The following is a 115,343-nucleotide window of genomic DNA, read 5'->3' as shown; positions in this document are numbered from 1 at the left end:
CCATCGATATAGCGAACGGCGGCACCCGGCACCTGGCGCTTGATCTCCTCCAGTGGTGAAGAGGGATAATACATGACCGGGCCAGGCCAGGACGTCGGTCCGATGCCGGGTACGGCATTGCCCTCCGCCGGATATACCAGAGACGATCCGCCGCCGGCGAGAACACCCTTGTCGGCATGCCCCCCGATGATCGCGATCCGCCTGGCGCGGCCGGTCAGGGGAAGAAGGTTGCGGTCGTTCTTCAACAATACGGTTCCCGCCTCGGCGGCTGCGCGGGTAATGGCCGCGTGACCCGGCAGATCAATGGACTGCTGCTGCAACGGATGCTCGAACAGGCCCTGCGCGAACATGGCCCGAAGGATGCGGTGCGTCATCAGATCCAGCCGTGCCGGAGCGACGGTGCCCTGGTCGAGCGCTGCCTGCAGCGCTCGACCGAAATACGGCGCCTTGTCGAACGGGAAGCCCGAGTCCTGGTCGAGCCCGGCATTGGCGGCCTCGATCGTGCTGTGGGTTGCCCCCCAGTCGCTCATCACATAGCCCTTGAAGCCCCAGTCGCCGCGCAGGACGTCGGTCAACAACCAGCTGTTCTCGCAGGCATGGGTGCCGTCGACGCGATTGTACGAACACATGATCGAACCGGGCGTCGCACGCTCGATCGCCAGCTGGAAGGCAAGCAGATCGGAAACGCGGGCCGCACTATGCTCGATGATCGAATTACCGGTGTTGCGGTCGGTTTCCTGGTCGTTGAACGCATAATGCTTGATCGTCGACACGACATGGTTGGACTGGATCCCGATGACCTCCTCGCCGACGATCGTACCGGCGAGCAGCGGATCCTCGCCGCCATATTCGAAATTGCGACCGTTGCGCGGTTCGCGGAGCAGATTGACGCCACCGGCAAGCATCACGTTGAACCCCGACCGGCGCGCTTCGTCGCCGATCATCGCGCCCCCGGCCCGGGCGACGGTCAGATCCCAGCTGGCCGCAATCGCCAGGCCCGATGGCAAGGCGGTCCGACCGCGCTTGTTCTTCGCACCGCCCTGCGTGGCGACCCCGACGCCGGCGTCGGTCTGGAACTGCGCCGGAATGCCAAGTCGCGGGATCGCGGGCACATAGCCGGCCGACCCCTCGAGCGCAGCCGTGGGCGCGATGTAGCGCGAGACCGGAAAGTCGGTTCCGAAATATCCGAAGACGAGCGTTTGCTTTTCATCGCGTGTCATCGCCGCCACGAGCGCGGTTGCCCGTGCGTCCGGGCTCAGGCTGGCCGTGTTCCATGCCCCGCGCAAGGGCGCCTTGTTCCAGGCGGGTAGCGTCGGCATGCCTGCCTCGGGGGCCACGGTGGCGGGCGGAGGGGGGGCAGCGACCTGCCCGGCGGCGGCGGAAGCGATCAGCAACAGCGGCACGGCCGCAACCCGAAACGTCATGTATGGCTCTCCTGAAGGCGCGATCCGGTTAGACACGAATCGTCGCGAAAACGGCTCTCATGCTAACGCTATAGAGCCGTGGTCTGGTCCGACAAATCAAAGAGCCGCGCCCGTGCCCGGCAAAACGGTTCAGAACGTGACCTGCAGGTTCGTTTCAATGAACTTTACGGTGCTTTGGTCCCGCGCGATCGCCTGCGGGGCGTCGCGGAGGAACCGCCCCTTGAACAGCACGGCAAAGTTACTCTCCAGTCGCAGATGTTGCGGCACCAGCCAGTAGCGCAGTCGCCCCTCGACCTGCTGCCCACCGAAGCGTCCCGATGCGCCGGTCTTGTCGATGACGGTGTAGAAACGGTCGTACCGCGAGGCGAGCCATATGCCACGGTAATCGGCCAATGCCTCGAACCGCGTCCCCGGCTTTGCCTCGAACCGGATCCCCGGCGCGCTGATGTTTTCGCGCGCGAGCGCCGCGTAAGTACCCGAGGGCCCTAAATCATCGCGTCGGCTTCCGTACAGCGTATCGAACCGATGCGAGGTGGTGCCTTGTCCATTGCCGCTTGCGAAGTCGTAGAACAGGCCGACCCTCGGCTTGAGCGGACCGGCAAAGCTATAACCCGCCGCGGCATGGAAGAAGCCCGCCGACACATCGGCCGCGGTGGCCGTGGCGGTCGTTCCGTCACTGGCGTGACCGGTCTGGTATATGCCCTCTACATCATAATCATAGGTGCCGGACTTCGCATCGCGTGCGAACCGCGCGTCAAAGGTGTGAAGGCGCCGGTCCGCCGTCGTCCGGCCCGGAGAATCGTGTTCTGCGAGGCGATAATAGGCCAGTTCCAACTGCCCGATACCCAGCACCGACTTCTGACGCAGATACGCCCCGAAAAATACCGTATGGAACGTCTCGCGATCGAACCGCACCAGGTTCCGCCGAATATCTGACGGCTGATCGGGCAAGCGCTCCTGCGGCAGCACGTAGAATGCGGTCACCTCGAGTGCAGACGTGGGTGCAAGATCGACGCGCAACCCCGTGAACCCATTGACCGTGTTGCGATATTCATCGGTCGCCACCAACCGTCCGGATCCAAGGTTCATCAGGAACCGACCGCCTTCCACCGACACCTTGCCGACCGGGCCGATGCCATGGTCGAGCCGAAGCTTTACATAGGCCTGCGGCACTTCGACCGCGTTCACATCGCCATTGTTGATCTGTGTTCCGCCCCCGAGGCCATAGGCCCGGCTATCGACCACCTCCGCCCCGATCGCGAGGGGACCCGGGCCGTATTCCACCGCCACCCCGGTCCGGAGCAAGAACGCGTCTTCGGACGTCGCAAAGCCCGGTCTGGGCCGGCCATCCACGGTCTCGTACCGGGCACGGATCGCTGCGGTGATGATGAGCCCGCTATCATCTTTCTTGGGGGCGGTTTCTTCCTTTCCCGGCTTCTCGGTCGAGGACGCCGGCGACGCCGGCAAGGACTGAGCGCCAGCCAGCGCCGGCACGCCGGCAACCGCTGCAAGATAACTGCCGAAGCGCGTGCCGCGCTTCAGCCCGGATCGGATCGCTGACACAATCAAGAGCCCCCTATGATCGTGCGACTGGCCCCGTCGTCGGGTTACCCACCGCCAAGTGCTCGAAGCGCTTGATGACTGCCGAAGTTCCCCTAAGACTTTGCGGACCATGACCCGCTTCACCGTAAACAACCAACCCGTCCAATATGCGATGGATCCGGCAACACCGCTGTTGTGGGCGTTGCGCGACGCATCGAATTTGACGGGAACGAAATATGGCTGCGGCGTCGGGCAATGCGGCGCGTGCACCGTCAACGTCGACGGGGTCGCCGTGCGATCCTGCCAGCGCACGATCGGGGCGATCGAGGGAAGTTACGTCACCACGATCGAGGGTCTGTCCCGCGACCGCAGCCATCCCGTGCAAATCGCCTTTATCGCCAAGAACCTGGTACAGTGCGGTTTCTGTGTTCCCGGAATGATCATGGCAGCGTCGGTTCTGCTGACGCGAAACCGCAACCCCACCGAGGACGACATTCGCCGCGAGATCACCAATCTCTGCCGTTGCGGTCTATATCCCCGGCTGGTCGAAGCTGTCCTGCTCGCCGCGAGCATCCAGCGGGGGGACGAGACGGTCGACGCGCCACCCGCCCCGGGCATCCTCCCCGCAGAGGCGGCGCGAACCGTGCCGGCGCTGGTCGTACGACGCTGAGCAAAGCTTTCGCAATGCTGACATGACAATTCAGCCATGATCCATCGTGTGGCCGGTAGAAGAGATCAAACGGTGCGGTCTTCTGCCCTGCCGCGGTAAAGGACATATTCGATGCGCAAGACATTGCTTGCCGCCATCATCGCGGCATCTGCCTTGATCCCGGCTGCGGTAATCGCGCAGGACGGCGGAGAACGTCGCGGTCGCGGGGAAGGTCGCGCACAGCAACAGGCTCCCCGGCCGCAGGGGCAGCCGCAGGGTCAGGCCCAGCCCCCGCGTGGCGATCGCGGCCAGGATGGTGGTCGCGGCTGGCAACAGCGCGGGCCGGCCCAGGTCCCGGCACAACCGCAGACGCAGTTGCAGCTCCAAAATCAACCGCAAGCGCGGTTCGAACGCCCCGACCGTGGCGGCCGGCCGGAGGGTGCCGGCGGTCGCGACGGCTTCCCGCGGCCGGGCGGATGGGATCGCGGCGGACCCGCCGGGCGCGCTGCGGCGGGGCAAACGCAGGATCCCAATCTGCAGGGCGGCCGCAACGCCTTCGGCGGACAACGGCCGGGGCCCGCAGGCGACCAGCGCGGCGCGATCGACGCCGGCCGACGTGACAACGACGCGCGCGATGCGCAGCGCCGCGGCGATGGTTGGCGCGGGGAGGATCGCCGCGGTGGCGACTGGCGTGGCGACGACCGCCGGAATTCGGGCGGCCGGGGCGATGACTGGCGTGGCCGAAACGGCCGGAACGGCGACCTTCGCGACGATAATCGGGGCTGGAACGGCAACAATGGCGGCGCGTGGAGCCGCGATTGGCGGCGGGACAATCGGTATAATTACAACGACTATCGCCGCCAGAATTACAGCGCCTATCGCCTACCCCGATATTATGCGCCCAGTGGTTGGGGCTATGGCTATCGCCGGTTCGGCATCGGTTTCCGGTTGAGTTCGATCCTGTTCGCGCAGGATTACTGGATCGACGATGCGGATGACTACCGCCTGCCCCCCGCGTACGGGCCCTATCGCTGGGTTCGTTATTATAACGACGCGCTGTTGGTCGATGTCCGCACGGGCTTCGTCGTCGACACGGTCTACGACATCTTCTGGTAATCGCTCCGGGGTTCGCGCAGGACGTCGCGCGAACCTCTTGTCTTTTCGCGCGCCCGCGGCAAAGTCCTCGCCCATGGGTTTTTTCTCCAAGAAAGGTGGCGCGACGTCGCCAGTGCGCCGGGCGTTTGGCGAAACGGTGTCCCGGCGGCTCGAGGCCAATCCCGCGATCACGCGGTCGAAGGTGGACGAGGCGCAGATCTATCGCCACCCCGATTTCCTCGACGCGGCGACGTGCCGCAAGTTTGTCCAGATCATCGATGCCAATCGGCGCCGATCGACCGTGCTCGCCGAGGATGCCGTTCAGGAGTTTCGCACCAGCGAGAGTTGCGACATGGATCGCTGGTCGCCCGACGTTCGCCCCACGGACGAGGCGATCGCTGCCCTGCTGGGGATCGATCCCGTGCACGGCGAGACGATGCAGGGGCAGCGCTACGCGGTTGGCCAGCATTTCCGCGCGCACAACGACTATTTCAACGAAGCCCAGCCGTATTGGCCGAAGATGATCGAAAGCGGTGGCCAGCGGACTTGGACCGCCATGATCTACCTCAACGACGTCGAGGAAGGCGGCGCGACCTGGTTTCCGTCGATTGGCGTTCGGGTTGCGCCCAAGGCCGGCTGGCTGCTCGCGTGGAACAACATGCGTCCGGACGGGAGCCCGAACCCGCAGACCCTGCATGAAGGCATGCCGGTGACCGCCGGCACGAAATACATCATCACCAAATGGTTTCGTGAAGGGAACTGGATCAAGGCGTAACGGGCGCCGGCATCGCGCGGCATTTGCGCCGCCCCGCCAATCCGGTACAGCCGCGCAGGTGAACACCGTCCTCAATATCGACCGCTCGATCCTGGGCCAGCCCTGGCGCTGGCGCTTGCTCGAAACCGACGCCCGCGACCCCGGCTTCGCCCCTGACGACCTGGTAACGCAGTTGCTGCTCGCGCGGGGGTGTCCGCGTGACGCGATCGACCTGCACAAGGCACCGAGCATCCGCGGCTTCATGCCTGACCCGTCGATTTTCCACGACATGAACAAGGCGGCCGAACGGCTTGCCGATGCCATCGCCGCACAGGAGCACGTCGCCGTGTTCGGCGACTATGACGTCGATGGCGCGACGTCCGCCGCGCTGGTCATTTTGTTGCTGCGCGATCTGGGGATCGAGGCGCGACCGTATATCCCGGACCGACTGACCGAAGGCTATGGCCCGACCGGCGCGGCGCTGCTCCGCCTGAAGGACGAAGGCGCACGTCTCATCGTGACCGTCGACTGCGGCGCGCAGGCGTTCGAAGCGCTTGCCACGGCGCATGACGCCGGGGTGGATGTGGTCGTGGTCGATCATCACAAATGTGCGGCTGCGCTTCCGCTGGCGCACGCGCTGGTGAACCCGAACCGTCTCGACGAGACCGATGGCGCGGCGCACGGTCACCTGGCCGCGGTCGGGGTGGCGTTCCTGCTAGGCGCGGCGCTGATCCGTACCCTGCGGGATCGGGGCTTCTTCGCCACGCGCGCGGAGCCGCGATTGCTCGACCTGCTCGACCTGGTGGCGCTGGGCACGGTCGCCGACGTAGCGCAGCTCCGCGGCCTGAACCGCGCGTTCGTGGCCCAGGGCCTGAAAGTGATGGCGCAGCGCCGCAATATCGGCCTCAACGCGCTGATCACCGCCTCCCGCCTGACCCGCGCGCCGACCTGCAGCGACCTGGGCTTTGCGCTCGGGCCACGGATCAACGCAGGCGGGCGCGTGGGCAAGTCCGACCTCGGCGTGCGGCTGCTGATCACGCGGGACCCGGCCGAGGCCGACGCGATCGCACAGGAACTGGATCGGCTGAACGAGGAACGCCGCGCGATCGAGGCGATCGTACAGGAGGCGGCCGAAATGATCGCCCAGTCCAAGAGCAACCGGGCCGTTCTGGTGGTTGCCGGCCATGGGTGGCATCCTGGCGTGATCGGGATCGTGGCCGGGCGTCTGAAGGAGAAATACGGCCGCCCCGCGCTCGTTATCGCGGTCGACGATGCCGGGGTCGGCAAGGGGTCGGGGCGATCGATCCCGGGCGTCGACCTCGGTGCCGCCGTGCTCGCTGCAAAGGAGTCCGAGCTGCTGGTGGCGGGCGGCGGCCATGCGATGGCCGCGGGCCTGACCATCGCCGAGAATCGCATCGCGGCGCTCGACGATTTTCTGAGCGACCGGCTCGATGCCGCGGTCACGCGCGCCATGGGCGACCGAGCGCTACTGCTGGACGCAGTGCTGACGACGGCCGGCGTCAACCCCGCGCTGGTTCAGGCTATGGAGGCCGGCGGCCCCTATGGCATGGGGTGGCCGCAACCGCGAATCGTCGCGGGACCGGTGCGCGTGGTCAAAGCCGATATCGTCGGCAACGGGCACGTCCGTGCAATCGTCAGCGGCGATGGCGGCGGAACGCTCAAGACCGTCGCCTTCCGCGCGGCCGAGACCGTGCTCGGGCAAGCGTTGCTGGGCGCCCCGCCCCACCGCCGGCTGTGGCTCGCCGGCCGGGCCAAACTGGATGACTGGGGATCACGTCCTACGGCCGAATTGCATCTGGATGACGCCGCTTGGGCAAATTGATGCGCAAAGTGCTTGACCACCGCCGAGACTTTGCCTAACCGGCCCTTCGCTCCCGAGCAATCGGGGACGGCCCCTTCGTCTAGCGGTTAGGACGCGGCCCTTTCACGGCTGAAGCACGGGTTCGATTCCCGTAGGGGTCACCATCAGCGCTCATGTGCTGTCTTGGTGACGCAGGTGTCGGTTGCGCCTGGATTTTCATGCAGTTCCCCCCTTGTTGCCCGATCGCTGGTTCTGATCGGCGTCATACCGTAGCTTGGCTGGCTTGTGCGATCGAAGTGCGCGCCACTTCGTCAACTCATCGAGGTCGAGTTTGGCGTGGTGATCGGTCGCATTTCTCCGGGCGTTGCGGGATCAACCGGTGAAGCCGCTGCTGGGCCCTTACTGCCGGCGCTGGAAGCGGTTCTGCGGTCTGATGCGGGTATCGGCGCATGGGCACCGACGGGCAGGCAGAGCAATGGAATGACGTGGATCCGACAGGGCGCACGGCACCTGATGCCTCGCGCCGATCTGCGCTTTCATTACCCGGACCGGGGGCCTCGAACAGACGGTCAGCAAGGCATCCGCTGCGCCTGCATATTGTTTCACCCGCTCTCATTACGTCGGGATTGGCACGAAAAGTCATATAGTTAACCGACGTTCACTCAGTCAGACTGGGTGAATCAGGGGAAACCATCATATGCGTAAGATTTCCATGGCGGCGTGCGCCTGCATGGTCGTGTGTTGCACGCCCGCCAATGCTGCAACGATCGTGCAGATGGCAAGCGGCGGGCAGGCTTATGTCAATCAGTTCGATCCGACATTCGGTACGTTGAACAGCGTGTCTTTCAGCGCACGATATTTCAAGACTGTCTACTTCGATTATCCATATCAACTCGGAGCGCCGATCGTCACTGCTTCCGGCTCCATATCGACAAATTCCTTCACGGCCTACGACTTAACCGGGTCGTATCAGTCGTTCACAGAGAACCCACAATTGATTGGGGTACATTTTGGTGGTGAAGCATCGGGAACGACTTCATCGAATTTGGATGAGTATATCGGAAACCGATTGGTCACGCTTGTTGGCCTCGTCAATGCAAAGTTCGCAATCAACGGCGCCGCTGTCTCTGCCGTCTCGACATCGTTCCCATCCCTATCAAGTGACACCTATACGGTGACGTACGATTATACCCCGGGCGCCGTGCCCGAGCCCGCCACTTGGGCGCTTATGCTTGCCGGCTTCGGTGCAATTGGGTTTGCGATGTGCCAGCGCGGGGCGCGCATCCGTGTTGGCGGGGGCTTGATCCGCGCCGCTTGAGCCCTTCGGGGCTGGCCGCCTGGTCAGCCCCGGCAAAAGCTGACGGCTCAAGATTGACCGACGTCCATCGAGCCCAGCCCTGCTGTTCTGCCACCGGCCGACCGCGCGTCTGTCCCGACGGTTCCCGTACAAAGTCCACCGGTCGAGCTTCGCAGCAATATGGCAGAACCCGCGCAACGCGAGGCAGACCGGGACAGGACCAACGAAGCTGGGCGTGCGCCGGCAAGGTTGCCCTTCGCACCCGTAAAGTCAGAACGGAAGCGATCTGGATAGAGCCGTCGCAACGATATCGCTCCCGTGCGCCGACAGATGCCCGTTATCGACGTACCTTTCGCCGGCCTTGTCGATCAGATCGCAGCGATAGGTCGGACAGATCGCCGGCATGGGATTGAAGAACAGCGCCGATGGGACGCCCTGCTGCAAGCGGCGATTGAGCATCCCGTCGAACGTGACCGGCGCGTCTCGCTTGCCAATCCGGTAGCGATAGTCATCGAGCGCGTTGAACCCGAACGACGGGCTGGCGCCGACGAGGATCACGCGCACGCCGCGACCACGCAATTGCTCGACCGTCTGCTCGATCCGTCCGACGTCGAGAACCGCCTCGCCGTCATAGGACGACCATCGCCCGCTCATGATCACCAGGGTTCGCGCATCCGTCAGCTTCAAGATGCCGTCGTTGAAGGATCGGCACGTTTTATCCTGGACCGGCTTCTCGCCTAGCAGTGGCGGGCAATAGTCCTTGGCGTAGTGAACGAGTTGCCAGCCCCTCGCCTGAGCAATGCGGCGTAGGCCGGGCGCAAGATGGCCAGCGAACGAATCGCCCCAGAGCACGACACGATGCGGCGCCGCGGGGTTGGTAGTGCAAAATTTCGCGTCCCAGTTGGCGAACGATTGCCCGTTCACCAGCGTACACCGGCCACTGGCGAACAGCGTTTCTAAATGGCGGTTTCGCACCTCGAATTTGGGAAAACGGCCAGGAAAGCCGTTGGCCCGCATCGTGATGACCCCGATAGCGCAGACTGCAATCGACGACACTATGGCCAACGTCAGCACAACGCGTGCCGAGGCAGTGGCGCGTCGCGTCGGTCTTTCGATGAGAAAATATGAACCGATCGCCAGAACAAGAGTGGCGGCCAGACACATGAGGCGTACCGGCACGCTCAATCCCGCGGTGGAGTATACTCTGGCAAAGGCGAGGATCGGCCAGTGCCAGAGGTACAGCGAATAAGAGATCAGCCCGATCGCGACGGGAAGGCGATGCCGTAAAACGGACCCGACCATGCTGCTACCCGCACCGAACACGATCAACCCCGCAGCGCCAAGGCATGGCAAGATCGCCGCGGCGCCCGGAAATAACGTTTGCGGCGTGTAGAAAACGACCGGCCCGACGATGAGAAGAAAGGCACAGAGCGTGATCGCTTCCCGTACCCAGCGCGGCGGCGTCCCCCCTTTCGATGCAACGAACAGCGCCATCGTTCCGGCAAGCAGCTCCCACGCGCGGGTCGGCAAGAGGTAAAAGCTTGCCGCAGGCGAGATGGGGGTGGCCCAGACCGATAGGGCCAGCGATAGCGCAAAGGCCGCGATCAGGATTGGCGTACGGAAGCGACGGCCAGCTGCGCCGGCCACTAGCAGTAAAATCGGGAACGCAATGTAGAATTGCTCTTCTACCGAAAGTGACCAGGTATGAAGCAGTGGAAGCGTCTCGGGACCCGGGCCAAAATAGCGGACCGTTTTCCAGAACAGGATATTTGAGCCAAAAGCTGCGACCGAGGCGAGGCTCTTGCCGAACTCGCGCATCTCGTCGGGGAGCAGCAATACCCAGGCAGCGACATAGCTCGCGATGCGCACCGCAAATAAGGCCGGAAGTATCCGCTTCGATCTTCTGATGTAGAAGCGGGAAAGCGAGAAATCGCCCCTGTCCTTTTCCGACAGGATGATCCCGGTGATCAGAAATCCTGAAATAACGAAAAATACGTCTACCCCGACATATCCGCCCGAAAAACCGCGCACCCCCGCATGGAACGCCAATACGGGAATGATCGCCAACGCCCTAAGACCGTCGACGTGCAGCAAGTGTTTCTGCTCTTTGGGATTGGTACGCATGGCGGGGCGCATAACTTGGCAGCCGGCGGCGGGCAATGTTCGGCGCCAAGCGCCCGATGGACGACCGCTGGAACTCGGTCGCTGTTGCGTGCGCCCCGTCGATCGTACACCATCCGCCGGGAAGCGTTCGCCCCGGCCGTTCCGTCCGTGGCGACGACGGGTGGGACAGTCCGGTCCGGCTTGCAGGGCAAAGCTTTGTGACGCGAACCGCAGGCTGAGGAGAAGGTACCGATGAAACCTTGCCGTACCCTCCCTTCGCGACGCGATGTTCTCGCGTCGGCGGCAACGGCTGCGATCGTCGCCGGGACCGTGCCGATCAGCCTCGTGCCGGCCGCCGCGGTCGGCGCGACACCGCCCGTACCCGGACCGTCGCGCGCCCTGCAGCCTTTCGACATGGCGCGGGTCGACCTTGGCGCGGGGCCCTTCCTGCACGCACAGAGGATGACGGAGGCCTATCTCCTGCGGCTCGATCCCGACCGCCTGTTGCACAATTTTCGCGTCAACGCCGGACTGCCGCCGAAGGCACCGGTTTATGGCGGCTGGGAATCCGACCCGGTCTGGGCGGACATCAATTGTCATGGCCATACGCTCGGCCATTATCTGTCGGCCTGCTCGCTGGCGTGGCGATCGACGCGCGACCTCCGGTTCAAAGAGCGCGTGGATTACATCGCCCATGACCTGGCCGAATGCCAGGAAGCGTCGGGCACCGGCCTGGCCTGTGCCTTCCCGGGAGGTCCTGCTTTGGTGGCCGCGCATCTGCGCGGAGAGGCCATCACGGGCGTCCCCTGGTACACGCTCCACAAGGTGTTTGCAGGCCTGCGTGACGGTACCCTGTTGACCGACAGCAGTACAGCGCGCGCGGTCCTCCTGCGCTTCGCCGATTGGGCGGTGATCGCAACGCGACCGTTATCCGACGCGCAGTTCGAGACGATGCTCGATACCGAGCACGGCGGCATGAACGAAGTCCTTGCCGACCTGTACCTCATGACGGGAAACGCGGACTATCGCACGCTGGCGCAGCGCTTCTCGCACAAAGCGGTCCTGACGCCGCTCGCGGCTGGCCGCGATCAGCTCGATGGCCTGCACGCCAACACCCAAATCCCCAAGATCGTCGGCTTCGAGCGCGTGTACGAGGCGACCGGCGATGCCAGCTACCGCGATGCCGCGCTGTTCTTCTGGAAGGCGGTTGCGCTGACCCGGTCCTTTGCGACCGGCGGCCATGGCGACAACGAGCATTTCTTCCCGATGGCCGAATTCGGCAAGCATGTTTTCTCCGCCAAGGGCGCGGAGACGTGCGGGCAGCACAATATGCTCAAGCTGACGCGCGCGCTCTTCCTGCAGGACCCACGCGTGGACTATGCCGATTATTACGAACGGACGCTATATAACGGGATCCTCGCCTCGCAAGATCCCGACAGCGGCATGGCCACCTACTTTCAGGGCGCGCGGCCAGGCTATATGAAGCTGTACCACACGCCGGAGCATTCCTTTTGGTGCTGCACCGGCACGGGCATGGAAAACCACGTCAAATACCGGGACTCGATCTACTTTCACGACGACCGCACCCTCTATGTGAACCTGTTCATCCCATCGCGCGTGAATTGGTCCGAGCAGGGCGCCATACTGACCCAGACGACCGCGTTTCCGGAAACGCCCACGACCATGCTGGACTGGACGTTGAAGCGGCCGGCCGCGCTGACGCTGAAAGTACGCCATCCGCGCTGGAGCCCGACTGCGACCGTCCTCGTCAACGGAACCGAGGTCGTTCGCTCCGGCAACCCCGGACGCTACATCGAACTTGCCAGGACGTGGCACGACGGCGACCGGGTAGAATTGCGCCTCGTCATGCATGTCGGGATCGATCGGGCACCGGCCGCGCCGGATATCGTCGCCTTCACCTATGGGCCGCTGGTCCTGGCGGGCGCGCTGGGCCACGACGGCCTTCAGCCCGGTTCGGACAGCATCGTCAACGAACGCAAGTACGGCACGTACAACGACACGGCATTCGCCGCGCCAACGCTCACGGGCAATCCGGATACCCTGCCGGAAACGATCGTCGCTAGCGGTAAGCCACTGGAGTTCACGATCCCCTCGGCGGAGCAGCAATCGGTGCGACTGGTGCCTTATTATCGGATCGCTCATGAACGCTACGCCACCTATTGGAAAGTGGGGTAAGGCCGGGGTCGGGCTGGCAGGCTACCGGGCGCACATAGCGTAGGCAAAAAAAGGGCGGGAGCGGCCAAACCGCTCCCGCCCGAGGTGCCCGAGGAGGGATCAGAAGCTGCCGCGAAGCCCCACCAGAACCTGCCGGCCCGGCTTGTACTGGGTGAAGGTATCGTTGCTGAACTGGAAGTACGACCGCAACGTCGCATCGGTGAAGTTCGACACGTTGACCGTCAGCTGCGGCAGGTGCTCGACCCCGAAGATCTTGTCGAGATCGAACGCCGACGAGAAGTCGTACGAGGTGTAGTCGTTACCGTACAGCGCAGCGGCCGGGATACCATTCTGCGCGGCACCGCTGTTCTGCGAGCCCCGGCGCGACGTCGTCGAAACGCGCAGCATCACGCCATGTTTCTCGTAATAAGCGGTGATGTTGTAGGTGAAGGGTGCCACCCCGTAGGCGATGGCGGCGCCCTTGCTGGTCTGATCGACGACGGTCGCGTTGGCGTTGAAGCCGAAGCCGGTGACGCCGATATGCCGGGTCAGGAAGTCGAGCGGCTGGACCCACTGGAATTCCAGGCCATTGATCGTCAGCTTGTCGGGCACATTGGTCTGCGAGGTAAGCTGGACCTGCGCGGCGGTCGGGCCGCCGCGCGAGTTCAGTGCGATCTGTTGCGTCGGGTTCAGCGTATCGTAGGTGATGCCATATTGCGCCAGGAAGGTGAAAGGCACCGTCGTGATGTTCGTGGTGGTGAAACCGGTGATCGACTTGCGGAAGGCATTGAAGCTGATGACGCCTTCACGGCCGGTATAATATTCGAACCCGAGGTCGAGGTTGGTCGATAGGTATGGCTTCAGCGCGGGGTTGCCGATCGTTGCCTGATCGGCCGAGGGTGCACCGAAGTTGACGCCGGGCAACTGCGCCGAGGGATCTGGCCGGGTCATCGTACGCGATCCCGCGACGCGGACGACGGCATGCTCGCCAAGGTCATAGGCGAAGGTCGCGGCCGGCAGCCAGTTGGTATATTCGTTGCGGGTCGTGACGTTGGTCGAAATGTTCGGATAGCGGCTGCCATCGGGCAGCGACCCGCCACCGGCGGGGGCGTTCCGCGGATCGGGCAGCGATACCGTTCCCGAAATGGTCTGGATCGTGTCGACGAAACGCAGACCCGCGTTGAAGCGCAACGTGTTGCCGCCCAATTCCTGCGCGCCGTTGACCGTCGCAAAGCCCGACTTTACCACTTCGCGGATGTAACCGCCGCTTGCCCCGGTGTTCGCGGCGCCGACGACCGGCGCGTTGTCGTGGAACGATTGATAGTTGGTCGCATTGGCAAATTTCGGGAAGTCGACCGTGACGAAACCGGCCGGTCCTGGCATCAGATAGCTGGGAAACGCGCTATTGGGTACGAGCGAGCCGCCGTAGGTCACCGCGCCCGTCATACCGGCGGTCGAACCCGTCCCGTAGCCAGGATACGTCGGATAGCCGGCAGGTGCGGCTCCCGGCGCGTTGAGACCGACGCATGGGGGCTGGGTATTGGGCGAGGCGACAAACACGCTGGGGTTGTTGCCGCAAACCGCATTCTGCCACGCTTGGCTGTTGTCGAAACCCTGGATCAGCCGGGACACATCGTCATAGGCGCCGCCGACGCGCAGGTTGAGCGCCCTGCCCCCCCACGTCAGATCGGCGCGCGCGCCCTTGGTCTTGTTGACGCGCCGCTCGTCCTGAATGTTGACGCGCGAGCCGGCGTTCCAGCCGAAGTTCGCCGGATTGTTGAGGTCGATGTTCGGGGTGATCACCGGGCCGTTGCCGGTATTGGTGTACGCCACCGTCGTTCCAACGCTGAGCGGGGTCGTGCCACCCACCGTTGGGCTTTCGCGGTGGAAGGTCGAGCGGGAATAATTGCCCTGTGCCTCGAACTTCAGATTGTCGCTGATTTCCCATTCACCGCCCGGATTGACGCTGAACAGCTTGGTAGTCTCGATATAGGGCCGGAATTCGTCGAAGAACTGGGCGTTGGCGAAGGTCCCGCCGGTCACCGAGCAGCCCGTGCTGCAATCGCTCTTGTCGAACGTCAGGTTGAGCGGAATGACCGCGCTGTTGCGCACGATCCACGCCATGTCCTCGCGGATCAGGTCGTTGTGCTTGTAGCCGTAAAGGCCATCGACGTAGAAATGCAACGTGTCGGACGGGCGCCATTCTGCGCTGACGATCGCATTGACACGGTCGCGCGAGCCGCGCTCGTCGGACTTGCGGCCAAGACGCGGCAGCAGCGCATTGTCGATCTGCTGGATCGTCGCGCCGGGATTGTGCGCGAGAAGAAACGCCTGATCGACGACGGTCCCGGCTACGAGGCCTGCACCCGCGCCGACTGGCACGACGCCCGGAATGGTCCAATTGCCCCCGCCGGTGGCGTTGCAGCCGGTCGTTGCGCCACACTGCGTCGCAGACAGCGCCGGATTGGTATAGCCGATCGTCTCGAACCCGCGCGTATCGGTAAACGAGCGTTGCCCCGAAACGCCAGCCAAAATGCCGATCGTGTCATTGTGCCAGCTGCCGATCAGCGAACCGCGCACACCGATGCGGTTGGCTTCCCCCTGTTGCGACCCTTGCACGTTGTAGCTGAGATAATTCTTGGCGCGATCGAATGGCCGGGCCGAGCGCAGGTCGACGTTGCCCGCCGCGCCGCCTTCGAGCAGGTCGGCGGTATAGCTCTTGTTCACCGTCAGCTTGGTGAACAGGTCGGTCGGGAAGAAACTTAGGTCGACCGAGCGATCGGTGCCCTGCGCGTCGGTCGCGCCCGACGAGGCGACGGCGATCGGCGCACCGTTGAGCGTGACGTTGGTGAAGTTGGACCCGAGGCCGCGGATTGCGACGTTGGTCCCTTCACCGGTGATGTCCCGCGTGATGGTAACGCCCGAAATGCGGTTGAACGATTCGGCAATGTTGGTGTCGGGGAACTTGCCGATGTCCTCGGCGAATATTGAATCCGTGAAGCCGGTCGACGCGCGCTTGGCGTTGGTCGAGAGCGCCAGGCTGTTGCGATAGCCTGTCACGACAATGTCGCCGGCGGGCGTCCCGTCCGAGGTTGCGAGCGGCGCGGTCTCCGGTGCGGTAGCGGCATCGCCGGTTGCCGCGCTGGCGGACGGAGCGGATGGCTGACCGATGCCCGGGGCGGGTGACGGGGTCGCCGCCAGCGGCGGTAGCGGAGTCGTTTGCGCGGATGCGGCGTGAGCACAAATCCCGGAGAGAATTGTCGCGCCGAGAAGCGCACCTCGCGTCAAGCGCACGGCACCGTCGAGCAGTATCATTTCAGATATCCCCTTCCCAAATGAACACGCGCCTTGCTTCCCGAGCGCTATGTTTGCGCTACCAAAATGCGCCAGACTTCCAAATCTGTCAAACAGAGATTTGCAATTGTGTCAGGCCGGTCCGTCAAACGGTTGCATCACGCGGTATCTATACGGCATATCGGGACCGGACGTGTCGCGGGTCCGGCGCGGGGGTTCGCCACGGATCGGCTCCAGAAAGAGATCGGGGGACATTGAAAGCCGTACGCCTCTACGCACAGATCGCGCGGCAGATTGCCGCGCAGATCCTGGCCAGTCATTATCCGCTCGGCACGCGCCTGCCGTCCGAGCGCGAGCTTTCGGAGGCGTTCGACGTGTCGCGTCCGACGATCCGGGAGGCGTTGATCGCGCTGGAAGTCGATGGGTTGGTCGAAATCAGAATGGGGTCCGGCGTGTATGTCTCCGCGCAGACACCACGGGGCGGCAAGTTCTCCGCGATCGGCGTGGGCCCGTTCGAGCTGCTCGAGGCGCGTCGCGCGATCGAAGGGGAAGCGTGCGCGATCGCGGCGGCACGGCTGGACGACGACGATGTCGCCGAACTTCGGGCGCTGTTCGACAGTCTGGTGGCCGCCGGTGACGATGTCGCCAAGGCGGAATCGTGCGATCACCGGTTTCACGTCGCCATCGCCAAGGCGACGCGCAACAGCGCCATTTCCGGCGCAGTCGAGGCGCTCTGGCAGGCGCGACTGTGTTCGCCGCAGGAAAAGGCCATGTCCGAGAAGGCACATCGTGCCGGGGTCGGGCCGCGCATCGACGAACATCTCGCGATCTTGGAAGCGATCGCGGCCCGAGACCCGGATCGCGCACGGGTGGCGATGCGATCGCACCTGGACAAGGTTCTGAGCGCGTTGGTCGAGGCGACCGAGGTTCAGGAAAGTGCCGAATTCGACGCGCGGGTTACCGCCCGCCGCCAGAAGTTCGGCTTGCTGTAACCCCCTGCCCTCCGCGCCGCCCCTCCGCGGCCGATGCCCCGCCATCTCGTCCCTGGGTCAGTGTCCTGGCGCGAACGGCGTCTCGATCGCGCGATAATATGCCAGCGGATGCGCGGGCGCCGGCGATCCCGCGGGCAGCGGGCGGTGGTTGAGCGACTGGAACCACGCGATGTTCGCATCGCGCCACCATATCGCCTCGCGCCGCTGAGTCGCCAGGAACGCGCGTGACTTGGCGAAGCGCTCGGTATCGACATACGGCGCCAGCGCGTCCCACGACCGCTGCATCGCGCCGACGCTGGCAACCCCGCGATCATAATGCATGACCAGTTCGTCCCACAGCGAGCGGCCTGACGCCATCCGTCGGTCCCACCCCAGATGATGGAACCACAGGATATCGCGCTCGGGCGTGGTGTTCGGATCGTCGAGCTGCCTTGAAAGCCGCGGCGCGTATTGCGCGACCGCATCGCTGCCGCTGGCCGTGCGATCAAAGCCGATGCCGTTGGCGTCGGCCCGCGCGTAATAGACCGGGTTCCATTCCGGCCGCGCCAAGTCGCTGACCCATGGGCCTGGCCCATAGTGATGTCCGGTCGCCATCTGGTGGGCGAGGCCCAGCGGCGTCATGTAATCCACCACCGCTTCGCGCGAAGTCATCATCATCGCGACGGTCGGCGTGACGAAGCGCGGATCGGGGGTAAAGGTCATCCGCGCCCATTCATCGGCGATCGCTCTGGCGTCGCCGTCCGGATCCCAGGCGAAGCGACCGAAAGCGAACCAGTTCGCCTGGTTGAAGGTCGACCCGGACCAATCCCGATCGACACCGATATTGGCGACCCCGGCCATGCCGGTGAGCCGATAGCGATCGACCTTGCCCTCAAGCACCCGCGCCACGGTCGACCCAGGACCGTGCGCCAGAGTATCGCTTTCCAGCGTTTCCTGGAACAGCGGCCCGAGATAAGCGAGGTGCGTCGCTTGCCCCAGATATTCCTTGGTAATCTGGAACTCCATCATCAGCGGCGTCTTGGGCATCGCCCCGAACAGCGGGTGGAAGGGTTCGCGTGGCTGGAAGTCGATCGCGCCGTTCTTGACTTGGACGATCACGTTGTCGGCAAAGCGTCCGTCGAGCGGCTTGAAGTCGTCATAGGCCTGGCGGGCCCGGTCCGTCACGTTCTTCTCGCTATAGACGAACGCGCGGTACATCACGATGCCGCCGTGGGGGCGGACAGCATCCGCGAGCACGTTTGCCCCGTCAGCGTGGCTGCGATGATAATCCTGCGGCCCGGGCTGGCCTTCCGAATTCGCCTTGACCAGAAATCCGCCGAAATCGGGGATCGCGCGATAGATTTCGTCGGCCTTGGCCGCCCACCATGCCTTGACGGCAGGATCGAGCGGATCGGCCGTCTTGAGCCCGCCCAGTTCGATCGGCGCCGAGAAACGCGCGGAGAGATACACTTTGATACCGTACGGCCGGAACACGTCGGCGAGCGCCGCCGCCTTGGCGATGTAGCGCGCGGTAAGGCTTTCCTTCACCGCGTTGACGTTGTTGAGCACCACGCCGTTGATGCCGATCGAGGCGTTGGCACGGGCATAGTCGGTGTAGCGCGGCCCCGTATAATCGGGCAGCGTCCACCAGTCCCAGATCGATTGCCCCGCATAGCCTCGCTCTACGTTACGATCCAGATTGTCCCAATGATCGAGGATGCGCAATTGCAGCTTGGGCGCAGTGCGCAGGTCGATCCCGGACAGCGACGCGCCCTGTTCGGCCAGCTCGAGCAGGCGAAAGCTGCCATAAAGCAGGCCGACGTCGGTATTGGCGAGGATCGCTACGACGCGCTTTCCTTGCAAGGTTGTCGTATGGAGCCAGTAGCCTTCGCTGCCGAGGTCGCCGAGCGCCGCAGCGTCGAGGCCCAGCGCGCGCGCCTGGACGGGGTTTGCCAGGATGATCGCGCCGCTCGCAGTGACGGCGGCCCGGTCAACGCGATGGCCCGTCATGCCGCCAAAGCCACGCTGCAGCTCGGCGACGGCCGCGGCAATCGTCGGCGAACGCCCTGGCGCAACGATCACCATGGCATGCGCGACGGTGTTCGCCTTCGCCGGACCTGCCAACGGTCGGTAGCGCAGCCACAGATCGTACCCGTCCTCGGCATGAGCCGGAGTCGCGACCGGGCTCGAACACAGCAGAAGCAACGACAGGATTCGACGGGCGGCTTTCATCGGGACTCTCTCCTACCGCGGCGCTCGTTACGGCGCCGTCTCCACCTATCTGACACAAGTCGTTGACAAGCAGGTCCGGCACCTAGCATGGTAGCGCTATCGTTGAAAAGGGCGCCGCAGAGCGACCGATGGCTCTAACTGAGCCGTGCAGGAAGGATACCATGCTCGGAACCCCCATCGCCAGCGGGCACCCATGCCGCGACCAGACCGCTGCCGCACGCTCGATCCGCGCGCGCGTCTGAGCGCGACCGCGCGCACCCTTCCACCCTCCGCCTTTACGGAAAGACCCCATGCCGAAGATTATCGATGCCAAGGTGATCGTCACCTGCCCCGGTCGCAATTTCGTCACGCTGAAGATCGAAACCGAGGACGGCGTCTATGGCCTGGGCGATGCGACGCTCAACGGCCGGGAACTGTCCGTCGCCAGCTATCTGCGCGACCATGTCGTCCCGCTCCTGATCGGACGGGACGCGCATCGGATCGAGGATATCTGGCAGTATCTCTACAAGGGCGCCTATTGGCGGCGGGGCCCCGTGACGATGAGCGCAATCGCCGCGGTCGACACTGCCTTGTGGGACATCAAGGGCAAGATCGCCAATCTCCCACTCTATCAATTGCTGGGCGGCGCGAGCCGCGATGGCGTCATGGTCTACGGCCATGCCAACGGTGTCTCGATCGAAGATACCGTAGCGGTCGCGCGCGATTACCAGCAACAAGGGTATAAGGCGATCCGCCTGCAATGTGGCGTGCCGGGACTGCCCTCCACCTACGGCGTGTCGAAGGACAAGATGTTCTACGAACCCGCCGATGCCGATTTGCCGACCGAGAACTTGTGGTCGACCGAGAAATATCTGCGCATCGTGCCGGAGCTGTTCAAGGCGGCGCGCGAGACGCTGGGCTGGGACGTGCACCTGCTGCACGACATTCATCACCGGCTGACGCCGATCGAAGCGGGGCGGCTCGGCAAGGATCTCGAGCCCTATCGTCCGTTCTGGCTAGAGGATGCGACGCCCGCCGAGAACCAGGACGCGTTCCGCCTGATCCGGCAGCACACCACCACCCCGCTCGCGGTCGGCGAGATCTTCAACTCGATCTGGGATGCCAAGCACCTGATCGAGAACCAGCTGATCGACTATATCCGCGCGACCGTCGTCCATGCCGGCGGCATCACGCACTTGCGTCGGATTGCGGCGCTGGCCGACCTCTACCAGATCCGCACCGGTTGCCACGGCGCGACCGACCTGTCGCCGGTGTGCATGGCGGCCGCGCTGCACTTCGATCTGTCGGTGCCCAATTTCGGGGTGCAGGAATATATGCGCCACACCCCGGAAACCGATGCGGTCTTCCCACACGCCTACAGCTTCGAGCGTGGGATGATGCACCCGGGCGACAAGCCTGGCCTTGGCGTCGAGATCGACGAAGTGCTTGCCGCCGAGTACCCCTATGCGCGCGCTTATCTGCCCGTAAACCGGCTCGAAGATGGCACGATGTACAATTGGTGAGCGCGATCCGGCGGACGCAGGGCACGTCCGCCGCAAGATTTGCCGGGCGAACCGGACCGGCAGTTGTTTCCGTCCAGCCCGATGGCTTCGCTGTCCGTCTTCTCGAGGAGTGGCGTTATGTTTACCCGACGCGGCGTAGTTGGCGGGGCTCTGGCGGGGGGGCTGATGCGCTCACCGCTGGCAGCCGCGCTCCGGACGGACCGGCACGCACCCGGCTTTGACATCACGCTGCCGGCCGGCGGCGTGGCGCCGATCTTCGTCGACCCCTCGGACCTGCCCGGGGTTCGCCGGGCGGCCGCCGATCTGGCAGCCGACATCGGGAGGGTGACCGGCACCGACGCGCGCCTCCTGACCGATCCCCAGTCGCTCGCCGATCGCGTGATCCTGATCGGGTCGCTCGGCAACAGCCCGGCGATCGACCGCCTCGTCACCGCCGGAAAGCTTTCCGTCCACGACATCGCAGGCAAATGGGAAACGTTCGTGGTCCAGACGATCGCCGATCCGATGCCCGGTGTTGGCGAGGCGCTGGTCATCGTCGGCAGCGACAAGCGGGGCACGATCTATGGCGTGTACGAAGTGTCTCGGATGATCGGGGTGTCGCCGTGGTATTGGTGGGCCGACGTACCCGTTGCCCGTCAGAGCCGATTGCGCATCACGAGCGGCCGCTATGTCCAGGAACCGCCCGCGGTCAAATATCGGGGAATCTTCCTGAACGACGAGGCACCTTGCCTCTCGGGTTGGACGACCGAAAAGTTCGGCGGCATGAATAGCAAATTCTATGGTCGGCTGTTCGAACTGCTGCTCCGCCTTCGTGCCAATTACCTGTGGCCGGCGATGTGGAACAATGCCTTCGCGGTGGACGACCCGGCCAATGCCCGGTTGGCGGAGGACTATGGGATCGTGATGGGCACGTCGCATCACGAACCGATGATGCGTGCGCACAAGGAATGGACCGACAACCGGCAACACTATGGCAACGGCGAATGGAATTACGCCACGAACCGACCGGCGGTTCAGAAGTTCTTCGCCGAGGGAATCGAGCGCAACGCGCACAACGAGGTCATTGTCACGATCGGCATGCGCGGGGACGGCGACGTCGCGCTGGAGAGCACCGGCAGCCTGCAGTCGGATGTGAAGCTGCTCGAAGAGATCATTACCGACCAGCGCCGGATCATCACCGAAGGCATGGGCAGGCCGGCGGAGCGGGTTCCGCAGGTTTGGGTCCTGTTCACCGAAGTCTACAAATATTATGACGCCGGCCTGAAGCTGCCGGACGACGTTACCCTGATGTTCGCCGACGACAATGTCGGCAACCTGCGCCGGCTCCCGTTGCCGTCGGAACGTGGCCGGCCGGGCGGGTTCGGCATCTATTTCCATATGGACATGCACGGCGGGCCGTTTTCGTACCAGTGGATCAACGCGAACCCGCTGCCCAAGATCTGGGAGCAGATGAACCTTGCCAATCAATATGGCGCAAACGAGATCTGGATCGCCAACGTCGGCGATCTGAAGCCGCTTGAGCTTCCGATCGAGTTCTTTCTCGCAATGGCGTGGCGGCCGTCCGACGTCGGGAAGGACAAGATCGCTGGCTGGACCCGCGACTGGGCCGAGCGGCAGTTCGGTTCGGAGCATGCAGCGGAGATCGCTTTTCTGGCTGCGCGCTATGCCAAGTACAATGCCTGGCGGAAGCCCGAACAGCTCAAACCCGAAACCTATAGCCTTGAAAACTACCGGGAGGCCGAGCGCGTCTGCGACGCCTGGAGCGCGCTCGAACGCCGCGCCGATGCGGTCAATGCCGCGCTACGACCGGACCAGCAGGACGCCTTTTACCAGCTCGTGCTCTATCCGGTGCGCGCCTGTTCGAACCTGACCCAGATGTACGTCGCGGCGGCGCGCAATGCCCGGTTCGCCATCCAAGCCCGCGCCAGTACCCGTGCGGAAGCGGACGAAGTACGGCGGCGCTTCCGCCGCGACCATGAATTGCGCGACCAGTACAATCACACGATGGCTGGCGGCAAATGGAACCACATGATGGACCAGACGCACATCGGCTACTTCGACTGGTACCCACCCCAGGCGGACGTCATGCCCGCGGTCGCGGATCTCGATCTGGAAACAGCCACAGGATTCGGTGTGGCCGTGGACGGGGACGCGAGGTCATGGCCCAATTACTACCTCCCGCCGGCGCTGCCGGTATTGGACAGCATTTCCGCGCGGCCGACCTATCTCGAGGTTTTTCCGCGCGGCGCGCAGCCGGTCGCGGTCACAGTCACTGCCAACCGCCCATGGGTCGTGATCCGCGAAGGAAACGCCTTCAGCGCCTCGTCGCGCGACCGCCGCTACTGGATCGACATCGACTGGTCGCGTGCGCCCATTGGTCGCGCAGACGCAACGGTCACGGTGCAGGGCGATGAAAAGATCGACGTCAAGCTGACCGCGATCCGCGCGACGCCGCTGCAGACGAAAGCGGCGCGGGGCGCTTTCGGTGGGCTGGACGGAGCCTTTTCCATTCCCGCGACCGCGTACGCGCGAGCATCGACGGTCAGGGGCACGCGGTGGGAACAGATCCCGGATTACGGCCGGGTTGCGGGGGCCATGTCACCGTTCCCGGTCGACGCGGCGTCGTTTACCGATCCGACGGCGTCACCCTGTCTCGAATACGACATCTTCCTGCCCGGGGCGGGAAAGTATGACGTGGCGCTCGTCACGGGACCAACGCTGGAGGTCATTCCCGGCAGAAAATTGTCCGTCGCAGTCGGGCTCGGCGATGGCGTGCCCGTGGTGAAGGCCGTCTTCACGCCCGAAGACAGCGAAGCACAGGACTTCCTGGGTTCGGCCCACGCCGCCAATTCCGCCAACAACGCGCGGACCATGCACTTCCCGGTCAACGCCGACCGGGCAGGCCGGCATGTGCTGAAGGTGGCGATGATCGATCCGACGCTCGTGCTTCAGACGATCATCGTCTCATCAGGCGTTCACAGACCCTCGTTTTTCGGGCCGCCGGCGTGAGGAGCGGTGTCCAGGCCGTGCTTGTGCAATAGCGGCGCGACCTGCGGATCGTGGCCGGTCATCGTGCGGAACATGACGTTGTAATCCTGCGTGTGTCCGCGCGACAGGATCAGGTCGCGGAACCGCTGGCCATTGGCTCGCGTCATCCCGCCATGCTGGACGAACCAGTCATAGACGTTCTGCTGGATCATGTCGGTCCATAGATAGGCGTAATAGCCAGCCGCATACCCCGACCCCCAGATGTGTGCGAAATAGCTGGTACGATAGCGCGGCGGCACATGCGCCACGTCCAGCCCGGTCGCGCCGAGCGCCTTCGCCTCGAACGCATCGACATCGGTCGGCACCGCGCTGGACGGGACCGAATGCCATGCCATGTCGAGCTGCGCCGCCGCCAGCGTCTCGCCGAAGCTGTAGCCCTGGTTGAACGTTTCGGCCCGCTTGATCTTGTCGACCAGGGCTTGCGGCATCGGCGCCCCGGTCTGGTAATGATGCGCGTAATGCGCGAGCACGCGCGGCTCAAGCGCCCAATGCTCGTTGAACTGCGACGGGAACTCGACAAAGTCGCGCGCCACCGCGGTGCCCGACAGTGTCGGATAGGTCTGGTTCGCGAACAGCCCGTGCAAGCCGTGGCCGAATTCGTGGAACATCGTCCGCACGTCTTCGAACGTCACCAGCCCGGGCTGTCCGTCCGCCGGCTTGGTGAAGTTGGCGGTGTTGGAGATGACCGGCTTGGTCCCGAAGATCTTCGCTTGGCGGACGAAGCTGTTCATCCAAGCACCGCCCGACTTGTTGTCGCGCTTCCAGTAATCGAAATAGGCAAGCCCGAGCGGCTTCCCGCCCTCCTCGAACACCTCGTACACGCGAATGTCTGGGTGGTAGGTCGGGATGTCGGTGCGGCGCTTGAAGCTCAGGCCATAGAGCTGGTTGGCGGCATAGAAGACGCCGTTCTCGAGCACGTTCCAGATCTCAAGATATGGCTTGGTCTGGTTGAGATCGAGATCGAACTTCGCCTTGCGGACCTTTTCCGCATACAGGTCCCAATCCCATGGCTGGAGCTTGAAACCGCCATGCTCGGCGTCGATGGTCTGCTGGAGCTCGCCGACCTGCGCGGCCTGCGCCGCGGCGGTGGGCGCATCGAGCGCGTCCAGGAAGCCGCGCGCCGTGTCCGCGGTCTTGGCCATCTGTTCCGCGAGCGAATAGTCCGCCCAGGTCTTGTAGCCGAGCAGATTGGCCTTGCGCGTGCGCAGCGCGATCAATTGCAGGATCGCGGCGCGGGTATCGTTGGCATCGCCCTTTTCGGTCCGCGTCCAGCTCTGATCGAACAGCGCCTTCCGCGTGCCTCGGTCGGTCAGGGACTCGAGCGCGGGCTGGCCCGTCGTGTTCTGGAGCGGCAAAAGATATTTGCCTGGCATCTTGCGATCGGTGGCGTCGCGCGCCGCGGACTGGACTTCCCCTGGCGCCATTCCCGCGAGCCTGGCCGGATCGTCGAGCACGAGCGCGCCCGCCTTGGTCGCGGCGAGCAACCGCTGGCGGAAGGTGATCCCGGCGGTCGAGATCTGCTTGTTGAGATCGCGTAGCGTCGTCTGGTCCGCTGGCGAAAGCTGCGCGCCGGCGCGGACGAAACTCTTGTAATATTCGTCGAGCAACATGGTCTGCTCGGCATCGAGTTTCAGCGACGCCTTCCGGTCGCTCAGCGTTTTCACGCGCGCAAAGAGTTTGGGATCGAGATAGATCGTATCGTTATACGCAGCGAGCTTGGGTGCCAGCGCCGCTTGCGTCGCCTGCAGCGCGGGGTTCGTATTGGCCTGCGTCACTTGCCCGAAGGCGGACTGTGCCCGAGCCAGCATCTGCCCTTGGCGCTCCATCGCGACAATCGTGTTGTCGAAGGTTGGCGCAGCGGGATTGTCGGCGATGGCGCGCACTTCAGCGAGGCTTTCCGCGATCCCCTGCTCGATCGCCGGCTGATAGTCGGCATCGTGGATCTGATCGAACGGCGGCGCCTGATAGGGAAGCGTACTCCGCTGCGCGAACGGATTGGCGGCATGGGCAGGAGCGATGCCGATCACGGTGGTAACGGTGGCGAGCAGGAGACTACGGAGCATCTACGATCCTTTCGGGAGCCGCATCAGCTAACGATAGCGGCCGCCGCTTGTCGACCCTGCCCGGTCAAGTTATTGCAAAACAGCAAAACAAGTGCCGCATCCGTCAGGTGTCACCTGCTGCGTCGCCGATGCCCGTCCCGCGACGCGCAGCCAGCCGCGGTCTGCCCGCCGGTCAGCCTGCGACGACCGGATGTTAGTCTTTGGCGAAACCATCAATGACCCACCGGTCTAGCTTGCGGTGCGCTTGGGCCAACGCCGGCGGCGGGAGCGCCAATCACTGCGTGCGCAAGAAGGCCTGATAGCGCGCCGTGCGGAACATTTAGAGGACGCGGATGCCAGCGCATCCGAAAGCGGGTTCCCGTCGCACAATCCTGAAGACTATCGCTCGATCATGCTTCCACAGTGGTTGCCGCATTGTGTTTCGAACGCGGCACGCTAGGGCATGCAAACCATGAAAGTCGGCCCAAATCAGCGCGATCCCGTCTTCGATGCGGAATGGTTGGCGCATCGGTACGATCCTGAACAAGACGCGGTCCACTTCCGCCACGTTCCGTTGTCCGCGCGGGCGCGCGCGACGTTTTTGACCGACGAATATCTTGGCGTGGAACCTGCCCCGGTACCGATCGGCCGCGAACGGATCTCCCAGTCCGCCCTGCCGAACGCGCCCCTGCATTTCGTTTTTCATTCGGCGTTTTGCCTGTCCACCCTGCTAGCGAACGCGCTGGATCTTCCGGGGCGCTCGATGTCGCTCAAGGAACCCGTGATCCTGAACGATATCGTCGGATGGCGGCATCGCGGCGCCGACGGCACCCGGCTTACGGCGGTCCTCTTGGATGCGTTGCAACTTTGCGCGCGTCCTGGGCCCGGTCGTCGGGCGGTCGTCGTCAAGCCTTCGAACATTGCCAACGGTCTCGCCGATGGGATGTTGCGCCTCCTGCCGCAGGCACGGGCGCTGCTGCTCCATGCCCCGCTAGAGGACTATCTGATCTCGATCGCCAAAAAGCAGATCGATGGCCGACTTTGGGTCCGCGACCTGATGGTCAAGCAATTGCGCGAGGGGCTGACGCTTCCGGTATTCAGTGATGAGGATCTGTTGCGCCTGACGGATCTGCAAGTGGCCGCGGTCGGCTGGCTATCGCAACACGCCTTGTTTCACCGCTTGTGCCGCGCGTTTCCGGAGCGCGTACGGACGCTGGACAGCGCGACGATTACGGCGTCTCCTGCATCGGTCGTGCAGGCGATGTTCGCTTTTTACGGAATCGCCTTATCCGACGAGGAACGTGCGCAGGTGCTGGCCGGCCCTGCCTTTACCCAGCATTCCAAGGATGGCACCGCCTTTGGCTTCTCGGCACGCAGCCTCGATTATGCAGCGGCGGAATCGGTTCACCGGGATGAGTTGACCAAGGTCGCGGCATGGGCTCGCGTGGTGGCCGAGACGGCTGGCGTGCCGATGGCGCTTCCGAACCGCCTTTGCTGAACGCCGGCCATCTTGCCTGCCGGTCTGGCTGACTTTTCCCGGCGCAGCCGGCGACAACCCGAGGCAACGGGACAGGAAACAGAACTCCAGGAACGACGCCCCCGCCCGCATGCGCAGGCGGGGGCGCGAAATGAGCCGGTGTAACACCGGCCCAAAGCGTATCTCAGTAGCGAACCTTTACGCCGACTGCGAAACGACGGCCGAGCGCGTCGTAGGTCGAGGGATAGGTGTTGCCGCTATTGAACGAGGTCGCACCGATCCCGGTACCGACGATGGGCGGGCCAACGTCGAACAGGTTCTGCACCGACACGGTCATTTCGAAGTTCCGCTTGATGTTGACCCGGCCGGTCAGATCGAAATAGTCAAACGGACGGATGTGTCCGAAGTTGACCGTTTTCCCACCAAGTCCCGTCGCGGCTGCCAAGGTTCCGGTGAACCCTGCCGCTTCCGATCCTTCGGCGATGCTGCGCGGCTCCTGGTTCACCGCATCGATATGGCGCCACAGGAGCGACAGATCGAAGGCGTCGAAGCCGAGCGTGGTACGCTGCGACCATTGGAACTTCGGCAGGATCGAACCACAGTTCAGGCTGTAATAGCCGACGCATTCGCGCGCGCGCCCAGCCACTGAGGTATCGTTCTGGTTCGACTGGAACTGCGACCGGAACGTATAGTTGCCGTTGAAGCCCAGCGACAGGCGCGCAAAGCCCAGATCCCGATGGTAGTTGACACTCAAGTCGATACCGTCGGTGAGCAGCTTGCCCTGGTTGGTCAGAACACCCGAGAGCCCCAGGGTCGTCGCCGGATCACCGTCGAGACCGCCGGTCACCGGGTTACGCCGGATCGCGGTGCAGGAGGCCGAGCCTGCAGCCCCGGCCGCGGGATTGTAGATGTCGCCGCCGAAGCAGGCCGCGAGCAGATCACCCGGCGTCGGCGTCGTAATCGCGTTCTTGATCTTGATGTGGTAATAATCGACCGTTGCATTGAAGCCGGAGAAGAAGCTCGGCTGGATGACGACACCGGCGGTGATGCTGTCCGAGGTTTCGGGCTTCACGTTCGGATTGCCACCCGTCGTGATGTTCGCCTGTGCCGCCGTCGGGTTCTGGATGTTGGCGATGTTGCCGGCAGTCGCGCCCTGCGCAAGGCAGACGTTATACAGGTTGCTGCCAACGGCCGGTGCCGCACGGGTGCGGGTACCGTTCGTCGAGAGCGACGCGCACGGATCAAGCGCCAGGCTGGTCAATCCGGTCGAGACCGGGGTGAACAATTCCCCCAAGTTCGGCGCACGAACCGCCCGTGCGTAGGTCCCCCGGAACTTCAGATCGCGCACCGGCGACCAGGCCAGTTCCCCCTTGTAGGTGGTCGTGTTGAACTTCGGCGCGCCCGGTGCATTCACCGTATAGGCCGAATAGCGCGCGCCACCGCGGGCGGTCAGGTCCTTGAAGAACGCGCGGTCCTGCACCAGCGGAACGACGATTTCGCCGAACCCTTCGTAGACGTGGAAGCTGCCGACAGTGGTCGGAACGGCACCGCCTGCGCCGCCCAGTTCTCCCGGCGTCTGCGCGAGCGAGTCGGCAACGGTCGAGCCGGTGTACTTGCGATATTCGCCGCCAACCGCGAAGCTGATGCCGTCATTCGCGATCGGCGAATGCACGTGAACGTCTCCCGAGACCACCGCCTTCGCCTGCAGCAGCGACGTCTTCGTCACCGTCGACGAAGCACCCGTCAAATACGGGATCTGTCCCGCGGTGATCGACCCGACGTCACCGAACAGATTGACCGGGACGCATCCGCTTCCAGCCGTGATGCTCGCGCCGCCCGGGGCACCGCCAAGGCAGGTCGTCGTGTTGGTCGCATAGGCAGCCGAGCGAACCCGCGACGTCAGGACATAGCCCTGGAGCGACTGCGAGTTGGACGACTCGCCATAGCCACCCGACACGTCGTAATGGAGGCTGCTGCTGAGATCGCCGCGAACACCGGCGCGATAATCGAAGATTTCCGTGATGTAGTCGCTGACGCGCGAACCGACCTCGGGCATGCGACGCGATACGTTGGTCGTGAACGTCCGGAAATTGGGGTCGGTCGGGCTCGTCGCTGCGGCGGCTGCGGTACATTGCGCCGCAGTCAGCCCGTTCGACGCGCAGAACTGGTTGCGTGCAGCAGCCGGCAGGTACGGGTTGCTATACGGGATGACCAGCGACGATCCGAAGTCACCGGAAGGTGCAATGATCGTCTGCACCGTGTTCTTCGAATACAGCGCACGGGTATAGACCTGGAACGCGTCCGAGATGTCGTAATGCGCCTGCGCAAAGACGTTGTACCGTTTGAAGGGCGTCTGGTAGATATTGTACGGGTTGAAGTTGAACAGCTTGTAGGTCGGCACGAGCGCACCGTTGCCATCGATCTGCTGCGTCGGCGAACCCGGACGCGTAAAGCGCGCTGGCGCCGTGGTGCCCGAGCCGGATGCAGCGCCGGAGAAGGAGTCGATGTTCGAAACGGAATAGGGGCGATCGCCCTGGTACACGGGATCAGCGGTCTGGTAGCCCACCGAGATCGTGGCATTCCCGCGGTCGTCGGCAAAGTTGCCACCGACCGTCAGGTCGGCGCGCTTGTAGGGGCCGTCGCCGCGCTGCGTGATCTGCGATCCGAGCGACAGTTCGACACCGGCGAAATTCTTCTTGGTGACGAAGTTGACGACACCGGCCACGGCATCTGCGCCATAGGTCGTCGATGCACCACCGGTCAGGACGTCGACGCGCTCGATCATGGCCTGCGGGATGTTGTTGAGATCGACCCGACCGACGAGACCCGATGGGGCGATCCGATCGCCGTCCAGCAGGACGATATTGCGGTTCGATCCGAGCCCACGAAGATCAACGAACGATGCGCCACCGTTGCCGTTGTTGACGGCCGAACCGATGCTCGGAACAACGCCCGGAATTTCGCGGAGCGTCTCTTCTGCGGTGTTGGTTTGACGCAGACCGATTTCTTCCGCCGTCGTCGTCAGAACCGGCGTGGTTTGCGACAGGTTCGGATTGCGGATCAGCGATCCCGTGACGACGATGTCGGTATTCTTGTCCGCTGTTTCTGCAGTGTCTGCCGCTTGATCGGTTGCGGCGGGTGGTGGAACGGTCTGCGCTGTCGCCGGGGCCGCCAGGGCCGCGCTGGTAAGAACTGTGGATACCAGCAGTATGTTACGAAATTTCCAATTCGACACGGACGGAGTCCCCCTTACGCTACACTTTACATACTCTCCCGTGATGCTTTGATCGGCGGAACACTGCCGACCGCACCACGGCGAGTGACATTTTTGTGATGCCCGCTCAATCCGTTGTAAAGGAACATTGCTGAGACTGGTGCGTTGCGGCGCAGATTGTGACAATTTTGATACAGGTTGTGTTCAGGTTCAGCATTTCACTTTTCGGGCTGTCGCGGTATGGCGCGGACATGACGATGCTGCCCCTTGCCATCCTGCTTGCTTTCCCACAGCCACCCGAGGGCGATCAGCCGCCTTCCCGATTTACAGTCAGCTTGAAGCAGTGCGCCTCGCTGCCTGAAGGCCAGGCGCGGCTCACCTGCTACGACCGTGAAGTTGTCGCTTTGTTGACTGCTGTAACAACCCAAGACGTGGTGTTGGTCGATCGTGCCGACGTCCGCTCCGCGCACCGTAAGAGCTTCGGCTTCGACCGTTCGCCTGCGCGAAGTACAGGGAAGTCTGCCAACGACTTACAGGACAAGTCGGATTTCATTCGCCTCGATACAAAGATAACATCCGGCAAATCAGCAGGTTATGGTCGGTGGCGATTTACCGTTAGCGAAGGTAGCATCTGGGAGACGCTGGAGACGAACAGCGGGTTCGACGAGCCCAGGCCCGGCGCATCCGTTACGATCGAACGCAATACGTTGGGCGGTTATTTTGCGCAGATCGGTCGCGGTCGCGCCGTTAGAACCCGCCGAATCGGATAACCGGACGGATGCGCACCGTTCGGTTGCAAGCGTGATGGTCCCTGCTTCGTCCCCGCAATCCTGATACGGCATTCCGCCGTGTCGCGGATGGTAGCGCACGAGTGGAACAGCACGTCCCCACGGCGGCATAACCGCCGCGGGGACGGCCTCATCATTTCTTCTCGGTGGGCTCGGCCGCGGGAGTATCCTCCGCAGAGGGATCGTTGCGCGAGGTGCGCGACGTCATCCCGGTTGCGGACGCATCATCCAACATCTGCGCGTCAGGTGCCGGCGGTGGCGGGGCTGGCGTATCGTCCGCAACGCTGGCGTTGGCTGCTTCGGTCGGCTCAGGCTGCGGTGTCGAGGGTTCCGGTGTCGGGGTTGCGCTGTCCTCCGCGGACGGCGTTTCCATTTCGGCGCTATTGTCGGCGGGCATGGGATCATCCGGCGCACCCGAACAAGCGGCCAGATTAAGGGTCAACAGCGCAGCTGCGACGGCGAAAACGTATTTGCGTGTCATCCGATCGTCTCCTCAGCGTGCGGCCAGCGTCTGTGTCTGGCGCGCGGACCGTGCCTCGATCTTGCTCGCGAGCGTTCCGTCCCATTTGTATGGATCGTCCCGGAAACTGACCTGGCCGGCCTGGTTTGCAAACGCCGTCCAGTACAGCAGGTACACCGCGACGGGCGCGGCAAGCCGCGCGCGGACCGTCTTTCCGGCGGCGACAGTGTCGTCGATCGTCTGCGCCGACCATTCAGGGGTCGTGCTCATCAGTTGCTTGGCCAGCGCGGCGGGCTTTTCCAGCCGCACGCACCCGTGACTCGCCAGCCGGTCGAACCGCGAAAAACCGGCCTGCGCCGGCGTATCGTGGAGATATACGGCGAAAGGATTGGCGAAATCGAACTTGAACCGCCCGAGCGCGCTATGCTCCGACGCTTGCTGGAGCCGCTTGCTGCCGTCGCCATTGTCGATCACGCGAAAGCCGTTGCGCGCGAGGTAGCCCGGATGCGCCCTTTCCTTGGGGAAGAGTTCCTTGGTCGCAATCGTCGACGGCACGTTCCATGGCGGGTTGAGCACGATGCTGTGGATCTGCGACACCAGCATCGGAGTCTCGTCCCCCGGCCGCCCGGTCACTGCCTTCATCGACATGATCGGCGAGTCGCCATCGAACAACGTGAGGACGGCAGCGGCGATATTGACCTGAACGCGGTTCTGCTCGAGCACCGGCGGGAGCCAGCGCCAACGCTCCATGTTCGCCTTGATCTGGCCGATCCGCGCGGCAACCGGCACATTCAGCGCGGCAACCGTCTGCGCACCCAATGTCCCGGTGGGATTCAACCCATAGCGGCGTTGCGCCCGGCGCAACGCCTCGACCAGATCGGCATCGAACCGGTCACCCGTTCCCTTGACGAGCGGATCTTCCAGCGCAAGCCGCTTGCGCAAAGCCGTGACGCGCGGGCCGCTCGATCCGAACACGATATCGGATCCGGCCGCCAGCTGCGACCAGCCACCATTGTCAGCGATCGCACGGTAACGTGCCAATCCTGCGACCAGCGTGTCATATCCGGCGTAGGGCGGCGGCAGCGATGCAATCCACGCGCTCAGCTTGTCCCGGACGATCGCATCGCGCAGCCCCGGCAGAGGATCGTACGCCACCGGGCGCATCGCCCAATCCTTCTGGAAATCCCCTTCGGCAAGGCGCCCGGAATGCACGGCCCGTGCGTGATCGAGCGCTGCGCGGATCAGACCGTCGTTATCGTGCGGAACCGCGGCAGACTGGTCGCTGAGGCCTTGCGCGACGGTGTCCTTGCGGATCAATTCGCCGAGCTGCTTTACCTGCGCTGGGCTGAGGCTTGGCAGTACCGTCTCCGGCGCGATCAACGGTTGCGTGGTCGGCACGGGCGTCGGCAGCAGCGAGACCGGCGGCGGCGTCTGCGCGTGAAGCGGAAGCGGCATCAGGCAGGCGGCGATGGCGGCATATCCCGACAACGCCAAACCCATGCGGGTGAAGGAAGATTCTCTGAAGCGCTGCATAGTCATGACGACGCCTCTAACACGGCATCGGCACGCTCTGCATCGCCTATTTGACCTTTTGTCGAAGCACCGATCAAGATACGCGAATACGCGCCGGCTTTCGTCCGTTGCCGTTTCGAAAATGGTGCCCACGCATAGACTTGGCCGACGATCGCGAGAAGCGTTGTCCGACCCGACAGGGCGCCGTCCACCCGGATCAGCAAAAGGACGCAGTCACCGGTTCAGGCCAAAGACGGTCAGCGTTAGATCCGGGGTCGTCGAGGTGGTCGCGGCACTGCTCGCGATCCGGTCGAGCGCAGCCTGATAGCTTGCCGCCTGGGCATTGGCGCGGGCCACCGCAGCCTTGCTCGTGGTCCCCGACCCGCCATCCGCAAGCGCCGCCTTCGTCGAGTCCCAATATAGCGAGCGATAGCCGGTCTGCGTGATCGACATCGCCTGCTTTACCGCGTTCAGCGCAATGCCCGCATCCTGCGCCGACGCAAGCGACAATGCGGTCGAAAGCCCGAGCCCAAACTGCCCGCCCGGCGCAACCTTGGGCGCGCTGGCGGATCGTACCGGCGGCTGCGACAGGACCTGTGCGTCGATCCCCAGCTTGGCCAGCGCATCCTGTCCCGGAGGCCCTGCGATCAACGCGATCGTCGCACCGCCCCGCGCGGTGATCTGGAACGCGCGCCCGTCGCCCTTGATCGTACTGGTGACGGTTGCCTTTCCGCCCGTCAGCGAGCCGACGCGGCTGGCGAGCGACGCCACGGTATCGCTTGCCCCGATCGTCAACTGGATCGCAGGGCCGTGGTTGATGCTGATCGAGACGCTGTCGCCGACGCGGACGCTCGTCTGGGCAACGAGGTTGGCCGAGACGTCCGGCGTCACGACACCCCGATGGAGCCCGAGCGCGTCGAGGATCGTGGCACCACCGGGATCCGTGGCCAGCCGTACCGGGCCAACCTGCGATCCGGCGGTGCCAAATTGCGCGACGCTCGCCACCGCCCCGGTCGCCAGGTCGATCCGTCCGACAAACCCATCGACCTTGCCCTGCTGTGCCGTACCGAGCGTCCCGGTCGTTCGGCCTCCGACGTACAAGGCATCACCGAGAAACCCGATGCTATCGACCTGATCGTCGCCCGCCGTGGCGAGGTAGGTGGTTGCGACCTGTCCGAAATCTGCGCTGATCCGCGTAACGAACCCGTCGCGCCCTCCCCCGGGCGCGTTGACCTGATCACCGGCAACGGGATTCAGCGTGGTTCCCCCGACCGCGATCATCCCATCCGCCGCCACCGCAAGCGCGCGGCCCTGCGCCGCTCCAAGCGCCACATCGGCCGATTGTGGATCGAGCGTCACGGCATCGAGGCGCTGCAGCACCGTCGCGGATCCCTGCTGCGTCAACGCCAGCACTTGACCATCCTTGTCGAGCGCCAATGCGGTCACCCGATCGTCGCCGCCGCTGTCGACCGTGCGGGACGCGGCCATCCTGCCGGTAGGATCGAGGCGGGCGAAATAGGCGTTGCCGCCACCGCTAGCGGTTCGGCCTCCCAGAAAGATCGTCCCGTCGCCGGCCACCGCGACCGCGCTCGCGGTATCGGACGTGGATGCCCGCACCGTCTGGGAGAACAGTTCGTCCCCGTTTGTGGCGTAGCGCGCGACCATCATCGCGCTGCCGTTGCCCGTCGGGCTCGCCCCGTCCGACACGGTCCCGGCGATCACGACCCCGCCCCCGGGCGCAAGCGCGAGCGCTGCCCCCTGGGACGCGCCCGCTCTTCCCAGTTCGCGCTGCCAAACGGCATTGCCCGCGCTGTCCCGTTTCGAAAGGAACATGGTCGGGTTGCCGTTGGACAGCGCACTGCCGAGATCGCCCTGCGTGGTACCGACGACGTAACTGAAGCCGTCCGGATCGACGATCACGGCGCCTCCGGTCGTCGTCGCGGCGACAGGAGCAGGCGGTGCCGGCGGAGGTGGCTTCCTGCCGGCGGAAGCGGCGCCTGCGGGCGGTGGCCGCAACGCGGCGGTCGCGCTCGCCAGTCGATCGGTTGCCGAGATCGTCCCGGATAGTCGCGGTGCCAGATGCTCCGCCGGATCATCAACGCGCAGCACCTGAATGCTTGGCGGAGCGGTGGCGGACGTGACATCCGAAGCGACCACCAGCGTCGAGGGGGCGCCGGGCTGATCGATCGCGATCCGTTCGTTTCCGGTCCGGTCGATCGTCAGGCCCCGGGCGTTCCCGGTCTTGGTGACACGGACCTGCACGTTCCAGCGCGGCACGACCGCACCGTCCGCGCCATATTGGATCGTCCCGTCCGTCGCGCGGGCCGGGACAGCGGCGATTGCGCTGGTAATGGCCGTGGCGATGCCGTCCAGCGTCGGCGGCTGCGCTGCCTGCGACAGATCCACGTCGACAACATCTTTTGCATCACCTTGCGACAGGGTGACGCGCAGCCGTTCGGTCCCGGTAACGCCAGACAGTGGCGCGGTCCGGTCGGCCACGACACCCTTGCCGACGATCGCGGGAAGAACGGGGGGGCCTCCGATCGCGATACTCTCCGCGCGGGTGTGCGGTTGGTCGAACGCAAGTTGCAGCTGGTCGCCGAGCGTCGATCCGAGATAGGCCTGCAGGTCTTTCAGCCCCTGCCCGAAGCTCTGCTGCAAACTTCTGCGCTGCGCATCGTTCGTGCCGCTGCTCGCGGCGGCCTGTGCGAGCACGCGCAACCGGTCGAGCGCCTTGTAGGTGGTGAAGTCGGTCTGTACGTCGTGCGGCAGGGTCCCGGCCCCGACGCTGGCGTCGACGATCGTCTTCAACCCCTGGACGGCCGCCACCGAAGGTGATTGCGTTCGGGCCTGGGTCCATGGCGCTGTCGTCGCTGGGGTCTTGAACTGGGCATGCGCCTTGCGCTGCGCCGCGGTTTCGACGGCTGCGGTAGTCGATGTCGCGGTTGCGCCGTAAGTAGCGAATTCATTGGTTCGCGTCAGGATGCTGAGGCCCGCAAGGCTGTTGGAGACGTCCGCGGCCATGGATGGTCACTCCGGGTGGAAGCCCTTCTGGGTCACATTTCCTTTTAGACGGTGATCCGGCCCCCGGTCGCGTCGATCGCTTTTATGCGATCCCTAAAGCGCCGGCTCGGTATCCCGGCAGGAGTCCGCGCAGCGCTCCAGCGCCGCCGTTTCGTAGGCGATCAGGTCACGACAATCGCCCAGCGCCCGGTAGAAATCGGCGGATGCGATATGCCGCGCGAAGCTGACGGCCATTGCTCTGGCCGTCTCGGACTGGATCGCATTAAGCAGGTCATGCAGCAGTAGCAGGACCTGATCCTGGTAGCGATCGCGCCCCGGCTCGTCGATGTACGCCATCATCGCGGCGAAGTAGAGCCTGCGCGCCGGAGTATTGGCATGCTCCGGCGCCATGATCTCGCGCTCCCGCAAGACCGCCGCATGGTTTTCGATCGCGAGCCGCGTACGCCCCAACGCGACCAGTACCGCGCCGTTGACGATGACCTTCTCGCCTTCCCGCAACCAGATTTTCAGCGCCACGACATCCCTCCTGCATCCATCGCCATCATAGCGGGGGTCCAACCGCGCCGGTCGGGACCCGGAAAAATTTGCCTAGCGTGTCCCTTCCAAGCGCGAGGCAATCGTTAACCGCGAAATATTCCGTGCCGTGAAACCGGGGCTCCGGTCGCTTTCTACAAAGGATGCATGCCCCGCCTGTCGCGGAGCAACGCCCGGGTCAGCGCACTGACCCCGGCTGCAGAAGCAGTCGCCTTTTGAGAAGGACTATCTCCATGGTTATGTCGGTCAATACGAACACCGCCGCCCTCACCGCGCTGCAGAATCTGAGCATGACGAGCACCGAGCTCGCCGCGACCCAGAAGCGGATCAGCACGGGTCTCAAGGTCTCCTCGACCAAGGATGATTCGGCTTCCTACACCATCGCGCAGACGCTGCGCGGCGACGTCGGCAAGCTTGCATCGGTCGGGTCCTCGCTGAGCCGCGCCAAGAGCACGGTCGACGTGGCGGTTGCAGGGACGCAACAGATTTCCGACCTCGTCAACCAGATGGCCGCCAAGGCCACGTCGGCGTCGGATGCCGGGCTCGACACCAATAGCCGTACCGCGATGGGCAAGGATTTCGACGCGCTCAAGCAGCAGATCCAGTCCATCATCGACTCGTCGAGCTTCAATGGCACCAACCTGCTCAAGGGCAGCGGCGGCAGCGTCAGCGCGCTGCAGTCGACGGACACGACTGCCGCGACCCTCGACGTCGCCAACCAGGACTTCGACACCGGCGTGGTCACCGCGATCGGCACGACCTTCACCGATGCCGCAACGGCAAAGACGATGGTCGACACGCTGAAGACGGTATCGGGCACGATCAACACCAGCCTCAGCACGCTGGGGTCGGCATCGCGCAAGATCGACGGTCAGTCGAGCTTCGTGAGCAGCCTGTCGGACGTGATCACCAGCGGCATCGGCAACCTGGTCGACGCCGATCTGTCGAAGGAATCGGCAAACCTGCAGGCGTTGCAGGTCAAGCAGCAGCTTGGCGTGCAGGCTCTGTCGATCGCCAACCAGGCGCCGCAGAGCATCACCTCGCTGTTCCGCTAAGACTACCGAACCCGACGCCGGACCTGCGGGTCCGGTGCCGGGACCAGAGCTCGTCGCTACCTAACCCCCTCGGGTGGCGACGATGCGACAGGGGCCGGCCGGTGCGCTCCCTTGGCCTATCCGGTCCCTGTCCTTCCCTGTTGGCCGAGCCTACCAACAGGGCGTGCGTCACATCGCGCGCTTCCCCGCGAAAGTGGCAGCACGCCGCGCGCTACGTTCGAGCTTCCCCGTTGCGCTCGCGGGTGCCGGTCTTTCGCCGGGCATGAAGCGGTAACGAGAACGCCCCGCAGCTACATCATGCGCCCGCGCAGGTTCATCAGCAGCACGAGCGTCCCTCCGACCATCATCACGATGATGAGCGTCGAGAAGAGGATCAGTTGCAGGTCATGCCGAGAGGCGCGCTGCATCGTGATGTGCAGGAAACACCGGAAGTGCACGATCGCCTGCACCAGCGCGAGCCCCAGCACGATCGCGAACGTCGTCCCCGCCGGGAAAGCGGGCCACACCACCGCCGCGAACGCCGCCCCGGTCAGCGCAAGTGCAAGCAGATAGCCGATGCCGTAGGTCAGCAATTCGCCGCGCCGTTCGTCCGCGTTCTTCATGCGCCGTGCCCGCCCAGATAGACGATCGAGAAAATGGCGATCCACACCACGTCGAGAAAATGCCAGAACAGCCCCAGCCGCAGCAGGTTGAGCTTCACCCGCCGGTCGAGCCCGAGCACGCCGACCTGGACGATCATCACGACCAGCCAGAAGCATCCCGCCAGCACGTGCAACCCGTGCAGCGGCACCAGAGCGAAAAAGGCCGACAGGAAGCCGCTGCGCATCGGATAGGCGCCATCCGCGAACATGTCCGCGAAGTCCTTGAGTTCGAACGCGAGAAAGGCCAGTCCCAGTCCCAGCGTCACGAACAGCCACAAAAACAGGCTGCGGCGTGGCTCGTCATATTTCATGGCGATCGAGGCGCGGCCGAAGGTGACGCTGCTGGTCAGCAGCAACAGCGTCTCGATGAACGTCGGCAGCAGCTTGAACTCGGAGGCCGCCGTCGGGCCGCCAGCGGTCGCCAGCGTCATCGTGCCGTAGGTCGCGAACAGCAGAGCGAAGATAACGGCATCGCTCATCAGGAAGATCCAGAAGCCGAACAGCGCGGTGTCTTCCTCGTCGTCGTCCAGCTGTTCGGCATCGGCCGCTGCGGCGTGGTTCGGCATCGCGCGCTCGCTCATGACTGCGCCAACCCTTCGTTCGCATCGGTCATCTCGTGTTGCCGTGGCACCGCCCGGGCCGCAGCCAGCGCTGCCCGCCAGCGCCGATCCTCCGCCTCGACGGCAGCTGCCGGCAGGGTGCGATGCTGGTTGCGACCGAAACTGCGTACGACCAGCGCGCCCACCATCGCCGCCAGACCGACGACAGCCAACCACCAGATGTGCCAGATGACCCCGAATGCCGCCGCCGCGCCGCACAGACCGATCGCCACCCCCGTCGCGCTGTTCCGCGGCATCACGATATCCTCGTAATATGCGGGGGCGGCATAGGGCGGTGCCTGCCCATCGGCATGCTTGCGCCGATAGAAGATGTCGCGGCCCTCGACTTGCGGGACGCGCGCGAAATTATACTCGGGCGGCGGCGAGGCGATCGACCATTCGAGCGTCCGGCCGTCCCACGGATCCCCCGCGAAGACGCGCGTATGCGCGCGGTTGCGGATGCTGACGATCAGTTGGACGAACAGGGACGCCAAGGCGCAGAACAGGACCCCTGCCCCGCCTAGCGCAACGTATAGCCATGGCCGGAACGACGGATCGAAGATCTCGTGCGTCCGTCGCGCCATGCCGCTCGCGCCCAGCACGTACAGCGGCATGAACGCGAGATAGAAACCGACCACCCAGCAGGTAAAGGCAATCCGCCCCCAACGCTCGTCCAGGCGAAACCCGAACGCCTTGGGGAACCAGTAGTGATATCCTGCCAGCATCCCGTAAAGCAGCCCTGGGATCAGCATGTTATGGAAGTGCGCCACCAGAAACAACGTGTTGTGCACGAGATAGTCCAGCGGCGGCATCGCCAGCAGGATCCCGGTGAACCCGCCCAGGACGAACGTCATCATGAACGCGAGGGCATACAGCATCGGCACCGTGAACCGCACCTCGCCGCGGAACATCGTCCAGATCCAGTCGTAGATCTTGACCCCGGTCGGCACGCCGATCGTCATCGTCGCGATGCCGAACACGGCGTTGAGATTGGCGCTCTGCCCCATGGTGAAGAAGTGGTGGACCCAGACGGTGAAGCTCAGCACCGCGATCGCCATCGTCGCGAGCACGAGCGAGGTGTAGCCGTAGAGGTCCTTGTTCGAGAAGGTCGACACCACCTCGGAATAGACACCGAATGCGGGCAGAATCAGGATGTAGACCTCGGGATGGCCGAACAGCCAGAACAAATTGGCATAGTTCATCATGTTCCCGCCGAGATCGTTGGTGAACATGTGGAACCCCAGATAGCGGTCGAGCGCGAGCAGCGCGGTCGCGACGGTCAGCGGCGGCATGGCGAAGATCATCAGGATCGCGGTGCACAGGCTGGTCCAGCAGAACAGCGGCATCGCCATGAACGCCATGCCCGGCGCGCGTTGCTTGTAGAGCGTGCAGGCGATGTTGATGCCCGCCATGGTCGATCCGATCGAGCCGAGCGACACCGCCCAGATCCAGTAATCGGGTCCGACATCGGGGCTGAATGCAAGCTCGGTAAAGGGCGGATAGCCGGTCCATCCGCCGGTCGAGAACTGCCCGACCACCAGCGATGCCATCATCAGCCCCGCGCCCCCGCCGGTCAGCCACAAGGCGACCGAATTGGCCCAGGGAAACGCCATGTCGCGCGCCCCGATCTGGAGCGGCATCACGTAGTTGATCAACCCGGTCAGGAACGGCATCGCCATGAAGAAAATCATGATCGATCCGTGCGTGCTGAACAGCTCGCCAAAATGGTCGGGCGTGAGGAAGCCGGGATTGTTGATCGCGACGGCCTGCTGTCCGCGCATCAGCATTGCCTCAACCAGCGCCCGCGACAGCATCACGAAGGCGAGCACGATGTACATGATGCCGATCTTCTTGTGGTCGAGGCTGGTCAGCCACTCCGACCAAAGATAGCGCCATTTGCCGTAGCGGGTCAGCAACAGGGCAACGACGACGGCCCCTACGACGACCAGCCCGCCGGCAAACGCGCCGATCAGTTCGCTGACACTGGGGTTTTCGAACGCCCGCACGAACGGCAGGTCGCGCCATTCGAACCGCCCGAGCAGAAGCGGCCAGACAGGGGTATTCATCGTGCGTCCTTCGCCAATTCCGCCGCATGCGCGGTCATTGCGGCATGCGCCCCACCAGAGGTTTCGGTCAGCACGCGCTGGAACAGCCCCGGCACGACCGCGCCGAAGAAGCGTGGGTGCGGTGCAACCGTCCGTTGCGAGATCGTGCGCCATGCCGCCTGGTCGAGGATTGCGGGCGCACGATGCACCCGGCCAAGCCACGCCTGATAGTCCGCTCCCGACAGCGCCAGCACGGTAAACTTCTGCCGCGCAAAACCCGCGCCGTTATATTGCGTGTTCTGCCCGAGATATCGGCCTGGCCGCGACGCAGCGATGTTGAGCTCGGTGGTCATCCCAGCCATGGCGTAGATCTGCCCGGAAAGTTGCGGGATCAGCAGCGACTGCATCACCGTTCCGCTGGTCAGCCGGATGTGCATCGGGCGCCCGACCGGGAGTGCCAGCTGATTGACGGTCGCGAAGCCCTCGTCGGGATAGATGAACAGCCATTTCCAGTCGAGCGCGACCGCTTCGACCTCGATCGGCGGACCACCCGCAAGCTTGCGATACGGATCGTCGAGGTGAGTCCAGTTCCACAACAACACCGCAAGGCCGATCACGATGCCGATTGGCGGGATCCAGATCAGGCCCTCGACCCACCAGGAGAAGTTCCAGTTCGGCCGATACGCGTCGTCGGCATTGCCGAGCCGGTAATGCCAGGCAAACAACGGAACCAGCAGCAGCACCGGGCCCGCGACGAACACCAGCACGGCGGACACGATGAAGAAGAGGTGCCGTTCGTCCGTCGCAACCGGCCCAGCGGCATTGAGGAAACCGTGATCGAGCGCGCTGCAGCCACACAAGGCCAACAACAGCACCATCGGTGCCAGGCGTGCCGCCACGGGCACGCGGACATGGTGGCGGCGGATCATCTACGCGTATTCCCTCGTCGCCGGGCACCCTGCCCGGGAACATGCGTGCTCTTGCGCCATCCGGCGCGGCATGTCGACGGATCAGGCGGCCTTTTTGTCGTGGCCCGTGTTACGCTTGTGTCATCTCGGCAAGCGCAGCGGCCAGCTCGGCGCTGCGAAACGGCTTGGTCAACCGGGGCAGATCGGACGCGACGCCGTCGAGTTCGGCATAACCCGACACGATCAGGACCGGAAGGCGCGGCCATGTGGCGCGCACCGTGCGCGCCAGCTCTGTGCCATTCATTCCGGGCATCAGATGATCGGTCACCAGCAGCGTGAAACCATCGTCCTCAGCCAACAGCGCCAGCGCGTCCTCTGCCGATGCCGCCTCCGTCACGTCATAGCCCAGGTCGTTGAGCATGTTCCCCGTACTCAACCGCACGAACCGCTCGTCGTCGACCAGCAAGGCGCGTCCATGCGCGCGGTGCGCCGGTCGGCGCTGCCTCCCCTGGTCCTCACCTTGCCTAACGGGCGCGGTTGCGCTGACCGGCAACCACAATGCGATCGTGGTCCCCAACCCGGGAGAACTGTCGATCGCCAGCCCCCCGCCAAGCTGCGCCGCCAGCCCATGCACCATCGACAGGCCGAGCCCCGTGCCCTGGCCAATGCCCTTGGTGGAAAAGAATGGCTCGATCGCGCGCGCACGGGTTGCCGAATCCATGCCCTCGCCGGAATCGACGACCGCAAGCCGGACATAGTCCCCGGCGACCAGTCCGGTCTGGTGATGCACCGCAATGTGCTCATGCCGGGCGGAAAGTTGCAACGTTCCCCCGTCGGGCATCGCGTCGCGGGCGTTGACGGCCAGATTGAGCAACGCCATCTCGAGCTGGTTGGCATCGGCGCGCGCCGGCGGAAGATCGGGCGCCAGAACGAGCCTGACATCGATCGTCGGGCCAAGCGTGGTTTCGATCAACCCAGCCATGCTCGCGACCAGGGCCGCGACGTCTACGGGAACGGGCTGCAAGGGCTGACGCCGGGCAAAGGCGAGCAGGCGTTGCACCAGCGTCTTGGCACGCTCGGCGGACTGTAATGCGCCATCGAACAACCGCTGCTCGCGGTCTCCACCGACGCCACGCCGCATCAGCATGTCGAGCGACCCGACGATCGGGGTCAGGAGATTGTTGAAATCGTGCGCAACACCGCCGGTGAGTTGCCCCATGGCTTCCATCTTCTGGCTTTGCCGCAGGGCCTCCTCCGCTTCGTCGAGCCGTTCCTGATCCCGGATCCGCTGAGTCACGTCCGTCACGAACTGGTAACAGCCGACCGGCGTACCTTGAGCATCGCGCAACGTCCGGAACTTGACCTCATACCAGGGCCGGTCGCGATCGGCAGCGCCATGCTGCGTCAGAAGGGTAATCTCTTCGCCCGCCAGTCCGCGTCCCCAGGTTTGGCGTACCGCCGCCCGCTCTTCGGGCAGGTGGGCGAGCAGGTCCAGCATGTTGTCGCCAACGGCGGGCCGGACGCCGTAGATCCGCTCGAATTCGTCGGCATTGGCGCGATTGATCGCCAGGATCGTGTAGTCGAGGTCGCTGACCAGCACCATCACGTCGGTGCTTTCGATGATCTTGGCAAGGAGGTTGCGCTCCGCGGTCCTTTCCTCGACCCGCATTTCCAGGTTTTCATTGAGTTCGCGCAACGCCCGGTCGGCACGGCGTCGGTCGGTGATGTCGTTGAACAGTACCGCGACGCGGTTCTGCTCCAGCGCGCCGGTGCGATACGCGTGGACATCGTACCAGCGGCCGAATGCGGTCGCCTCGTTCTCGAATTGCGCGGGTTCTCCGGTAAGCGCGACGCGCCCGTAGAAATCGAACCAATGTTGCTCGAGATCTGGAACGATCTCGCGGATCCAACGCCCGGTCGCGCCGACCAGCCCGGTCTGGCGCTCGAACGCCGAATTCGCCTCGACGATGCGATAGTCGACCGGGCGTCGGTCGGCGTCGAACCGCAGTTCGATGATGCAAAAGCCCGAATCGATCGCCTCGAACAGTGTGCGGTAACGCGTCTCGCTCTCGTGCTGGTCTGCCTCGGCCCGGACCCGATCGGTAATGTCATACCCGCCGACGAAGATGCCCGTCACGTGGCCGGCGTCGTCGCGGATCGGTTGATACAGCAGATCGATGAACCGGGTTCCACGATCCTGATGGAGTTCGATCGGCATCGCTCGCGCCGCGAACGGGACACCCGTACGATACACCGTGTCCAGCAAGCCGAAGAACTGCTGCGCGGCCAGTTCGGGGAAACATTCGCGGATGGTCCGCCCTTCATAGTCCCGCGCGCCCGACATTTCGACATAGGCGTCGTTGACGTAGGTGAAACGATGCTCGGGCCCCGACAACAGCGCCGCGAACCTGGGCATCTGTTGCAGCATGCGCTGTTGACGCTCGCGCTCAGCCGCAGCCTCCCGCCGGGCGAGCACGCCGGCCGTGGCATCGCTCGCGACGTTGAGAAAGCCGACGATGTCCCCCTGATCGTCGCGCGCTGGACTGTAGCAGAAATTCCACCATGTTTCCTCGGGATAGCCATTGCGGTGCAGGACCAAGGGAAAGTCTTCGAACCATACCGCGGCGCCGGCCAGAGCACGGTCAACGAATGGCGCAATATCGGGCCAAACGTCTGCCCAGACCCGGGCGATCGGCTGCCCCAGCGCCGCCGGATGGCGCAACCCGAGAAACGGCGCATACGCCTGGTTGTAAAGCAGGGTAAGCTCCGGGCCCCAGCACAGGCACATTGCCTGGCGGGATTCGAGCATCAACGCGCAGGTTGTTCGCAACGACTGAGGCCACGCGTCCCGCGGGCCAAGCGGTGTTGTCGCCCAATCGAATGCGTCGAACGATGCCGACGGTGAAGCCGCCGCCGGACGCGCATTCGATCCGCTTTTCGTCGGACCGTCCAAGTTCGTTACCATCGTCGGATCGTTACTCAAAGCCGCTCCAACCGTCCTCGCGGCGGTTGGCCTCATAGGCCTGCGCGAGCGTAGCCGTTACTGCCGCGCGCGTCACGCCGGATATCGTCAGATGTCCGTGGGCTCGATCCCGGCCGACGTGGCTCCGCGCCATAGTGTGGCCAAAAAAGCATATCGCCATGATCACAAAATAGCATAAGGGCATCCCATTATTCTGTTTCACGGCATTCGCTAATTCATACAGCCTTCATGTTGACAGGGAGCCCGCCCCGATGCGCGACCGCGAAAACGCGCGCCATCCTCAAAGCCCCCCGGCATGTTGGCGACGATCGATCAACCTTTGGGGGGTAAGATGAAGTCACTGCGTCACATTCGGCGGTTCTCTGGATATGCGGCGTCGGCCGCGCGATGGACGGCGTCCGCGGCGAGCTTGTCGCTGTTGCTGCCGATCGTCGCTCAGGCACAGTCCGCGCCGCCCGCGGACCAGACGTCGTCGGCCAACCCGGAACTCACCGACATCGTCGTCACCGCGAACCGCTCTGGTGCGCAATCGCTGCAAAACGTGCCGCTCGCGGTTTCCGTGGTGAACGTCGATCAGGTGACCAAGTCCGGCCAGGGCAATCTGTCCGATCTCGCCAAGTTCACGCCCTCGCTGTCGATCACGGAAGGGGCACCGGGCTTCAACAAGTTCAACATGCGCGGTCTCGCGACCGGTCCCTATCGTACCTCGGACACGTCGGACCGCTCGCTCGTTGCCGTCTACCTCGATGACACGCCGATCTCGGTTCAGGGCCAGACACCCGACCTCAAGGTCTATGACCTCGAGCGGGTCGAGATTCTCCGCGGTCCGCAGGGAACGCTGTTCGGGGCGGGCTCGATGGCGGGGACGATCCGCTTTGTCACAGCAAAGCCCAACCTTACCCGCGCCTTCGGTACTGCCGAGGCCGGCGTGCTGACGACCGAACACGGTGAGCCCGGCTTCAATTTCCGCGGGATGCTCAACCTGCCGATCGTTTCGGACACGCTGGCGATGCGCGCGAACTTCTACGTCGGGCGCGACGGTGGCTTCATCGACAATATCGGGCTGCGCAACAAGCAGGACGCCAACCGGAACAGCACATACCAGGGCCGCGTGGCACTACGCTGGACGCCGGACGCAGCGCTGACGGTCGATGCGTCGGTCACCTACGAACGCAGCATCGCCAACGGGCTCAACTCGGCGTTCGATGGCCTCAAGCCCTACACGGTGCTGACCAACGGGCCGGAAGGCACCGACGATCGGTTCCGCCTCTATACGCTAGGGGCGGACTATGACGCCGGTTTTGCACATCTGATCGTGACGGGTGCCTATACCGACCGCGCGATCGGCTTCGACGCCAGCCTGGAGCCGCAGATTGGCTATTTCTTCCAGGATTATGGCTCGCCGCTGACGCCGCAGACCAACACCTATCCGCTGTACGAGGCGCCCACCGCCTACAGCGATACGCTGGCACGTCAGATCCCGGCGGAACTGTACCAGATCGACCAGAAGATTAAGGACTATATGCTCGAAGGGCGGCTGGTGTCGCAGCCGGGCGGTCCGCTAACGTGGACGGTCGGCGCCTTCTACGAAAAACAGAAGCGCCACTTGCGGCAGGACATTCCGGTCGCCGGCTTCGACACCCTGTCCTACCAGAATGGCTCCGGGCCTTACAACACGCCGAACGGCCTGTATGACTCAAGGCTGGTCGATGCCGCGTTCCAGTCGAACGACATCTTCTCGGGGCTGCAGGACACCAACGAACATCAGATCGCGCTCTATGCCGACGGCACGTGGCACGCGACCGAGAAACTCGATCTCACCGCCGGGCTACGCTACTTCAACTTCAAGGAGCGCTATTACCTGTTCGAAAGCGGCGTATACGGCGTCATCAACAATCGGCCGCTGACGACCAACGCGACGTTGAAATCGAACGGCGTCAATCCCCGCGCAAACGTCTCCTACCATTTCGACCGGGACTTCATGGTCTATGCCGAGGCCGCGAAGGGCTTCCGCTATGGCGGCGGCAACCAGCCGGTGCCGTTCGACACGACGACGCCAGGCAAGAACCCGTCGATTGCCCAGCAATGCACGAGCCAGCTGGCCGGATACGGCTACAACGCCGCGCCGCTGACGTTCGGGCCGGACAAATTGTGGAACTACACGATCGGCGAGAAGGCGAAGCTCGCGGGCGGCCGTGTGACGCTCAACGCCAGCGCCTATTATATCGACTGGCGCGACGTGCAGACCCGGTTGCGGCTCGATTGCTCGTATTTCTTCACCGACAACAAGGGGCGCGTCACCAGCAAGGGCGTCGAGCTCGAGACGATGATCAAGGCGACGCCCGAAATCACCGTATCGGCAAGCGGATCGTACAATGATTCCAAGGCCAACGGCGACATCCCGACGGTGGGCGCGTTCGACGGCGACCGCACGCCGTATTACCCGCGCTGGACCGGCAACCTCCAGCTGTTCTACGATCGTCCGGTCGGCAACGGCGCCCTGCATGTCCAGACGGGGTATCAGTACCAATCGTCGCAGAACACCAACTTCAATCCGTTCAGCACCGTCATCACCAATGGCACGCTGACCCGCAACGGTCTCAACCAGAGCTTCGCCGTCATCCCGGCGACGCATAACGTCAGCGCGGCGGTCACCTATAACGTCGGGCAGTTCGAATTCGGCATCTACGGGACCAACCTCGCCAATGGCGTGCGCGTGACCGACATCGCGCGGGCGACCTATTATCAGGTCTATCAGGCGGGCAGCCGCGTGACGCTCGCCCGGCCGCGGACGATCGGCTTCCGCGCGAAGGTCAGCTTCTGATCGCGCATCGGCCGGGTTTCGACCCGGCCGGTCCGTTATCGCGCGCGGCGACGATAGGCGCCGTACTGGTCCGCCACGCGGTGCAGCAGATCGCCCTGGACGATCGCGACGTCGACGACGTGGAATCCCCAGTCGGGGTAAGCGGCATCCCCGATCGTCGCGGTTCCTGCGACCGTTTCGGAAAGAGCTGTGCGAGCGACACGGACGGCGAGATAGCTCGCCACAGCGGACGTGACGCAGTGTCCCGAAAGCATTCCCGGCACCGCCACGTAGCGCGTCACGATCGGCTTGCCCGCGACGCTCCATCCGGTTGCCGGACGCTGATATTGCGCCACCCCACCGCGCCACCACGGCGCGCCGAGCCGCGCATCGAGCGGGGCCTCGCCGCCGTCGAGCCGCGCCGGGTTGGTGCAACCGGCGACCAGCCCCGGTCGCCGGGACACGCCGAACACCGCATTGGACGGCGGCGGCACAGTATCGCGGTAACTCGCCCAGCTCATGACGCACCCGATCTGCGCATCCCGGCGGCAAAGCGGGATCGTCCGGAAATCTCCCCCGACGTCGCGCCCGGGGGGAACCAGCACCGCCGTCCCCGGCAGGATCGCGGACAACAGCTGGCGCTGGACCGGCTTGCCGTCGATCTCTTCCGTGACGAGCCGTTTGAGCAACGACGACCCCTGGCTGTGCCCGATCAGGACGAACGGCCGCCCGTGGTTGTCGTGCGCGAGATAGCGCTGCCACGCGGCCCGAACATCGGCATATGCGAGATTGAAATCGCCTGGAATCTCGCCACCGCCGAGGCCCTTTCGCAGCGCCGTGAGCGTCACCTGCCGATAGAGCGGCGCGAACGTCCGGCAGACACTGCGGAACGGCGCGAACTGCGCCTCGGTCATGTCACGCTCGGTACGATCGGGCATCAGGTCGCTATTGCCGCCCAGGTCGAGCGAGACCGTCGGGTAGACGTAGAAGCAATCCACCGCGTCCGGCCCGCGGTTTGGCCCACGCTCCACCCGCGATGCGTTCCGTGAATCAACCACCGTCAGCGCAAGAGCGGCACAGACGTCCTTGCGTCCGGGGCGGCAAAGCCAGTTTCCCGCCTGCGCGTAATCGACCGCCGGCACCACCGTCGATCCGGACAGGAGCGTCGCTAGCGCCATGGCAAGGAACGCCATGCCGGTCAGGCCTGTTTGAGCGTCGACGGTTCGGCGATCTTCGCCGGATGCCCCAGCCGGACATCGTCGCTGTCATAGGTCCGCACGCTGGTCAGATAATGATAGCCGGCCCAGAAGCCTGTGAGCGAAAAGGCCAGCAGCGCGTAGCGCAGCGATTCCGCGTTGCTGCCCAGCCGCGCCGCGAGCGTATCGCTGATCCAGCCGACCGCGGTCGGCGCGATGATCAGGTTGCAGACGTTCGCCGCGAGCAGGCTGATCGCCATCCCTTGCGCGCGCATCGTCGGCGGGAGGAAGTTGAGCAGCAACGCCATCGTCGGCCCCATGTAGAGGTATACGCACGGGATCACGAGCCACAGCATAGCGGTCGCTACCGTCAACGAGTGCGTCCAGAAGATGATGAAGGACGGGATCGTCGACAGGATCACGATCCCTGCCAGGAACCAGGCAATGCGCTTGGCATCCTGCATCTGCGGCAGTGCGAGCAGCGCCCCGGTCGCAATCGTCGCGAGCGTTCCCGCCCAGAAATAGATCGTCCCGAGCCGCGCGCCCGCGTCCGACGTGGACAGGCCGTAGACGCGTTCGAAATAGGTCTGCATCCAGAACAGCATCCCCCAGCCCCACAAGCAGATCACCGCGCCCGCCGCATTGATGTGCCACGCCGAGCGCTGGCTCCACAGGAAGCGGCAGGTCTCGCTGAAGGTCGCGGCGGGTTCGCTGGTCTCGGTGACGAGTTCGAACCGCCCGCGAATCGGCTCGCGCACAGTCAGCAGGATGACCAGCCCAAACACCACACCCGGCACGCCGAGCGCGACGAACGCCGCGCGCCAGCTATGGAAGTGATCGACGATCTGGCCCGCGACGCTCGACCCGAGCCACGCGCCGAGCGGCAACCCGAGGGCCCACAACGTCAGCGCATAGGCGCGCCGCCCGCGCGGGAAATTGTCCGCGATGATCGAGGTCGAGGGCGGCGTGCACCCCGCCTCGCCGATCCCGACCCCGATCCGCGCGAGCAGGAACTGCCAGAAGTTCTGCGTCATCCCGAGCAGCGCGGTCATTCCCGACCAGGTGATCAGCGCGACCGCGACGATGTTGCGCCGGTTCGCGCGATCGGCATAGCGCGCGATCGGCAGCCCTGCGAAAATGTAGAAGATCGCGAGCGACACGCCGGTTAGCCAGCCGACCCCGGTATCGCTCAGCCCGAACTCCTTGCGGATCGGCTCGAGCACGGTCGAGACGACGTAGCGGTCGGCGATGTTGAGCGCATAGACGAGGGCGAGAATCGTGACGACATACCAGCGCGCCGGGGACAGGGTTGGTCGCGTCTCGGTCGTCAAATCAAATCCCCCCGGTGGCTCCATGCCAGAGCGCTTCCAATGTTCGCGCATAACTCGATGCGCAATAGACCTCGCATTCCGCTTCGCTCGTGACAAGCAGGGTGACGGCAACGTGATGGATCACGGTCCGCGCGATTGCGCCCGGGGCCAGCGCACGCGCGGTGGTATCGAGGAAACCGCTGACCGACAGCAGATCGCGCCAGCCCGGACCGCTCAGCGTCGCGCGCATCAGGCCGCCACCGATCGGGGTGCACGCGCCTTGCGCCCCGATCGCCACCGCGATGCCCGTCGCGCCTTCGCCCGCATCGATGGCCCACCAGCGGCGCGGCTCGACCTGCACGCAGCGCACCCCGGGAAACACGGGCAGTGCGCCGTCCCACAGGTCGATCACGACCAGGTCGTGGATGTTCGCCCAGGACACGGTCGCCTCAATCACGGTAGCGTGTCCCGCCTGGATCATGGAACAGCGGGACACCGACCGTCACCGCCGCGTGCAGGCCGCGCGTCGGTGAGGTCGCGATGAGCGTTTCGCCATTGCGCGCCCTCCCCCCGGCCAGCAAGGCAAGTGCAACCGACCCGTGTTCCAGCACACGCGTTCCTGCCGACGTGACATGACCCTCCGCCGCTGCCCCATGCGCCGCCACCAGCATCGCGCCTTCGGGAATCGGCCTGGTCGAGCTCAGCCCGACGAGCTGCAACCGGTCCGCCGCGTGGAGCGCGGGGCGGCTGAGCCCCTGTGCTCCCACGAAGCCGCCCGCCTTGCGGAGCATCCCCGCGAGCCCGAGATCGTGCGGCGTCGTACGACCGTCGGCCTCGGCGCCGATCACGACATGGCCTTTTTCGATCCGGAGATGTTCCATCGCGTCGAGCCCATAGGCGCAGCCGCCGACGCCCCGCACTGCCACCGCCAGCGCGTCCCACACCAGCACCGCGTCCTGCGGCACCGCGTACAGCTCGAACGCGCGTTCTCCGCTGTAGCTTGCCGCCAGCACAAGGACCGCCACGCCAGCGACCATCGCGGTCGCGGTGCCCATATGGGCGGGCGGGGCGATCCCGGTGACCTGCGCTAACAACACCGCCGCCTGTGGCCCGGCCAGCGCAATTCCCGCGAAGTGCTCCTGCTGCGAAACTACCGAAACACGCAGCTGAGGCGCGAGGATGCGGTGGACATAGCTGAGATGCGCTTCCATCCGATCCGCGCCGCCGGTCGAGCTCGTCAGGAGATAGTCGGTCTCGCCGAGCCGCCAGACGGTGCCGTCGTCCATCACCATGCCGTCCTCGCGCATCATGAACGTATAGCGCCCGCGCCCAATCGCCAGTTTCGTAATTCCGGTCGCGCACACCAGCTCGAGCAATGCCGCCGCGTCCGGTCCCTTCACCGCGAACTTGGCCAGCGTCGAGACATCGACGATCCCCGCCGTCGTCCGCACCGCGCGTGCCTCGCGCATTGCGGCGTCGTGGAGCGTCTCGCCCGCCACCGGATAGGCGCGCGGCCGATGCCAAAGGCCGAGCGATTGCCAGATCGGGGCGAGCCGCTGGTGGCAGTACCACAGCGCGAGCCGTCGTGCGGGCGCGGCATGGCCGCCGCCATCCGCCCCCGCCAGCGTACCCAGCGTCAGCGGCGTATAGGGCGGGCGGAACGTCGTCAGCCCGGCCTGCGGGATCGTGACGCCGCCGGTCTGCGCCAGCCGCGCGAGCGCCGCCATGTTGCTCGTCTTGCCCTGGTCGGTCGCCATGCCGAGCGTGGTGTAGCGCTTGAGATGTTCGACCGAGCGATACCCCTCGGTCCAGGCGAGATCGACGTCGGCGGCGGTCACGTCGTTCTGGAAATCGACGAAGCTGTGCTTTGGGTCGGTCAGAGATGCAGTGGTGGCGGCGATCGGCGGGATATCGCCCGCTGCCGCACCGACGCTGGTCACCGCTTGCGGGGACGCGCCGGGAACAAACGCCTGAAGGTCCTCGCGCCAGTCCAGCGTGCCGCCTGCCTGGCTGTGAAGATGGACGGCGGGGGTGAAACCGCCCGACATGGCCAGCAGGTCCGCCTCGAAGCGCCGCTTCCTGCCACCGATGCTGGCGACGACAGCCGTAAGCCCGCGCGCGCCGCCATGCGTTTCGACGACGTGCGCGTCGGTGAAGGTGGCTGCATCCCCATCCGCCGGACGCGATTTCCGACTGTCAAGGATCGCCACTACCTCGCCGCCAGCGGTACGAACCGCTTTAGCAGTTGCATAGGCGTCGTCATTGTTGGTCGCGATCACCACGCGCTGCCCCGGCAGCACGTCGAACCGTTCGATATAGCTCCGCACGGCCTGCGACAGCATCACCCCCGGGCGGTCGTTCCCGGCGAAGGTCAGCGGCCGCTCGATCGCGCCGGTCGCGAGCACGATTTGGCGCGCTCTGACATGCCACAAGCGCTGCACGGGCTGGCCGGGCGCAGGCGGCTGGCCGGGTTCGACGAGGCGTTCGGTAAGGGTGGCAAAGCCGTGGTCCCACAAGCCGGACGCAGTGGTGCGCGTGAGGACGCTGAAATCCTCCGTCCGTGCTCCGGCGAAGGCCGGAGCCCAGGGTATCGAGCGCTGCCTTTGCAACTCTGGATTCCCGCTTTCGCGGGAAAGCAGATGCGGCGCAGGATCTTGCTCCACCAGCATCACCCGCTCGCCCGCCTCCAGCGCGGCGCGCGCCGCCGCGACACCGGCGGCACCGCCCCCGACAACCAGCACGTCGCAAAATGCCGAGCGATGCTCGTAGCGATCGGGGTCTGCCAGCGTCGGGGCCTTGCCCAGCCCGGCGGCCCGCCGAATGAACCGCTCATACACCATCCACCGCGACGGCGGCCCGAAGAAGGTCTTGTAGTAGAACCCCGCGCTCAAAAACTTGGCGAACAGGCCGTTGACCGCCCCGAGATCGAACCTCAGCGAAGGCCATGCATTCTGGCTCCGCGCGACCAGCCCTTCATAGACATAGACGTCGGTTGCGCGCGTGTTGGGCTCCGTCCGCCCGCCCTCGCCGACCGTGACCAGCGCGTTCGGTTCCTCGACCCCCGCCGCCATGATCCCGCGTGGGCGATGATATTTGAAGCTCCGCCCGACCAGCATCACGCCATTCGCGAGCAACGCCGCCGCCAGCGTATCCCCCTCGCGCGCGAGCATCGCGCGGCCGTCGAAGGTGAAGCGCAGCGTCCCCGCCGCGCCGCCGATCCGCCGACCGCTCACGCCAGCATCGCGGGATCGTACGCGACGACCGACGCAATCGCATGGCTCCGCCGGTGCCGCCGCAGCACGATCCACTGCCGACAGCCATAAGCGTGCCGCCAAAGCTCGTCCTCCAGCCCGACCGGATTGGCACGTGCATATAGCCGGGCAACTGCCAGATCCGACGGCATATCAGGCGTCACGATCGAATCGAGCGTACGTTCATAGACGAACTCGACCTGCGCGCGTTCGCCGCAATGGGGACAGTCGATCAGCAGCATCAGCGCAACTGCGGCATGAAGCCGACCCCCGCCTCGTCGATCGTCGCCCCGCGCGCGAAGCGATCCAGCGCGAACGGTGCGGCGAGCGGATGGCTCGTTCCCGTCGCGAGCAGATGCGCGTAGCACCAGCCCGATCCCGGCGTCGCCTTGAACCCGCCGTAACACCAGCCGCCATTCAAATAGAGCCCGTCGACCGGCAGCGCCGATATGATCGGCGATCCGTCGAAGCTCATGTCGGTCGTCCCCGACCAGCACCGCACCATCCGCAGCCGCGACAGCGCCGGCACCAGCGCGATCGCCTCCGCCGCCGCTTTCTCGAGCCGGACCGGCAGCCCGCGCTGGGCATAGCTCGGGAACTGGTCGGGATCGCCGCCGAGCACGATCCCGCCCTTGTCCGACTGGCTGATGTAGCAATGGAGCGACTGCGACATGACGACGGTATCGATCATCGGCTTGACCGGCTCGGTCACGAACGCCTGCAACGTGTGCGCCTCGATCGGCAGCGTGAGGCCGGCGAGCGCTGCGACTCGCCCGCTGCTTCCCGCGACGCAGATGCCGACCCGCCCCGCCCCGATCTGCCCGCGCGTGGTTTCCACGCCCGTCACGCGACCGCCCGCCATGGTGAAGCCGGTCACTTCGCACTCCTGGATCACATCGACCCCAAGTGCGTCCGCCGCGCGCGCATAGCCCCAGGCGACCGCATCGTGCCGGGCGGTCCCGCCGCGACGCTGGATCAGCCCGCCGTGGATCGGGAAGCGCGCGCTCTCGGACATGTCGAGCAACGGCACGAGCTTGCGCACGTCATCACGCGTGAGAAGATCCGCGTCGATCCCCGAACAGCGCAACGCATCGCCGCGTTGCGCGAGTTGCGTCATGTCGCCGTCGGAATGGCCGAGGAACAGCGCGCCGCGCGGGCTGAACATGACGTTGTAGTTGAGCTCGTCGCTCATCCCCTCCCATAGCCCGATCGCAAAATCGAACAGATCGTGGAGCGGCTTCTGGCGATAGTTGGAACGAACGATCGTCGTGTTGCGCCCGGTGTTGCCGCCGCCGATCCACCCGCGCTCGAGCACCGCGACATTGCGGATGCCGTGGACCTTGGCGAGATAATAGGCCGTCGACAGGCCGTGCCCGCCCCCGCCGATCACGATGACGTCATAATGGCGTTTCGGTTCCGGATCGCGCCACGCCCGCTCCCAGCCCCGCTGCCCGGTCAACCCCGCCTTGAGCAAGGCGAGCGCCGAATAGCGCTTCACGCCGCCTGCTCCAGCGCCCAGCCGCGCCGTTCGCGCCAGTCGGGTTCGAGCGTCGCGAACCGTGCAAGGCCGAGCTTGCCGATGTCGGCGAACGAGCACACCCCGTCGAGCACCAGATCGCGGATCGCATGGCCGCTGGCGGGCGACAAACCGAAGCCGACCCCGGACATCGTCGCGACCGTGACATTGCCCGGATCGGCGGGGCGATCGAGGATCGGTCGCCCGTCGGGGGTATTCTCGACGATCCCCGCCCACGACCGGATCACGCCAAGCCCGGCAGCGCGCGGAAACAGCTCTGCCACGCGCCGCGCGAGGTTGCGCACCAGCGGCGAGGTCGGGCGCGCGAGTGGCCCGGCAGGATCGGTCGCCAGCCATTCATGCGGCCCGCCCCCGAACGCGAGATTGCCGCGCAGCGTCTGGCGACCGTACAGCCCGTTCCCATCGACCCCGCCGATCGCCATCAGCGGCGCGGGCTCGGTCACGATCATTTCCGCGCGCGCCGCGGCCAGCGGAAAGCGGATCCCGATCGGCGCGAGCAACGCCTCGGCCTGTGGCCCCGCCGCCACGACCAAAGCATCGCAGGCGATCGTTCCGCGCGGCGTCACCACCGCACTGGCGCGTCCGCCGCGCGTGTCGATCGTCAGCGCCGGGCAATGTTGCAGGATCTGTCCTCCAAGATCCTGCAACGCCCAGGCATAGGCCTGCACCGTCCGCTGCGGATTGGCATGGCCGCCGAAGCGCAAATGGATCCCGCCGAGGCAGCTGTGATCGGTCAGCGGCACCATCGCCTGCGCCTGCGTCGAATCCAGATCGTCGACCTGGTAGCCCATCGCGCTGCACATCCGCCCGACCGCGCGATAATGGTCGAGCAGGACGGGATCGCGCTGGATGATGATCCGCTCGCGCCGATATTCGGTCGGATAGCCGAGCAGCTCGTCCATCTGCGGCCACAGCCGCTGTTCCTCGGCGAACAACGGGCTCTGGTAATGCGACGCGCCGCCGCCGTTCCGGCCCGATGCTTCCCAGCCGACCACGCCCTTGTCGAGCACGACGACATCGACCCCCGCGCGCGCCAGCCACCACGCCGCGCTCAGCCCCGTCACGCCAGCGCCGATCACGACGACGGAAGCATGACGGGGCATGTCGCGCTCAGACATGCAGCGTCCCGCCGAGACCGGTGACGTGCTCCGCCTCCTCGGGCGTGCCGATTGCGGCGTATGGCGTCCATTGCGTCGGGATCCCGAACCAGACGTCCCATCCCGCCGTCATCCCGGCGTCTTCGTTCCAGTCGGCAAGCACGCTCAACGGCACCGGGCGGACCGGCGCGCGAAAACTCGCGACCGGGACTTCAGACGGCAGGACGCCCTGCTCGACCGCAAGCAGGCAGCGCACCTGCTCGCGACAGCGCCGCCCCTGGCATGGCCCCATGCCAGCCCGCGTAAGCCGCTTGATCTGGTCGGGATGCGCGGGACCGTCCGCCAGCAGCGTCCCCAGCGATCGCGTCGCCAGCCGTGCGGGTCGGTCGAGGTAGCGCGGCGGCTGGACGCCGAGGAGGTCGGCGCGGGTGACCGCCTCGCACTGGCAGACGATCGTTTTTGGTGGGGCGTGGCGACCAAGTGCGGACGCCCAAGCGAGCAGACGCTCGTCGGCAGGCGCTTGTACGGTCGCGCTGTCTCCCACCAGTTGCACCAGCCCGTTGGCGACCGTTCCTGCCGCCTCGATCAACTCGGTCGCGGGCGTCACGCCGATGGCAAGGACGATCGTATCGCATTCGAGCGTCGTGCGGGTCGCGTCATCCGTCAGCGGCGCGAGCGTCACGTGCTCGACCCCGTCGATTCCGCCATCGGTCGCCGCGATCGTGTGCGAGAGGAACACCGGCACCCCGAGCGACTCTGCGATCCCCGGATCGCCCTCGATCCGGTCGGCAATCTCGACGATGCCGGCAACCGCGATCCCGCGCTCCAGCGCCAGCCGCGCGGTCTGAAGCGCCAGATCGCCCGACCCGACGATCACGATCCGCCGACTCGCCAGCGCATCGTAGCAGGTCAGCAGCGCGGCAAACCCCTGCGCCCCCATCACGCCGGGCTGATCCCACCCCGGAAACGCCATCGCGATATCGCGCGCGCCGGTCGCAAGCACGAGCCGCCGGAAGCCGACCATCCGCGACGCCTCGGCATCCGCGATCCCGAGCAGCGGCCCCGGCAGGGCGCGCAAGGCGGCGTTCGGCACGTACAGTCCCCAGGCGACCGTCCCGAGCCGGACGTCGACCCCGGCATCGAACGCCGCCTCCAGTTCGGGATTGGCGCGGAACAGCTGTTCGACCAGCCGGTCGGGATGGTGCACCGCCGCCGTGGCGCGACCGCCGAAGAACAGTGGCACATCGTTCCCGATCACCGCCCCCGCCACCGGGTTCTCGTCGATCAGCAGCACGCTCGCGCCACTCAGCGCGGCGCGGATCGCGGTCGTCGTTCCCGCCCGGCCCGCGCCGACCACGATCAGGTCGAACTGTTCGTCGGGCGCGGGAAACTTGCCGTCGATCGCGTGGGGGTCGAGGATTTTCATATCGCGTCCAGCGCCTGGGATAGGTCGGCGATCAGGTCGTCGACATGTTCGATCCCGACCGACAGCCGCAGCGTGGCGGGGGTGATGCCGCCCGCCGCGCGTTCGTCGGCGGACAGCGCATAATGCGTCGTCGTCGCGGGATGCGTGATAAGCGTCTCGGACCCGCCGAGGCTGACCGCAAAGCGCAGCAATTCGAGCCGGTCGAGAAAGCGGAATGCCTCCGCCTCGCCGCCAACGACCGCGAAGGAAAAGGTCGACCCCGCCGCCTTGCACTGCCGGTCGTACACCGCGCGGGCGGGCGTGCCCTCGGCAAGGAAACCGAGATAGGTGAGGCTCGCCACCTTGGGATGGTCGCGCAGGACCTCGGCAAGCCGACGCGCATTGTCCATCGACCGCTCGACCCGCAGGTGCACCGTTTCCATCGAGCGCAGCATCAGCCAGCACGTATAGGGGTCGAGATGGCTTCCAAGCGTGGTGCGCAACAGCCGCAGCGGCGCGACCAGCGCTTCGCGCCCGGTGACACCACCTGCCAGCAAGTCGCTGTGTCCGCCGCAATATTTGGTGAGACTCGTCAGGCAGAGATCGGCGCCGAGATCGATCGGTCGCTGCATCATTGGTCCGAGCAGCGTGTTGTCGATTACGACGACCGGCCGCGTACCCGTCCGCGCGCCGACCGTATCGGCGATCTCGACCAGCAGGGCGATGTCGACCATCGCCGCGGTCGGGTTTGCGGGCGTTTCGCCGAGGATCAGCTTGAGCGGCCCCGCCGCCAGTGCCGCCTCGACTGCAGTCATCACGTCTGCGCGATCACAGCCGTCGGTGAAGCTCGCGTGATGCACCCCGAACCCGGGCAGCAGCCCGGTGTAGAGCCCGTTGGTCCCGCCATAGATCGGACGCCCGAACACCACGCTGTCGCCCGGCCGCAGATGCGCGAGCGCGATCGCGCTGTGCGTCGCCATCCCGCTGTTGAACACCGCCGCGCCTTCCGCGCCATCGAGCGCGGCGAGCCGTTCCTCGACCATGTCGAGATTGGGGTGGCTGAGGCGCGCATAGATATGCCCCGCGCCGCCGACTTCCGGCCCGGTGCCGTCGAAATAGGCCTCGTGAATGTCCTTCGCCTGCCGCGCGGAGGCATAAGCGAAGGTCGACGTCATGTAGATCGGGGGTTTCGCTGCATTGGCGCCGCCCGCCGGATCATATCCCGCACGGACCGCGAGCGTTTCGGAGCGCCAGCGCGGCCCAGTCATACCGGGACCCGCGCGAGATATTCGCTCGCCCGCGCGCAATACCAGTCGACGAAGCGCAGCGTCAGCGATTCCGCGGTCGGGCTGTACGGCCCCGGCGTATAGCCCGGCGACCACACACCGACCTGATTGTCCTCGGCGAACACCTTGTCCTGCAGATTGGTCTGCGTCCACAGATGCGTCAGTTCGTCGATGTCGTAATCGACGCCCTCGACCGCGTCCTCATGCACCAGCCAGGTCGAGACGACATGGGTTTCCCCGGGCGACACCGGCATCGCATTGAACGCGAACGTGTAATCGCTGGTCGAATGGCAGAAGTTGTTGGGCTCGACCGCCCAGCGCAATGACCCCGCATCGCCGCCACCCGCCTCGACCATCAGCTTCTTGACCGCGAACTGCCCCGAGGTCGTCATCGCGACATTGCCGTCGTTGAGCGCGAAGCGGACTGCCTGCCACCAGTCCTCGCCGACCGGACCCGCCGGAAGGCCGATCGCTTCCATCCGCTCCGTGAACAGGCGCGCAGCGGCGGCCTCCAGATCGAAATATTGCGTAGCGCCAACCGGGAAGGTGCGCGCCAGCTCGGGGTGACCGCTCGCGCAATGGTAGCATTCGCGGCCATTTTCGACGACCAGCTTCCAATTGGCATATTCGACCAGCACCGATTTGTGCGCGACCTTGGCGCGCTCCAAGTTATGCGGTTCGAGCAAAGGCGTCAGATCGCGCCGCAAGATACTGATATCAGGTGGGACCTGCGCCAGCGACACGAAGATCGCGCCCGCGATCGTCTCGAGATGGACAGGCTTCAACCCGTAATCGGTCTTGTCGAAATCATCCGGCATCCGCCCCGCCGCGAGCAGCCGCCCGTCGAGTCCGTAGCTCCAGCGATGATACGGACAGGTCAGCCTCGGCGCATGTCCCGCTCCCGGCTTGCACAGGATCGAGCCGCGGTGGCGGCAGCTGTTGTGAAAGGCGCGCAACACCCCGTCGCGCCCGCGTACCACGATCACCGGCCAGCGCCCGACCATGAAGGACAGATAGTCGCCCGGCTGCTTCACTTCGGCAGTAAAACCGGCGAGCAGCCACGACGTGCCGAAGATCGCGGCAAGGTCGAAATCGAAGGCGTCTGGGCTCAGGTACAGGTGCTGTGGCAGCGAATGGCCGGCGCGCCGCGATCCCACCCATTGTGCAACACCTGAAAGGTCCACCAAGCTGTGCTCCTGCCCCGTACGAAGCGGTGTGACACGGCAGCACCTTCCCCGGAAAATTCCATTTGCGCATGCGCCCATGCGAAAACCGCGACGGGCGCGGAGGGCATCGGACGAGCAGTCCGGGTCTTGCATTCGGTGGTGGAATTGGATTGATACCCGCCATACAGCGCGTCGCAGCCATCCGGGGAACGGGCCATCGCCAAGTCGAAGATCATCAACCGCCGCTGGCTCCCGCTCAACGCGTTGCGCGCCTTCGACGCGGTCGGGCAGCGGCTGAGCTTCACGGCGGGGGCGCAGGCGCTCAACGTCTCGCAAAGCGCGGTCAGCCGGCACATCATCAGCCTCGAGGAATTGCTCGGGCAGAAACTGTTCGACCGCTCCGGCCAACGGCTCGTGCTGACCGCGGCGGGCGCGGCGCTGCTCCCCGAGGTGCGCCGCTCGTTCGACCTGCTCGAGCAGACAATGAATGCGGTGAGCCACGATCCACTGAGCGGCCGTCCGATCCGGATTCACATTCCCCCGTCGCTGCTGCAGCAGGTGGTGATGCCGATGATCCGCGCGTTCCACCGCGACTATCCCGACGTGCGGATCGACATTTCGAGTTCACCCGTGACGGGGATGCCGACCACCGAGACCGACATGGCGATCGTGTTCGACCGGCCGAACATCGACGACCGCATTACCGACCTGTTGTGGCTGGTCCGGGTCGCGCCGGTCTGTTCCCCCGCGGTGGCGGCGGCCAACACGGGCAAGTCGCTCGAGCAGTTCCTGTCGGACAACGACCTGCTGCACGTGACCCTCGACGGCGAAGTGCGCGGGCTGCTGTGGAGCAGCTTTGCACGCAGCAGCGGGATCGAGCTCAACACCAATCGCGGGCTCGCGTTCGACACGCTGTCGCTCGCTGCGACCTATGCGATGCAGTCCGGCGGGATCGCGCTCGCTGATATCGCGATGTTCGCGCCCGAGATCGCTGCGGGCAAGCTCGTCGTGCCGTATGACGCGATGGTCGACGACGGGTTCGGCTATTATCTCAAATTGCGCGCGGACGATCTCGACGATCCGACGATCAGCCTGTTCCGCAGCTGGCTGATCGCGCAATTCGCGGCGCGGCAGGCGGGCTGAACTTTCCGGTCGCATCCGCCGCGAGACGCGCTATTTGGTTGCAATGGAAACGATCAACCCCAGCCCCGACGCCGAAACCATCGCGATTCTCGAGACGATCGAGACCCGGCTGCGCTGGCTGTCGTCCTGGACGATCCACAACGCCAACCACCTCCGCGAAAGCCGCGACGGGCTGAAGGTCGGCGGGCACCAGGCGAGCTGCGCGTCGATCACCGCGATCATGACCGCGCTCTACTTCGGCGCGCTCCGCCCGAACGACAAGGTCGCGGTCAAGCCGCACGCCGGGCCGGTGCTCCACGCGATCCATTACCTGATGGGCCAGCAATCGCTCGACGCGCTCCGGCGCTACCGTGGCCTCGGCGGCGCGCAGAGCTACCCGAGCCGGACCAAGGATTCGATTCCCGTCGACTTCTCGACCGGGTCGGTCGGACTCGGGGTCGCGATCACCGCCTTCGCGAGTCTGATCCAGGATTATCTGATCGCGCACGGCGACCTCGCCGAAGCGGACGCCGGGCGGATGATCGCGCTGATGGGCGATGCTGAGCTCGACGAGGGCAATATCTACGAATGCCTGATCGAGGCGTACAAGCACGACATCCGCAATTGCTGGTGGATCGTCGATTACAACCGCCAGTCGCTCGACAGCACGACGGCGGACCGGATGTTCCGGCGCTTCGACGACATTTTCGAAACCTGCGGCTGGCGCGTCGAGACGCTGAAACACGGCAAGCTCCAGCGCGCCGCCTTCGCGCGCGACGGCGGACAGGCGATCGCCGACTGGATCGACGCCTGCCCCAATGCCGAATTCGCGGCGCTGACCTATCAGGGCGGGGCCGCCTGGCGCACTCGCCTGCACGCGGACCTGGCGGGGGCGGGCGAAAGCCTTGCGCTGATCGACACGTTTGACGACGATGCGCTGGCGGCGTTGATGACCAACCTCGGCGGGCACTGCATCGAAACACTGCTCGACGCCTTCGCGCGGTGTGACGACGACGTGCCGACGCTGTTCATCGCCTATACGATCAAGGGCTACGGCCTCCCCTTCGCGGGTCACAAGGACAATCATTCGGGGTTGATGAACCCTGGCCAGATCCACGCGCTGCGCGACCGTCTCGGCATCGCCGAGGGCGACGAATGGGCGCCTTACGGTGGCCTCGGCGACAATGTCGCGGCGCAGGTGCGTTCGGTGGTCGAACGCAGCGCGCTGGCGACCGCGCGTCCCGTTCCCGCCGCCCCCGCGATCCCGCTGCCCAACGCGCTCCCCGCCCCGGAAGGCGCGGAATGGTCGACCCAAGCGGCGTTCGGGCGCATCCTGCTCGATCTCGCCAAGAGCGGGCATCCGGTCGCGGACCGGATCGTGACGACCTCGCCCGACGTGACCGTCTCGACCAACCTCGGCGCGTTCGTCAATCAGCGCGGGTTGTTCCGGCGGCAGGAACTCGCCGACGTCTTCTCCGCCGCGCGCATTCCGACCGCGCAGAAATGGGCGGGTCACGGCGCGGGGCAGCATATCGAACTTGGCATCGCCGAGAACAATCTGTTCCTGATGCTGGCGGCGCTCGGTCTTGCGGCACCGCTGTTCGGCACCCGGCTGATGCCGATCGGGACGGTCTACGACCCGTTCATCGCGCGCGGGCTCGATGCGCTCAACTACGCCTGTTACCAGGATGCGCGCTTCTTGCTGGTGGCGACGCCCTCGGGGCTGACCCTCGGGCCGGAGGGCGGCGCGCACCAGTCGATCAACTCGCCGCTGATCGGGATCGGCCAGCCCGGGCTCACCTATTTCGAGCCTGCCTTTGCCGACGAACTCGCGCTGATGATGCACTGGGCGTTCGAGCAGATCCAGGCGGACGACGGCGGATCGACCTATCTGCGCCTGTCCACCCGCACGATCCCGCAGGTCGAGCGCACGGATGACCGATGGAAGGCGGATGCGCTCGAGGGCGGCTATTGGCTGGTCGAACCCGATGGCGCGCGCGATGTCGCGATCGTCTTCACTGGTGCGGTGACGCCCGAGGTACTCGAGGCGCATGCCACGCTGGCGGACGACGTACCGGGGCTGGGCCTGCTGATGGCGACTTCGCCTGACCTGCTGCATCGCGGCTGGTCCGCACGCCACGCGCAACGCTGGACAGGCGGCGCGCGGACTCCGTGCCATGCCGAAACGCTGCTCGACGCCCTCGCGCCCGGTGCCGGGCTGGTCACGGTGATCGACGGTGCTCCGTCCACGCTATCGTGGCTCGGCGGGGTTCGCGGGATGCGCGTGAGCCCGCTCGGGACCGACCGGTTCGGCCAGACGGGCGACCTGCCAGACTTGTACCGGCTGTACCGGCTGGATGCTGAAGCGATCGTGGATGCCGTCGCCGAACTGCTGCTCTAGACCGCACATCCCACACCGACGTTTCGTGCACGTGCGGCTGAACGGCGGTGGGGGTCACCCCGGCCTGACCGGCTCCGCGGGAACGCCGATGCGTCATGCGCGGCTTGCTTTGGATCAGCGCAAAATACCGCCGCTGCCAGTGGCGCTAAATTGGCGTCGCGCGTTCTCCCGTTCCTGCTTCGAATGGAAAGGACACGCCGCTGGAAAGCTTTGCCGCATGGGTCGAATCCCCCGCGACGGTGATCGCGGCCCCGATGACGGGGGACGCGCGATGCGCACGCACGGGTCGTTCTGCTACGGGTTCGTTCGCGCATTTTGACGCCGCGCCGATCGGCTCGCCGACACCGGCATTGCGAGCATGACGATCGACGACGTGCCTATCCCGGATCGATCCTCCCAAAGCCATCTTCTGCGCGTGCCCGCCGCAGGGCGGCGTCAATCGGCCGGCACGTCCGGCCTTGCTACAGGTATGTGCAGCATGAATATCGCTTATATCGCAACGCGTATCGCCGAAACCTTGCGATCGCATGACATGGTCTTTCTGGCGGATGATGACCAGCAGGCCGAGGCGCTGTCGTGCGCCGTGAGGGCGATCGTGTCCCCGTCGTGCGTGTTCCTCCTCCCCTCCAGTGATACGCTGCCCGGGGATATCGCTCCAGCGTCCCCCGCAAATGCCGGGCGCCGTGTCGCGACCCTGCATGCCTTGCGCCTTGCGCAAATGGACCCACGGCGTTCCCCGCTGGCGCTGATCCTGAGCGGCGAGGCCGCGGCACGCAGGTATCCCACGCCTGCCGCCTTCGATCGCGCGCCGCCCACCATGCGGATCGGGGACGCGATCGATACCGATGCCTTTGCAGGGATGGTCGAGGAGCTCGGCTACGTCGCGGACGACCGCGTCGACGAACCCGGCGAAGTTGCCGTGCGTGGCGAAGTGATCGACATCTTCCCCGCCGATGCTGTCCGCCCCGCGCGGATCGATGTCGTTGATGGCGAGATTTCGGCGATCCGATCCTTCGATCCGGCCACGCAACGCACGCTCGACGATCTTGGCCTGCTTGAAATCGGACGCGCGGCCGAACCACCGATGCAGAGCCCCGTGGCGATCCTGGATCACATGACGCCGGCGCGGATTGCCATGGCGCCGAAGGCCGATGCGCGCCGCAAGCGCTTTCTTCAGCTCGCCGCCGACGTCGCGGCCCGCGGTACCGGCAAGATCGATGCGATCGAGGACGACTGCTGGGCGGCGGCGCTCGAGGATTGGACGCCATTGACCTTCGACGGACAGGTGGCGGACGTACCGCGCTTTGCCGAAGTCAAGGCACCGCTCGCCAAACTGGCGCGCTTTGCCAAGCCTCTGTTGGAGGATCACGTCCTGATCCTGGCAGGAAGCACGCGCGACGTGCGCTTCCTGCGCGGCCGCATTGCCAAACGACTCGGAATCACTTTTGCCGAGGCCGCAGACTGGGCCGCGATCCGTGCGCTGGCACCCGGGACGGCCACGACGATCACCATGCCGGTGGACTGCGGCTTCGTCGACGATCAACGCATCGTGATCGCCGCAGCGGATCTGCTCGGGAGCCGTGCCTTGCTGGACGACGCCCTCCCCGGTGCAACGAATCCTCTGCTCGGCAGCGCGGAAATCCGCATCGGGGACGTCGTCGTCCACGAAGATCACGGGGTCGGCCTCGTGCTGGGTCTCGAACCTGCCCCCCGGGCCGAGGCGACATCGGGCGAAATGATCGCGCTCGAATATGCCGGCGGGGCACGGCGACTGGTCGCGATCGACGATGCGGACCGGATCTGGCGCTACGGCGCGGATGCCGAAGCGGTGACGCTCGACAAGCTCGATGGGTCGTCCTGGCAGAAACGCCGCGGCGACATTGATGCCGCTATCGCCGAAAGCGCCAGGGGGCTGACCGAGCTCGCCCGCACCCGCGAGATGCTCGAGGCTCCCGCCCTGACGCCCGACCCGTCCGCGTATGAGCGGTTCGCGAACGGGTTCGCATTCAACGAGACTGCGGACCAGACCCGCGCAATCAATGCCGTGCGGGAGGATCTCGCGCGGGGGCGTCCGATGGATCGGCTGGTCGTCGGCGACGTCGGTTACGGCAAGACCGAGGTCGCGTTGCGGGCCGCCGCCATCGCGGCCCTGTCGGGGCATCAGGTCGTCGTCGCCGCCCCGACGACGGTGCTCGTAAGGCAGCATCTCGAGAGTTTCCGGAAACGATTCGACGCGGCGGGCATCGTCGTCGCCGGGCTGTCCCGCCTGTCGAGCGCGGCCGAGAAGCGAGCGGTCAAGGCAGGGCTTGCCGATGGATCGATCAACGTCGTCATCGGAACGGGTGCCGTCATGGCGAAGGGAGTGAGCTATGCCAACCTCGGCCTGGTGATCATCGACGAGGAGCAGCGGTTTGGCGCGGCTGACAAGGCCCGGCTCCGGGGATCGGGCGAAATCCATCTCCTGACGCTGAGCGCAACGCCGATCCCCCGGACGCTTCAGATGGCGCTCGTCGGACTGCAGCAGATTTCGATCATCGCGACGCCCCCGGCCCGCCGCCAACCCATTCGCACCAGCCTCGACCAGTTCGACGACGTGCGGATCCGGACCGCATTGCTTCGCGAAAAGGCCCGCGGCGGACAAAGCTTCGTCGTCGTTCCGCGGATCGAGGACATGGCCAGCTTCGGCGCCAAGCTGCGTGCGGCAGTGCCCGGCCTCAGCATCGTCGAGGCGCACGGCAAGATGCCCGCCGCCGAGATCGACGATGTCATGGTGCGCTTTTCCGACGGACACGGCGACGTGCTGCTGGCGACGAACATCATCGAAGCCGGGCTCGACGTTCCGCGGGCCAACGCCATGATCGTATGGCGGGCGGACCGGTTCGGACTGGCGCAGTTGCACCAGCTTCGCGGACGGGTCGGACGCGGGAACCGTCGCGGACAGGTCATCCTGCTGACCGCCTCGGGGGATGCGATTGCCGAACGCACGCTCAAGCGACTGCGGACCTTAGCGACGTTCGACCGGCTAGGCGCCGGCTTCGATATCAGCGCGCAAGACCTCGACATGCGGGGCGCCGGCGATCTGCTCGGAGAGACCCAGGCGGGCCATACCAAGCTGATCGGGATCGACCTGTACCAGCATCTGCTTGGCGGTGCGTTGCGTCAGGCGCGCGGCGAGGATGCCGAACGCTGGACCCCGGAATTGAACCTTGGCGCAGCCGGAGGGTTTTCGGCGACGTGGATCCCTGAGGACGACATCCGCCTGTCACTCTACATCCGGCTGAGCCGGATAGCGGACGGTTCGAACCTCGATGCGTTCGAAGACGAATTGGTCGACCGCTTCGGCGCGCTGCCAGACGATGCGATTTCGCTGCTGGCGCGAGCCCGGGTGCGGTTGCTAGCGCGCGATGCGCGGGTCGAACGGATCGACGCCGGGTCCGCAGCGATCGCGCTGACGCCGCGGCGTGATTTTACCGCCGATACCGCGGACGCCGGGCTGGTCGAAAAAAACGGCCGGTTCCTGCTTACGGAACCGACCGAGGACGCAATCCGGACCGACCGGGTCACGGCCTTGCTGGAAGAGCTCGTCGCCTGATGACCCCGGCAACCGCCGGGGTCATGGAGAACTCAGGCAATTCGACGTCCCAGCTCCTTGTTGACGCCAAGCGCGATCAGCGTCGCCAGCGCGCCCGAGAGGAGATAGGCACCCGCCGCGAGCAGTCCGAAATTGCTCGCGAGCACCAGGGCCACGAGCGGCGCGAAGCCCGCACCGACGAGCCATGCCAGATCGGACGTCAGTGCCGCGCCGGTATAACGCCGCGCGCTGCCGAAATTGGCGGCGACCGCGCCCGAAGACTGGCCGAACGCCACGCCTAGCAAGGCAAAACCGACCAGCACGAACGTGAGCTCGCCCGTGTAGCCCGCGCTCAACAGCTGCGGGGCGAACCCGCTGAACGCCGCGATCCCCGCCGCGGTCACGCCAAGCAGATACCGCCGGCCGACCCGATCGGCGATCACGCCCGATGCGATCACGCCCACGACGCCCACGACCCCACCAAGGATTTCGATCGAAAGGAACCGTTCGGGGCTCTGCTTCGTAAACAGATTCACCCAGGACAGCGGAAAAACGGTGACCATGTGGAACAGCGCAAAACTCGCCAGCGGCGCAAACGCCCCGATCACAATGTTGCGCCAGTCGCTGCGAATGGTTTCGAGCACGTTCGACGGCTCGAGCTCGCGGCTTTCGAACATCGCCTCATAATGCGGAGTCGATACCATCCGCAGCCGTGCGAACAGCGCGACGACGTTGATCGCGAACGCCACGAAGAACGGATACCGCCATCCCCAGTCGAGGAAATCGGCAAGCGACAACGTGCTGAGGAAGAAGGCGAACAAGGCACTCGCGACGATCAGGCCAAGCGGCGCGCCGAGCTGCGGGATCATGGCATACCAGCCGCGCTTGTTCTCGGGCGCATTCAGCGCGAGCAGCGAGGCCAGGCCGTCCCAGGCACCGCCAAGGGCGATGCCCTGGCCGATCCGGAAGATCGCCAGCAACACGATCGCCCATCCGCCGATCGTCTCATAGCCCGGCAGGAACGCGACCGCGGCGGTCGACCCGCCGAGCATGAAAAGCGCGATCGTCAGCTTGGTCCCGCGGCCAAGCACCGCATCGACCGCGAGAAAGATCATCGACCCGACCGGGCGCGCGATGAACGCCAGGGCAAAAATTCCGAACGAGTACAGCGTACCGGTCAGCCGATCCGCGAACGGAAAGATCAACGCCGGAAAAACCAGCACCGACGCGATCGCATAGACGAAAAAGTCGAAAAATTCGGACGTGCGCCCGATGACAACGCCGATGGCGATCTCGTTCGGGTCGACGTGTCCATGACCATGGGCGTGGCGCGCGTTGATCGCGCGCGCGTCACGCTCGGCATTGTGGGAGGCGGTTTGTACTGTCATCGTTCGCGTCTTCCTGGACCGGTGGACGATCGGTCGGCTTCGGAGCCTATGCCTTATATCACGACAATGCGGCATTGGACAAAATGTCCAATGTCGCAGCGCAGCATCTGTGTATAGCGCGCCGCCATGGCATTCCTTCGTCTTTCCCCGAATCTCCGCCGTCCGAGTCGCAAGCTTGCTGCCGGCGGGACGCTTGCGCTGCTCCTGAGCGGTTGCAACATGGTCGTAATGCACCCTGCCGGCGATGTTGCGTTGCAGCAGCGCGATCTCGTGGTTTTTTCGACCGCGCTGATGCTGTTGATCGTCGTGCCGGTGATCGGATTGGTCGGCCTGTTCGCGTGGCGCTATCGCGCCACCAACGAAGACGCGACCTATGAACCCGATTGGGATCACTCGTCGCAGCTCGAATTGCTGATCTGGGCGGCTCCGCTGCTGATCGTGATCTGTCTTGGCGCGGTGACCTGGACCGCGACTCACCTGCTCGACCCCTATCGTCCGATCAGCCGACTTGCCGCGGGCAAACCGCTGGTGGCAAACGTCAAGCCGCTCGAGGTCGAAGTGATCGCACTCGATTGGAAGTGGATGTTCGTCTATCCGCAATATGGCATTGCGACCGTGAACGAGCTGGCAGCGCCGATCGACCGGCCTATCCACTTTCGGATTACCTCGTCCTCGGTGATGAACGCCTTCTACGTGCCGACGCTTGCCGGGATGATCTACGCGATGCCGTCGATGGAGACGCAGCTGAACGCGGTCATCAACAAGCCGGGCAATTACGAAGGCTTCTCGTCCAACTATTCGGGCGCAGGCTTTTCGGGGATGCGGTTCCGGTTCCACGGTCTGAACGACGCCGATTTCGCCGCCTGGATCGCCCGCAACAAGGCGGCCGGCGCGACGCTGACCCGCGCCGATTATCTGAAGCTCGAGAAGCCTTCGGAGAAGGTTCCGGTCATGCGGTTCGCGAACGTCGATCCCGGCATCTTCAGTGCCGTCGTCAACCAGTGCATTCGTCCCGGCACGACCTGCATGAGCGACATGATGAAGAAAGACATGCAAGACAGCGCGGCGATGGAAGGCATGCCCAACAGCGGTACGGCGGAAGGGCATCGTGTTTCCGAGCCGCTGACGACACGGGACGCCGGCCACGCGCCGCCCAAAAGCCCGTCCGACATCCCGCAACGCGGACCTTCGAAACCGGAAGAGTCCAATACGCCCAAGCAGCGCCCCCTCTAAATGGCCAGTACCATGCAAGCTTCACCCCTCAACGTCAGTCCGATCCTCGGCCGCTTCACGCTTGAGTCGCTCCCGCTTCACGAACCGATCGTCGTCGCCACCTTCTGTGGCGTCGCGCTCGGCGGGATCGCGCTGCTGTCGGCGATCACTTATTTCAAGCTCTGGGGCTATCTCTGGAAGGAGTGGTTCACCAGCGTCGATCACAAGAAGATCGGCATCATGTACATGATCCTCGGGATCGTCATGCTGCTGCGTGGCTTCTCCGACGCGATCATGATGCGCGCGCAGCAGGCGATGGCGTTCGGCAACGAAGGCTATCTCAACGCGCACCATTACGACCAGGTGTTCACCGCCCACGGTGTCATCATGATCTTCTTCGTCGCGATGCCGTTCGTGACCGGGCTGATGAACTACGTCGTCCCGCTCCAGATCGGTGCGCGCGACGTGTCCTTCCCCTTCCTCAACAACTTCAGCTTCTGGATGACGACCGCAGGCGCGGTGATCATCATGATGAGCCTGTTCGTCGGCGAATTCGCGCAGACCGGCTGGCTCGCCATGCCGCCGCTCTCGGGGATCAACTACAGCCCGGGCGTCGGCGTCGATTATTACATCTGGTCGCTCCAGATTGCGGGTGTCGGCACGCTGCTGTCGGGCGTCAACCTGATCGCCACCATCGTCAAGATGCGCGCGCCGGGCATGACCATGATGAAGATGCCGATCTTCTGCTGGACCGCGCTCTGCACCAACATCCTGATCGTCGCCGCCTTCCCGGTCCTGACCGCAGTGCTCGCACTGCTCAGCCTCGACCGCTACGCCGATACCGCGTTCTTTACGAACACGCTCGGCGGTAACCCGATGATGTACGTCAACCTGATCTGGATCTGGGGCCACCCGGAAGTTTACATCCTGATTCTCCCGATGTTCGGCGTGTTCAGCGAGGTCACCTCGACCTTCTCGGGCAAGCGGATCTTCGGCTACACCTCGATGGTGTATGCGACCATGGTCATCACCCTGCTCGCCTACCTCGTCTGGCTGCACCACTTCTTCACCATGGGGTCGGGCGCGAGCGTCAACTCGTTCTTCGGCATCACCACGATGATCATCTCGATCCCGACGGGTGCGAAGATCTTCAACTGGCTGTTCACCATGTACCGTGGCCGGGTGCGCTTCGAACTGCCGATGATGTGGACGATCGCGTTCATGATCACCTTCACGATCGGCGGCATGACCGGCGTCCTGCTCGCGGTGCCGCCAGCCGACTTCGTGCTCCACAACTCGCTGTTCCTCGTGGCGCATTTCCACAACGTCATCATCGGTGGCGTGGTGTTCGGGGCCTTCGCCGGGATCAACTACTGGTTCCCCAAGGCGTTCGGGTTCAAGCTCAACCAGTTCTGGGGCAAGGTGTCGTTCTGGTGCTGGGTCGTGGGCTTCTACCTCGCGTTCATGCCGCTCTACGTGCTCGGCCTGATGGGCGTGACGCGTCGCCTGCGCACCTTCGATGACCCGAGCCTGCAGATCTGGTTCATCATCGCAGGGATCGGTGCGTTGCTCATCGCAGCCGGCATCGGTGCCATGCTGCTGCAGTTCGCGGTCAGCGTGCGCGATCGCGAGAAGCTTCGCGACACCACCGGTGACCCGTGGAACGGTCGCACGCTCGAATGGGCAACCTCGTCGCCGCCGCCAGACTATAACTTCGCGTTCACTCCGGTGATCCACCAGGGCGATGCGTGGGCCGACATGAAGGCACGCGGCTACGAGCGTCCGACGACTGGCTTCAAGGACATCCACATGCCATCGAACACCGGTACCGGCGTGATCCTTGCCGGGCTCAGCGTCGGCTTCTCGGTCGGCATGATCTGGTACGTGTGGTGGCTTGCGGCGATCAGCTTCGTCGGGATCCTGGCGGTCGCGATCGGCCACACGTTCATCTACAAGCGTGACTTCTACATCCCGAAAGCGACCGTCGCCGAAAAGGAAGAAGCCCGCACCGCGATCCTCGCGGAGGTAAAGGCATGAGCACGACCACCACCGACTACGATCTGGACACGTTCCACCTCGCCGAAGAGCCGCATCATGCCGAGGGGTCGAGCACGATGCTCGGCTTCTGGCTCTACCTGATGAGCGACTGCCTGATCTTCGCCATGCTGTTCGCGACCTACGGCGTGCTGGGGACCAGCTACGCCGGGGGTCCGGGGCCCAAGCAGCTGTTCGAGCTGCCGCTGGTCGCGGTCAACACGTCGATGCTGCTGTTCTCGTCGATCACCTATGGCTTCGCGATGCTCGCGATGACCAACAAGAAGGTCGGCGCGACCCAGGCGTGGCTCGCGGTGACCGCGGCGTTCGGCATCGCGTTCATCAGCATCGAGCTGTACGAGTTCGCCAACCTGATCCATGAGGGCGCGACGCCGCAACGCAGCGCGTTCCTATCGTCGTTCTTCACGCTGGTCGCGACGCACGGGCTCCACGTCACCTTTGGGCTGATCTGGCTGTTCACGCTGATGGTGCAAATTCAGGTCAAGGGCCTGATCCCCGCCAACCAGCGCCGCCTGATGTGCCTCAGCCTGTTCTGGCACTTCCTTGACGTCATCTGGATCGGCGTCTTCACCTTCGTCTATCTCATGGGAATGCTGCGATGAGCGCTGACCTCCACCACGCCGCGCACGACGCCCACCACGGCAACGGCCATCACGACGACCTCGCACACGAAGAGTCGCACGGCTCGTACAAGAGCTACGGGATCGGTTTCGGCCTGTCGGTCGTGCTGACCGCGGTTCCGTTCTGGCTGGTGATGACGCGAACGCTGACCAACCAGGCGACCGCGCTGATCATCATGGCGTTCGCCGCGGTGCAGATGGTGGTCCACATGATCTTCTTCCTGCACATGAATCGTCGGGCAGAGGGCGGCTGGTCAATGATGGCGCTGATCTTCACGATCGTCATCGTCGGGATCGCACTAAGCGGATCGCTCTGGGTGATGTACCATATGAACGCCAACATGATGCCGACCCAAGACATGAGCCAGATGGGGTGACCACGGCGGGACAGCGCGCGCGGCGCGGCGCGGTCGGGGTGGCGTGGCTCCTCGTCATCGCCGCGCTGCTCGGGCTCGGCACGTGGCAGGTGCAACGACGCGCCTGGAAGCTCGATCTGATCGCGCGCGTGAATGCGCGTGTTCACGCCGCCGCCGTCCCCGCGCCTGCTACCGTCGACCAGAACAGCGCTTATCTGCGGGTTCAGGCGCGTGGTGCGTACGTCGCGGGCAAGGACACATTCGTTCAGGCCTTGACCGTTCGCGGCCCCGGTTTCTGGGCAATGACCCCGCTGCGGTTGACGAGCGGGGCGACCGTGCTGATCAACCGCGGCTATGTCCCTGTGCGTCGCGCCTTGCCACCGCCGACGGGCTTGGCGACGGTGACGGGCCTGCTCCGCCTAACCGAGCCGCGCGGTGGGTTCCTGCGCAAAAATGACCCGGGTGCCGAGCGCTGGTATTCCCGCGATGTCGGCGCAATCGCGGCGCGTCGCGGCGTTACCCCGGCGCTTCCCTACTTCATCGATGCCGATGCAGCGGACACCCGCCCCGGCGCGCCGGTTGGCGGTCTTACGGTGATACGTTTTCCCAACAGTCATCTTGCTTATGCGGTCACATGGTACATTCTCGCGCTCATGAGCACCGCCGGATTCGTGTACTGGATACGTCAGGGGCCCCGCCGACCCGATCGCGGCGCGTGACCCAGGCGGTGGCCGGCCGGCGCGGCGTTCCCGTGTCGCAGACGGCCGGCCATGCCAACATGCTCCAGCTGGTCGAGTTGCGCTGGATGGCGGTCGCCGGCCAGTTGGCGACGATCCTGCTGACCAACGTAGTGTTTGGCATTCGCCTGCCGATGCTTGCGATGCTAAGCGTGCTGACGGCGCTCGTTATTCTCAACGCCGCCAGCCTGTTGCGCCTGCGTCTCGCGTCCCCGATTACCAACGGCGCCCTCTTCGGTGGCCTGTTGCTCGACGTCCTCGCGCTGAGTGGTCAGTTGTACCTCAGTGGGGGCGCGACCAATCCCTTCGTGTCGCTGTTCCTCCTGCAGGTCGTTCTTGGCTCGGTCCTGCTCGCGCGGTGGTCGGCGTGGACGATCGTGGCCGCGACCAGCCTGTCCTTTGCCGTGCTGACCGCATTCTACCGTCCGATCACCCTGCCGCCAGGATTCGACCGCTCGCTGTTTGCCTTGCACGTTCAGGGGATGTGGGTCTGTTTCGCCCTCGTTGCGGTCCTGCTGGTCGCATTCGTCGGGCGGATCAACGGAAATCTGCGCGCGCAGGACAACCGCCTTGCCGAGATCGAGCGCCAAGCGGTCGAGGAGGAGCATATCGTCCGGATCGGGATGCTCGCTTCCGGGGCGGCGCACGAACTGGGGACGCCGCTCTCTTCGCTCTCCGTAATCTTGGGGGACTGGCGCCGGAACGGTGCGATCGCGCGCAATCCGGACTTGCTGTCCGATATCGAGGAAATGCAGGCGGAGGTGCAGCGCTGCAAGGCGATCGTGACCAGCATCCTGCTGTCGTCGGGCGACGCGCGCGGCGAGCAGTCCGCCGCCACCACGGTCCGCGCCTTCGTCGACCGCGTCATCGCCGACTGGATCGCTGCGCGCAGCTTCGCCAACGCCACGTATGACGATCAGTTCGGACGCGACGTCCCGATCGTATCCGACGTGGTTCTGCAGCAAGCAGTGTTCAACTTGCTGGACAATGCGGCCGAATATTCGCCGCAGCGGATCGACATTACGCTGGCCCGCGACGACGGCGACATGGTGCTGACCGTCCGCGACGCCGGGCCGGGCTTCGCCGCCGAACAGCTCGGCAATATCGGAAAGCCTTACAACAGTACCAAGCATGAACTCGGCCGTGGCATGGGGCTGTTTCTAGCGAGCAACGTCGCCCGTAAGCTCGATGGCGCGCTCAGCGCACGCAACCAGCCCCGCAGCGGCGCCGAGGTGACCTTCCGCCTGCCGCTCGCGGCCATCGCTTTGGGTGGAGATGACGATGTCGACTAACCCCCTGTTGCTGATCATCGAGGATGATGCTGCCTTCGCCCGAACCCTGCAACGATCGTTCCAACGGCGCGAGTATGAGGTCATTCTGGCCGAGGGCCCAAACGACCTGCCGGCCCTGCTCGCAGCACGCACCCCGGATTATGCCGTCGTGGACCTCAAATTGGCAAACAGTTCGGGGCTGGCGTGTGTCGAGACGTTGCGTGCGCACGATCCCGACACGGTGATCGTGGTCCTGACCGGCTATGCGAGTATCACGACCGCCGTTCAGGCCATCAAGCTCGGCGCCACCTCCTACCTCGCCAAGCCGGCCAACACCGATGATATCGAGCGCGCGTTCGGCATGACGCTGGGCGATGCCGATGTGCCGATCGGGGATCGTCAGACATCGATCAAGATGATCGAATGGGAACGGATCAACGAGACCCTAGCGGCGACCGGGTTCAACGTATCCGAGACCGCACGACGGTTGGGAATGCACCGCCGAACTTTGGCGCGGAAATTGGAAAAACGCCGGATAGTATAAAGCTGCCGCCCGGCAAGGCAGGATCGCTAGCTTCGCCATGCTCCGGCCCGTGCGTCAGCCCCAGATATGCACATCAAAATGAAATAGTGCATATTAGGTATCATTTGTTACTAACACTATAATTGACATTTCATCGCTTCACCGGAACCATTCATCGCATTACGCATTGTGTTCGCGATGGCAAGCACTGCCACGGGCGATCCGCCCTGTCCCGAAGCGTAATTCGGACAACCAGCAAACAATCCGAAGGTTGGCGGCGCATGCCCGGTGTGGGCCGTGCGTCCGGCATTTGTCCATGTTGTCAGGGGCGTGCGTATGAAAATCCGGTATTTTTCGCTAATCTTGCTCGCTACTGCTCCGGCATTGCATGCCCAGCGCGTGCCTTCGGCCGGGGGTCAGCTTCAGCAGATTCCCCCTGCCCCGACGACGCTTCGCGCCGATCCCGGATTGGTCGTCGCTCCGCCAGCAGCGGCCCCGGATGTGGATCCGGCCGGACCGCGCATCCGCGTTTCCACCCTGCGGATCAGCGGTGAGACGCTGTATGACGAGGGAACGCTCCTCGCCGCCAGTGGCGTGACTGCCGGCAGTAACCTCAACCTCTACGAATTGCGCGCCGCCGCAGCGCGGATCGCCGCCTTTTACAAGGCTCGCGGTTATTTCCTGGCGCAGGCATATTTGCCCGCCCAGGACGTTCAGGGCGGATCGGTGACGATCGCAGTCATCGAAGGCCGGTACGGCGCCGTGACGATCGACAATGCGACCAACTTCAAACCAGGCGTCGCGCGCGGCATCCTGCGCGGAATCGACACCGGCGACATCGTCGCGAGCGCGCCGCTGGAGCGCCGTTTGCTGTTGTTGTCCGATATCCCCGGCGTTGCGGTACAGTCGACGCTCTCGCCGGGTACGGACTTTGGCGCGTCCAATCTCAACGTGGCGATGGCGCCCGGTCGCCGTGTGACGGGCGATGTCTCGGTCGACAACGCGGGTAACCGCTATACCGGGGCCTATCGCGGCGGCGGCTCGATCAATCTCAACAATGCGACCGGGCTCGGCGATACGCTCGGTTTCCGGGTGCTCGCCTCGACGGAAGGCATGGCGTATGGCCGCGCGTCCTGGCAGGTTCCAGTCGGCAACCTGACCGTTGGCGCGGCATACGCGCATTTCCGCTACGATCTCAGCCATGAGTTCGAGAGCCTGAATGCGCATGGAACCGCGGATATCGCCGCAGTCTATGCCAGCTACCCGCTGGTGCGTTCCCGCAACGCCAATCTATACGCGGTCGGCGAGCTCGACGCGAAATGGTACGACGACCGGATCGATCTTACCGGAAGCCGTTCACGGCGGATGAGCAAGACCGGAACGCTCGGACTGAACGGCAATACGCGTGACGGACTTGGCGGTGGGGGCCTGAACGTCTTTTCCGTCGGCTGGACCATCGGCGACCTGGACCTGCGAACGCCGCTGGACCGGGCCGCCGACGCGCTCACGGCGCGCAGCAACGGCACGTTCAACAAGTTCAATTTCAGCGCGGCGCGGCTTCAGTCGGTCGCGGGTCCCCTGTCGCTCTATGGTGCGGTGCGCGGACAGGTGGCGCTCGACAATCTCGACACGTCCGAAAAAATGGAACTGGGCGGCGCGTATAACGTCCGCGCCTACCCCGAAGGCGAAGCCTATGGCGACCAGGGCTATATCGCCACCGCCGAAGCGCGTCTGATGGTCAGCGACTGGACGCGGGGCTTCCCCGGGCAACTTCAGTTGATCGGCTTCGTCGACACCGGCCATGTGCAATATTCGAAGGACAAGTGGTTCGTCGGCCGCAACCACACCCAACGCAGCGGCTATGGCGGCGGCATCGCCTGGATGGCACCGGAGAACTTCACGCTCCGCGGAACTTACGCCCGCAAGATCGGCGACGTCGCCGCGACGTCCGCGCCCGATCGCGCGGGGCAATTCTGGTTCCAGGTCGCCAAGACCTTCTGACGCACGCGTCTGCGCTGCCGTCTGTACTCGCTATTCAAGGGATCTCGTTCATGACCACCATCGGACATGTTTTCACGCCCCGCCCGCACCGCAAAGCCCTCCTAGAAACGACCGGTCTCCCCGGCTTGATGCGGATCGCGCTGATTGGCATCCTTGCCTCGGTCGGCATGGGTGGTCAGGCCTATGCCCAGGCACAGCCACTCCCGACCGGTGGATCCGTTACGGCGGGCAGTGCCAATATCGCAACGGGCGCCAACAGCGTCACGGTTACTCAGTCGAGCCATGCCGCCGCCCTCAACTGGCAGAGCTTCGACATCGCTGCGGGCAACAGCGTCAATTTTGTGCAGCCAGACAGCAACTCCGTCGCCCTCAACCGGGTCGTCGGCCCTGACCCGTCGCAGATCCTCGGTAATCTCAACGCGAACGGGAAGGTCTTCCTGGTCAACCCGAATGGCGTTGTGTTCGGTGCAGGATCGCAGGTCAACGTTGGCGGCCTCGTCGCCTCGACGCTGAACATCGCGGACGCCGACTTCATGGCGGGTAAGTACAAGTTCAGCGGCTCCGGCACGGGATCGGTGCTGAACCAGGGAACGATCACGGCGGCAGATGGCGGCTACGTCGCGTTGCTTGGCGGGCGCGTCGCGAATGACGGCACGATTTCCGCACGGCTGGGGACGGTTGCGCTCGCAGGCGGCGAAGCGATCACGCTGGATGTCGCTGGCGACGGTTTGCTGAACGTCGTGGTCGATGCCGGTACGGTTGGCGCACTCGTGCGCAACGGCGGCTTGATCCGCGCGAACGGCGGCACCGTGCTGATGACCACCCAGGGAGCGGGAACGCTGCTCGGCACCGTGGTCAACAATAGCGGTGTCGTTGAAGCTCGCACGATCGATACCCGTGGCGGGACGATCAAGCTCCTCGGCGACATGCAAAACGGGACCGTGAACCTCACCGGGACGCTCGACGCAAGCGCGTCCGATGGCGGCAATGGCGGGTTCGTCGAGACGTCCGCCGCAAGCGTGACGATCAGCGACGCCGCGCACGTGTCGACCCTGTCGCCCGCGGGCGCTACCGGACTGTGGCTGATCGATCCGCAAGACTTCATCATCGGGGCTGGCGGCAACATCTCCGGCGCGACGCTGTCGGCGATGCTGGTTACCAACAGTGTGACCATCAGCACCTTGCCAACGGGTACGGTTACGACGCCGGGCACTCCGCCCACGACGGCAATCGGCACGACCGCGCCCGGGAATGGCGACATCATCGTCAACGACGCGGTCGCCTGGACGGCAACCCCCAGTACGACCACGCTTCGGCTGAATGCGGACCGCGATGTCGTCTTCAACAATTCGGTCAGCGCGACCAATGGCAACATCGTCGCATGCTGCGGCCGCGACGTCGTCGTCAACGCCGCGCTAACAACGACCAACGGCAGCATCCTGCTGAACGCCGGGCGCAACGTAAACGTGCTGGCGGCGATCACAACGACGGACGGCAACATCGCGCTGTGTGCCGGCGTCGATGCCTTTATCGCTGCGTCGGTCACCCTCACCCGCGGTTCGACGATCCCCGCGCAAAGCCTTGGTCTACAACCGGGTCTCCTGATCATTGCAGGGGCTTCGGGGACTGGGCCGGGCGTCGGCGGAGGGACCCTTACGTTCGCCCCGGGAACAGCCCCGGTCACCGTCACCGGTCCGAATGCGGCGGTGATAATCAACTATAACCCCGTCTCTTATTCCGCCCCGACGGATTATTCCGGGTTCTTCACGCTCAGCCTCGGGGCGACCGTGGCGCAGCGCATGCTGGTCTTTCCGGGCAGCACGAAGGTGGCGGACGGAACGACCACCGCTTCGCTGGCCGGTTTCAACGGAACCACGGTCACCGGACTGCCCGCTGGCGTGACCCTGGTTGCCGGTGCCGATGCCAGCGCGACCTACGACACCGCCAGTGCCGGGACGAACATCGGCATCACGTTCTCGGGCTATTCGCTTGCGGGCGCAAATGCCGGGCAATACGCTTTGGCGGGGTCTTGCTGCGTGTCCACCTTCCGGACCAGCGGGACCATCACCCCTGCTGCCGTCGTGACGCCACCGGTTGTAACCCCGCCGGTGGTCACGCCCCCGGTGACGACACCGGTCGACACCCCACCGGTCGTCACGACGCCGGTCGTCACGACGCCCGTTGGATCTACGCCGGTGGTCACCACCCCGGTCGTCGTCGTGATAACCCCCGGCGATACCAGCGGAACCCCGCCGGTCACGATCGTTCCGGTCGGGTCGACGGCAGGGCCGCCCACCGCCCCGCCGGTGGTTCTCCAGCCGGTCCCCGTGCCGGAACGTCCGTATCGTCCGTCGCCGCCGCCGGTCATCATCGTCACCCCGCCGCCGCCGGGCCTGCAGACGTTGCTGCCCCCACCGCCGGTTCAGCCAGTTCCGCCGGTCCAACCGATGGTACCTGCATACCAGGCTCCCCAGCCGCACCCGGCGCGTGTTCTTCCCGCCAAGCAGGCTCGCAACTGACGTGATCGGCCAGCGGCTCCTGGTCTCGGCAGGGATGGCACTCTGTCTATGCCTTCCGGCGGCCGGACAAGCCTCCGTCGTCGGTGCTGGCCAAGCGATGGCATCCGATGACGGCACGCCCCCCGTCCGTGCGCTCGTATCGAGGATCATGACGTCGGGCGATAATCATGCCCGACCATTCCTGATTGTCGACAAAGTCGCGGCCCGGGTTTTCGCGTTCGACGCGTCGGGCAAACTTCGGGACACGAGCCCCGCGCTGCTGGGCGCAGCGCGGGGCGACGTCCCTCCGGCGGGTATCGGCACCCGGACGCTTGCACAGATCGGGCCCGCCGACCGTATCACGCAAGCCGGTCGGTTCGAGGCGCACATGGGCCGCGACCTCCACGAGGATGTGTTGTGGATCGACTATGACAGCGGTCTGTCGCTCCACCGCGTCGTCACGACCAGCCGAAGCGAACACCGCCTGACCCGTCTGGCGACCCCGACCACCGACGATAATCGCGTATCCTTCGGCTGTATCAACGTCCCGCGGATCTTCTACGAAACGGTCGTGGCGCCGCTGTTCAGGCCAGCGGATGGAACCGTCTATATCCTGCCGGAGCAGAAGTCGGTTGCAGCCACCTTCCCGACGCTTACGGATGCGATGGACAAGGCAGGCTGACTGGTCCTGTGTTCCAGGAGTTTGTATCTGCGTGCCGCTGCGTTCGTTCCGGGCGTTGCTGAATTGGATTGATACCCCCGCCCGATGTCTGGTCGCGTAAAACTGTTCTTCGACGGCGGCTGCCTTCCAAATCCCGGCCGCATGGAAATCGCGGTTGTCGCCAAGGGAAAGGTCATGATCCAGGACGATCTCGGTGATGGATCGAGCATGGATGCCGAATGGCACGCGCTGATCGCGGCAGAGCGGATGGCGCGCGATCTCGGGCTGGATCACGGCGGGTATGTCCTGCTCGGCGACGCAGCGGCGGTCATTGCCCAGGTACGGGGGACGCAGCGCTGTCGAGGATCGGGCGATCAGCATCTATCGACCCTCATGGCACTGACGGACGGAGCCCTGCCGCCGATCCGCTACATCAAGCGGACACAGAACCTTGCCGGGATTGCGCTGGCGCGGCGAAACGCTCGCTGACCATGCCCGACACGCTCTACAGCTTTCGGCGATGTCCCTATGCGATGCGCGCGCGCCTCGCTGTGGCCATTAGCGGCCAGGCGGTGGAACTGCGCGAGGTAGCGTTGCGCGACAAGCCGGATGCGATGCTTGCGATATCGCCCAAGGCGACCGTTCCCGTGCTGGCGCTGGCCACGGGTGCGGTCATCGACCAGAGCCTCGACATCATGCGATGGGCGCTCGACCGTCACGATCCCGAACGGTGGATGGAGGGCGATGATGCGACGCTGATCGCGGACTGTGACGATCGCTTCAAACATCACCTTGATCGCTATAAATATCCGGAACGCTTCGATACCGACGCGCTCGCGCATCGATCGACGGCTTGTGCCTGGCTCGCGATGCTGGAGGATCGGTTGGCGCGAAACGGCAACCTGTGCCGTCCCGTCCGCTCGATCACCGATGCTGCGATCATGCCGTTCGTCCGTCAGTTCGCAAGAGTCGACCCTCCGTGGTTCGATCGACAGCCCCTGCCACGGGTACGGGCCTGGTTGCTGGGACATGGCGAATCCCCCTTGTTCGCTGCCGTCATGGAGCGGCACAAACCCTGGAAACCCGGCGACACTCCGATCGTCTGGCCTGCCGGGCGCTGACGGCTAGGCCGGAACGGATCGCCGCGGGTACGGCTTTGCGCTCGGGCACGATGGTGTGTAGCGGCATCTCCCATGTCTGATCCGCATTCCGCATCCGCCCCCTTCACGCTCGGCCTTGATTTCGGAACCACCAACTCTGTTGCCGCGATGGCGCGCGAGGGCATTTCCGAACTGCTGCCGCTCCAGTCGCCACATGGCCCCGACGCGGCGTTCCGGTCGGCGCTGTGCTTCTGGGAAGAGGACTCGGTCGCCGGCGGCATCGCCGCCGAAGCAGGGCCGTGGGCGATCGCGGAATATCTCGAATACCCGCAAGGCAGCCGCTTCCTCCAATCGTTCAAGTCCGTTGCCGCGAACCCGAGTTTCGAACATGCGACCATCTTCGAGCGACGGTATCGCTTCGAGGATCTCGGGCAGACGTTCCTTGCCAAGATGGCCGCACGATCCGGCGGCCTGCTAGAGCGCGCGTCGCGCGTCGTCGTGGGACGCCCTGTAGAATATGCCGGATACCGCCCCGACGCCGCTCTCGCACGGCAGCGCTACGACCTGATGTTCGCCAAACTCGGGACAGACGTCCATTACGTTTACGAGCCACTGGGCGCCGCGTTCAGCTACGCCTCTCGGATCAGCGAGCCGGCAACGATCCTTGTCGCGGATTTCGGTGGAGGCACGAGCGATTTTTCGGCGGTGCGCATCGAGGCGCCCGGCGCGGCGCGGCGCTGCGTGCCGCTGGGTCACGCCGGTGTCGGGATCGCGGGCGACCGGTTCGACGCGCGGATCGTCGACCAGCTGGTCATGCCGCTGCTCGGAAAGGGCACGCCCTATCGATCCTTCGACAAGGTCCTCGAGATCCCGCGCGGCTATTTTGCCGATTTCGCCGACTGGTCGAGGCTGGCGCTGATGCGCAATCGGCGCACGATCGCCGAGCTCGAGAAGCTTCGCAAATCCGCCCTCGATCCGGCGGCGATCGGGCGGATGATCGCCGTGATCGAGGAGGAACTCGGGTTTCAGCTGCACGAGGCCGTCGGACAGGTCAAACGGGACCTGTCGGCGGCGGAGCATGCCAGCTTTCGTTTCACCGGTGGCGGCCTGTCGATCGAGGCGGACGTCACGCGCGCGCAGTTCGAAAGCTGGATCGCGCCCGACATCGCGCGGATCGAGGAAGCCGTCGACCGCGTGCTGACTGTCGCGGCGATCGGCTCGAGGCAGATCGACCGGGTGTTCCTGACCGGCGGTTCGTCGTTGACGCCACGGGTCCGTCGCATGTTCACGGAGCGGTTCGGCGACGATCGCATCGCCACAGGCGGCGAGCTTACATCGATCGCGCATGGGCTGGCGCTGATCGGCGAACAGGACGATCTGGCGGCGTGGTCCGCCTGACCGTCAATACGGCGCGCTACGGCGCGCCCGCTGCGTGCGGGCCGCTTCGGTCCACCACGCGAGATCGTCGGCAAAGCGAGGAAATGCCTTCGCCGCCGCGGCCCCGCCCTCGCCCGATGGCTGGCCGTCGTCGTCGAACGCCTTGCCGATGCCTCCGACCGCAAGGGGCGTCGATGTGACGATCATGCCCATTTCCGAGAGAATCCCGTGCCAGGCCATCGCCCCGCGCACGCCGGCCAGACGCCCCGCCGAATAGCTCGCCACCGCCGCCGGGCGCCAATACCATTCCTCCAGGAAATGATCCGTCAGGTTTTTGAGCCCGGGCTGCACCCCCCAATTATATTCGCCTGCCACGAACACGAATGCGTCGGCGGCGCGGATCTTCCCTGCGAGCGCCTCAAGCGCAGCTGGCGCCGTCCCGGCCTCATACTCCTTGTACATCCGGTCCAGCATCGGAAGATCGATCGCCTTGGCGTCGATCAGTTCGACGTCCGCACCACGCTCCGCGAACGATTGGACGAGATAGTCCGCCAGGCGGATCCCCTGCCGATCCGATCGATAAGAGCCGTAGAAGATCAGGATCCGGTCACTCATGCGTCATTCTCTCGATATACTGCCGGGGCCGCGGCGGAAGCGCAGGGGACACACCGGCACCCCCCGCGCTTCTTGACCACCCGTCCAGCGCCCATAGCGCTTGGCGGCTGGCCACCGTTCCCGTGGATGGGAACATTACCGTGGACACCGTGCGGTGTCCTTTGGCGCTTCTGTCAGAATGCGGCGGTTACGGAGAATAGCACCTTGCCGTTGGCGATGGACTCGCCGTTCTTGGTGCGCGAGAAATTGGGCTGGAGATAGGCCGCCTCCGACCGACTGATATCGGTGTCGACATACGCTGCCCCGAGCGTCACCGGTCCGATCACATAGTCGAGCCCGAGCAGCCAGTCCCAATACTTTCCCGTCGGCGCGACGCTGGTCCCGTTAGGCCCTAGCCCGGGATTGCCGTCCGAATAGCCGATGTGCGCCTTGGCCGTGAGCTTGGTCGTCGGAACGCCGACGCTTGCGTCCCCCCACAGATAGAGGTTGTCCTCGCTTTGCCCCCGACTTTGCGGCGTATTCGAAAAGTTGCCGAGTGCCCGCTGCTTGGGCGCGTAGGCCACCCCGCCCAGCAACGTCGCCGGGCCAAGCGTGCCACTGATTTTGGCATAGGGCTCGGCGAAGTCGGTAGTGTCCGCGCCGCCGGGGTACATGTACCAGGTCACGCCGACATCGATCGTGCCGCTTCCGATCGCGCGTTTGTAGCCACCGATCAGATCGAGTTCGAGATTGGCACCGCCGAACGTACCCCAGCCCGCCAGGTTCGAGCCCCAGAAGCCACCGTAAAACCCGCTTTCATGCGTCAGCGTGGCGCCGCCCTGCAGCGCAAACGCCTCGTCGGACTGAGAGACGCCACGAAAGCGGTAATCCGACACAAGCGCCACAGTGCCGGTAACCGTGACCGGCGGTGGCGGGGCGGTATCCTGCGCAACAGCCGGTACGGCCAGCAGACACAGGGAGACAGCGATACAATGACGAAACATGGGATACCCTTCTGATCCAAGGAAAGGTTCCCGCCTGGGGCCAAGCTGCCGACCCTCTCATCGTCATGGTGGACAATGGGGAACGGTCCGCTCGAACCCGGATCCACTACCATCCATCCGGCACGGCAGCCTTGCTGGCTTGTAACAAAGCATTGCCGCGCCGGGGATCGGGTCAGGCGATCATCGCTGCCAGGCTGGGCGAAGCGCCCGTCAGCTCGACCGGGTTCCCCCCTGCCCGACGCCGCGTCATGAACTCCTTCATCAACTCGGCGCAGGTGTGGTCGACCTTGGTCAGTCCCGAGACGTCCATCCGCACGAACCCATGGTCCGGGCCCCGCAGCGGGAGCGAGTCGAGCGTATCGGACAGTTTGGGAAGGGTGACGAACGTCGCGCTACCCGACAGGGCCATGTCGCCATTGGCGGCCGCGCCCGGCCGCACGACGTTGAGCCGGAGGCGTCGTGCATGCGGCACGAGTTCGAGCAAAGACAACGCGATCCCGACCAATACGCCGGTCAGCAGATCTTCCGTCACGACAACGACCAGGGTCACCGCCCAGATCAGCGCCGGCAAGACCCCATAGCTGTGAAACAGATGTTTGACGTGCGCGAGGCTGACCAGACGCATGCCGGTGATGACGAGCACGGCACCCAGCGCCGCCATTGGGACCTCCCGCAGCAGCCATGGAAGGAGCGCGACGAAACCAAGGATCCAGACCCCGTGCAACATGGTCGACAACCGGGTCGTCGCGCCCGCTTGCACATTGGCAGAACTGCGCACGATCACACCGGTCATCGGCAACGCACCCGCCACGCCGCACAACAGGTTGCCGATCCCCTGCGCGCGAAGCTCCTTGTTGTAGTTTGTCCGAACACCGTTGTGCATCCGGTCGACGGCGGCCGCCGACAGGAGGGTCTCGGCGCTGGCGATGAAGGCGATGGCGAGCGCTGCGACGATGATCGACGGATCCATCCACTTGGCAAGGAACGTCGGTCCGGGAAGCGTAATCGCGGCGACGATCGACTGCGGCACATCGACCCGGTTGATCTGCAGACCCAGGGTATAGGCGGTCAGTGTGCCGATCAGCACCCCGACGAGCGCAGCGGGAACCTGCTTGAGCGCGGCCGGACGGAAACGTTCCCACCCAAGCATCGCGAGGATCGTGAGAACGCCGATCATGAACGCATGCTCGACGTTCGACAGGTTGACCGGCGACAGGCCAAGCAGCCGTTCCGGAATGGCGACGAGGTTCTGCAATCCGCTCGGCAGCGGCTTCGCGTCGAAGAGGACGTGAAACTGTCCGACGACGATCAGGACACCGATCCCAGCGAGCATCCCGTGTACGACCGCGGGCGAGATGGCGCGAAACCATCCGCCCACTTTCAGGATGCCGGCGACCAGCTGGATCAGGCCGGCGAGAATGAGGATCGGCCCGAGCGCGGACAGGCCCTTGTCCCGAACCAGTTCGAATACCACCACGGCAAGCCCCGCCGCCGGCCCGGAGACCTGCAGCGGGGAGCCGGAGAATCCACCGACGATGATGCCGCCGATGATGCCGGTGATCAGCCCCTTCTCGGGGGGAACGCCCGAAGCGACCGCGATGCCCATGCACAGCGGCATCGCGACGAGAAACACGACGATCGACGCCGTCAAGTCCCGCGAAGCAATGGCCAATGTCGGAAGCTTCACACCGAGTGCGGTCATTCCGCCGCCTCCAGGAGAGGCTCGCCGGCCGCAAGCCGCTGTTGCGCCGCGAGCGCGACCGGCATTGGGCGATCGTCGCGAATTTCCTCGAAGCGGCCGGTAATGCCGTCCAGCGCCAGCACCACGCCATTGTGAATGTCGAAGAACCAGCCGTGTAGCGCCAATTCACCGCGGGCAATGCCGGACGCGACCGACGGATGCGTCCGCAGGTGCGCCAGCTGCACGACGACGTTCTCGAGGGCGGCCGCACGGACCTGCTCGGTACCCGCGAGTTCCGGATAGCCATCGCTCACCACGCTGTGTGCAGCGTGACTGTGCCGCAGCCACGCTGCCACATTGGGCATGGTACTCAGCGATGCCGGGTTCATCAGGGCCTTCATCGCGCCGCAGTCCGAGTGGCCGCAGACGATGATGTCGCGGACGCCCAAGGCCATCACGGCGAATTCGACCGTCGACGTCACACCGCCATTGGCAGTGCTGAACGGGGGCACGATGTTGCCGGCGTTCCGGCACACGAAAAGATCGCCGGGGGCGGCCTGGAGTATTTCTTCCGGCACGACCCGTGAGTCCGCGCACGACACGATCAACGCCTTGGGGCGCTGGCCGTTCGCGGCGAGGTTGGCGTACAATTTGCTCTGGTGGGGAAAGACGTTCTTCTGGAAATCGAAGATGCGACCGATGAGCTCGTTCATGGACTTTGCTCCTGCTCTTTACCGCGCTTGGGGACTGCGCGGATTTCACAGGATGAGATAGCCAGCGCCCTTTGCTGCAACGCGGCAGGTTTGTAAAAAAGCGTTTCCGCCGGAATCACGATCAGTGACGGCGCTGCGCAACTGGCCTGGCGGGCTCGGCACCCTTACCGCGATGCTGCCCGGGATCGCGTTATAGGGCGCGCGGCAACCGGATCTCCGCGCGTAATCCTCCCTGCGGCCGGTTGCTCAGCAGCAGGCCCCCCTTCTCGAGCTCGACCGCGCGCAATACGATCGCCAGCCCCAGGCCAAGTCCCTGCGTGTCTCGCCGCCGGGCCGTATCGAGCCGCACGAACGGCTCGAGCACGCTCTGCAACTGCGAATCCGGGATACCGGGGCCGTCGTCCTCCACGCAGGCCGTCACCGTCCCGCTGTCCGTGGCCAGCGAAATCGTAACGTGATCGCCGTGATGAAGGCCATTCTCCACCAGATTGCAAAGAGCCCGCTTCAGACCGAGCTGTCGAAAGACATGATCGAGATGATCCGGCCCGATATAGGTCACCGCACGCCCGTGATCCGCGGCATCGTCGGCCAGCGTTGCACACAGCACGGCCAGATCGGCGAGTACGGGCTTCTCCGGATCGTCCTCGCCGCCGAGAAAGGCCAGCAACGACCCCACCATCGCGTCCATCTCCGCGACATCGTCGAGGATCTCGTCGCGCACGGCATCCGCCCGCACGCTCTCGGCCCGCAACCGCAACCGCGCGAGCGGCGTCCGGATATCGTGGCCGACCGCTGCCAGTGCCTGGGTGCGGTCGGCGATAAGCTGCTGAATCCGGGCCTGCATGCGATTGAAGGCTACGATCACGCGGCGTACTTCGGCCGGCCCTTCCTCCGCGAGTGGCGCCGCCTGCGCAGTACCGAAGCGGTCCGCTGCACTCGCCAGCAGCCGCATCGGACGAAGCGTCCGTCCGATCAGTCCGCCGCCCAGTGCCATCACCACGCCCGCAATGCCAAGGGCGATGAGGATGCGATTTCGCGACTGGTCGAGGCTGTCGATCGCTTCGGCGGTCCGGAAATACAGCCAGCTACCATCCGGCAAGGCCGCCGCGCCCGCTACGAAGGAGCCAGCCAGCGCGGGTTCGAGCCGCATCCGCAACGGGGCGGATTGCAGTACGGGCTCCCACGCCAGCACTTTCGCGCGCATTTCGGAAAGCGCCGGATCGCTGGGTGGCGGAGTCTCGGTCCGCCATGCCATCGCGTAATGTGCCGTCGATACAGATCGCGCCATCGCCGATCGTTCCGCAACCGGATGCTCCGCCATGAGGCGCCGGGCAATCACCAGATGCTCGGCCAGCCGTCGGCCTTCATCGTCGCGGACCGAAAACTGGCTGGCGCGTTCGTACAACACCGTGCTCATCCCGAACTCGACGAGCGTCGCGAACAGCAGGATGGCCACGACCCGTCCGATCAAGCCGAACGAAGGCCGCACGGTGGGCATCAGGAACGCTCGACGGTCGCGTTGAACATGTATCCGACGCCGCGCACCGTTACGATCGGCGGGGGCTGATCACCGACCGAGAGCTTGCGCCGCAGCCGGCTGACCAGAACGTCGACGCTGCGATCGGTGCTGTCGCCCATACGGGTCCGTGACAGTTCGATCAGCCGCTCCCGCGCGATCACCCGGCCTGCGTGGTCGAGCAAGCTGGTCAAGAGATCGAATTCGGCGCCGGTCAGGTCGACCACGGCCCCGCTGGGCGAGCGCAACTCGCGGCGCGGTAGGTTGACGGTCCAACCATCGAAGCGAAGCAACCCCTGCTCGCGATCACGCGCGTCCCGCGGCGCATCGACCCGCCGGAGCACGGCGCGAATGCGCGCTGTCAGTTCGCGCGTGCCGAACGGCTTGGCCAGATAGTCATCCGCACCGAGCTCAAGGCCTACGACGCGGTCGGTCTCACTGCCGCGCGCGCTGACGAAAATGATCGGCACGTTGCTCTGCTGGCGCAGCTTGCGGCACAATTCGATCCCGTCGGTTCCCGGCAACATGATGTCGAGCAGGACGAGATCGACCGGCCCCGCCTCCATCGCAAGCCACATCTCCGGCGCCGATGCGGCAGGCCGAACGAGGTAGCCATGTTCCTGCAACGCACGAGTGGTCAGCGTGCGCAGCGCGGGGTCGTCCTCGACGAGTACGATCGTGGGCGGTGTCGTCATAAGCAGCACATCTAACCGTTCGGGGTTGGAGGGTTCCGGTACGGATACCTACCTGTTCGGTCAACGCACCTCCGGGGCAAGGCGATACCGCCGGCGCCGGGCAACGTTTCCTCACAGATCAGCGAAGGGATGGAAAAACCATCCTCCTATCTCCGCGGAATAGAATTCCACCGGAGATGATCCCCATGTTTCGCACCGCGTTCACGATTGCGGCCGTTCCCGCGCTGATCCTGGCCTTTGCCCCGGCTGTTGCAAGCGGTGGTAAGGATCGCGTGACAAGCCTCTCGGCTACCGAACAGAATGCTTTCGCCCGGTGCCAACTTCGCCAACCTCACATGCAGACCGGCAAGGGCCTGATCTTCCAGCCGCACAATTGCCGCCAGATCGCTCGCGCCGAAATGGCCACGCTTTCGCCGAAGCAGCCCCTGGCTTCGCGCGAAGTCGGGCTCGACTGACCAACCCTCAGCGACCCAAGGAACCGCCGCCCCCTCCCCGATCCTCGGCGGTTTACAAATTGATCCTCAAGGCCCCGGGAAACCGGGGCCTTTTTTCTGCTTACTCGGCTTTCCGGCACGCGTCGGCTAGGCAGGACTATATCTCACGATATATAGCGTGTCGTCGAGCAGAGACAGATCAATGGGGACGACATGCGAACTGGGAATTGGGCCGCGCTGGCATCGGCGGCGGTTTGGGCGATCGGCTATGCGGGTGTGGCGCACGCATGCGATACCGCGGCGCCGCTCTCCTCCGCCACAACCCTCCCTGACGCGCAAACGGCGGCATCCGGCGGAAATATCGTCGTAACGGCACGGCGGCGTGCCGAAAACCTGGAACAGGTCCCGCTCGCTGTATCCGTCGTCGACGGCGGGCTGATCGACCGATCCTATACTGTCAATACGCAGCAGCTCAGCTTGCTGGTACCCAGCCTGGCTTACAGCTCGGCAAATCCGCGCAACACCGCGTTCACGATCCGCGGCCTGGGCAGCAGCGTCGTCGCCGTCAGCCAGGCAAACGACGGCCTCGAACCCGGGGTCGGCTTCTACGTCGACCAGGTATATCACGCCCGCCCGGCCACCGCCGCCTTCGATTTTTCGGATATCGAGCGGATCGAAGTTCTGCGCGGCCCCCAAGGTACGCTGTTCGGGAAAAACACCACCGCGGGCGCGATCAACGTCGTGACCCGCTTGCCGACCTTCACTCCCGAAGCCAGCGAAGAGGTGTCGGTCGGCAGCTATAATTTCGTTCAGGCGAAGGTGTCGGCATCGGGTCCGCTGGTCGGGGACACTCTCGCCTTCCGCCTTTCCGGCGTGACCACCCGTCGGGATGGCTTCATTCGCAATGCCGTCAGCGGCGCGAAGCAGAACGGCATCGGCACTCAGGCGATCCGCGGCCAGTTGCTGTTCCGCCCGACCACGGACGTTTCGCTGCACGTGACCGCGGACTTCACCAATTTCGAGAGCGAATGCTGCACCCAGGTGTATCTGCGCGTCGGACAGAGCCTGCGCCCGGCCGCGCGGCAATATGCGGCACTGGCGGCCGGGCTCAACTATGCCCCCCCGAGCACCAATCCCTATGACCGCGTCACCGACATCGATGCCCCCCTCGGGGTCAACACCAGCGAAGGCGGCGTGTCGGCGATCGCTGACTGGAACCTCGGGTTTGGCACGCTCACCTCGGTCAGTGCGTGGCGCTTCTGGAACTGGGATGCCGCCAACGACCGCGACTATACCGGCCTTCCGATCCAGCAAATCCAGCATATTCCGTCGCGGCAGGATCAGTTCAGCCAGGAACTGCGTCTTGCGTCCAACGGCGAACATCGGCTCGGCTACGTGGCCGGCCTCTACTATTTCGACCAGAAAGTTGTCGGTCGGCCGAACAGCGTCTACGGATCGCAGGCAGCCTACTGGCTGATCGGCCCAACGACTGGCACCGGCGCCAATGCCGTCGCCGTACCCGCCAATCTCCTCGACGGATATGGTACCGACGGCAGTACCCGCCTGAAGGAGGACAGCTACGCCGCCTTCGCCGAACTCAACTACAAGATCCTGCCACGAGTCACGGCCACCGGTGGCCTGCGTTACACCTATGAGGTCAAGGACGGCAATTATGCCACCTTCGTCTTCGGCGGACTGCAAACGAACAACCCCGCGCTATTGAATGCGAAGCTCGGCGTGCTGCGCCCGCAAAGCTACGACGCGCACGACACGGAAAGCAATCTGTCGGGACGTGCCAACCTGGCATGGCAAATGACGGACCGGGTCCTGGCGTACGGCAGCTATGCCCGTGGGTTCAAGTCGGGCGGTATCAACCTTTCGGGCTTGCCGCTGAACACGCAGAACCAGGCCGTCCTGACCACTGCGGTAATCCGCCCGGAACGCAATCAAACCTATGAGATCGGGGTGAAGTCGCAACTGTTCGATCGGCGACTTACGGTGAACCTCGCGGGATACCTGACGGATGTGCGCGATTTTCAGGCAACGCTGGTCGACAGTTCTCAGACGGTCGCCCTGCGAGGTTATTTGTCGAACATCCCGAAAGTCACCGTCAAGGGGGCGGAGGCCGACGTCACGGCGCAGATCACCCGTAATCTGCAACTGCGCGGCAACGTCGCTTATGCGGATGGCCGCTACAAGGACTATCCGGCCGGGCCATGTCCGCTGGAAGTGCAGACCAATGCGACGACCGCCTGCAACCTTACCGGACGGCCGCTTGCGGGCCTGTCCAAATGGTCGGAAACGATCGGATTGAATTATGCGGTGCCGTTCAGGTCAGGCGCCGTCATCCTGCACGGTGATTCGAACTTCCGCACCAGCTATTACAGTGATCCGACGCTATCCAGATACACGCTGATCGACGGCTTCAACCAGACCAACGCCAGCCTCGGGTTCCGGGCGGCGAGCGGGTTGGAAGTCGCGGTGTTCGTGCGCAACCTCTTCGACGCCAACTATATCCAGAACCTGACGATCCAGGCGGGCAATTCCGGCCTCATCCTGGGAACGCCCAGCGAGCCGCGTGTGATCGGCATCACGCTGCGCGCGCGCCAATCGTGACTGCGTAAGTCTACGGATACCGAGCCGCCAGTCAGCGGCGCAGAATGCGGCAACGTCGATTCCACGCCGGCCGATCCTCCCCGTTCGGCCGGCGTGGGGCGCATTTCCGGCAGGAGTATCACCATGGCCCACTTTACCGCTACCGCGCAGGCGCTCCGCCATGTCGTCGTGCTGGGCCATCCCGCCGCGGACAGTTTCAACCATGCGATCGCCGACCGCTATTGCTCGACCGTCCGCGCCTGTGGGCAGGAGGCCGACTTGCGCGATCTGTATGCGCTCGATTTCGATCCGCGGTTGCGCGCCGACCATCGGCCGGGGATGCTCGGCAATCACCTGTCCAACGATGTCTCGCGTGAGCTCGGCCTGTTGCGGCAGGCGGACGTCGTCGTCTTCGTCTATCCTTTGTGGTTCGGAATGCCGCCTGCGATCATCAAGGGGTATGTCGACCGCGTGCTTGGTGCTGCATTGACCCCGGAATCGATCGTCAAGAACATCCCGGACGCGGTGCTCGATGGCCGGACGTTCGCCACGTTCTCAACCTCGGCGACGACGCGGGCATGGCTGGAGGAACAGGGCCAATGGATGTCGCTGCACCAGGCGTTCGATCGCTACCTGTTGTCGATTTTCGGGATGCAGGATGGCGGCCATACCCATTTCGAGGCTGTCGTCGATGACCTCAACCCGCAATATGCGCGCGAAATGCTGCAATCGGTCGAGGAGACCGCGCGCAGGCTATGCAGCACGCTCGCCGCGGCGCGCCATTCGCTCTCGGCGAAGCGTGCCATGGGGGCAATGGTGGACGCCGAATAACGCGCTGACCCGGCGCCAGAGCACAGGGACCTTGTCGCAAAGGCGCGTTACAGGAACAGCTTGCGGATCGACAACCTTACGGTTCGCCCCAGCGGGTTCAAATACCCCGGCTGGTACGCGACGGGCGTCGTGCCGTCGGGACCGGTGACGCGTTGCCGCGAGTCGAACAGGTTGTCGACGGACACCGCCACCCGCATGCCGCGCATCCACGGGTGTGCCTTGACCAGATCGAGCCGCTGCCCGAGATCTCCGAACAGACGGACGCCGACCGTTCCGAGATCCGAAAAACGCAACGTCTGGGGATTGCCGATCGTACCGCCGTTGACGCTCGTCGCGCTTTGCCAATTCGCCGAGAATCGAACGCCTAGCCCGTTGTTGTTGTAGCCTGCCTGCCCTTCGAGCTCGTGGCGTGGCTGGCCACCGCTCGATCCGATTGCGTCGCCGTTGAGGAGGTCGAGCGCCGGGCCGCCCTGCTGGACCAGCACGCGGTCCGTAAAGTGCCACGTGTGGTAGAGCGCGAATTGCAAGCGTCCGCCGGCATTCCCCCGTCCGCCACCGCCGCCGAACCCGCGGCCACCGCCGCCGGGTCCACCGCCCCCCGGTCCACCGCCGCCGGGTCCACCCGCCGGGCCGGCACCGCCCGGGGCGCCAGCTGCACCGGGCGCGCCGCCCGGTGCCCCGTTTTGTTGGGCAAGCCGGGCCAGGCCGCCCGGCAATCGCAATCCCGCAAAGGGATTGGGTCCGGTTCCGGCGCGCCACGCCGCGATCTGCTTTTGCAGCTTGGATTTGAGCGGTGCGGAAAAATTGATGCCCCAGCGCAATTCCGATCGACTGGTCTCCGCAAAGTTGATCGGTCGCGTATCGAGCCGCTGCAGCACGCCACCCGCGTCGCGGACGAAGCGATCCGGGAAGGCGGCTTCGATCGCGGCGGTCGCGGTCGGGAACGCCACGATCGGATTTTCCACGCGCGCCTGGACGTAATTTGCCGACAGCGAAAGCTGCTTGGAACTCCACGGCTTGAGGGTCGCGCCGATCTTCACGGTATGGCCGTTGCTGGCGCGCAGGTTCGGGTTGCCGCCCGAGAGCGTCGTCACCACCGCATTCTGACCAAGGACATAGTCGAACACCGCGATATTGGGCGTCGTAATCTGCGGATTGCCGAGCTGCTGCGGCGTTGGCGCGCCGTCCTGATCGGTCACCGACGCAATGATCCTCAATGGTACGACCGGGGACCAGTTCAGGCCATAACCGATGGTCTTGAGCGTTCCGAAGTCGGAAAGATGATCGACCGCAATGTTGCCGTTGACCGACAGACTGCCGATGGCCGCCAGCACGTCCTTCCCACGGCTGGTCAGCGGGACGTCGACGTTCACCTGGCCGCTAACCGTCTTGCGCGACACGGCGCCGGTCGATGTCAGCGCGGCGCGATACGATCGGCTGCTGAAATCATTGATGTCCCCGCCAAGGTGCACGCTGGTGGTGACGTCGCCGGCGGGAAGCTTGAACAGGCTGCCGTTGAGCAGCGCGTCGACCTGTGTCTCGTTCGACACCGAATACCCGCGGCTGGACGGCAAGGGGCCGATCAGACCGGGCGAAATCGCGCCGAAGGGATTGGCGGAGGGATCGTTCGCCGTCAGGCGCGCCTGGAAGGCGCTGCTGTCGAGGCCGGTATCGGTGAAGGTCTTCGCTTCGCTATGATCGTAGGCCCCGGTCACCGACCATTGCCACGTCCCGATCACCCCGTTGAGTACCGTTCCAAAATGCGCGGCGACGGTCGACCCGTGTTGCGCCAACGGCAAATAATCCCCCGTCAGCGCGCGATCCACCTCGACCGTATTGGCAAATGGCGAAAACGGGTTGCCGGCTGGCAGGGTCAATGCGACCGTCGGCAGCCCCAGCAACGCGTCGCTGCTCGTCGTGCCGAGCGTGGCGTTGACCGTCGCGGACACTTTTCCCAACGTCCGCGCATAGGTCGCGTTGGCGTTGAACGTCTCGGTTTGCGGCAGCAGCGTTCGATAGGGCGTCACGTCGGTCGTATTGGCCCGCCCCGCGGTACCGGCAAAGGCGGCCAGCGAGGGGGTCGCACCGGGCACGCCGGCAATCGTCGCCGCGCCGAGCGCGGGATCGATCGCCGCGCCTGCAACACCCACGACATTTCCGCCGATGGCGAAGGGGGTCGGCGTCCGCTGAATGCCACGCTCATTCTCGGTCAGGGCGTTCGCACCCTGATATTCGAGATGAAGATTAAGCCGTCCGCTCCGCGCGATCTTGAGCAGGTCGAGCTCCCCCTGTGGCGCATTCCGGCCCCCTTCGGTTGCCAGACGGTCGGCCAGTTCGACCGTCGCGGCGCGGAAGCGCCGGCGGAGGACGAAGTTCACCACCTTCTGATCGGCGCGATAGCCGTATTTCAGCGCGACTTCCTCGGGAAGAATGTCGACGCGCTGGATCGCTTCAGTCGGCAAGTCCCGAATTTCCTGGAACCCCGAGATGCGTTTGCCATCGATCAGCACCACCGGCGCGCCGCCGCTGCCCCGATCGCTGCGAATCTGCGGGCTCAGTTCGGCCAGCAATTCGGTTACCGAGCCGACCCCGTAGGAGCGGATGTCCGCGGGGCTCAGTTGCTGCTCGGGCGGAATGTCGCCTACGACGGACCCTGGCTGTTTCGCGCCCTGGACGACGATGTCCGGGCCTTCGTCGCCCCCCTCACCCGCACCTTCGCTCGCCCCGGGCGCCGGAGTCGATGGCTTGGTCGGGGCAGATGCCTGCTGCGCCAGCGCCATGGTGGGCGCCGCAGCGAGGGCCAGCGTCAAAATCACAGTCGATCGCGTCATCTGGTTTCCGGTCTGTTGCGGTGGCGCAAGGATTGTGGTTCGGTAACGATCACTTGTCGCAAGATTGTGCCGGTCGGTAGCGATACCGGCAGCTTTTTCTTTCACCGCGAATGGCCCTGCGAGCCACGCGCTCCAACCGCCCGATCCGGCAGGACAATCCTCCGGCAGCCCATACGCTCGACAACGCGTATCCGAATGCCGGCGACACGCGCGCACCCACCCCCGCCGTGCCTGTTCCCGCAGTCAGGGCGTTTCCGGCCCCGGTTCTCCCCGCGTGATCCGAACCAGCACCATCCCCTCGTTGACTTGGCCGCCAGCGGTCGCCGTCAGTGCTGCGACCGTCCCGTCGAACGGCGCGGTCAGGCTGTGCTCCATCTTCATCGCTTCCAGCGTGACGAGCTTCTGGCCCTTGGTCACGACGTCGCCATCGGCCACGTCGACGGCGATGATCCGGCCCGGCATTGGCGACAGGATCGCACCATCCGCCGCCGCTCCGGTGGGGGTCCCATAGCCGCGCCACAACCGGTAGGAGCGCGCATCGCCCAGCGCGAACAGCGTGATCTCCTCCTCGGCAACATCCGTGTCGGGCACCACGTCCTCGACCGTATGGACCTGCCCGGCCTGATCCACGATCCGGACGGTCCGGCGGGCCGGACCGTTGAGCCGGAACCCGCTGCCAGCCGTCCACGGCGTATTGGCATCACCTGCGACCAGCGCGGCGGCGACCGCCTGGAGCGCGTCCGCCTCGACCGCCAGCGGATTGGCGAGCGCGTCGCCGCGGCGTCCGATCAAGCCGGTATCCATCGTGCCCGCGCGGAACTCGGGGTCCTCGCACAAGCGGCCGAGGAAACCGGCGTTGGTCTGGACCGGCCAGACCTCGACGTCGGTCACCGCGTCCCACAGCCGATCAATCGCCTGCTCCCGGCTCGGTGCATGGACGACCAGCTTCGCGATCATCGGGTCGTAGAACGGCGTGACGCTCCCGCCTTCCTCGACGCCGGTCTCGATCCGCGCGAAGCCCGGCAGCGCAAGATGCTCGAGCGGGCCGGTCGAGGGGAGAAAGCCCGTCGCCGGGTTTTCGGCATAGAGTCGCGCTTCCATCGCCCAACCGTCGATAGCAAGCGCGTCCTGGCGCAGCGGAAGCGGTTCGCCGCTCGCGACGCGCAGCTGCCATTCGACCAGATCGACCCCGGTGATCTCTTCGGTCACCGGATGCTCGACCTGAAGCCGGGTGTTCATTTCCATGAACCAGATGCGGTCGGCGCGCAGTCCATCGGTCCCGTCGGCGATGAATTCGATCGTACCCGCGCCGACATAGTCGACTGCTTTGGCCGCCCGAACCGCCGCCGCGCAGATCGCCTCGCGCGTCGCCGCGTCCATGCCGGGCGCGGGCGCTTCCTCGATCACCTTCTGATGCCGCCGCTGGAGCGAGCAATCGCGCTCGAACAGGTGCACGACGTTGCCATGGCTGTCGCCGAACACCTGCACCTCGATATGGCGCGGGGAGAGGACGTATTTCTCGATCAGCACCTGCGTATTGCCGAAGGACGATGCCGCCTCGCGCTGGCACGACAGCAAAGCGGCCGCAAAGTCCTCGGCCGCATCGACACGCCGCATGCCCTTGCCGCCGCCGCCTGCGACAGCCTTGATGAGCACCGGATAGCCCACCGCCGCCGCTTCCGTCGCGAGCCGCTCGGGCGACTGGTCATCCCCCAAATAGCCGGGCGTTACGGGCACACCTGCTTCGATCATCCGGGCCTTGGCGGCGTCCTTCAGCCCCATCGCGCGGATGCTGTCGGGGTTGGGGCCAATCCAGATCAGCCCGGCATCGATCACGCTTTGCGCGAAGTCCGCGTTTTCCGAGAGAAAACCGTAGCCGGGGTGGATCGCCTCGGCGCCGCTCTGCCGCGCGGCGGCGATGATCCGGTCGCCGCGCAGATAGCTTTCGCGCGCCAGGCTCGGACCGATGTGGACCGCCTCGTCCGCCTCGCGGACGTGGAGCGCCTCGGCATCCGCATCGGAATAGACCGCGACCGTCCGCACCCCCATGGCGCGCGCGGTGCGAATGATGCGGCAGGCGATCTCGCCGCGATTGGCGATGAGCAGCGATTGGATCACGTCAGTTCTCGCAAGGCGTCGTCCGCGACGACCAGGTAATGTTCTGGACCAGCCAGCGACCATTTTCTCGGACCAGATCGAAATGATCGTAGCCGCAATGGTGCCGCACGCCGTTGATGCTGAAAGTATAGGGCGCCCACACCATCGCGATGTCGCCGTCCACTTCGATCGCGGGGGTGCTGATCCGCTCCTCGAACCGCTCCGCGCCCGGCGTGAAGCGCGCGAGCAGCTCGGCGCGGGTCATGTGCTTGACGGTGCGCGTGCCGTCGGCGTTCTCGCTTGCCGAGGTGGCGGTCGCATCGGCACGCATCGCCTCCCCGATCCGCACGGCATCGCGCGCGCCGATCCCGGCGAGCAGCGCGGTAACGGGGGCGAGGACCTGCCCTTCCTCGGTCGCGGGGGGCGGGAGGCCGGTGCCCTTGGGAAGCGGCTGCACCGGGGTGACTTGCGACGACATTTGCGCAAGCAGCGCGAGGAGGAGTGGCGCAATCATTGTCTTTTCCTTCCGATTTCCAAACCCAACCCGCCGTCATGCTGAACTTGTTTCAGCATCCACCGTGCCGCTTATTCATGCTACGACCTTGAGAGATGCCCAAGCAGCCATGCGTCTATATTCTTGCCAGCAGCCGGATCGGCACGCTGTACATCGGCGTAACGTCCAACTTGCTCGCTCGCCTCTACCAGCATCGCAACACCGACGGGCCGGGCTTCGCCAGACGATACGGCGTAATGCGTCTCGTCCGATACGAATTCCACGCCGACATGCCCACCGCCATTGCCCGGGAGAAGCAACTAAAACGCTGGCACCGCGAATGGAAAATGAACCTGATCGAGCGCGACAATCCCGACTGGGTCGACTTGGCACTAGGGTTAGGCCTGCCGCCACCGTCCGCCCCCGGCCCCACGGTGGATGCTGAAACAAGTTCAGCATGACGGCGGGGGGCAAAGGCAAAGCACATGTTTCTCAACGACCGCCCTCTCACCCACACCCCGTCATCCTGAACTCGTTTCAGCATCCAGCCCTCCACGGGTCCTGACAGAGCCAGCCGCACGGAGGATGCTGAAACGAGTTCAGGATGACGAAGTATTGGAGACACCACCCCCATCACATCCGGAACACCCCGAACGCCGGCCGCTCCGGGATCGGCGCATTCAGCGTCGCCGCAAACGCCAGCCCGAGCACGTCGCGCGTCTGCGCGGGGTCAATGATCCCGTCGTCCCACAGTCGCGCGGTCGCGTACCAGGGGTTGCCCTCGTCCTCGTATTTCTGCCGGATCGGCGCCTTGAACGCCTCCGCTTCGTCGGCAGACCAGCCCTCCGCATCGCGGTGCACCGTCGCCAGCACCGACGCCGCCTGCTCCCCACCCATCACCGAGATCCGGCTATTGGGCCAGCTGAACAGGAACCGCGGCGAATAGGCCCGCCCGCACATCCCGTAATTCCCCGCGCCGAAGCTCCCCCCGATCAGCACGGTGATCTTGGGCACGGTCGCGGTAGCAACGGCGGTCACCAGCTTCGCGCCATGCTTGGCGATCCCCTCCGCCTCATACCGCCCGCCAACCATGAACCCCGAGATGTTCTGCAGGAAAAGCAGCGGGATCTTCCGCTGGCACGCCAGCTCGATGAAATGCGCCCCCTTCTGCGCGCTCTCCGAAAACAGCACGCCGTTGTTGGCGAGGATAGCGACCGGGATCCCCCAGATATGCGCGAACCCGCACACCAGCGACGTCCCGTACAACGCCTTGAACTCGTGGAATTCCGACCCATCCACCAGCCGCGCGATGATCTCGTGCACGTCATACGGCGCCCGCACGTCAGCGGGCACGATCCCGTACAATTCCTCGCCAGCAAACTTCGGCAACCGCGGTTCGGCGTAATTGACGTCACCGCGCGTCTGCGGCGGCAACATCGAAACAATGTCGCGGACGATTGTCAGAGCATGATCGTCATCCTCCGCGACATGATCGACCACACCCGACTTGCGCCCGTGCGTATCCGCGCCGCCCAGCTCCTCGGCCGAAATCACCTCGCCCGTCGCAGCCTTCACCAGCGGCGGTCCGGCGAGGAAGATCGTCCCCTGCCCGCGCACGATGATCGTCTCGTCCGACATTGCGGGGACATATGCGCCGCCCGCGGTGCAGCTCCCCATCACGCAGGCGATCTGCGGAATCCCCTTCGCCGACATGTTCGCCTGGTTGAAGAAGATCCGCCCGAAATGATCGCGATCCGGGAACACCTCCGCCTGATGCGGCAGGTTCGCGCCCCCGCTGTCGACGAGATAGATGCACGGCAGATGGTTCGCCTCGGCGATTTCCTGGGCACGCAGATGCTTCTTCACGGTCAGCGGATAATAGGTCCCGCCCTTTACGGTCGCGTCGTTGCACAGGATCATGCACTGCCGCCCCGACACGCGCCCGATCCCCGCGATCACGCCAGCCCCCGGCACCTCGTCGTCATACAGGCCGTTCGCCGCTAGCTGCCCGATCTCGAGGAACGGCGACCCCGGATCGAGCAACCGCTCGACCCGCTCGCGCGGGAGCAATTTGCCCCGCGCGGTATGGCGCGCGCGGCTCTTGGCGTTGCCCCCGAGCGCGGCGGTCGCCACGTCGGCCTCGAGCCGCTCGACAAGGCCGCGATTGTGCGCGGCATTGGCGTGGAAGGTGTCACTGTCGACGCTGATCTTCGAGTCTAGGACGGGGGCGCTCAAGGGCGGTTTCCTGCTTGCGGTATCCGTTGCATTTGAAACTGCCTAGCGACCCCGCGCGGCGAAGGAAAGCCGATTGGCAGAACCGCGACGCGGGTCTATCGCGGCACCAAACCGATAGTTGCCGAGGATACTTGTCCATGAAACGCCTGACCGTATTTTCCATTGCGCTGCTCGCGACCTCGGCAATCGGGACCGGCCTGGCGGCGCAAGCGGTCGGCACCCAATCGGGCGTCGACAAGGCGCTGGTCGACCAGAGCGTCAAGCCGGGGGACAATTTCGACGATTATGCCAATGGCACGTGGCGCAAGACCGCCGGGATCGAGCCAGCGCGCTCGTCCACCGGTGTCGGCGTCGAAGTCCAAAAGGTCGCCGAGATGCGCAATGCGACGATCATCCAGGATGCCGCGAAGGCCAACGCCGCACCCGGCAGCAGCCAACGCCTGATCGCGGATTATTACGCCGCCTATAACGACACCACCGCGATCGAGGCGCGCGGTGCAGCCCCGCTCAAGGCGCTGATCGCGCCCTATTACGCGCTACGCGACAAGACCGCGTTGGCGAAGGTGATGGGCGCACAGATGCGGTCGGACACCGACCCGTTCAACAACAACAATTATGCCAGCACGACCAATTTGTTTGGCTTGTTCGTCTCGCAGGATCTCAACCAGCCGAAGCGCAACGTCCCCTATCTGATGCAGGGCGGTCTCGGCCTTGCCGACCGCGATTACTATCTGTCGCAGAGCCCGCAGATGGCGGAATTGCGCGAGGGGTATAAGGCGTATCTCGCGCAGATTTTCGGACTCGCGGGCCTGAGCGATCCGGCCGCCCGCGCTGCCCGCGTGTTCGCGCTGGAAATGAAGATCGCCGCCGCGCAGACCGACATTGAGGCAAGCCAGGACGCCAGCAAGGGCGACAACCCGTGGACCCGCGCCGACTTCGCGCGCAAGGCCCCGGGGATCGACTGGGCGACCTACTGGACCGCGGCGGGTATTCCTGCCGCGCAGCAGGACTTCATCGCGTGGCAGCCCGACGCGATCGTGAAGCTCTCCGCCCTCGTCGCGAGCGAGCCCCTCGACGCCTGGCAGGACTGGCTGACCGCGCACCGGATCACCGCGGTTGCTTCGGTTCTTCCCAAGGCGTTCGATGACGCGCGTTTTGGCTTTTACGGCAAGCAGTTGAACGGGACGCCTGCGCAGCAGTCTCGCGACAAGCGCAGCATCGCGGCGGTTAACGCAGCGCTCGGCGACGAGGTCGGGCGGCTGTATGCGGCGCGCTATTTCTCGGCGCAGTCGAAGGCCGAGATCCAGATGATGGTCAAGAACATCGTCGGCGCGTTCGACCAGCGCATCCAGAAGCTGGACTGGATGGCCCCCGCGACCAAGGCCGAGGCGCGGCGCAAGCTGTCGGTGTTGTACGTCGGCGTCGGCTATCCCGATCACTGGCGCGCGTTCCCCAAGTTCGCGGTCGACGCGAAGGATCCGATCGGCAATCTCGAACGCGCCGATCTCGCCTTCTATCGCTATCAGACGGGCAAGCTCGGCAAGGCGCCCGATCGCACCGAATGGTGGATGACCCCGCAGACCGTCAACGCGGTCAATCTGCCGCTGCAGAACGCGCTCAACTTCCCCGCGGCGATCCTGCAAGCGCCCTATTTCGACGCGAAATACGACGCGGCCGCCAATTACGGTGCGATCGGTGCGGTGATCGGGCACGAGATCAGCCACAGCTTCGACAATCTCGGTGCGGATTTCGATTCGACCGGCAAGTATCGCAACTGGTGGACGCCCGCCGATCTCAAGCGGTTCGAACAGGCCGGTTCGGCGCTGGTTGCGCAATATGATGGCTATCAGGCACTGCCGGGGCTGAAGCTCAAGGGCCGACAGGAACTCGGCGAGAACATCGCGGATACCGCTGGTTTGACAGCGGCTTACGAGGCGTACCGCGCATCCTATGGCGGCAAGGAACCGCCGGTGATCGACGGCATGACCGGCGACCAGCGCTTCTTCCTCGCCTTCGCCCAGAGCTGGCGCACCAAGATGCGCGACAAGGCGCTCCGCGCGCGCATCGCGACCGACGTCCATGCGCCGGCGATGTTCCGCGTGCTGACGGTGCGTAACCTCGATGCGTGGTATCCGGCGTACAAGGTCCAGCCGGGCGACAAGCTGTACCTTGCGCCCGCGGACCGGGTCCACGTCTGGTAAGACGCGGCCCTGATTTTGCTTTGAGCACCTCCCCGGCGAAGGCCGGGGCCCAATGGTGGCGTCCAATGGCATTGCGCGCAGCACCTGCCACGACCCGCCCTCGACTGGGCCCCGGCCTTCGCCGGGGAAGCAGTATGGCGTATTACTGCGCGTTCGGCGCGTCATGCCCGATCAGCTCGCGCCCGATCAGCATCCGGCGGATCTCGTTGGTCCCCGCCCCGATGTCGAGCAGCTTGGCGTCACGGTAGAACCGCTCCACCGGCCAGTCCTTGGTATAACCAGCGCCACCAAGCGCCTGCACCGCCTCGTTCGCCACCCGCACCGCATTCTCGCTCGCGAGCAGGATCGCCCCCGCCGCGTCGAACCGCGTCGTCTTCCCCGCATCGCACGACCGCGCGACCGCATAGACGTAGGCCCGCGCCGAATTGAGCGCGACGTACATGTCCGCGATCTTCCCCTGCATCAGCTGGAATGCGCCGATCGGCTTGCCGAACTGCCGCCGCTCGCGAACATAGGGCACCACCACGTCGAGGCATGCCTGCATGATCCCGAGCTGGATCCCGGCGAGCACGGTCCGCTCGTAATCGAGCCCCGACATCAGCACGCCGACGCCGCCATTGACCGGCCCCATGATGTTCTCTTCGGGAACCTCGCAGTCGGTGAAGACGAGCTCGGCGGTCGGCGACCCGCGCATTCCCATCTTGTCAATCTTCTGACCAATCGCGAAGCCCGGCATGTCCTTCTCGATCAGGAACGTGGTGATTCCGCGCGAACCCTCGCCTGTCTTGGCATAGACGACCAAAGTATCCGCATACGCCGCGTTGGTGATCCAGAACTTGGTGCCGTTGAGGACATAGCCGCCCTGCACCTTCTCCGCCTTGAGCTTCATGCCGACGACGTCGGACCCTGCCCCCGCCTCCGACATCGCCAGACTGCCGACATGCCTGCCCGAGATCAGCTTGGGGAGATATTTCGCTTTCTGCTCCGGCGACGCCCAACGCGCGATCTGGTTGACGCACAGGTTCGAATGCGCGCCATAGCTCAAACCGACCGACGCCGACGCGCGCGAAACCTCCTCGCACGCCAGCACATGCTCGAGATACCCGAGCCCCAGGCCGCCGTCCTCCTCGGCGACGGTGATCCCGTGTAGCCCAAGCGCCCCCATTTCAGGCCACAAGGCTTGCGGGAACCAGTCCTCGGCATCGACCTTCGCCGCCAGCGGCGCAATCCGGTCGGTGGCGAAACGCTGCGTCGTATCGCGAATCATGTCCGCAGTTTCGCCCAGCGCGAAGTCCATTTCGGCGATCATATCCATCTCCTTTTGCGCACCGCCTAAACGTCGCGCCACTATCGGGCAATGGTATGTCGCCGCGCGATGCGATACCGCATGGCGTCATGAGTGAAGAACGATTCGAGCGCCATCGCCAGCCCTGGACGACGGACGAAATCCAGAAACTGCACACGCTTGCCAAGAAGGGCATGGCGCTCAAGGCGATTTCCAAGGCGCTCAAGCGCAGCGAGGAATCGACCAAGGATCGCGCTAAAGCGGACGGTCTTACCATCGCAAAGTTGCGGTAGCTCTCCCGCAGCGCAATAGGGCCGTACCGAGACAGTTGATCCGCCGCCGGAACAACCCTTATGAGGCTTCGTTAGGCGACAATTGCGCAGGGTATCCTCCTGTGGCGCATACCCCTGCGGAGCAGCGGCTCGGATGAAATTGCGGTCTTTTCCCGTGTGCGCGATCGGCGCATTTGGCCTTGCAGCGATCACCCTCGGCGGATGCGCCCAGAAAACCGATACCAAGGGCGGCCGCGGCGGCGCCAAGGGGCCGCCGGAAGTCGGCTATGTCGAAGTGCAGAAATCCAGCGTGCCGACCGTGACCGAGCTCGCTGGCCGTACCTCGGCCTATCAGACCTCCGAAGTCCGCCCTCAGGTTACCGGTCTGATCACCAAGCGCTTCTTCACGGAGGGATCGATCGTCCGCAAGGGACAGGCGCTGTATCAGATCGACCCGAGCCTGTACCGCGCGTCCGCCAATCAGGCTGCCGCCAATCTCGCGAGTGCCGCCGCCAACGCGTCCGCGACGAAGGTCAAGGCGGACCGCTACAAGCCGCTTGCGGACATGCAGGCGGTCGCGGCGCAGGATTACACCGATGCGGCAGCCGTGGCTCGCCAGGCCGCGGCATCCGTCCAGCAGACCCGCGCGGCGCTGGACACGGCGAAGATCAACCTGCGTTTCACGACGGTTCCGGCGCCCATTACCGGCAAGATCGGGCGCTCGCTCTACACCGAAGGGGCCCTCGTTACGGCAAGCCAGACCGATCCGCTGACCGTCATCCAGCGGCTCGATCCGATCTTCGTCGATATTCAGCAGGCCAGTGCGGATCTGCTCCGCCTGCGCCGCGCGCTGGCGGGTGGCGGGTCGTCCGCCGCGGGCCGCGCCGACGTTCGGCTGAAGCTCGAGGACGGCAGCGACTACGGCATGGTCGGAGACGTCGAGTTCTCCGAAGCGATGGTCGACGCAACCACTGGGACGGTGACGCTGCGCGCCCGCTTCCCCAATCCCAACGGCCTGCTGTTGCCGGGGATGTTCGTCCGCGCGAGCTTCGCGCAGTCGATCGACAACAACGCATTCCTCGTCCCCCAACAGGCGGTGTCGCGGGATGCCAAGGGCAACGCGACGGTGTTCCTCGTCGGTCCCGGGAACAAGGCGGTGCAGAAGAGCATCACCACCACGCGGACCGTGGGCACCAATTGGGTCGTGACCAGCGGCCTCAATCCAGGGGACAAGATCATCACGCAAGGTGTCGGGAAGGTGAAGCCAAACCAGGTGATCAAGCCGGTTCCGGCCAATGCGCCGCAACAGATCCGCGATCCCGGCAAGGGTAACGCCGCCGACAAGAAAAAGAACTGACGCGCCGTGATATCCCGCATCTTCATCGACCGGCCGATTTTTGCCTGGGTCATCGCGATCATCATCATGCTGGCGGGCATCGGCGCGATCTACACGCTGCCGGTCGAGCAATTCCCCGACATCGCGCCACCCCAGGTCAACATTCGCGCCACCTATCCCGGTGCCAACGCGCAAACTCTTGAAAACTCGGTCGCTCAGGTGATCGAACAGCAGCTCACCGGCATCGACGGCCTGCTGTATTTCTCGACCAGTTCGTCGTCGCGCGGTCAGGTGACGATTGCTGCGACGTTCTCGAAGGGCACCAATCCGGACATTGCGCAGGTTCAGGTCCAGAACAAGGTCCAGCAAGCCCTGTCGCGTCTTCCGCAGCAGGTCCAGCAGCAGGGCCTGACCGTCACCAAGTCAAATCCGGACTTCCTGCTGATCGCCGCGATCTACGATACCAGCGACAAACAGACGAACCAGGACGTCTCGGACTATCTGGTGTCCAATCTGCAGGACACCATCGGCCGCATCAAGGGCGTTGGCGACATCAACGTGTTTGGCGCGCAATATGCGATGCGCATCTGGCTCGATCCCAATCGGCTCGCCAGCTACAGCCTGATGCCGTCGGACGTGACGACCGCCATTACCGCCCAGAATGCGGAAGTTGCGGCGGGCGAGATCGGCGGCGTGCCGAACACGCCGGAACAGGTGCTCGACGCGACCGTCACCTCCCAGTCTCGGCTGTCGACCCCCGAGCAGTTCCGCAACATCGTCCTCAAGACCCAGTCGGACGGATCGACCGTCCACCTGTCGGACGTCGCCCGCATCGAACTCGGTGCCGAAAGCTACGCGGTCACCAGCCGCGTCAACGGACACCCGGGTGCCGGCATCGCGGTCAGCCTGGCGCCGGGCGCCGACGCGCTCGGGACAGCGGAATTGGTCAAGGCCGAGATCGAGCGCGCATCGAAGGGGTTTCCCAACGGCTACGCCTACAGCTTCCCGCAGGATTCAACCGCGTTCATCAAGCTGTCGGTCGAGGAAGTTGAAAAGACGCTGTTCGAGGCGATCATTCTCGTCGTCATCGTCATGTTCGTGTTCCTCCAGAAATGGCGCGCAACGCTGATCCCGACGATCGCGGTTCCGGTCGTTCTGCTCGGCACGTTCGGGATTTTTGCGCTGGCCGGCTTTTCGATCAACACGTTGACGCTGTTCGGGCTGGTGCTGGCGATCGGGCTGCTCGTCGACGACGCGATCGTCGTGGTCGAGAACGTCGAACGGTTACTCGAAGAGAATCCCGAGATGTCGCCGCGTGACGCGACCATCCAGTCGATGGATGAGATCACCGTAGCGCTCGTCGCGATCGCGCTCGTATTGTCGGCAGTGTTCCTGCCGATGGCATTCTTCGGCGGATCGACGGGCGTGATCTACCGCCAGTTCTCGATCACCATCGTGTCGGCCATGGTCCTGTCGGTGGTGGTTGCGCTGGTTCTCACCCCGGCGCTGACCGCAACCTTGCTGAAGCGCAAGAGCGATCAGAAGCGGGATGGCTGGTTCGCCCGCAAGACCCAAGGCGCGAAGGATTGGTTCAACAACGGGTTCGATCGTACCGTCGACCGCTATGGTCGCGCCGTCGAGCGCGTCGTGGATCGCAAGTGGCTGTTCCTGCTGATCTATGCGGGGGTCATGGCGGTCCTGGTGCTGCTGTTCGTGCGACTGCCGACCGGCTTCCTCCCGACCGAAGATCAAGGCATCGCGCAGATCCAGTATAATCTCGCGCCGGGGGCCACGCTGAACCAGACGCGCGTTGCGCAGTTGCAGATCGAGAAATACTTCGCGGGCCCGGAAGCCAAGAACGTCGACGGGTATCTGACCGTCGCGGGTGGCGGTAATGGCGGTGGCGGCTCCAACGCCGGGCGTGGTTTCATCGCGCTCAAGGATTGGGCGGATCGCAAGGGCACCGAAAACGGTGCCGACGCGATCACGCAACGCGCGACCAAGGCGCTCGGCGGTCTTCGCGACGTGGAATTCTATGCGACCGTGCCGTCCGCGGTCCGGGGCCTCGGTCAGTCGAACGGCTTCACGATGGAGCTGCAGAACAGCGGCGGGTTGAGCCGCGAGCAATTCAAGGCCGCACGCGACGGCCTTCTGGCCGCCGCGCGCGCCGACCCCACGCTTGCGGCGATACGACCGACCGACCTCGACGACCAGCCGACGCTACAGGTTGCGCTGGATTCCCAGAAGCTGAGTACGTTGGGGCTGACGCAGGCCAATGTGAATGCGACGCTGTCGACCGCCTGGGGCGGCAGCTATGTCAACGATTTCAACGATCGCGGCCGTGTGAAGCGCGTGTACGTCCAAGGCGACGCGCCCTATCGGTCGTCGCCGGACGATCTGTCGAAATGGTTCGTGCGCGGCACGACCGGGACAATGGCTCCGTTCTCGGCCTTTTCGACCATTTCGTGGAGCAAGGCACCGCCCTCGCTCGCGCGATTCTCCGGAATTTCGTCCTACGAGCTCTCGGGGCAGGCGGCGCCCGGACAGAGCTCCGGCCAGGCGATGAACCGGATGACCGAACTCGCCGCCAAATATCCGGGAACGAGCGTGGCCTGGGCCGGGCTGTCCTATCAGGAGCGGTTGTCGTCCGGGCAGGCGCCGTTCCTGTATGCCATCTCGCTGCTGGTCGTGTTTCTCTGCCTTGCCGCGTTGTATGAGAGCTGGACGATCCCGGTGGCGGTGCTGCTGATCATTCCGCTCGGCCTGGTCGGCGCTGTCTTCGCCGTGACGCTGCGCGGGCTGCAGAACGACGTTTACCTGCAGATCGGATTGCTCACCACCATGGGTCTGGCGGCGAAGAACGCGATCCTGATGATCGAGTTCGCGGAACAGGCGGAGAAGCAGGGCAAGCGTGTCATCGAAGCCGCACTCGAAGCGGCCCGCATCCGACTGCGCCCGATTTTGATGACCAGCTTTGCGTTCATCTTCGGCGTTCTGCCGTTGGCCATCTCGACCGGCGCGGGCGCAAACAGTCGTATCGCGATCGGTACGGCGGTGATCGGCGGGATGCTGACGGCCACGATCCTTGCGATCTTCTACATTCCGCTGTTCTTCGTTCTGGTTCGCCGCGGCACACGCGATGTGCTCAAGCACTTCCATCACGACTCGCCCGACACACCACGCCAGCCGGAGGCCTACGGCCCCCCTGCCCCCCGAACTGCAGACCGCCCGGAGGCAACGGCATGATGCGCAAGATCCTGCTCGGCGTGTCGCTCGCTGCCGTATCGGCTTGTTCGATGGCTCCGAAATACGTGCGGCCCGAACTGCCGGTACCGCCAAGCTGGCCCAGCGGCGACGCCTATCTACGCCGGAGCGAGGCGGCACTGCCCAGCATTTCGTATCGCGACATCTTTCGGGACCCGCGATTGCAGCAGATCATCGTCGAAGCACTCGCCAACAATCGCGACCTACGCCTCGCTGCGGCGAACATCGAGACGGCGCGCGCCCAGTATCGCATCCAGCGCGCCGAGCTGCTTCCCGAACTCGCAGTATCCGGGAGCTTCACACATCGCGACAGCGGCAACGGAGCGACCACCACGACCACCGGAACGGGCACGACGACCGGATCGACCGGGTCAACCGGAACGACCGACCCGACGACCGGCGTCGGCACCGGAAACGGGACCGGCACTGGCATCACGACGACGTCGACGAGCGGCGTCCGGAACACCTTTTCCGCCAACCTCGGCATTACCGCGTTCGAGATCGACTTGTTCGGGCGCGTGAGATCGCTGACCACCGCCGCGCAGAACCGGTACTTCGCGACCGAAGCTGCCGCGCGTGCGACGCGCCTTACGCTGGTCGGGGATATCGCGACCGCCTGGTTGACCTATGCCTTTGACGTGAGCCTCCTCAAGATCGCGCGGGAGACCGCAGCGATCGCCCAGACCAGCGTCAACCTGACCCGGGCGCGGCTTGACGGCGGAATTGCGCCACGGACCGATCTCGCGCAGGCGCAGATCGTGCTGCAGACCGCCCAGTCGGATCTTGCCACGCAGACGACGCTCGTCGCCCAGGACGTCAACGCGTTGCAGCTGCTGGTGGGTGCCCCGGTCGACCCTTCGCTACTGCCGAAGTCGATCGAGGAGGCCGCGCCGACCGTCGCCGAACTGCCGGCAGGGCTCAACTCAACCATCCTGTTCCGTCGTCCGGACGTACTGCAAGCCGAATATGAGCTGCGCGCGACGAACGCAGAAATCGGTGCGGCACGTGCCGCCCTGTTCCCGCGAATTTCGCTCACGGCGCTCGCCGGCTTGGCAAGCACGTCGCTGACAAGCCTGTTTACGGGCGGGGCTTTCAACTATTCGGTAGCGCCCAGTGCGAGCTATTCGATCTTTTCAGCCGGTGCTGCGCGTGCTGGCGTCGCGCAGACGCGTGCGCAACGCGATGCGGCCCTCGCGACTTATGAAAAGACGATCCAGACGGCCTTTAGCGAAGTGGCCGATGGTCTGGCGCGCCGGGGTACCATCGACCGTCAGCTGGCAGCCCAGATAGCGCTGTCGGCGGCTGCTACCGACAACTACCGGTTGTCCGATGCGCGCTATCGCGGTGGTATCGATACGTTTCTGCAAAGTCTCGACGCCCAGCGTTCGCTCTATTCGGCACAGCGCACGCTGGTTTCGACACGGCTGACGGGGGCGACCAATCGCGTCACGCTCTATCGCGTGCTCGGCGGCGACGCTCTGCTCGATCCGACGCCTGCGGGGCCACGTCCCTCTGCAGCACAGCCGGTGAGCGGTGCTTCTGCAACGATGAGGTGACTTTACGCCGCTACGCTGTATGGATCGGCGTGGCGCCAAGGTGACCGGTGGCACTGGCCGTCCGGGGGATCGGCCGGGGATATGTTCGACATGAGCCATCGCATCCGTCGTTTCACTGCCGACGATCAGCCCGCGATGATCGCGTTCGCTCAGCGGCTGCCGGAACATGACCTGTTGTTTCTAGGGCGCGACTTGAAACATCCGCGCGTGGTCGCGGCATGGGTCGAGGCAATGGAAGCGGGCTATATCGATGGTCTCGTCGCCGAGGAAAACGACCAGCTGGTGGGCACTGCGGCGCTCGTGTGTGATCCGCTAGGCTGGAGCACGCACGTCGGTGAGGTGCGATTGCTGGTGACGCCCACGCGCAGGGGCGCTGGCGTCGGCCGTGATCTGCTCGAGGGTATCTACGTCATCGCGCGCGAGCGCGGGTTGCGCAAGCTGGTGGCGAACATGACGCCGGACCAGATCGGTTCCGTCATGCTGTTCGAAAGCCTGGGGTTTCGCGCCGAAGCCTTGCTTCGCGACCAGGTCCGCGACCGACAGGGCAACCCGCACGACCTCGCGATCCTGAGCGCAGATATCGCACGTGAGGCAGGGACGGCTACTGCCTGACCGCAATCAAGCTCGACGTTTGAGGGAGGACGCCCTCTTCCTCACCAGGAAGAGGACGTCGGTTTTTCATCCCTTGTCGCCGCGCATCACCCCAACGGTGTCACGGCCGAACTGCATGATCAGTTCGCCGATCTCGCGCGCCTGCGTCATGTTGCGGCTGCTCTGTTCCCGAATGAAATCCCCCTGGATCTTCATTACTTCGGACAGATCCTTCGCACCCGCCGCAGCGCGCATCGCATTGAACGCCTCGCGCGTGTTGGTCTCCGCCTGATCGAGCATCTTGAGGCTCACGGTCGATCCGGTCTCGGCGATCTTGCCGCCCGCATCGCGCATCGCTTCGCCGGCCTTGCGCGCCGGATCGAGGACCTTTTCGTTGAACGCGTTCTGCATCGTGTCGGTCATGCCATCGGTCCTTCTACTAGGTGCCGCCTGCCGAGCGGCCGGTCCCGGCTTTCGCGCCGGTGTCGTCTCATCCAAACGCACGAAAGGGATTTTCGTACCGTTCAAAGCAGTTGCGCGGCGTAGGTCGCCGGTGCGCGCGGCAAGACGAGGCGGGCCGCCGTGCCGCTGCAGATGACCAGCGTCAATGCTACCCCTCCGACCATCAGTTCGCGCCGCGTCAACGCGCGCTCGGCGACCAGGAGTACGATAGCCACCGTCGTCGCGACCATCGACCACAAGTGATACCGCAGGTCCGACGCAATACTGAGCACCAGGAAACTCGTCTCCAGCAGCACCGCCGACACCAGCAGCGCGAGCGCGAAGTCGCGGATCGCACCCACGTGCCGCCGCAGCGCCACAGTCAGGCCGATGAGCGCACAGCACAGGAATGCAATCGGCCATCCAAGCGGCGTATCGACGGTCCAGCCTTCGATCGTTTGCCAGACAGTCGCCGCAGCGCCCGGGCTCGTCAGACCGAGGTCGTTGGGTTGACTGCGGACGGGTGGCAACGCGCCCGGCGCCCCCGCTCCGACGAGCCAGCGCTCGGTCGAATTCCAGTGCCCCAGCCTGTGCTGGAGGTACGCACCCGGCGCGCGGAGGACTGCGCCTGCCAGCATCTGGTAGAGCGTGCCAGGTGAATAGGCATGCAAGCCCTCGACCTGCGGGCCGCAGCGATCCGGTTCGCCGAGCGGATCCCAGAAATAGGGTTTGACGCAGTGCCGCGCCGCAATCGTGCGGATTTCGGACGGCGTCAGTCCGGTGAACACGCCGGGCGCACGAACCGCAATCGCACTCAAATCGTAAATCGCTTCAGTACGCTCGACCCCGCTTTTACCTGCGCCCAGCACTGCGTGATTGATCACCGGCGAAACCGCCAGGACAATCCCGACGCCGACCAGCGCCATCACGGCGCGACCCCACCAGGACCGCGGGCCGACCAGCATGACGCCCAGGGCGACCGTGGCAAACACGGCATTCGCCCGAACCAGCGTTGCATAGCCGAGCAGCACCGCGACCAGCACCCAGGCAAAGAAAGGTACGCGCGCAGCCCGCAACCGCCACCAACCCACGATCCCGACGGCCGCCAGCATCGCGCCGAGCATCTGAGCGTCCTTCAGCACCGTTCCCTGCCAGCCCAGGAACAGCGGAACGACACCGACCAGCAGTACCGCGATCCCGCCCTGCAGTTTCCCGATCCTGACGAGGGTCACCGCAATCAGACCGAGCCCGAACCAGTACAGCGCCATCTGCAGGAGCAGCATCGGCGCAGCAGGCGGGACGCCGCCTGCGCTTCCTCGCAGCACCGCCCAGAGCTGCGCCATGATCGGGGGGTGCCAGTCCTCATATTCGCCGGCCAGCACTTGCCCGTATTGCGCCACCGTATCGTACATCGCGACGCCCGGCCAGAATAGCGCGAGCGCGGCGACGCACAGGACCAGCGCCGCCCCGGCCAGAATCGCAGGGCGGAGCAGGTCGGTGGTCATGTCAGAAGTGGATCTCCCGGCCGTATGCGCCAAGGACGCTCTCGTGCATCATCTCGCTGAGCGTCGGATGCGCGAACACCGTTTCCATCAGTTCGGCCTCGGTCGTCTCGAGCTGGCGCGCGACGACATAGCCCTGGATCAGCTCGGTCACTTCCGCGCCGACCATGTGCGCGCCGAGCAGCTCGCCGGTCTTGGCGTCGAACACGGTCTTGACGAAGCCTTCCGCCTCGCCGAGCGCGATCGCCTTGCCGTTGCCGATGAACGGGAATTTGCCGACCTTGAGCTCATAACCCGCTTCCTTGGCCTTCGCCTCGGTGAAGCCGACGCTCGCGACCTGCGGGCGCGAGTAGGTGCAGCCCGGGATGTTCCACTTCTCGAACGGATGCGGCTTCAACCCCGCGATCGCCTCGACGCAGACGATGCCCTCATGGCTCGCTTTGTGCGCCAGCCACGGCGCGCCGGTCACATCGCCGATCGCGTAGATCCCCTCGACGTTGGTGCGCGCATAGCCATCGACCTTGATATGCCCGCGCTCGGTCTCGATCCCGAGCGACTCCAGACCGATGTTCTCGGTGTTGGGCACGATCCCGATCGCGACGATGACGTGGCTGAATTCCTCGGACGTGACCGTCCCGTCCTTGCCCTTGATCTTCGCGGTGACGCCCTTGGCCGAGGTCTCGATACCCTCGAGACCAGTCCCGACCAGCAGCTTGATCCCCTGCTTCGTCAGTGCCTTGTCCATGAACGCGGAGACTTCCTCGTCCTCGACCGGCAGGATCCGCGGGAGCATCTCCACGATCGTAACGTCTGCGCCCATGTCGTTGTAGAAGCTCGCGAATTCCACGCCAATCGCACCCGATCCGATGACCAGCAGCTTGGTCGGCATTTCGGGCGGGACCATCGCGTGCCGGTACGTCCAGATCCGCTCGCCATCCGCCTTGGCGAACGGCAAGTCGCGCGCGCGCGCGCCAGTCGCGACAATGATGTGCTTGGCTTCGAGCTCGGTCGTCTTGTCGCCTTGGCGGACGGTCAGCTTGCCCTTCCCCGTCAGCGCGCCGACGCCCTCGAACACTTGAATCTTGTTCTTCTTCATCAGGCCTTTGACGCCCGCGTTGAGCTGGCCCGCGACCTTGCGGCTGCGCTCGACCACCTTGTTCAGATCGAACGACACGTTGTCCGCGCTGAGGCCGTAGCTCTCGGCATTCTGCATGTAGTGATAGATTTCGGACGTGCGCAGCAGCGCCTTGGTCGGGATGCAGCCCCAGTTGAGGCAAATGCCGCCCAAGCGCTCGCGCTCGATGATCGCGGTCTTGAGACCAAGCTGCGCCGCGCGGATCGCGGCGACATAGCCGCCGGGGCCGGAGCCGAGGATGACGAGATCGAACGTATCAGCCAAGGGAGGATCCTTCTTGTAGCGGGAGAGGACGATCGTCTTCCCCCATCGAAACCAGGGTAAAGCGCCCGCTCGCGGCGCGCTCGGTTTGATCGCCGTGTCGGTCGCGACGCCAGACCGAAACGGCGACCGTCATCGACGTGCGCCCGGTGGCGACGATCTCGGCGTGGAAACTGACTTCATCGCCAGTCGCAACCGGCGCGGTGAAGCTGAAGGCGTCCGCCGCCACCACGGGCGCGCGACCGCCACAATAGCGCGAGGCGACCGACCCGGCCGCAAGTGCCATCTGTCCCATCAGCCAGCCGACGAAGATCTTGCCATAGGGGTTGGCGTCACACGCCATCGCCGTCGCTCGGATCGCTGGCGCGGCACTGGGGGGCGCCTCAGACATTCCCCGTGTCGCCCTGTGCCGCCCGATCGCGCGCCCACGCCCGGCGTACCGGACCGACGCCCATCAGCACCAGCACGATCATCGAGACATAGGCGACACCCCAGATCGACCCGCGCGCGGCGGGGACCGACCAGGTCGCGAGCGATGCGAACACCGCCGCGCCGATCAGCCCCGCCACGATCCACAGCGCTTCGATCAAGGTGCGCCACATCGGCATGTCAGGCGAGCATGCCCAAGGGCGATTCGACCAGTGCC

General features: G+C 65.0%; 83 protein-coding genes and 1 tRNA gene (2 of these 84 cut by a window edge). 40 read left to right on the top strand and 44 right to left on the bottom strand.

The features are described 5' to 3' along the window. Positions 1-1,424, bottom strand: the 5' portion of a protein-coding gene (locus L8K25_RS11100; RefSeq protein WP_242138976.1) for a glycoside hydrolase family 3 C-terminal domain-containing protein. It extends 838 nt beyond the left edge of the window; only the first 1,424 of its 2,262 coding nucleotides appear in the window; its start codon is at positions 1,422-1,424; the stop codon falls past the left edge of the window. 129 nt (positions 1,425-1,553) lie between these two features. Further along, on the bottom strand, positions 1,554-2,987 hold the full coding sequence (locus L8K25_RS11095) for an alginate export family protein (protein WP_242138975.1): 1,434 nt from the start codon (positions 2,985-2,987) through the stop codon (positions 1,554-1,556). A gap of 109 nt (positions 2,988-3,096) precedes the next feature. On the opposite strand from L8K25_RS11095, the gene L8K25_RS11090 reads away from it, so the two are divergent. From L8K25_RS11090 to L8K25_RS11065, 6 genes are all read left to right on the top strand, one after another. After that, on the top strand, positions 3,097-3,636 hold the full coding sequence (locus tag L8K25_RS11090; protein WP_242138974.1) for a (2Fe-2S)-binding protein: 540 nt from the start codon (positions 3,097-3,099) through the stop codon (positions 3,634-3,636). Between the two features lie 111 nt (positions 3,637-3,747). Then, positions 3,748-4,731 carry an RcnB family protein gene (locus tag L8K25_RS11085; RefSeq protein WP_242138973.1) on the top strand — a complete coding sequence of 328 codons (984 nt, stop codon included), beginning with the start codon at positions 3,748-3,750 and terminating at the stop codon, positions 4,729-4,731. Positions 4,732-4,804: 73 nt separating this feature from the next. Beyond that, positions 4,805-5,485, top strand: coding sequence for a 2OG-Fe(II) oxygenase (locus L8K25_RS11080; RefSeq protein WP_242138972.1), 681 nt, complete (start codon positions 4,805-4,807; stop codon positions 5,483-5,485). Between the two features lie 58 nt (positions 5,486-5,543). Beyond that, positions 5,544-7,307, top strand: coding sequence for a single-stranded-DNA-specific exonuclease RecJ (gene recJ, locus L8K25_RS11075; RefSeq protein ID WP_242138971.1), 1,764 nt, complete (start codon positions 5,544-5,546; stop codon positions 7,305-7,307). 68 nt (positions 7,308-7,375) lie between these two features. Further along, positions 7,376-7,450: transfer RNA gene (locus L8K25_RS11070), tRNA-Glu, on the top strand. A gap of 533 nt (positions 7,451-7,983) precedes the next feature. Continuing rightward, positions 7,984-8,604: a PEPxxWA-CTERM sorting domain-containing protein gene (locus L8K25_RS11065; protein ID WP_242138970.1), complete on the top strand. Its 621-nt coding sequence runs from the start codon at positions 7,984-7,986 to the stop codon at positions 8,602-8,604. Between the two features lie 249 nt (positions 8,605-8,853). On the opposite strand, the gene L8K25_RS11060 is transcribed toward L8K25_RS11065, so the two are convergent. Next, positions 8,854-10,707, bottom strand: a complete 1,854-nt coding sequence (locus L8K25_RS11060) for an acyltransferase family protein (protein WP_242138969.1) — start codon at positions 10,705-10,707, stop codon at positions 8,854-8,856. Between the two features lie 231 nt (positions 10,708-10,938). On the opposite strand from L8K25_RS11060, the gene L8K25_RS11055 reads away from it, so the two are divergent. Continuing rightward, the gene (locus L8K25_RS11055) at positions 10,939-12,882 is read left to right on the top strand and encodes a beta-L-arabinofuranosidase domain-containing protein (protein ID WP_242138968.1); all 1,944 of its coding nucleotides are present in this window, start codon (positions 10,939-10,941) and stop codon (positions 12,880-12,882) included. Positions 12,883-12,981: 99 nt separating this feature from the next. Here L8K25_RS11055 and L8K25_RS11050 read toward each other — a convergent pair whose 3' ends face one another. After that, on the bottom strand, positions 12,982-16,176 hold the full coding sequence (locus L8K25_RS11050; RefSeq protein WP_242138967.1) for a TonB-dependent receptor: 3,195 nt from the start codon (positions 16,174-16,176) through the stop codon (positions 12,982-12,984). Positions 16,177-16,409: 233 nt separating this feature from the next. On the opposite strand from L8K25_RS11050, the gene L8K25_RS11045 reads away from it, so the two are divergent. Beyond that, positions 16,410-17,147, top strand: a complete 738-nt coding sequence (locus L8K25_RS11045) for a FadR/GntR family transcriptional regulator (RefSeq protein WP_242138966.1) — start codon at positions 16,410-16,412, stop codon at positions 17,145-17,147. A gap of 57 nt (positions 17,148-17,204) precedes the next feature. On the opposite strand, the gene L8K25_RS11040 is transcribed toward L8K25_RS11045, so the two are convergent. Further along, complete coding sequence (locus L8K25_RS11040; RefSeq protein ID WP_242138965.1) at positions 17,205-19,358, bottom strand: alpha-glucuronidase family glycosyl hydrolase; 2,154 nt, start codon at positions 19,356-19,358, stop codon at positions 17,205-17,207. Positions 19,359-19,648: 290 nt separating this feature from the next. Between L8K25_RS11040 and manD the strand changes: the two genes are divergently transcribed. Then, on the top strand, positions 19,649-20,860 hold the full coding sequence (gene manD, locus L8K25_RS11035; RefSeq protein ID WP_242138964.1) for a D-mannonate dehydratase ManD: 1,212 nt from the start codon (positions 19,649-19,651) through the stop codon (positions 20,858-20,860). 117 nt (positions 20,861-20,977) lie between these two features. Next, the gene (locus L8K25_RS11030) at positions 20,978-23,869 is read left to right on the top strand and encodes a glycosyl hydrolase 115 family protein (protein WP_242138963.1); all 2,892 of its coding nucleotides are present in this window, start codon (positions 20,978-20,980) and stop codon (positions 23,867-23,869) included. Here the strand turns inward: L8K25_RS11030 and L8K25_RS11025 are convergent. After that, positions 23,836-25,971, bottom strand: coding sequence for a M3 family metallopeptidase (locus L8K25_RS11025; RefSeq protein WP_242138962.1), 2,136 nt, complete (start codon positions 25,969-25,971; stop codon positions 23,836-23,838). The genes L8K25_RS11030 and L8K25_RS11025 overlap by 34 nt on opposite strands. 451 nt (positions 25,972-26,422) lie before the next feature. Between L8K25_RS11025 and L8K25_RS11020 the strand changes: the two genes are divergently transcribed. Next, complete coding sequence (locus L8K25_RS11020) at positions 26,423-27,448, top strand: hypothetical protein (RefSeq protein WP_242138961.1); 1,026 nt, start codon at positions 26,423-26,425, stop codon at positions 27,446-27,448. Between the two features lie 163 nt (positions 27,449-27,611). Here the strand turns inward: L8K25_RS11020 and L8K25_RS11015 are convergent, their stop codons facing one another. Beyond that, on the bottom strand, positions 27,612-30,662 hold the full coding sequence (locus L8K25_RS11015; RefSeq protein ID WP_242138960.1) for a TonB-dependent receptor: 3,051 nt from the start codon (positions 30,660-30,662) through the stop codon (positions 27,612-27,614). Positions 30,663-30,892: 230 nt separating this feature from the next. On the opposite strand from L8K25_RS11015, the gene L8K25_RS11010 reads away from it, so the two are divergent. Further along, positions 30,893-31,411, top strand: a complete 519-nt coding sequence (locus tag L8K25_RS11010) for a hypothetical protein (RefSeq protein WP_242138959.1) — start codon at positions 30,893-30,895, stop codon at positions 31,409-31,411. Positions 31,412-31,562: 151 nt separating this feature from the next. On the opposite strand, the gene L8K25_RS11005 is transcribed toward L8K25_RS11010, so the two are convergent. The 4 genes from L8K25_RS11005 to L8K25_RS10990 form a co-directional block, all read right to left on the bottom strand. Further along, the gene (locus L8K25_RS11005; protein WP_242138958.1) at positions 31,563-31,910 is read right to left on the bottom strand and encodes a hypothetical protein; all 348 of its coding nucleotides are present in this window, start codon (positions 31,908-31,910) and stop codon (positions 31,563-31,565) included. A gap of 12 nt (positions 31,911-31,922) precedes the next feature. Beyond that, positions 31,923-33,428, bottom strand: coding sequence for a L,D-transpeptidase family protein (locus tag L8K25_RS11000; protein WP_242138957.1), 1,506 nt, complete (start codon positions 33,426-33,428; stop codon positions 31,923-31,925). 207 nt (positions 33,429-33,635) lie between these two features. Next, positions 33,636-36,425 carry a hypothetical protein gene (locus tag L8K25_RS10995; protein ID WP_242138956.1) on the bottom strand — a complete coding sequence of 930 codons (2,790 nt, stop codon included), beginning with the start codon at positions 36,423-36,425 and terminating at the stop codon, positions 33,636-33,638. Between the two features lie 93 nt (positions 36,426-36,518). After that, a complete protein-coding gene (locus L8K25_RS10990; RefSeq protein WP_242138955.1) occupies positions 36,519-36,941 on the bottom strand; it encodes a flagellar biosynthesis repressor FlbT in 423 nt (140 codons plus the stop codon). Positions 36,942-37,192: 251 nt separating this feature from the next. On the opposite strand from L8K25_RS10990, the gene L8K25_RS10985 reads away from it, so the two are divergent. Then, a complete protein-coding gene (locus tag L8K25_RS10985; RefSeq protein ID WP_242138954.1) occupies positions 37,193-38,014 on the top strand; it encodes a flagellin in 822 nt (273 codons plus the stop codon). 290 nt (positions 38,015-38,304) lie between these two features. Here L8K25_RS10985 and L8K25_RS10980 read toward each other — a convergent pair whose 3' ends face one another. The 5 genes from L8K25_RS10980 to L8K25_RS10960 all read right to left on the bottom strand — a co-directional run bounded on the left by L8K25_RS10980 (position 38,305) and on the right by L8K25_RS10960 (position 45,016). Then, positions 38,305-38,616, bottom strand: coding sequence for a cytochrome C oxidase subunit IV family protein (locus L8K25_RS10980; protein WP_242138953.1), 312 nt, complete (start codon positions 38,614-38,616; stop codon positions 38,305-38,307). Beyond that, a complete protein-coding gene (locus L8K25_RS10975; protein ID WP_242138952.1) occupies positions 38,613-39,236 on the bottom strand; it encodes a cytochrome c oxidase subunit 3 in 624 nt (207 codons plus the stop codon). The genes L8K25_RS10980 and L8K25_RS10975 overlap by 4 nt, the downstream gene beginning before the upstream one ends. Further along, positions 39,233-41,320 carry a cbb3-type cytochrome c oxidase subunit I gene (locus tag L8K25_RS10970; RefSeq protein WP_242138951.1) on the bottom strand — a complete coding sequence of 696 codons (2,088 nt, stop codon included), beginning with the start codon at positions 41,318-41,320 and terminating at the stop codon, positions 39,233-39,235. The genes L8K25_RS10975 and L8K25_RS10970 overlap by 4 nt, the downstream gene beginning before the upstream one ends. After that, positions 41,317-42,228 carry a cytochrome ubiquinol oxidase subunit II gene (locus L8K25_RS10965; protein ID WP_242138950.1) on the bottom strand — a complete coding sequence of 304 codons (912 nt, stop codon included), beginning with the start codon at positions 42,226-42,228 and terminating at the stop codon, positions 41,317-41,319. The genes L8K25_RS10970 and L8K25_RS10965 overlap by 4 nt, the downstream gene beginning before the upstream one ends. A gap of 109 nt (positions 42,229-42,337) precedes the next feature. Then, positions 42,338-45,016 carry a PAS domain-containing protein gene (locus L8K25_RS10960; RefSeq protein ID WP_242138949.1) on the bottom strand — a complete coding sequence of 893 codons (2,679 nt, stop codon included), beginning with the start codon at positions 45,014-45,016 and terminating at the stop codon, positions 42,338-42,340. A gap of 505 nt (positions 45,017-45,521) precedes the next feature. Here L8K25_RS10960 and L8K25_RS10955 point away from each other — a divergent pair. Further along, positions 45,522-48,014 carry a TonB-dependent receptor gene (locus tag L8K25_RS10955; protein ID WP_242138948.1) on the top strand — a complete coding sequence of 831 codons (2,493 nt, stop codon included), beginning with the start codon at positions 45,522-45,524 and terminating at the stop codon, positions 48,012-48,014. A gap of 35 nt (positions 48,015-48,049) precedes the next feature. Here L8K25_RS10955 and L8K25_RS10950 read toward each other — a convergent pair whose 3' ends face one another. From L8K25_RS10950 to L8K25_RS10905, 10 genes are read right to left on the bottom strand one after another with little or no spacing between them, the layout of a single operon-like run. Beyond that, positions 48,050-49,186 (bottom strand): DUF3089 domain-containing protein, encoded by a 1,137-nt coding sequence (locus L8K25_RS10950; RefSeq protein ID WP_242138947.1) that lies wholly within the window; start codon positions 49,184-49,186, stop codon positions 48,050-48,052. Between the two features lie 5 nt (positions 49,187-49,191). After that, positions 49,192-50,520, bottom strand: a complete 1,329-nt coding sequence (locus tag L8K25_RS10945; protein ID WP_242138946.1) for an MFS transporter — start codon at positions 50,518-50,520, stop codon at positions 49,192-49,194. Between the two features lies 1 nt (position 50,521). After that, complete coding sequence (locus tag L8K25_RS10940) at positions 50,522-50,956, bottom strand: sarcosine oxidase subunit gamma (RefSeq protein ID WP_242138945.1); 435 nt, start codon at positions 50,954-50,956, stop codon at positions 50,522-50,524. Beyond that, positions 50,949-53,732, bottom strand: a complete 2,784-nt coding sequence (locus tag L8K25_RS10935) for a 2Fe-2S iron-sulfur cluster-binding protein (RefSeq protein ID WP_242138944.1) — start codon at positions 53,730-53,732, stop codon at positions 50,949-50,951. Before L8K25_RS10935 ends, L8K25_RS10940 begins: the two co-directional genes overlap by 8 nt. Further along, the gene (locus L8K25_RS10930; protein WP_242138943.1) at positions 53,729-53,992 is read right to left on the bottom strand and encodes a sarcosine oxidase subunit delta; all 264 of its coding nucleotides are present in this window, start codon (positions 53,990-53,992) and stop codon (positions 53,729-53,731) included. Before L8K25_RS10930 ends, L8K25_RS10935 begins: the two co-directional genes overlap by 4 nt. Then, complete coding sequence (locus L8K25_RS10925) at positions 53,992-55,248, bottom strand: sarcosine oxidase subunit beta family protein (RefSeq protein ID WP_242138942.1); 1,257 nt, start codon at positions 55,246-55,248, stop codon at positions 53,992-53,994. Before L8K25_RS10925 ends, L8K25_RS10930 begins: the two co-directional genes overlap by 1 nt. Next, positions 55,245-56,405, bottom strand: coding sequence for an FAD-binding oxidoreductase (locus tag L8K25_RS10920; protein ID WP_242138941.1), 1,161 nt, complete (start codon positions 56,403-56,405; stop codon positions 55,245-55,247). Before L8K25_RS10920 ends, L8K25_RS10925 begins: the two co-directional genes overlap by 4 nt. Further along, a complete protein-coding gene (locus L8K25_RS10915; RefSeq protein ID WP_242138940.1) occupies positions 56,398-57,810 on the bottom strand; it encodes an NAD(P)/FAD-dependent oxidoreductase in 1,413 nt (470 codons plus the stop codon). Before L8K25_RS10915 ends, L8K25_RS10920 begins: the two co-directional genes overlap by 8 nt. Continuing rightward, positions 57,807-59,057, bottom strand: a complete 1,251-nt coding sequence (locus tag L8K25_RS10910; protein WP_242138939.1) for an aminotransferase class I/II-fold pyridoxal phosphate-dependent enzyme — start codon at positions 59,055-59,057, stop codon at positions 57,807-57,809. The genes L8K25_RS10915 and L8K25_RS10910 overlap by 4 nt, the downstream gene beginning before the upstream one ends. Continuing rightward, positions 59,054-60,259: an aromatic ring-hydroxylating dioxygenase subunit alpha gene (locus L8K25_RS10905; protein ID WP_242139265.1), complete on the bottom strand. Its 1,206-nt coding sequence runs from the start codon at positions 60,257-60,259 to the stop codon at positions 59,054-59,056. The genes L8K25_RS10910 and L8K25_RS10905 overlap by 4 nt, the downstream gene beginning before the upstream one ends. Positions 60,260-60,505: 246 nt before the next feature. On the opposite strand from L8K25_RS10905, the gene L8K25_RS10900 reads away from it, so the two are divergent. The 3 genes from L8K25_RS10900 to L8K25_RS10890 all read left to right on the top strand — a co-directional run bounded on the left by L8K25_RS10900 (position 60,506) and on the right by L8K25_RS10890 (position 67,356). Then, entirely contained in the window at positions 60,506-61,384 is an 879-nt protein-coding gene (locus L8K25_RS10900; protein ID WP_242138938.1) for a LysR substrate-binding domain-containing protein, read from the top strand. A gap of 43 nt (positions 61,385-61,427) precedes the next feature. Next, the gene (locus L8K25_RS10895) at positions 61,428-63,764 is read left to right on the top strand and encodes a transketolase (RefSeq protein ID WP_242139264.1); all 2,337 of its coding nucleotides are present in this window, start codon (positions 61,428-61,430) and stop codon (positions 63,762-63,764) included. 478 nt (positions 63,765-64,242) lie between these two features. Then, positions 64,243-67,356: a helicase-related protein gene (locus L8K25_RS10890; protein ID WP_242138937.1), complete on the top strand. Its 3,114-nt coding sequence runs from the start codon at positions 64,243-64,245 to the stop codon at positions 67,354-67,356. 32 nt (positions 67,357-67,388) lie between these two features. On the opposite strand, the gene L8K25_RS10885 is transcribed toward L8K25_RS10890, so the two are convergent. Beyond that, a complete protein-coding gene (locus L8K25_RS10885) occupies positions 67,389-68,723 on the bottom strand; it encodes an MFS transporter (protein WP_242138936.1) in 1,335 nt (444 codons plus the stop codon). 126 nt (positions 68,724-68,849) lie between these two features. On the opposite strand from L8K25_RS10885, the gene cyoA reads away from it, so the two are divergent. The 13 genes from cyoA (at position 68,850) to L8K25_RS10820 (ending at position 83,155) form a co-directional block, all read left to right on the top strand. Beyond that, positions 68,850-69,956 (top strand): ubiquinol oxidase subunit II, encoded by a 1,107-nt coding sequence (gene cyoA / locus L8K25_RS10880; protein ID WP_277923240.1) that lies wholly within the window; start codon positions 68,850-68,852, stop codon positions 69,954-69,956. Between the two features lie 12 nt (positions 69,957-69,968). Next, complete coding sequence (cyoB, locus tag L8K25_RS10875) at positions 69,969-71,972, top strand: cytochrome o ubiquinol oxidase subunit I (protein ID WP_242138934.1); 2,004 nt, start codon at positions 69,969-69,971, stop codon at positions 71,970-71,972. Next, on the top strand, positions 71,969-72,592 hold the full coding sequence (gene cyoC, locus L8K25_RS10870) for a cytochrome o ubiquinol oxidase subunit III (protein ID WP_242138933.1): 624 nt from the start codon (positions 71,969-71,971) through the stop codon (positions 72,590-72,592). Before cyoB ends, cyoC begins: the two co-directional genes overlap by 4 nt. Further along, positions 72,589-72,987, top strand: coding sequence for a cytochrome o ubiquinol oxidase subunit IV (cyoD, locus tag L8K25_RS10865; protein WP_242138932.1), 399 nt, complete (start codon positions 72,589-72,591; stop codon positions 72,985-72,987). Before cyoC ends, cyoD begins: the two co-directional genes overlap by 4 nt. Beyond that, positions 72,984-73,685 carry an SURF1 family protein gene (locus L8K25_RS10860; RefSeq protein WP_242138931.1) on the top strand — a complete coding sequence of 234 codons (702 nt, stop codon included), beginning with the start codon at positions 72,984-72,986 and terminating at the stop codon, positions 73,683-73,685. The genes cyoD and L8K25_RS10860 overlap by 4 nt, the downstream gene beginning before the upstream one ends. Next, complete coding sequence (locus L8K25_RS10855; protein WP_242138930.1) at positions 73,682-74,995, top strand: ATP-binding protein; 1,314 nt, start codon at positions 73,682-73,684, stop codon at positions 74,993-74,995. Before L8K25_RS10860 ends, L8K25_RS10855 begins: the two co-directional genes overlap by 4 nt. Beyond that, complete coding sequence (locus tag L8K25_RS10850; RefSeq protein WP_242138929.1) at positions 74,985-75,518, top strand: response regulator transcription factor; 534 nt, start codon at positions 74,985-74,987, stop codon at positions 75,516-75,518. Before L8K25_RS10855 ends, L8K25_RS10850 begins: the two co-directional genes overlap by 11 nt. Positions 75,519-75,833: 315 nt before the next feature. Beyond that, entirely contained in the window at positions 75,834-77,498 is a 1,665-nt protein-coding gene (locus L8K25_RS10845) for a ShlB/FhaC/HecB family hemolysin secretion/activation protein (RefSeq protein ID WP_242138928.1), read from the top strand. Between the two features lie 50 nt (positions 77,499-77,548). Then, entirely contained in the window at positions 77,549-80,017 is a 2,469-nt protein-coding gene (locus tag L8K25_RS10840) for a filamentous hemagglutinin N-terminal domain-containing protein (protein WP_242138927.1), read from the top strand. Between the two features lie 97 nt (positions 80,018-80,114). Beyond that, entirely contained in the window at positions 80,115-80,678 is a 564-nt protein-coding gene (locus L8K25_RS10835) for a L,D-transpeptidase (protein ID WP_242138926.1), read from the top strand. A gap of 174 nt (positions 80,679-80,852) precedes the next feature. Further along, complete coding sequence (locus L8K25_RS10830) at positions 80,853-81,146, top strand: ribonuclease HI (protein ID WP_347341150.1); 294 nt, start codon at positions 80,853-80,855, stop codon at positions 81,144-81,146. Between the two features lie 2 nt (positions 81,147-81,148). After that, positions 81,149-81,778 (top strand): glutathione S-transferase, encoded by a 630-nt coding sequence (locus tag L8K25_RS10825; protein ID WP_242138924.1) that lies wholly within the window; start codon positions 81,149-81,151, stop codon positions 81,776-81,778. Between the two features lie 72 nt (positions 81,779-81,850). Further along, positions 81,851-83,155, top strand: a complete 1,305-nt coding sequence (locus tag L8K25_RS10820) for an Hsp70 family protein (RefSeq protein ID WP_242138923.1) — start codon at positions 81,851-81,853, stop codon at positions 83,153-83,155. Positions 83,156-83,158: 3 nt separating this feature from the next. On the opposite strand, the gene L8K25_RS10815 is transcribed toward L8K25_RS10820, so the two are convergent. The 6 genes from L8K25_RS10815 to L8K25_RS10790 all read right to left on the bottom strand — a co-directional run bounded on the left by L8K25_RS10815 (position 83,159) and on the right by L8K25_RS10790 (position 89,337). Beyond that, the gene (locus L8K25_RS10815; protein ID WP_242138922.1) at positions 83,159-83,749 is read right to left on the bottom strand and encodes an NAD(P)H-dependent oxidoreductase; all 591 of its coding nucleotides are present in this window, start codon (positions 83,747-83,749) and stop codon (positions 83,159-83,161) included. A 173-nt stretch (positions 83,750-83,922) separates the two neighbouring features. Further along, on the bottom strand, positions 83,923-84,732 hold the full coding sequence (locus L8K25_RS10810) for a TorF family putative porin (RefSeq protein ID WP_242138921.1): 810 nt from the start codon (positions 84,730-84,732) through the stop codon (positions 83,923-83,925). 172 nt (positions 84,733-84,904) lie between these two features. Then, the gene (locus L8K25_RS10805; protein WP_242138920.1) at positions 84,905-86,434 is read right to left on the bottom strand and encodes a SulP family inorganic anion transporter; all 1,530 of its coding nucleotides are present in this window, start codon (positions 86,432-86,434) and stop codon (positions 84,905-84,907) included. Continuing rightward, positions 86,431-87,126 (bottom strand): carbonic anhydrase, encoded by a 696-nt coding sequence (locus L8K25_RS10800; RefSeq protein WP_242138919.1) that lies wholly within the window; start codon positions 87,124-87,126, stop codon positions 86,431-86,433. The genes L8K25_RS10805 and L8K25_RS10800 overlap by 4 nt, the downstream gene beginning before the upstream one ends. 190 nt (positions 87,127-87,316) lie before the next feature. Next, entirely contained in the window at positions 87,317-88,627 is a 1,311-nt protein-coding gene (locus L8K25_RS10795) for an ATP-binding protein (RefSeq protein ID WP_242139263.1), read from the bottom strand. Continuing rightward, positions 88,624-89,337, bottom strand: coding sequence for a response regulator transcription factor (locus L8K25_RS10790; RefSeq protein ID WP_242138918.1), 714 nt, complete (start codon positions 89,335-89,337; stop codon positions 88,624-88,626). Before L8K25_RS10790 ends, L8K25_RS10795 begins: the two co-directional genes overlap by 4 nt. A gap of 185 nt (positions 89,338-89,522) precedes the next feature. Between L8K25_RS10790 and L8K25_RS10785 the strand changes: the two genes are divergently transcribed. The 3 genes from L8K25_RS10785 to L8K25_RS10775 all read left to right on the top strand — a co-directional run bounded on the left by L8K25_RS10785 (position 89,523) and on the right by L8K25_RS10775 (position 93,197). Further along, positions 89,523-89,792 carry a hypothetical protein gene (locus tag L8K25_RS10785; protein WP_242138917.1) on the top strand — a complete coding sequence of 90 codons (270 nt, stop codon included), beginning with the start codon at positions 89,523-89,525 and terminating at the stop codon, positions 89,790-89,792. Between the two features lie 192 nt (positions 89,793-89,984). Then, complete coding sequence (locus L8K25_RS10780) at positions 89,985-92,387, top strand: TonB-dependent receptor (protein WP_242138916.1); 2,403 nt, start codon at positions 89,985-89,987, stop codon at positions 92,385-92,387. Between the two features lie 123 nt (positions 92,388-92,510). Next, entirely contained in the window at positions 92,511-93,197 is a 687-nt protein-coding gene (locus L8K25_RS10775) for an NAD(P)H-dependent oxidoreductase (protein ID WP_242138915.1), read from the top strand. Between the two features lie 47 nt (positions 93,198-93,244). Here L8K25_RS10775 and L8K25_RS10770 read toward each other — a convergent pair whose 3' ends face one another. The 3 genes from L8K25_RS10770 to L8K25_RS10760 all read right to left on the bottom strand — a co-directional run bounded on the left by L8K25_RS10770 (position 93,245) and on the right by L8K25_RS10760 (position 98,639). Further along, positions 93,245-96,028: a TonB-dependent receptor gene (locus tag L8K25_RS10770; protein ID WP_242138914.1), complete on the bottom strand. Its 2,784-nt coding sequence runs from the start codon at positions 96,026-96,028 to the stop codon at positions 93,245-93,247. A gap of 243 nt (positions 96,029-96,271) precedes the next feature. Then, a complete protein-coding gene (locus tag L8K25_RS10765) occupies positions 96,272-98,146 on the bottom strand; it encodes an acetyl/propionyl/methylcrotonyl-CoA carboxylase subunit alpha (protein ID WP_242138913.1) in 1,875 nt (624 codons plus the stop codon). 1 nt (position 98,147) lies between these two features. Further along, a complete protein-coding gene (locus L8K25_RS10760; protein ID WP_242138912.1) occupies positions 98,148-98,639 on the bottom strand; it encodes a nuclear transport factor 2 family protein in 492 nt (163 codons plus the stop codon). 95 nt (positions 98,640-98,734) lie between these two features. Between L8K25_RS10760 and L8K25_RS10755 the strand changes: the two genes are divergently transcribed. Then, positions 98,735-99,079, top strand: coding sequence for a GIY-YIG nuclease family protein (locus L8K25_RS10755; protein WP_242138911.1), 345 nt, complete (start codon positions 98,735-98,737; stop codon positions 99,077-99,079). 172 nt (positions 99,080-99,251) lie between these two features. Here the strand turns inward: L8K25_RS10755 and L8K25_RS10750 are convergent, their stop codons facing one another. Then, positions 99,252-100,853 (bottom strand): carboxyl transferase domain-containing protein, encoded by a 1,602-nt coding sequence (locus L8K25_RS10750; protein WP_242138910.1) that lies wholly within the window; start codon positions 100,851-100,853, stop codon positions 99,252-99,254. Between the two features lie 137 nt (positions 100,854-100,990). Here L8K25_RS10750 and L8K25_RS10745 point away from each other — a divergent pair, with 137 nt between their 5' ends. Next, positions 100,991-103,054 (top strand): M13 family metallopeptidase, encoded by a 2,064-nt coding sequence (locus L8K25_RS10745; RefSeq protein WP_242138909.1) that lies wholly within the window; start codon positions 100,991-100,993, stop codon positions 103,052-103,054. A 142-nt stretch (positions 103,055-103,196) separates the two neighbouring features. Here the strand turns inward: L8K25_RS10745 and L8K25_RS10740 are convergent, their stop codons facing one another. Next, the gene (locus L8K25_RS10740) at positions 103,197-104,363 is read right to left on the bottom strand and encodes an isovaleryl-CoA dehydrogenase (RefSeq protein WP_242138908.1); all 1,167 of its coding nucleotides are present in this window, start codon (positions 104,361-104,363) and stop codon (positions 103,197-103,199) included. Between the two features lie 86 nt (positions 104,364-104,449). Here L8K25_RS10740 and L8K25_RS10735 point away from each other — a divergent pair, with 86 nt between their 5' ends. From L8K25_RS10735 to L8K25_RS10715, 5 genes are all read left to right on the top strand, one after another. Further along, positions 104,450-104,632 (top strand): hypothetical protein, encoded by a 183-nt coding sequence (locus L8K25_RS10735; protein WP_026046530.1) that lies wholly within the window; start codon positions 104,450-104,452, stop codon positions 104,630-104,632. 154 nt (positions 104,633-104,786) lie between these two features. Beyond that, positions 104,787-105,968 (top strand): efflux RND transporter periplasmic adaptor subunit, encoded by a 1,182-nt coding sequence (locus L8K25_RS10730; protein ID WP_242139262.1) that lies wholly within the window; start codon positions 104,787-104,789, stop codon positions 105,966-105,968. A 6-nt stretch (positions 105,969-105,974) separates the two neighbouring features. Further along, the gene (locus tag L8K25_RS10725; protein ID WP_242138907.1) at positions 105,975-109,193 is read left to right on the top strand and encodes an efflux RND transporter permease subunit; all 3,219 of its coding nucleotides are present in this window, start codon (positions 105,975-105,977) and stop codon (positions 109,191-109,193) included. Continuing rightward, a complete protein-coding gene (locus L8K25_RS10720) occupies positions 109,190-110,767 on the top strand; it encodes an efflux transporter outer membrane subunit (RefSeq protein ID WP_242138906.1) in 1,578 nt (525 codons plus the stop codon). The genes L8K25_RS10725 and L8K25_RS10720 overlap by 4 nt, the downstream gene beginning before the upstream one ends. Positions 110,768-110,857: 90 nt before the next feature. After that, a complete protein-coding gene (locus L8K25_RS10715; protein ID WP_242138905.1) occupies positions 110,858-111,379 on the top strand; it encodes a GNAT family N-acetyltransferase in 522 nt (173 codons plus the stop codon). Positions 111,380-111,445: 66 nt separating this feature from the next. Here the strand turns inward: L8K25_RS10715 and L8K25_RS10710 are convergent, their stop codons facing one another. The 6 genes from L8K25_RS10710 to L8K25_RS10685 all read right to left on the bottom strand — a co-directional run. Next, a complete protein-coding gene (locus tag L8K25_RS10710; RefSeq protein ID WP_242138904.1) occupies positions 111,446-111,781 on the bottom strand; it encodes a phasin family protein in 336 nt (111 codons plus the stop codon). Between the two features lie 101 nt (positions 111,782-111,882). After that, a complete protein-coding gene (locus tag L8K25_RS10705; RefSeq protein ID WP_242138903.1) occupies positions 111,883-113,304 on the bottom strand; it encodes a hypothetical protein in 1,422 nt (473 codons plus the stop codon). A gap of 1 nt (position 113,305) precedes the next feature. Next, entirely contained in the window at positions 113,306-114,700 is a 1,395-nt protein-coding gene (gene lpdA / locus L8K25_RS10700) for a dihydrolipoyl dehydrogenase (RefSeq protein ID WP_242138902.1), read from the bottom strand. Further along, positions 114,693-115,088: a hotdog domain-containing protein gene (locus tag L8K25_RS10695; protein WP_242138901.1), complete on the bottom strand. Its 396-nt coding sequence runs from the start codon at positions 115,086-115,088 to the stop codon at positions 114,693-114,695. The genes lpdA and L8K25_RS10695 overlap by 8 nt, the downstream gene beginning before the upstream one ends. Then, entirely contained in the window at positions 115,081-115,299 is a 219-nt protein-coding gene (locus L8K25_RS10690) for a hypothetical protein (RefSeq protein WP_242138900.1), read from the bottom strand. Before L8K25_RS10690 ends, L8K25_RS10695 begins: the two co-directional genes overlap by 8 nt. A 7-nt stretch (positions 115,300-115,306) precedes the next feature. Further along, on the bottom strand, positions 115,307-115,343 hold the 3' end of the coding sequence (locus L8K25_RS10685) for a pyruvate dehydrogenase complex dihydrolipoamide acetyltransferase (protein ID WP_242138899.1). The gene runs 1,331 nt beyond the window's last position; only the last 37 of its 1,368 coding nucleotides appear in the window; the start codon falls outside the window, past its right edge — the gene reads right to left on this strand; it ends in the stop codon at positions 115,307-115,309.

It is taken from the genome of Sphingomonas sp. TREG-RG-20F-R18-01 (genome assembly GCF_022662475.1).
Lineage (GTDB): Bacteria > Pseudomonadota > Alphaproteobacteria > Sphingomonadales > Sphingomonadaceae > Sphingomonas.
The sequence above is the reverse complement of the archived record's forward strand: the minus strand, read 5'-3'. Positions and strand labels throughout refer to the sequence as shown.

Coding starts and splice junctions, on each gene's coding strand:
- L8K25_RS11090 (WP_242138974.1), top strand. CDS start 3,097: ATGACCCGCTTCACCGTAAACAACCAACCCGTCCAATATGCGATGGAT.
- L8K25_RS11085 (WP_242138973.1), top strand. CDS start 3,748: ATGCGCAAGACATTGCTTGCCGCCATCATCGCGGCATCTGCCTTGATC.
- L8K25_RS11080 (WP_242138972.1), top strand. CDS start 4,805: ATGGGTTTTTTCTCCAAGAAAGGTGGCGCGACGTCGCCAGTGCGCCGG.
- L8K25_RS11065 (WP_242138970.1), top strand. CDS start 7,984: ATGCGTAAGATTTCCATGGCGGCGTGCGCCTGCATGGTCGTGTGTTGC.
- L8K25_RS11060 (WP_242138969.1), bottom strand. CDS start 10,707: ATGCGTACCAATCCCAAAGAGCAGAAACACTTGCTGCACGTCGACGGT.
- L8K25_RS11055 (WP_242138968.1), top strand. CDS start 10,939: ATGAAACCTTGCCGTACCCTCCCTTCGCGACGCGATGTTCTCGCGTCG.
- L8K25_RS11050 (WP_242138967.1), bottom strand. CDS start 16,176: ATGATACTGCTCGACGGTGCCGTGCGCTTGACGCGAGGTGCGCTTCTC.
- L8K25_RS11040 (WP_242138965.1), bottom strand. CDS start 19,358: ATGAAAGCCGCCCGTCGAATCCTGTCGTTGCTTCTGCTGTGTTCGAGC.
- manD (WP_242138964.1), top strand. CDS start 19,649: ATGCCGAAGATTATCGATGCCAAGGTGATCGTCACCTGCCCCGGTCGC.
- L8K25_RS11030 (WP_242138963.1), top strand. CDS start 20,978: ATGTTTACCCGACGCGGCGTAGTTGGCGGGGCTCTGGCGGGGGGGCTG.
- L8K25_RS11025 (WP_242138962.1), bottom strand. CDS start 25,971: ATGCTCCGTAGTCTCCTGCTCGCCACCGTTACCACCGTGATCGGCATC.
- L8K25_RS11020 (WP_242138961.1), top strand. CDS start 26,423: ATGAAAGTCGGCCCAAATCAGCGCGATCCCGTCTTCGATGCGGAATGG.
- L8K25_RS11010 (WP_242138959.1), top strand. CDS start 30,893: ATGACGATGCTGCCCCTTGCCATCCTGCTTGCTTTCCCACAGCCACCC.
- L8K25_RS11005 (WP_242138958.1), bottom strand. CDS start 31,910: ATGACACGCAAATACGTTTTCGCCGTCGCAGCTGCGCTGTTGACCCTT.
- L8K25_RS11000 (WP_242138957.1), bottom strand. CDS start 33,428: ATGACTATGCAGCGCTTCAGAGAATCTTCCTTCACCCGCATGGGTTTG.
- L8K25_RS10995 (WP_242138956.1), bottom strand. CDS start 36,425: ATGGCCGCGGACGTCTCCAACAGCCTTGCGGGCCTCAGCATCCTGACG.
- L8K25_RS10985 (WP_242138954.1), top strand. CDS start 37,193: ATGGTTATGTCGGTCAATACGAACACCGCCGCCCTCACCGCGCTGCAG.
- L8K25_RS10980 (WP_242138953.1), bottom strand. CDS start 38,616: ATGAAGAACGCGGACGAACGGCGCGGCGAATTGCTGACCTACGGCATC.
- L8K25_RS10975 (WP_242138952.1), bottom strand. CDS start 39,236: ATGAGCGAGCGCGCGATGCCGAACCACGCCGCAGCGGCCGATGCCGAA.
- L8K25_RS10970 (WP_242138951.1), bottom strand. CDS start 41,320: ATGAATACCCCTGTCTGGCCGCTTCTGCTCGGGCGGTTCGAATGGCGC.
- L8K25_RS10965 (WP_242138950.1), bottom strand. CDS start 42,228: ATGATCCGCCGCCACCATGTCCGCGTGCCCGTGGCGGCACGCCTGGCA.
- L8K25_RS10960 (WP_242138949.1), bottom strand. CDS start 45,016: ATGCTCGAATCCCGCCAGGCAATGTGCCTGTGCTGGGGCCCGGAGCTT.
- L8K25_RS10955 (WP_242138948.1), top strand. CDS start 45,522: ATGAAGTCACTGCGTCACATTCGGCGGTTCTCTGGATATGCGGCGTCG.
- L8K25_RS10950 (WP_242138947.1), bottom strand. CDS start 49,186: ATGGCGTTCCTTGCCATGGCGCTAGCGACGCTCCTGTCCGGATCGACG.
- L8K25_RS10930 (WP_242138943.1), bottom strand. CDS start 53,992: ATGCTGCTGATCGACTGTCCCCATTGCGGCGAACGCGCGCAGGTCGAG.
- L8K25_RS10920 (WP_242138941.1), bottom strand. CDS start 56,405: ATGTCTGAGCGCGACATGCCCCGTCATGCTTCCGTCGTCGTGATCGGC.
- L8K25_RS10915 (WP_242138940.1), bottom strand. CDS start 57,810: ATGAAAATCCTCGACCCCCACGCGATCGACGGCAAGTTTCCCGCGCCC.
- L8K25_RS10910 (WP_242138939.1), bottom strand. CDS start 59,057: ATGACTGGGCCGCGCTGGCGCTCCGAAACGCTCGCGGTCCGTGCGGGA.
- L8K25_RS10895 (WP_242139264.1), top strand. CDS start 61,428: ATGGAAACGATCAACCCCAGCCCCGACGCCGAAACCATCGCGATTCTC.
- L8K25_RS10890 (WP_242138937.1), top strand. CDS start 64,243: ATGAATATCGCTTATATCGCAACGCGTATCGCCGAAACCTTGCGATCG.
- L8K25_RS10885 (WP_242138936.1), bottom strand. CDS start 68,723: ATGACAGTACAAACCGCCTCCCACAATGCCGAGCGTGACGCGCGCGCG.
- cyoA (WP_277923240.1), top strand. CDS start 68,850: ATGGCATTCCTTCGTCTTTCCCCGAATCTCCGCCGTCCGAGTCGCAAG.
- cyoB (WP_242138934.1), top strand. CDS start 69,969: ATGCAAGCTTCACCCCTCAACGTCAGTCCGATCCTCGGCCGCTTCACG.
- cyoC (WP_242138933.1), top strand. CDS start 71,969: ATGAGCACGACCACCACCGACTACGATCTGGACACGTTCCACCTCGCC.
- cyoD (WP_242138932.1), top strand. CDS start 72,589: ATGAGCGCTGACCTCCACCACGCCGCGCACGACGCCCACCACGGCAAC.
- L8K25_RS10850 (WP_242138929.1), top strand. CDS start 74,985: ATGTCGACTAACCCCCTGTTGCTGATCATCGAGGATGATGCTGCCTTC.
- L8K25_RS10845 (WP_242138928.1), top strand. CDS start 75,834: ATGAAAATCCGGTATTTTTCGCTAATCTTGCTCGCTACTGCTCCGGCA.
- L8K25_RS10840 (WP_242138927.1), top strand. CDS start 77,549: ATGACCACCATCGGACATGTTTTCACGCCCCGCCCGCACCGCAAAGCC.
- L8K25_RS10835 (WP_242138926.1), top strand. CDS start 80,115: ATGGCATCCGATGACGGCACGCCCCCCGTCCGTGCGCTCGTATCGAGG.
- L8K25_RS10830 (WP_347341150.1), top strand. CDS start 80,853: ATGATCCAGGACGATCTCGGTGATGGATCGAGCATGGATGCCGAATGG.
- L8K25_RS10825 (WP_242138924.1), top strand. CDS start 81,149: ATGCCCGACACGCTCTACAGCTTTCGGCGATGTCCCTATGCGATGCGC.
- L8K25_RS10820 (WP_242138923.1), top strand. CDS start 81,851: ATGTCTGATCCGCATTCCGCATCCGCCCCCTTCACGCTCGGCCTTGAT.
- L8K25_RS10815 (WP_242138922.1), bottom strand. CDS start 83,749: ATGAGTGACCGGATCCTGATCTTCTACGGCTCTTATCGATCGGATCGG.
- L8K25_RS10810 (WP_242138921.1), bottom strand. CDS start 84,732: ATGTTTCGTCATTGTATCGCTGTCTCCCTGTGTCTGCTGGCCGTACCG.
- L8K25_RS10805 (WP_242138920.1), bottom strand. CDS start 86,434: ATGACCGCACTCGGTGTGAAGCTTCCGACATTGGCCATTGCTTCGCGG.
- L8K25_RS10800 (WP_242138919.1), bottom strand. CDS start 87,126: ATGAACGAGCTCATCGGTCGCATCTTCGATTTCCAGAAGAACGTCTTT.
- L8K25_RS10790 (WP_242138918.1), bottom strand. CDS start 89,337: ATGACGACACCGCCCACGATCGTACTCGTCGAGGACGACCCCGCGCTG.
- L8K25_RS10785 (WP_242138917.1), top strand. CDS start 89,523: ATGTTTCGCACCGCGTTCACGATTGCGGCCGTTCCCGCGCTGATCCTG.
- L8K25_RS10780 (WP_242138916.1), top strand. CDS start 89,985: ATGCGAACTGGGAATTGGGCCGCGCTGGCATCGGCGGCGGTTTGGGCG.
- L8K25_RS10775 (WP_242138915.1), top strand. CDS start 92,511: ATGGCCCACTTTACCGCTACCGCGCAGGCGCTCCGCCATGTCGTCGTG.
- L8K25_RS10770 (WP_242138914.1), bottom strand. CDS start 96,028: ATGACGCGATCGACTGTGATTTTGACGCTGGCCCTCGCTGCGGCGCCC.
- L8K25_RS10760 (WP_242138912.1), bottom strand. CDS start 98,639: ATGATTGCGCCACTCCTCCTCGCGCTGCTTGCGCAAATGTCGTCGCAA.
- L8K25_RS10755 (WP_242138911.1), top strand. CDS start 98,735: ATGCCCAAGCAGCCATGCGTCTATATTCTTGCCAGCAGCCGGATCGGC.
- L8K25_RS10745 (WP_242138909.1), top strand. CDS start 100,991: ATGAAACGCCTGACCGTATTTTCCATTGCGCTGCTCGCGACCTCGGCA.
- L8K25_RS10740 (WP_242138908.1), bottom strand. CDS start 104,363: ATGATCGCCGAAATGGACTTCGCGCTGGGCGAAACTGCGGACATGATT.
- L8K25_RS10735 (WP_026046530.1), top strand. CDS start 104,450: ATGAGTGAAGAACGATTCGAGCGCCATCGCCAGCCCTGGACGACGGAC.
- L8K25_RS10720 (WP_242138906.1), top strand. CDS start 109,190: ATGATGCGCAAGATCCTGCTCGGCGTGTCGCTCGCTGCCGTATCGGCT.
- L8K25_RS10715 (WP_242138905.1), top strand. CDS start 110,858: ATGAGCCATCGCATCCGTCGTTTCACTGCCGACGATCAGCCCGCGATG.
- L8K25_RS10710 (WP_242138904.1), bottom strand. CDS start 111,781: ATGACCGACACGATGCAGAACGCGTTCAACGAAAAGGTCCTCGATCCG.
- L8K25_RS10705 (WP_242138903.1), bottom strand. CDS start 113,304: ATGACCACCGACCTGCTCCGCCCTGCGATTCTGGCCGGGGCGGCGCTG.
- L8K25_RS10695 (WP_242138901.1), bottom strand. CDS start 115,088: ATGTCTGAGGCGCCCCCCAGTGCCGCGCCAGCGATCCGAGCGACGGCG.
- L8K25_RS10690 (WP_242138900.1), bottom strand. CDS start 115,299: ATGTGGCGCACCTTGATCGAAGCGCTGTGGATCGTGGCGGGGCTGATC.